108 protein-coding genes and 2 pseudogenes (1 of these 110 only partly in view) are annotated in these 113,712 nt (G+C 66.0%); 27 read left to right on the forward strand and 83 right to left on the reverse strand.

The window, feature by feature from the left end; all coding sequences use genetic code 11:
* Nucleotides 1–163: 163 nt before the first annotated feature.
* From argH to argC, 8 genes are all read right to left on the reverse strand, one after another.
* Complete coding sequence (gene argH, locus ACX80X_RS00005) at nucleotides 164–1,603, reverse strand: argininosuccinate lyase (protein ID WP_252602035.1); 1,440 nt, start codon at nucleotides 1,601–1,603, stop codon at nucleotides 164–166.
* 6 nt (nucleotides 1,604–1,609) lie between these two features.
* Nucleotides 1,610–2,815 carry an argininosuccinate synthase gene (locus ACX80X_RS00010; protein ID WP_252602038.1) on the reverse strand — a complete coding sequence of 402 codons (1,206 nt, stop codon included), beginning with the start codon at nucleotides 2,813–2,815 and terminating at the stop codon, nucleotides 1,610–1,612.
* A gap of 107 nt (nucleotides 2,816–2,922) precedes the next feature.
* Entirely contained in the window at nucleotides 2,923–3,459 is a 537-nt protein-coding gene (locus ACX80X_RS00015) for an arginine repressor (RefSeq protein WP_056343008.1), read from the reverse strand.
* Nucleotides 3,459–4,496, reverse strand: coding sequence for an ornithine carbamoyltransferase (gene argF / locus ACX80X_RS00020; RefSeq protein WP_252602045.1), 1,038 nt, complete (start codon nucleotides 4,494–4,496; stop codon nucleotides 3,459–3,461). Before argF ends, ACX80X_RS00015 begins: the two co-directional genes overlap by 1 nt.
* Nucleotides 4,493–5,767 (reverse strand): acetylornithine transaminase, encoded by a 1,275-nt coding sequence (locus ACX80X_RS00025; RefSeq protein WP_252611260.1) that lies wholly within the window; start codon nucleotides 5,765–5,767, stop codon nucleotides 4,493–4,495. Before ACX80X_RS00025 ends, argF begins: the two co-directional genes overlap by 4 nt.
* Nucleotides 5,764–6,723, reverse strand: coding sequence for an acetylglutamate kinase (argB, locus tag ACX80X_RS00030; RefSeq protein ID WP_459310921.1), 960 nt, complete (start codon nucleotides 6,721–6,723; stop codon nucleotides 5,764–5,766). The genes ACX80X_RS00025 and argB overlap by 4 nt, the downstream gene beginning before the upstream one ends.
* 43 nt (nucleotides 6,724–6,766) lie before the next feature.
* On the reverse strand, nucleotides 6,767–7,933 hold the full coding sequence (argJ, locus tag ACX80X_RS00035; protein ID WP_459310923.1) for a bifunctional glutamate N-acetyltransferase/amino-acid acetyltransferase ArgJ: 1,167 nt from the start codon (nucleotides 7,931–7,933) through the stop codon (nucleotides 6,767–6,769).
* The gene (gene argC / locus ACX80X_RS00040; protein ID WP_252602056.1) at nucleotides 7,930–8,961 is read right to left on the reverse strand and encodes an N-acetyl-gamma-glutamyl-phosphate reductase; all 1,032 of its coding nucleotides are present in this window, start codon (nucleotides 8,959–8,961) and stop codon (nucleotides 7,930–7,932) included. The genes argJ and argC overlap by 4 nt, the downstream gene beginning before the upstream one ends.
* Before the next feature lie 176 nt (nucleotides 8,962–9,137).
* Between argC and ACX80X_RS00045 the strand changes: the two genes are divergently transcribed.
* From ACX80X_RS00045 to ACX80X_RS00060, 4 genes are all read left to right on the forward strand, one after another.
* Nucleotides 9,138–10,229: a fatty acid desaturase family protein gene (locus tag ACX80X_RS00045; RefSeq protein WP_104063390.1), complete on the forward strand. Its 1,092-nt coding sequence runs from the start codon at nucleotides 9,138–9,140 to the stop codon at nucleotides 10,227–10,229.
* Nucleotides 10,230–10,390: 161 nt separating this feature from the next.
* Nucleotides 10,391–11,353, forward strand: a complete 963-nt coding sequence (locus ACX80X_RS00050) for a quinone oxidoreductase family protein (RefSeq protein WP_252611248.1) — start codon at nucleotides 10,391–10,393, stop codon at nucleotides 11,351–11,353.
* A gap of 187 nt (nucleotides 11,354–11,540) precedes the next feature.
* Entirely contained in the window at nucleotides 11,541–15,467 is a 3,927-nt protein-coding gene (locus ACX80X_RS00055) for a Pls/PosA family non-ribosomal peptide synthetase (RefSeq protein ID WP_459310986.1), read from the forward strand.
* Nucleotides 15,468–15,519: 52 nt separating this feature from the next.
* Nucleotides 15,520–16,899, forward strand: a complete 1,380-nt coding sequence (locus ACX80X_RS00060; RefSeq protein ID WP_252611246.1) for a M1 family metallopeptidase — start codon at nucleotides 15,520–15,522, stop codon at nucleotides 16,897–16,899.
* A gap of 43 nt (nucleotides 16,900–16,942) precedes the next feature.
* On the opposite strand, the gene ACX80X_RS00065 is transcribed toward ACX80X_RS00060, so the two are convergent.
* Genes ACX80X_RS00065 through pheS form a run of 3 tightly spaced genes read right to left on the reverse strand, consistent with a single transcriptional unit; the run spans nucleotide 16,943 to nucleotide 21,264 of the window.
* Nucleotides 16,943–17,644, reverse strand: coding sequence for a 4'-phosphopantetheinyl transferase family protein (locus tag ACX80X_RS00065; protein ID WP_252602062.1), 702 nt, complete (start codon nucleotides 17,642–17,644; stop codon nucleotides 16,943–16,945).
* Nucleotides 17,645–17,656: 12 nt separating this feature from the next.
* Nucleotides 17,657–20,200 (reverse strand): phenylalanine--tRNA ligase subunit beta, encoded by a 2,544-nt coding sequence (pheT, locus tag ACX80X_RS00070; protein ID WP_252611244.1) that lies wholly within the window; start codon nucleotides 20,198–20,200, stop codon nucleotides 17,657–17,659.
* Between the two features lie 2 nt (nucleotides 20,201–20,202).
* Nucleotides 20,203–21,264 (reverse strand): phenylalanine--tRNA ligase subunit alpha, encoded by a 1,062-nt coding sequence (pheS, locus tag ACX80X_RS00075; protein WP_104063385.1) that lies wholly within the window; start codon nucleotides 21,262–21,264, stop codon nucleotides 20,203–20,205.
* A 202-nt stretch (nucleotides 21,265–21,466) separates the two neighbouring features.
* Between pheS and ACX80X_RS00080 the strand changes: the two genes are divergently transcribed.
* The 3 genes from ACX80X_RS00080 to ACX80X_RS00090 all read left to right on the forward strand — a co-directional run bounded on the left by ACX80X_RS00080 (nucleotide 21,467) and on the right by ACX80X_RS00090 (nucleotide 23,923).
* Complete coding sequence (locus ACX80X_RS00080; RefSeq protein WP_252611242.1) at nucleotides 21,467–21,949, forward strand: hypothetical protein; 483 nt, start codon at nucleotides 21,467–21,469, stop codon at nucleotides 21,947–21,949.
* Nucleotides 21,950–21,951: 2 nt separating this feature from the next.
* Nucleotides 21,952–22,608, forward strand: a complete 657-nt coding sequence (locus tag ACX80X_RS00085; RefSeq protein WP_252611241.1) for an SIMPL domain-containing protein — start codon at nucleotides 21,952–21,954, stop codon at nucleotides 22,606–22,608.
* A 199-nt stretch (nucleotides 22,609–22,807) separates the two neighbouring features.
* The gene (locus ACX80X_RS00090) at nucleotides 22,808–23,923 is read left to right on the forward strand and encodes an Rv2578c family radical SAM protein (protein WP_252602068.1); all 1,116 of its coding nucleotides are present in this window, start codon (nucleotides 22,808–22,810) and stop codon (nucleotides 23,921–23,923) included.
* A 10-nt stretch (nucleotides 23,924–23,933) separates the two neighbouring features.
* On the opposite strand, the gene ACX80X_RS00095 is transcribed toward ACX80X_RS00090, so the two are convergent.
* Complete coding sequence (locus ACX80X_RS00095) at nucleotides 23,934–24,386, reverse strand: (deoxy)nucleoside triphosphate pyrophosphohydrolase (RefSeq protein WP_252611239.1); 453 nt, start codon at nucleotides 24,384–24,386, stop codon at nucleotides 23,934–23,936.
* Between the two features lie 67 nt (nucleotides 24,387–24,453).
* Between ACX80X_RS00095 and ACX80X_RS00100 the strand changes: the two genes are divergently transcribed.
* A complete protein-coding gene (locus tag ACX80X_RS00100) occupies nucleotides 24,454–25,662 on the forward strand; it encodes an MFS transporter (protein WP_252602071.1) in 1,209 nt (402 codons plus the stop codon).
* 59 nt (nucleotides 25,663–25,721) lie between these two features.
* On the opposite strand, the gene ACX80X_RS00105 is transcribed toward ACX80X_RS00100, so the two are convergent.
* A complete protein-coding gene (locus ACX80X_RS00105; RefSeq protein ID WP_252611237.1) occupies nucleotides 25,722–26,726 on the reverse strand; it encodes a cation diffusion facilitator family transporter in 1,005 nt (334 codons plus the stop codon).
* Between the two features lie 203 nt (nucleotides 26,727–26,929).
* On the opposite strand from ACX80X_RS00105, the gene ACX80X_RS00110 reads away from it, so the two are divergent.
* On the forward strand, nucleotides 26,930–27,205 hold the full coding sequence (locus tag ACX80X_RS00110; RefSeq protein ID WP_056342958.1) for a GlsB/YeaQ/YmgE family stress response membrane protein: 276 nt from the start codon (nucleotides 26,930–26,932) through the stop codon (nucleotides 27,203–27,205).
* 78 nt (nucleotides 27,206–27,283) lie between these two features.
* Here ACX80X_RS00110 and ACX80X_RS00115 read toward each other — a convergent pair whose 3' ends face one another.
* From ACX80X_RS00115 to infC, 4 genes and pseudogenes are all read right to left on the reverse strand, one after another.
* Nucleotides 27,284–28,177, reverse strand: coding sequence for a TrmH family RNA methyltransferase (locus ACX80X_RS00115; protein ID WP_252602073.1), 894 nt, complete (start codon nucleotides 28,175–28,177; stop codon nucleotides 27,284–27,286).
* 49 nt (nucleotides 28,178–28,226) lie between these two features.
* A complete protein-coding gene (rplT, locus tag ACX80X_RS00120) occupies nucleotides 28,227–28,673 on the reverse strand; it encodes a 50S ribosomal protein L20 (protein ID WP_252611235.1) in 447 nt (148 codons plus the stop codon).
* 119 nt (nucleotides 28,674–28,792) lie between these two features.
* Nucleotides 28,793–28,987: a 50S ribosomal protein L35 gene (rpmI, locus tag ACX80X_RS00125; protein WP_009358635.1), complete on the reverse strand. Its 195-nt coding sequence runs from the start codon at nucleotides 28,985–28,987 to the stop codon at nucleotides 28,793–28,795.
* A gap of 731 nt (nucleotides 28,988–29,718) precedes the next feature.
* Nucleotides 29,719–30,303, reverse strand: a pseudogene (gene infC / locus ACX80X_RS00130) (translation initiation factor IF-3); the annotation flags it as partial.
* Between the two features lie 252 nt (nucleotides 30,304–30,555).
* On the opposite strand from infC, the gene ACX80X_RS00135 reads away from it, so the two are divergent.
* Complete coding sequence (locus ACX80X_RS00135; protein WP_056342948.1) at nucleotides 30,556–30,942, forward strand: DUF1844 domain-containing protein; 387 nt, start codon at nucleotides 30,556–30,558, stop codon at nucleotides 30,940–30,942.
* 157 nt (nucleotides 30,943–31,099) lie between these two features.
* Here the strand turns inward: ACX80X_RS00135 and ACX80X_RS00140 are convergent, their stop codons facing one another.
* From ACX80X_RS00140 to ACX80X_RS00175, 8 genes are all read right to left on the reverse strand, one after another.
* Nucleotides 31,100–32,404, reverse strand: a complete 1,305-nt coding sequence (locus ACX80X_RS00140) for an MFS transporter (protein WP_252613651.1) — start codon at nucleotides 32,402–32,404, stop codon at nucleotides 31,100–31,102.
* Between the two features lie 55 nt (nucleotides 32,405–32,459).
* The gene (locus ACX80X_RS00145) at nucleotides 32,460–33,356 is read right to left on the reverse strand and encodes an SseB family protein (RefSeq protein ID WP_252564719.1); all 897 of its coding nucleotides are present in this window, start codon (nucleotides 33,354–33,356) and stop codon (nucleotides 32,460–32,462) included.
* 8 nt (nucleotides 33,357–33,364) lie between these two features.
* Complete coding sequence (gene priA, locus ACX80X_RS00150) at nucleotides 33,365–34,111, reverse strand: bifunctional 1-(5-phosphoribosyl)-5-((5-phosphoribosylamino)methylideneamino)imidazole-4-carboxamide isomerase/phosphoribosylanthranilate isomerase PriA (RefSeq protein WP_252611228.1); 747 nt, start codon at nucleotides 34,109–34,111, stop codon at nucleotides 33,365–33,367.
* 57 nt (nucleotides 34,112–34,168) lie between these two features.
* Complete coding sequence (locus tag ACX80X_RS00155; protein WP_167349814.1) at nucleotides 34,169–34,327, reverse strand: hypothetical protein; 159 nt, start codon at nucleotides 34,325–34,327, stop codon at nucleotides 34,169–34,171.
* A complete protein-coding gene (hisH, locus tag ACX80X_RS00160) occupies nucleotides 34,328–35,059 on the reverse strand; it encodes an imidazole glycerol phosphate synthase subunit HisH (RefSeq protein ID WP_141140036.1) in 732 nt (243 codons plus the stop codon).
* Nucleotides 35,056–35,682, reverse strand: a complete 627-nt coding sequence (gene hisB / locus ACX80X_RS00165) for an imidazoleglycerol-phosphate dehydratase HisB (RefSeq protein WP_252611226.1) — start codon at nucleotides 35,680–35,682, stop codon at nucleotides 35,056–35,058. The genes hisH and hisB overlap by 4 nt, the downstream gene beginning before the upstream one ends.
* Before the next feature lie 81 nt (nucleotides 35,683–35,763).
* Nucleotides 35,764–36,882, reverse strand: a complete 1,119-nt coding sequence (locus ACX80X_RS00170; RefSeq protein ID WP_252611224.1) for a histidinol-phosphate transaminase — start codon at nucleotides 36,880–36,882, stop codon at nucleotides 35,764–35,766.
* Between the two features lie 78 nt (nucleotides 36,883–36,960).
* Nucleotides 36,961–37,401, reverse strand: coding sequence for a LysM peptidoglycan-binding domain-containing protein (locus ACX80X_RS00175; RefSeq protein WP_459309935.1), 441 nt, complete (start codon nucleotides 37,399–37,401; stop codon nucleotides 36,961–36,963).
* Between the two features lie 349 nt (nucleotides 37,402–37,750).
* Between ACX80X_RS00175 and lexA the strand changes: the two genes are divergently transcribed.
* On the forward strand, nucleotides 37,751–38,497 hold the full coding sequence (gene lexA / locus ACX80X_RS00180; RefSeq protein WP_252611220.1) for a transcriptional repressor LexA: 747 nt from the start codon (nucleotides 37,751–37,753) through the stop codon (nucleotides 38,495–38,497).
* Nucleotides 38,498–38,510: 13 nt separating this feature from the next.
* On the opposite strand, the gene ACX80X_RS00185 is transcribed toward lexA, so the two are convergent.
* Nucleotides 38,511–40,568, reverse strand: a complete 2,058-nt coding sequence (locus tag ACX80X_RS00185; RefSeq protein ID WP_252611218.1) for an ATP-dependent DNA helicase — start codon at nucleotides 40,566–40,568, stop codon at nucleotides 38,511–38,513.
* Nucleotides 40,561–42,126: a GTPase HflX gene (gene hflX / locus ACX80X_RS00190; RefSeq protein WP_252611216.1), complete on the reverse strand. Its 1,566-nt coding sequence runs from the start codon at nucleotides 42,124–42,126 to the stop codon at nucleotides 40,561–40,563. Before hflX ends, ACX80X_RS00185 begins: the two co-directional genes overlap by 8 nt.
* 439 nt (nucleotides 42,127–42,565) lie before the next feature.
* Here hflX and ACX80X_RS00195 point away from each other — a divergent pair, with 439 nt between their 5' ends.
* The gene (locus tag ACX80X_RS00195; RefSeq protein ID WP_252611214.1) at nucleotides 42,566–43,180 is read left to right on the forward strand and encodes a class I SAM-dependent methyltransferase; all 615 of its coding nucleotides are present in this window, start codon (nucleotides 42,566–42,568) and stop codon (nucleotides 43,178–43,180) included.
* On the opposite strand, the gene dapF is transcribed toward ACX80X_RS00195, so the two are convergent.
* The 6 genes from dapF to ACX80X_RS00225 form a co-directional block, all read right to left on the reverse strand.
* Nucleotides 43,161–44,105 carry a diaminopimelate epimerase gene (gene dapF, locus ACX80X_RS00200; protein ID WP_252611213.1) on the reverse strand — a complete coding sequence of 315 codons (945 nt, stop codon included), beginning with the start codon at nucleotides 44,103–44,105 and terminating at the stop codon, nucleotides 43,161–43,163. The two genes, ACX80X_RS00195 and dapF, sit on opposite strands and share 20 nt — an antisense overlap.
* A gap of 9 nt (nucleotides 44,106–44,114) precedes the next feature.
* Nucleotides 44,115–45,011: a tRNA (adenosine(37)-N6)-dimethylallyltransferase MiaA gene (gene miaA / locus ACX80X_RS00205; RefSeq protein WP_459310926.1), complete on the reverse strand. Its 897-nt coding sequence runs from the start codon at nucleotides 45,009–45,011 to the stop codon at nucleotides 44,115–44,117.
* A 3-nt stretch (nucleotides 45,012–45,014) separates the two neighbouring features.
* A complete protein-coding gene (miaB, locus tag ACX80X_RS00210; protein ID WP_252611209.1) occupies nucleotides 45,015–46,562 on the reverse strand; it encodes a tRNA (N6-isopentenyl adenosine(37)-C2)-methylthiotransferase MiaB in 1,548 nt (515 codons plus the stop codon).
* Nucleotides 46,563–46,639: 77 nt separating this feature from the next.
* Entirely contained in the window at nucleotides 46,640–47,143 is a 504-nt protein-coding gene (locus tag ACX80X_RS00215) for a regulatory protein RecX (protein ID WP_252611275.1), read from the reverse strand.
* A 187-nt stretch (nucleotides 47,144–47,330) separates the two neighbouring features.
* A complete protein-coding gene (recA, locus tag ACX80X_RS00220; protein ID WP_104063365.1) occupies nucleotides 47,331–48,389 on the reverse strand; it encodes a recombinase RecA in 1,059 nt (352 codons plus the stop codon).
* A 233-nt stretch (nucleotides 48,390–48,622) separates the two neighbouring features.
* The gene (locus ACX80X_RS00225) at nucleotides 48,623–48,847 is read right to left on the reverse strand and encodes a DUF3046 domain-containing protein (RefSeq protein ID WP_252611202.1); all 225 of its coding nucleotides are present in this window, start codon (nucleotides 48,845–48,847) and stop codon (nucleotides 48,623–48,625) included.
* Between the two features lie 41 nt (nucleotides 48,848–48,888).
* Between ACX80X_RS00225 and ACX80X_RS00230 the strand changes: the two genes are divergently transcribed.
* Entirely contained in the window at nucleotides 48,889–49,458 is a 570-nt protein-coding gene (locus ACX80X_RS00230) for a MarR family winged helix-turn-helix transcriptional regulator (RefSeq protein ID WP_104063364.1), read from the forward strand.
* A gap of 75 nt (nucleotides 49,459–49,533) precedes the next feature.
* On the opposite strand, the gene ACX80X_RS00235 is transcribed toward ACX80X_RS00230, so the two are convergent.
* The 8 genes from ACX80X_RS00235 to ACX80X_RS00270 form a co-directional block, all read right to left on the reverse strand.
* The gene (locus ACX80X_RS00235) at nucleotides 49,534–49,986 is read right to left on the reverse strand and encodes a helix-turn-helix domain-containing protein (protein WP_111906474.1); all 453 of its coding nucleotides are present in this window, start codon (nucleotides 49,984–49,986) and stop codon (nucleotides 49,534–49,536) included.
* A 152-nt stretch (nucleotides 49,987–50,138) separates the two neighbouring features.
* Nucleotides 50,139–50,618 (reverse strand): CinA family protein, encoded by a 480-nt coding sequence (locus ACX80X_RS00240; protein WP_252611200.1) that lies wholly within the window; start codon nucleotides 50,616–50,618, stop codon nucleotides 50,139–50,141.
* 9 nt (nucleotides 50,619–50,627) lie between these two features.
* On the reverse strand, nucleotides 50,628–51,263 hold the full coding sequence (gene pgsA, locus ACX80X_RS00245; protein ID WP_252611198.1) for a CDP-diacylglycerol--glycerol-3-phosphate 3-phosphatidyltransferase: 636 nt from the start codon (nucleotides 51,261–51,263) through the stop codon (nucleotides 50,628–50,630).
* Nucleotides 51,264–51,272: 9 nt separating this feature from the next.
* Complete coding sequence (locus ACX80X_RS00250) at nucleotides 51,273–54,194, reverse strand: FtsK/SpoIIIE family DNA translocase (protein WP_252613658.1); 2,922 nt, start codon at nucleotides 54,192–54,194, stop codon at nucleotides 51,273–51,275.
* Between the two features lie 130 nt (nucleotides 54,195–54,324).
* Nucleotides 54,325–56,016: a ribonuclease J gene (locus tag ACX80X_RS00255; RefSeq protein ID WP_252602113.1), complete on the reverse strand. Its 1,692-nt coding sequence runs from the start codon at nucleotides 56,014–56,016 to the stop codon at nucleotides 54,325–54,327.
* A 41-nt stretch (nucleotides 56,017–56,057) separates the two neighbouring features.
* A complete protein-coding gene (gene dapA / locus ACX80X_RS00260; RefSeq protein ID WP_252602117.1) occupies nucleotides 56,058–56,966 on the reverse strand; it encodes a 4-hydroxy-tetrahydrodipicolinate synthase in 909 nt (302 codons plus the stop codon).
* Nucleotides 56,967–57,091: 125 nt separating this feature from the next.
* Entirely contained in the window at nucleotides 57,092–57,838 is a 747-nt protein-coding gene (locus ACX80X_RS00265; protein ID WP_252611194.1) for a carbon-nitrogen hydrolase family protein, read from the reverse strand.
* Nucleotides 57,839–57,842: 4 nt separating this feature from the next.
* Entirely contained in the window at nucleotides 57,843–58,151 is a 309-nt protein-coding gene (locus ACX80X_RS00270) for a hypothetical protein (protein WP_374209890.1), read from the reverse strand.
* Between the two features lie 226 nt (nucleotides 58,152–58,377).
* Between ACX80X_RS00270 and ACX80X_RS00275 the strand changes: the two genes are divergently transcribed.
* Nucleotides 58,378–59,613, forward strand: coding sequence for a heparan-alpha-glucosaminide N-acetyltransferase domain-containing protein (locus ACX80X_RS00275; protein ID WP_252611191.1), 1,236 nt, complete (start codon nucleotides 58,378–58,380; stop codon nucleotides 59,611–59,613).
* A 59-nt stretch (nucleotides 59,614–59,672) separates the two neighbouring features.
* On the opposite strand, the gene ACX80X_RS00280 is transcribed toward ACX80X_RS00275, so the two are convergent.
* From ACX80X_RS00280 to ACX80X_RS00310, 7 genes are all read right to left on the reverse strand, one after another.
* Complete coding sequence (locus tag ACX80X_RS00280) at nucleotides 59,673–60,152, reverse strand: hypothetical protein (RefSeq protein WP_058929479.1); 480 nt, start codon at nucleotides 60,150–60,152, stop codon at nucleotides 59,673–59,675.
* Between the two features lie 3 nt (nucleotides 60,153–60,155).
* Nucleotides 60,156–60,926 carry a 4-hydroxy-tetrahydrodipicolinate reductase gene (gene dapB / locus ACX80X_RS00285; RefSeq protein WP_252600041.1) on the reverse strand — a complete coding sequence of 257 codons (771 nt, stop codon included), beginning with the start codon at nucleotides 60,924–60,926 and terminating at the stop codon, nucleotides 60,156–60,158.
* 94 nt (nucleotides 60,927–61,020) lie between these two features.
* Nucleotides 61,021–61,482 carry a molybdenum cofactor biosynthesis protein MoaE gene (locus tag ACX80X_RS00290; protein WP_252600040.1) on the reverse strand — a complete coding sequence of 154 codons (462 nt, stop codon included), beginning with the start codon at nucleotides 61,480–61,482 and terminating at the stop codon, nucleotides 61,021–61,023.
* Complete coding sequence (locus tag ACX80X_RS00295; protein WP_252613659.1) at nucleotides 61,472–62,041, reverse strand: MogA/MoaB family molybdenum cofactor biosynthesis protein; 570 nt, start codon at nucleotides 62,039–62,041, stop codon at nucleotides 61,472–61,474. Before ACX80X_RS00295 ends, ACX80X_RS00290 begins: the two co-directional genes overlap by 11 nt.
* Nucleotides 62,038–62,532 (reverse strand): cyclic pyranopterin monophosphate synthase MoaC, encoded by a 495-nt coding sequence (gene moaC, locus ACX80X_RS00300; protein WP_252600038.1) that lies wholly within the window; start codon nucleotides 62,530–62,532, stop codon nucleotides 62,038–62,040. Before moaC ends, ACX80X_RS00295 begins: the two co-directional genes overlap by 4 nt.
* Complete coding sequence (locus ACX80X_RS00305; RefSeq protein ID WP_308293049.1) at nucleotides 62,520–63,764, reverse strand: molybdopterin molybdotransferase MoeA; 1,245 nt, start codon at nucleotides 63,762–63,764, stop codon at nucleotides 62,520–62,522. The genes moaC and ACX80X_RS00305 overlap by 13 nt, the downstream gene beginning before the upstream one ends.
* A gap of 23 nt (nucleotides 63,765–63,787) precedes the next feature.
* Nucleotides 63,788–65,344 (reverse strand): molybdopterin-dependent oxidoreductase, encoded by a 1,557-nt coding sequence (locus ACX80X_RS00310; RefSeq protein ID WP_252613714.1) that lies wholly within the window; start codon nucleotides 65,342–65,344, stop codon nucleotides 63,788–63,790.
* 249 nt (nucleotides 65,345–65,593) lie between these two features.
* Between ACX80X_RS00310 and moaA the strand changes: the two genes are divergently transcribed.
* The 3 genes and pseudogenes from moaA to ACX80X_RS00325 all read left to right on the forward strand — a co-directional run bounded on the left by moaA (nucleotide 65,594) and on the right by ACX80X_RS00325 (nucleotide 68,832).
* Nucleotides 65,594–66,796 carry a GTP 3',8-cyclase MoaA gene (gene moaA, locus ACX80X_RS00315; RefSeq protein WP_459310930.1) on the forward strand — a complete coding sequence of 401 codons (1,203 nt, stop codon included), beginning with the start codon at nucleotides 65,594–65,596 and terminating at the stop codon, nucleotides 66,794–66,796.
* 4 nt (nucleotides 66,797–66,800) lie between these two features.
* Nucleotides 66,801–67,067 (forward strand): MoaD/ThiS family protein, encoded by a 267-nt coding sequence (locus ACX80X_RS00320; RefSeq protein WP_252611182.1) that lies wholly within the window; start codon nucleotides 66,801–66,803, stop codon nucleotides 67,065–67,067.
* 221 nt (nucleotides 67,068–67,288) lie between these two features.
* A pseudogene (locus ACX80X_RS00325) lies at nucleotides 67,289–68,832 on the forward strand (HNH endonuclease signature motif containing protein).
* Nucleotides 68,833–68,844: 12 nt separating this feature from the next.
* Here ACX80X_RS00325 and ACX80X_RS00330 read toward each other — a convergent pair.
* Nucleotides 68,845–69,984 (reverse strand): helix-turn-helix transcriptional regulator, encoded by a 1,140-nt coding sequence (locus tag ACX80X_RS00330; RefSeq protein ID WP_459310932.1) that lies wholly within the window; start codon nucleotides 69,982–69,984, stop codon nucleotides 68,845–68,847.
* A 207-nt stretch (nucleotides 69,985–70,191) separates the two neighbouring features.
* Here ACX80X_RS00330 and ACX80X_RS00335 point away from each other — a divergent pair, with 207 nt between their 5' ends.
* Complete coding sequence (locus ACX80X_RS00335; RefSeq protein WP_252613663.1) at nucleotides 70,192–70,473, forward strand: hypothetical protein; 282 nt, start codon at nucleotides 70,192–70,194, stop codon at nucleotides 70,471–70,473.
* A 56-nt stretch (nucleotides 70,474–70,529) separates the two neighbouring features.
* Here the strand turns inward: ACX80X_RS00335 and ACX80X_RS00340 are convergent, their stop codons facing one another.
* The 10 genes from ACX80X_RS00340 to truB form a co-directional block, all read right to left on the reverse strand.
* Complete coding sequence (locus ACX80X_RS00340; protein ID WP_252611174.1) at nucleotides 70,530–70,991, reverse strand: DUF1579 family protein; 462 nt, start codon at nucleotides 70,989–70,991, stop codon at nucleotides 70,530–70,532.
* A gap of 31 nt (nucleotides 70,992–71,022) precedes the next feature.
* Nucleotides 71,023–72,366, reverse strand: coding sequence for a M16 family metallopeptidase (locus ACX80X_RS00345; RefSeq protein ID WP_252611172.1), 1,344 nt, complete (start codon nucleotides 72,364–72,366; stop codon nucleotides 71,023–71,025).
* Nucleotides 72,367–72,490: 124 nt separating this feature from the next.
* Entirely contained in the window at nucleotides 72,491–74,743 is a 2,253-nt protein-coding gene (locus tag ACX80X_RS00350; protein ID WP_252600052.1) for a polyribonucleotide nucleotidyltransferase, read from the reverse strand.
* 249 nt (nucleotides 74,744–74,992) lie between these two features.
* On the reverse strand, nucleotides 74,993–75,262 hold the full coding sequence (gene rpsO, locus ACX80X_RS00355; RefSeq protein ID WP_056348417.1) for a 30S ribosomal protein S15: 270 nt from the start codon (nucleotides 75,260–75,262) through the stop codon (nucleotides 74,993–74,995).
* A gap of 230 nt (nucleotides 75,263–75,492) precedes the next feature.
* On the reverse strand, nucleotides 75,493–76,740 hold the full coding sequence (locus ACX80X_RS00360) for a kynureninase (protein ID WP_459310988.1): 1,248 nt from the start codon (nucleotides 76,738–76,740) through the stop codon (nucleotides 75,493–75,495).
* Between the two features lie 8 nt (nucleotides 76,741–76,748).
* A complete protein-coding gene (kynA, locus tag ACX80X_RS00365) occupies nucleotides 76,749–77,603 on the reverse strand; it encodes a tryptophan 2,3-dioxygenase (protein WP_058929490.1) in 855 nt (284 codons plus the stop codon).
* 40 nt (nucleotides 77,604–77,643) lie between these two features.
* Complete coding sequence (locus ACX80X_RS00370; RefSeq protein ID WP_252600030.1) at nucleotides 77,644–78,627, reverse strand: bifunctional riboflavin kinase/FAD synthetase; 984 nt, start codon at nucleotides 78,625–78,627, stop codon at nucleotides 77,644–77,646.
* 184 nt (nucleotides 78,628–78,811) lie between these two features.
* Nucleotides 78,812–79,282: a hypothetical protein gene (locus ACX80X_RS00375; RefSeq protein ID WP_248761779.1), complete on the reverse strand. Its 471-nt coding sequence runs from the start codon at nucleotides 79,280–79,282 to the stop codon at nucleotides 78,812–78,814.
* Nucleotide 79,283: 1 nt separating this feature from the next.
* Entirely contained in the window at nucleotides 79,284–79,637 is a 354-nt protein-coding gene (locus ACX80X_RS00380) for a hypothetical protein (RefSeq protein ID WP_248761780.1), read from the reverse strand.
* Nucleotides 79,638–79,639: 2 nt separating this feature from the next.
* Nucleotides 79,640–80,623, reverse strand: a complete 984-nt coding sequence (truB, locus tag ACX80X_RS00385; protein ID WP_252611168.1) for a tRNA pseudouridine(55) synthase TruB — start codon at nucleotides 80,621–80,623, stop codon at nucleotides 79,640–79,642.
* A 69-nt stretch (nucleotides 80,624–80,692) separates the two neighbouring features.
* Between truB and ACX80X_RS00390 the strand changes: the two genes are divergently transcribed.
* Nucleotides 80,693–81,859 (forward strand): pyridoxal phosphate-dependent aminotransferase, encoded by a 1,167-nt coding sequence (locus ACX80X_RS00390; protein ID WP_252600028.1) that lies wholly within the window; start codon nucleotides 80,693–80,695, stop codon nucleotides 81,857–81,859.
* 12 nt (nucleotides 81,860–81,871) lie between these two features.
* On the opposite strand, the gene ACX80X_RS00395 is transcribed toward ACX80X_RS00390, so the two are convergent.
* Entirely contained in the window at nucleotides 81,872–82,357 is a 486-nt protein-coding gene (locus ACX80X_RS00395; protein ID WP_058929495.1) for a nucleoside deaminase, read from the reverse strand.
* Between the two features lie 181 nt (nucleotides 82,358–82,538).
* Between ACX80X_RS00395 and ACX80X_RS00400 the strand changes: the two genes are divergently transcribed.
* On the forward strand, nucleotides 82,539–83,636 hold the full coding sequence (locus ACX80X_RS00400; protein ID WP_459309094.1) for a ScyD/ScyE family protein: 1,098 nt from the start codon (nucleotides 82,539–82,541) through the stop codon (nucleotides 83,634–83,636).
* A gap of 73 nt (nucleotides 83,637–83,709) precedes the next feature.
* Here the strand turns inward: ACX80X_RS00400 and rbfA are convergent, their stop codons facing one another.
* From rbfA to ACX80X_RS00425, 5 genes are all read right to left on the reverse strand, one after another.
* Nucleotides 83,710–84,219 (reverse strand): 30S ribosome-binding factor RbfA, encoded by a 510-nt coding sequence (rbfA, locus tag ACX80X_RS00405; RefSeq protein WP_104063111.1) that lies wholly within the window; start codon nucleotides 84,217–84,219, stop codon nucleotides 83,710–83,712.
* 291 nt (nucleotides 84,220–84,510) lie between these two features.
* Nucleotides 84,511–87,435, reverse strand: a complete 2,925-nt coding sequence (gene infB, locus ACX80X_RS00410; RefSeq protein WP_252600025.1) for a translation initiation factor IF-2 — start codon at nucleotides 87,433–87,435, stop codon at nucleotides 84,511–84,513.
* Nucleotides 87,436–87,587: 152 nt separating this feature from the next.
* Nucleotides 87,588–87,965 (reverse strand): YlxR family protein, encoded by a 378-nt coding sequence (locus tag ACX80X_RS00415; RefSeq protein WP_252575299.1) that lies wholly within the window; start codon nucleotides 87,963–87,965, stop codon nucleotides 87,588–87,590.
* A 170-nt stretch (nucleotides 87,966–88,135) separates the two neighbouring features.
* Entirely contained in the window at nucleotides 88,136–89,116 is a 981-nt protein-coding gene (gene nusA / locus ACX80X_RS00420; RefSeq protein ID WP_058929500.1) for a transcription termination factor NusA, read from the reverse strand.
* Nucleotides 89,116–89,730, reverse strand: a complete 615-nt coding sequence (locus tag ACX80X_RS00425) for a ribosome maturation factor RimP (RefSeq protein WP_252613667.1) — start codon at nucleotides 89,728–89,730, stop codon at nucleotides 89,116–89,118. Before ACX80X_RS00425 ends, nusA begins: the two co-directional genes overlap by 1 nt.
* Before the next feature lie 106 nt (nucleotides 89,731–89,836).
* Between ACX80X_RS00425 and ACX80X_RS00430 the strand changes: the two genes are divergently transcribed.
* Genes ACX80X_RS00430 through ACX80X_RS00440 form a run of 3 tightly spaced genes read left to right on the forward strand, consistent with a single transcriptional unit; the run spans nucleotide 89,837 to nucleotide 92,805 of the window.
* Entirely contained in the window at nucleotides 89,837–90,997 is a 1,161-nt protein-coding gene (locus ACX80X_RS00430; RefSeq protein WP_459309098.1) for a DUF4439 domain-containing protein, read from the forward strand.
* Between the two features lie 51 nt (nucleotides 90,998–91,048).
* On the forward strand, nucleotides 91,049–91,777 hold the full coding sequence (locus ACX80X_RS00435; protein ID WP_252564829.1) for a VIT1/CCC1 transporter family protein: 729 nt from the start codon (nucleotides 91,049–91,051) through the stop codon (nucleotides 91,775–91,777).
* Nucleotides 91,774–92,805, forward strand: a complete 1,032-nt coding sequence (locus ACX80X_RS00440; protein WP_252607886.1) for an aminoglycoside phosphotransferase family protein — start codon at nucleotides 91,774–91,776, stop codon at nucleotides 92,803–92,805. Before ACX80X_RS00435 ends, ACX80X_RS00440 begins: the two co-directional genes overlap by 4 nt.
* 84 nt (nucleotides 92,806–92,889) lie before the next feature.
* On the opposite strand, the gene ACX80X_RS00445 is transcribed toward ACX80X_RS00440, so the two are convergent.
* From ACX80X_RS00445 to ACX80X_RS00455, 3 genes are all read right to left on the reverse strand, one after another.
* Entirely contained in the window at nucleotides 92,890–94,287 is a 1,398-nt protein-coding gene (locus ACX80X_RS00445) for a pyridoxal phosphate-dependent decarboxylase family protein (protein ID WP_459310935.1), read from the reverse strand.
* A gap of 65 nt (nucleotides 94,288–94,352) precedes the next feature.
* Entirely contained in the window at nucleotides 94,353–95,147 is a 795-nt protein-coding gene (locus ACX80X_RS00450; RefSeq protein WP_252600020.1) for a sulfite exporter TauE/SafE family protein, read from the reverse strand.
* 9 nt (nucleotides 95,148–95,156) lie between these two features.
* On the reverse strand, nucleotides 95,157–96,965 hold the full coding sequence (locus tag ACX80X_RS00455) for a proline--tRNA ligase (protein WP_252600019.1): 1,809 nt from the start codon (nucleotides 96,963–96,965) through the stop codon (nucleotides 95,157–95,159).
* Between the two features lie 409 nt (nucleotides 96,966–97,374).
* Here ACX80X_RS00455 and ACX80X_RS00460 point away from each other — a divergent pair, with 409 nt between their 5' ends.
* Genes ACX80X_RS00460 through ACX80X_RS00470 form a run of 3 tightly spaced genes read left to right on the forward strand, consistent with a single transcriptional unit; the run spans nucleotide 97,375 to nucleotide 99,568 of the window.
* Nucleotides 97,375–98,163, forward strand: a complete 789-nt coding sequence (locus tag ACX80X_RS00460) for an ABC transporter ATP-binding protein (RefSeq protein WP_252607884.1) — start codon at nucleotides 97,375–97,377, stop codon at nucleotides 98,161–98,163.
* 8 nt (nucleotides 98,164–98,171) lie between these two features.
* Nucleotides 98,172–98,915, forward strand: a complete 744-nt coding sequence (locus ACX80X_RS00465) for an ABC transporter permease (RefSeq protein WP_056348486.1) — start codon at nucleotides 98,172–98,174, stop codon at nucleotides 98,913–98,915.
* A complete protein-coding gene (locus ACX80X_RS00470) occupies nucleotides 98,912–99,568 on the forward strand; it encodes a TetR/AcrR family transcriptional regulator (protein ID WP_374209888.1) in 657 nt (218 codons plus the stop codon). The genes ACX80X_RS00465 and ACX80X_RS00470 overlap by 4 nt, the downstream gene beginning before the upstream one ends.
* 53 nt (nucleotides 99,569–99,621) lie before the next feature.
* On the opposite strand, the gene ACX80X_RS00475 is transcribed toward ACX80X_RS00470, so the two are convergent.
* The 9 genes from ACX80X_RS00475 to ACX80X_RS00515 all read right to left on the reverse strand — a co-directional run bounded on the left by ACX80X_RS00475 (nucleotide 99,622) and on the right by ACX80X_RS00515 (nucleotide 107,199).
* Entirely contained in the window at nucleotides 99,622–100,512 is an 891-nt protein-coding gene (locus ACX80X_RS00475) for a GNAT family N-acetyltransferase (RefSeq protein ID WP_252600049.1), read from the reverse strand.
* Entirely contained in the window at nucleotides 100,475–101,641 is a 1,167-nt protein-coding gene (gene ispG, locus ACX80X_RS00480; protein WP_104063099.1) for a flavodoxin-dependent (E)-4-hydroxy-3-methylbut-2-enyl-diphosphate synthase, read from the reverse strand. The genes ACX80X_RS00475 and ispG overlap by 38 nt, the downstream gene beginning before the upstream one ends.
* 47 nt (nucleotides 101,642–101,688) lie before the next feature.
* Complete coding sequence (locus ACX80X_RS00485; RefSeq protein WP_252607883.1) at nucleotides 101,689–101,982, reverse strand: YciI family protein; 294 nt, start codon at nucleotides 101,980–101,982, stop codon at nucleotides 101,689–101,691.
* 55 nt (nucleotides 101,983–102,037) lie between these two features.
* Nucleotides 102,038–102,562, reverse strand: a complete 525-nt coding sequence (locus ACX80X_RS00490; RefSeq protein WP_104063097.1) for a hypothetical protein — start codon at nucleotides 102,560–102,562, stop codon at nucleotides 102,038–102,040.
* On the reverse strand, nucleotides 102,559–103,224 hold the full coding sequence (locus ACX80X_RS00495) for a MarR family transcriptional regulator (RefSeq protein ID WP_252613668.1): 666 nt from the start codon (nucleotides 103,222–103,224) through the stop codon (nucleotides 102,559–102,561). Before ACX80X_RS00495 ends, ACX80X_RS00490 begins: the two co-directional genes overlap by 4 nt.
* Before the next feature lie 161 nt (nucleotides 103,225–103,385).
* Nucleotides 103,386–103,823, reverse strand: coding sequence for a hypothetical protein (locus ACX80X_RS00500; protein WP_252607882.1), 438 nt, complete (start codon nucleotides 103,821–103,823; stop codon nucleotides 103,386–103,388).
* A gap of 48 nt (nucleotides 103,824–103,871) precedes the next feature.
* Nucleotides 103,872–105,203, reverse strand: coding sequence for a M50 family metallopeptidase (locus tag ACX80X_RS00505; protein WP_252613669.1), 1,332 nt, complete (start codon nucleotides 105,201–105,203; stop codon nucleotides 103,872–103,874).
* Nucleotides 105,204–105,221: 18 nt separating this feature from the next.
* Nucleotides 105,222–106,406 (reverse strand): 1-deoxy-D-xylulose-5-phosphate reductoisomerase, encoded by a 1,185-nt coding sequence (gene dxr / locus ACX80X_RS00510; protein ID WP_252613670.1) that lies wholly within the window; start codon nucleotides 106,404–106,406, stop codon nucleotides 105,222–105,224.
* A gap of 46 nt (nucleotides 106,407–106,452) precedes the next feature.
* Entirely contained in the window at nucleotides 106,453–107,199 is a 747-nt protein-coding gene (locus ACX80X_RS00515) for a TSUP family transporter (protein ID WP_248761812.1), read from the reverse strand.
* Between the two features lie 46 nt (nucleotides 107,200–107,245).
* Here ACX80X_RS00515 and ACX80X_RS00520 point away from each other — a divergent pair, with 46 nt between their 5' ends.
* Entirely contained in the window at nucleotides 107,246–108,712 is a 1,467-nt protein-coding gene (locus ACX80X_RS00520) for a lipase maturation factor family protein (RefSeq protein ID WP_252613671.1), read from the forward strand.
* Between the two features lie 16 nt (nucleotides 108,713–108,728).
* On the opposite strand, the gene ACX80X_RS00525 is transcribed toward ACX80X_RS00520, so the two are convergent.
* The 6 genes from ACX80X_RS00525 to ACX80X_RS00550 all read right to left on the reverse strand — a co-directional run.
* Nucleotides 108,729–109,568, reverse strand: coding sequence for an HpcH/HpaI aldolase/citrate lyase family protein (locus tag ACX80X_RS00525; RefSeq protein ID WP_252613672.1), 840 nt, complete (start codon nucleotides 109,566–109,568; stop codon nucleotides 108,729–108,731).
* Nucleotides 109,569–109,572: 4 nt separating this feature from the next.
* Nucleotides 109,573–110,178, reverse strand: coding sequence for a MaoC family dehydratase (locus tag ACX80X_RS00530; protein ID WP_252600009.1), 606 nt, complete (start codon nucleotides 110,176–110,178; stop codon nucleotides 109,573–109,575).
* A complete protein-coding gene (locus ACX80X_RS00535; RefSeq protein ID WP_252600008.1) occupies nucleotides 110,175–110,942 on the reverse strand; it encodes a CoA transferase subunit B in 768 nt (255 codons plus the stop codon). Before ACX80X_RS00535 ends, ACX80X_RS00530 begins: the two co-directional genes overlap by 4 nt.
* Nucleotides 110,943–110,944: 2 nt before the next feature.
* Complete coding sequence (locus tag ACX80X_RS00540) at nucleotides 110,945–111,739, reverse strand: CoA transferase subunit A (RefSeq protein WP_252613673.1); 795 nt, start codon at nucleotides 111,737–111,739, stop codon at nucleotides 110,945–110,947.
* Between the two features lie 65 nt (nucleotides 111,740–111,804).
* The gene (locus ACX80X_RS00545) at nucleotides 111,805–112,968 is read right to left on the reverse strand and encodes an acyl-CoA dehydrogenase family protein (RefSeq protein WP_252600006.1); all 1,164 of its coding nucleotides are present in this window, start codon (nucleotides 112,966–112,968) and stop codon (nucleotides 111,805–111,807) included.
* 2 nt (nucleotides 112,969–112,970) lie between these two features.
* Nucleotides 112,971–113,712 carry the 3' portion of an ATP-binding protein gene (locus ACX80X_RS00550; protein ID WP_252613674.1) on the reverse strand. 1,469 nt of this gene lie beyond the right edge of the window, so the window shows 742 of its 2,211 coding nt (coding positions 1,470–2,211); its start codon lies off the right edge, out of view; it ends in the stop codon at nucleotides 112,971–112,973.

Below are 113,712 nucleotides of genomic sequence, written 5' to 3' on the forward strand. Positions count from 1 at the left end.
GCGTAAAACCCTTGTTATCAACGGGCATCGCCGGCTCCTTCAATCAAAAAGTTAATGAATGACTCACAACCAGCTTGACGGAGAGGGACGCTCTCTCACTTTCTTGAGGAAAGTGAGAGAGCGTTGGCCAAAATGCTGCATCAACTGAGAGAGCGTTTGGGGGTTAGGCTGCGTAGTCCCGCACGCCGGCGAGCTCGCCTTCCAGCGCGAGCAGCTGGCGTTCGACGGCGGCGGGTGCGGTGCCGCCCTGTGAGTTGCGGCTGTTGAGCGACCCTTCGGTGGACAGGACCGTGCGGACCTCCGGTGTCAGGTGCTCCGAGATGGCGGCGTATTCCTCATCCGTCAGGTCCCACAACTCCACGTCGCGGCTTTCGGCCTGCTTGACCGCTGCTCCGGAGAGCTCGTGCGCCTCGCGGAACGGAACGCCCTGGCGGACCAGCCACTCGGCAATGTCCGTGGCCAGCGCGAAGCCCTGCGGTGCCAGCGACTCCATCCGTTCCGTGTTGAACTTCAGCGTCGCGATCATGCCCGAGACAGCCGGAAGCAGCAGCTCCAGGGTGTCGGCGGCGTCGAAGACCGGCTCCTTGTCCTCCTGCAGGTCGCGGTTGTACGCGAGCGGCAGGCCCTTGAGCGTGGCCAGCAGCCCGGTCAGGTTGCCGATCAGGCGCCCTGCCTTGCCGCGGGCGAGCTCGGCGACATCGGGGTTCTTCTTCTGCGGCATGATCGAGGAACCGGTGGAGTAGGAATCGTGCAGGGTCACAAAGGAGAACTCCTTCGTGGCCCACAGGATGACTTCCTCCGAGACGCGGGACAAGTCCACGCCGATCATGGCCGTAACCCACGCGAACTCGGCGAAGACGTCGCGGGATGCGGTGCCGTCAATCGAGTTGTGGGTGGCGGAGAAGAAGCCCAGGTCTGCCGCGACGGCCTCCGGGTCGAGGCCCAGGGACGAGCCCGCGAGGGCGCCGGAGCCGTAAGGCGAAACCCCCGCACGCTTGTCCCAGTCCTGGAGCCGCTGCACATCGCGCAGCAGCGCCCAGGCATGGGCGAGCAGGTGGTGGCTGAGCAGGATGGGCTGGGCATGCTGCAGGTGTGTGCGGCCGGGCATGGCCACACCCTGATGGGCCTTGGCCTGCTCCACCAGGGCCTCGATGGTTGCCAGCACGCCGCGCGCGATGATCCGGGCGTGGTCACGCAGGAACATGCGGCCCAGCGTGGCCACCTGGTCGTTGCGGGACCGGCCGGCGCGGAGCTTGCCGCCCAGCTGGGTGCCGGCGCGCTCGATCAGGCCGCGTTCCAGTGACCCGTGCACGTCCTCGTCGGACTCGGCCGGCAGGTACGCGCCGGAGGCGACGTCGTCATCCAGCCGGCCCAGGGCGTCCAGCATGCCGTCGAGTTCGGCGTCGTCCAGCAGCCCGGCCTTGTGCAGCACGCGGGCGTGCGCTTTGGAGCCGGCGATGTCGTAGCGGGCCAGCCGCCAGTCAAAGTGCGTGGACTTGCTCAGGGCCGCGAGGGCGTCCGCGGGGCCGCCGGCGAACCGGCCGCCCCACAGTGCGCCGGTGTTGGTCGCGTCGGATTTCGGGGTTTCGACAGGCTCAACCACCGATATTTACTTTCCTGCGACGCGGATATCGCGGCCTGAGGCAACCTTGGCGGACATGCCCCACAGCTCGATGAAGCCGCGCGCCATGGACTGGTCGAACGTGTCGCCGGTGTCGTAGGTGGCGAGGTCGAAGTCGTAGAGCGAGGTCTCGGAGCGGCGGCCGTTGACGATCGCCTGTCCACCGTGCAGCACCATGCGGATGTCGCCGGTGACGTACTTCTGGGTGTCTTCGATGAACGCGTCCAGGGAGCGCTTGAGCGGTGAGAACCACTGGCCGTCGTAGACCAGCTCGGCCCAGCGCTGGCCAACAGAGGCCTTGAAGCGGGCCTGCTCGCGCTCGACGGTGATGTCCTCGAGGTGCTTGTGCGCGGTGATCAGCGCCATGGCACCGGGGGCTTCGTAGATTTCGCGGGACTTGATGCCCACGAGGCGGTCCTCGACGACGTCGATCCGGCCCACGCCCTGCGCGCCGGCACGGCGGTTCAGTTCCTTGATGGCCTGCAGCGGGGTGACCCGGACGCCGTCGATCGCTACCGGCACGCCGGCTTCGAAGGAAATGGTGACCTCATCCGGGGCCGGCGGGAACTCCGGCGTCGCGGTGTAGTCGTAGATGTCCTTGGTGGGCGCGTTCCAGATGTCCTCGAGGTAACCGGTTTCGACGGCGCGTCCCCAGACGTTCTGGTCGATCGAGTACGGGTTCTTCTTGGTGGTCTCGATCGGCAGTCCCTTTTCCTCGGCGAAGGCGATGGCCTTGTCGCGGGTGAGGGCGAGGTCGCGGACCGGTGCGATGCACTTCAGGTCCGGGCCGAGGGTCTGGATGCCCACCTCAAAGCGGACCTGGTCGTTGCCCTTGCCGGTGCAGCCGTGGGCCACGGTGGTGGCGCCGAATTCACGGGCGGCCTTGACCAGGTGCTTGACGATGACCGGCCGGGAGATGGCCGAAACCAGCGGGTAGTGGCCCTGGTAGAGGGCGTTGGCCTTCAGCGTGGGCATGCAATATTCGTTGGCGAACTCGTCGGACGCGTCGGCCACGTAGGCTTCGACGGCGCCGCAGCCGAGGGCGCGCTGGCGGATGGTCTCCAGCGACTCGCCGCCCTGTCCGACGTCGACCGCCACGGCGATGACCTCGGCACCGGTGGCTTCACCGATCCAGCCGATGGCCACGGAAGTATCGAGGCCACCGGAGTAGGCCAGAACAATGCGCTCAGTCACGAAAATGCTCCTAATTGGGGTTGTAGATGTTGATCGGGGAAATTCTTCAGGGAAAAACGTTCTGGGGAAAGCCTGTCACACCGGGAGCGTGTTCGGGCGGTGTGGGCCTACTGGCCGCCGCCGGCTTCCTCGGCGAGCTGCAGGAACCGGACCGCGAGGTCCTGCCCGCCCTGCGGATCCCGGGAAACCAGCAGCACGGTGTCGTCACCGGCAATGGTCCCCAGGATGGAGGGCATCACCGAGTGGTCAATGGCCAGGGCCAGGAAGTTGGCCGCACCGGGCGGGGTCCGGAGCACCGCGATGTTGGCCGAGGCTTCCGCCGTGACCAGGAGTTCACTGCACAGCCGGGCAAGCCGGGCATCCAGGATCTCCTGGCTGACCCCGCTCTTGGCCGCACGTTCGCCGCCCTCGCCGGGGACGGCGTAAACCAGCACGCCTTCCTTGCCGCGGACCCGGACGGCGCCGAGTTCCACGAGGTCCCGGGACAGCGTGGCCTGGGTGACCTGTACGCCGTCGTCCGCCAGCAAAGCGGCCAGCTCCGCCTGGGAGCGCACCGATTCACCCGTCAGGATGGCGGTGATGCGCGCCTGGCGGGCCGTTTTGGTGGCCGGGCTGGAGCCCGGCGATGCCGGCGGGACGGACACTAGTTGCCAACCTCCTGTGGCGCCAGCCCGTCCACCAGGGCCAGGCCTTCGACGACGGCGAGCCCGGACTGGTGCATCAGCCAGGCCATCAGGGCCTTCTGCGCGTGCAGCCGGTTCTCGGCTTCGTCCCACACGATCGACTGCGGGCCGTCGATGACGCCCGCCGAAATCTCGTAGCCGCGGTACGCGGGCAGGCAGTGAAGCACGACGGCGTCGTCCGCCGCGTGTGCCATGGCCGCCTCATCGACGGAGTACTCCCGGAACAGCTGCAGCCGGGCTTCCTTTTCGGTTTCCTGGCCCATGGAGACCCAGGTGTCCGTGGCCACAACGTCCGCACCCTTGAGGGCAGCGGCGGCGTCGGTGGTGACCAGCACGGAACCGCCGGTCTGGGCGGCTCGTTCCTCGGCCGCGGCCACGATGTCCGCGGCCGGGAGGTAGCCTTCCGGCCCGGCGATGCGGACGTGCATCCCCGCGGTGACGCCCGCCAGGAGATACGAGTTGGCCATGTTGTTCGCGGCGTCGCCCAGGTAGGTCATGGTGAGGCCCTTGAGTTCGCCCTTGTGCTCCTTCACGGCGAGCAGGTCGGCGAGGAGCTGGCAGGGGTGGTAGTCATCGCACAGGGCGTTGATGACCGGCACCTTGGAGTTTTCCGCCATCGCCACCAGGCCCGAGTGCGCCCCGGTGCGCCACACAATGGTGGAGACCATGCGCTCCAGGACCTTGGCGGTGTCCTCGACAGATTCCTTATGGCCGATCTGTGCCTCGCCGGGGTTGATGATCAGGGCGTTGCCGCCCATGTCCGCGATGCCCGTGGCGAACGAAACGCGCGTCCGGGTGGAGGTCTTGTCGAAGATGACGGCCACGGTCTTGCGGCCGTTCCCCTCTCCGGCGAAAGGCTGCACGCTGTAGGGCGCTGCCTTCATGCGGACGGCAAGATCCAGGACTTCGGCCTGCTCAGCGGGGCTGAGGTCCGTGTCCTTCAGGAAGTGGCGGGTGCTGTTGGGTGCTGTACCGGCGGAAGAAACTAAAGGGGTCACTGCGCGTCCTTAGCTGTCTGGAGGATTGCCGGGAGGGCGGCAAGGAAGGTGCCTGCCTGGTCTTGGGTGAGGATCAGCGGCGGGGCAAGCCGGATGGTGCGCGGGCCGGCGCTATTGACGATGAAGCCGGCGTCAAGGCCGGCGGTCACCACGACGGGGGCCACGTCGGAGTCCAGGTCGAAGCCGATGAGCAGGCCTTCGCCTCGGACTTCGGTGACGCCGTCGACGGCGGCGAGTCCGGCGCGGAGGTAGTCCCCCACGGCAGCAACATTTTCCAGTACCCGCTGGCTTTCGATCGCGTGCAGCGTGGCCAGCGCGGCCGCCGTCGCCACCGGGTTGCCGCCGAAGGTGGTGCCGTGCTGGCCTGCGGTCAGCAGCGACGACGTCTGCTCACCGAACGTGAGCAGCGCGCCGATGGGGAAGCCGCCGCCGAGGCCTTTGGCCAGGGTGATGGCGTCGGGAACAATCCCGGTGTCCTCCGTAGCGAGCCATTTGCCGGTGCGGCCGATTCCGGTCTGGACCTCGTCCAGGATCAGCAGGGCGCCGGCCTTGGTGGTGGCCTCGCGGGCTGCCTTCAGGTAGCCCGGGGGCAGTGGACGTACTCCGGCTTCGCCCTGGATGGGCTCCAGGAAGACAGCGGCCACGGTCTCGTCAACTGCGGCTTCGAGGGCGTCAATGTCTCCGAACGGGATGTGGACCACACCGCCGGGCAGCGGCTCGAACGGTGCGCGGTAGGCTTCCTTGGCGGTCAGGGCCAGGGCACCCATGGTGCGGCCGTGGAAGGCACCTTCCAGGGCGATGATCTTGGTGCGCTTGCCCGCGGCGCCGTCCGGGCCCGTGCCATTGCGCCGCGCCAGTTTGAAGGCGGCCTCGACCGCTTCGGTTCCCGAGTTGGCGAAGAAAACCTTGGAGCCCGCCGGGGCGTGCGTCAGTGACAGCAGCTTTTCGGCCAGCGCGATCTGGGTGGGGCTGGTGAAGAAATTGGAGACGTGCCCCAGCGTGGCCAGCTGGCTGGAAATCACTGAGGTGACAAACGGGTGGGCGTGGCCCAGGGCATTGACGGCGATACCGCCGAGCAGGTCCAGGTATTCCTTGCCGTCGGCGTCCCAGACCAGGCAGCCGGCACCGCGGACCAGGACACGCTGCGGGGTACCAAAAACGCCCATCAGGGACGTGGCGTAGCGCTTTAGCCAATCAGCTCCGCTGGTGTGGCCAACGAGCGCGCTTGCGGCGGCCTCCGCAACGGAATGGCTTAGTTCTGTGTCGGTCACGATGCTTTCACTTCCTCGTCGGGCACGACCTGCGTGCCGATGCCCGCCGTCGTGAATGTTTCCAGGAGCATGGAATGCGGCAGACGGCCGTCCACGATGTGCGCGCGTTCCACTCCGCCGTCAATCGCCTTGAGGCATGCCTCCATCTTGGGGATCATGCCCGATTCCAAGGAGGGCAGCAGCTGGCGCAGCTCCGAGGCCGTGAGGGAGGAGATGAGCGAGGACCGGTCCGGCCAGTTGGCGTACAGTCCTTCGACGTCGGTGAGGATCACCAGTTTGGACGCCCCCAACGCTTCGGCCAGGGCCGCCGCAGCAGTATCCGCGTTGACGTTCAGGACCTGGCCTGTGGTCTGGACCTCTCCGGCTGCCGTTTCGACGCCGTCGGACTCGATTTCTGGGGCCACGGTGGAGATCACGGGAATTCGGCCGGCGGCCAGGATGTCCAGGATGCCCTCGGGGTTGACGCCGACAACTTCGCCCACCAGGCCCAGGTCCACTTCCTCGCCGTCAATGACAGTGCCGGTCCGGACGGCGCGGAGCAGACCGCCGTCTTCGCCGGACATTCCCACGGCGTAGGGGCCGTGGGAATTGATCAGGCCCACCAGTTCGCGGCCCACCTGGCCGGTGAGGACCATCCGGACCACGTCCATGGCCTCGGGGGTGGTGACGCGGAGGCCGCCTTTGAACTCGGACTCGATTCCCAGCCGCGCCAGCATGGAGTTGATCTGGGGGCCGCCGCCGTGGACCACCACGGGGTGGATGCCCACATGGTGCAGGAACACCACGTCTTCAGCGAACGCACGGCGCAGTTCGTCATTGACCATGGCGTTGCCGCCGTATTTGATCACCATGGTGGTGCCGGCGAACCGCTGGATCCAAGGGAGCGCCTCGATCAGCGTGCCGGCCTTGCTTTGGGCATCACTCATGGACGTCGTTTCACGGGTCTGGGTGTTCATGCGTGCAGTATCTCCAGGATTGCTGGTGGATCTAGCTTGAGGATCAGCTCGAGTAGGCGCTGTTCTCGTGGACGTAGTCGTGGGTGAGGTCGTTGGTCCAGATGGTGGCTTCGGCGTCACCGGACTGAAGGTCAATTTCCACCAGGACTTCGCGGGGTTCCAGGTCAACCAGGTTTCGGTCGTCACCGATGCTGCCGTTGCGGCAGATCTGGATGCCGTTGATGGCGACGTTCAGCTGGTCCGGTTCGAACTCGGCGTCCGTGGTGCCCACGGCGGACAATACGCGGCCCCAGTTGGGGTCCTTGCCGAAGATGGCTGCCTTGAACAGGTTGGACCGGGCCACGGAGCGGCTGACGGTTTCGGCGTCCCGCTCGCTGGCCGCGTTGAAGGTACGGATGGCGATGTCATGGCTGGCGCCTTCGGCGTCCCCGATCAGCTTGCGCGCCAGTTCGGCGCACACCTGGGTCAGCCCGGCACCAAAGGTTTCCGCGGACGGGACGGCGCCGGAAGCGCCGGAAGCCAGCAACACCACGGTGTCATTGGTGGACATGCAGCCGTCCGAATCAGCCCGGTCGAAGGTGACGCGCGTGGCATCGCGGAGGACGACGTCGAGCATTTCCGCTTCGACGTCGGCGTCGGTGGTGAGGACCACCAGCATGGTGGCCAGACCGGGTGCCAGCATGCCCGCGCCCTTGGCGATGCCGCCGATGGTGAACTCCTGGCCGTCGGCGTCCGTGCCGATGAACAGCGCGGACTTGGGCACCGAGTCTGTGGTCATGATGGCGTTGGCCGCATCCGGCCCACCGTCCGTGCTGAGCGCTGCCGAGGCAGCTTCGACGCCCGGGAGGATCTTGTCCATGGGCAACTGCTCGCCGATCAGGCCGGTGGAACAGACAAACACGTCCGTCGCCGAGATGCCGAGGACCGCGGCCACTTTTTCGGCCGTGCTGTGGGTGTTCTGGAACCCTTGGGGACCGGTGCAGGCATTGGCACCGCCGGAGTTGAGGACCACTGCGTCCACACGGCCGTCCGAGACGACCTGGCGGGACCAGTGGACGGGAGCCGCGGCCACACGGTTGCTGGTGAAGACGGCGGCCGCCGCCTTGGACGGGCCATCGTTGACGACCAGGGCGAAGTCCGGCTTACCGGACGTCTTCAGGCCGGCGGTGACGCCTGCGGCGCGGAATCCCAGGGGGGCGGTAACGGTCACGGCGCAACTCCCTGCAGGTTGAGGCCGGCGGTTTCCGGCAGGCCAAGGGCAATGTTCATGGACTGCACGGCGCCGCCGGCAGTTCCCTTGGTCAGGTTATCAATGACGCATGTCACAACCACGCGGCCCGTGTGCTCATCCAGCGCCAACTGCATGGCCGCGTGGTTGGAGCCCTGGACCGACTTGGTGGCGGGCCACTGCCCTTCCGGCAGGAGGTGGACAAACGGTTCGTCGTCGTAGGCATCAGCCCACGCCTGGCGGAGGTCCGCCGCCGAGGTGCCGGGCTTGACCTTCGCGGTGGCAGTGGTGAGGATGCCGCGGCTCATAGGCGCGAGCGTCGGGGTGAAGGACACCGTGACACTCTCGCCGGCAGCATTGGAGAGGCCCTGTTCAATCTCGGGGGTGTGGCGGTGGCCGCCGCCCACGCCGTACGGGCTCATGGAGCCCATCACCTCAGAACCGATGAGGTTCACCTTCGCGGCCTTGCCCGCACCCGAGGTGCCGGAGGCGGAAATGATCACGACGTCGTCGGGCTGGAGCATTTTGGCGGCGAACCCGGGCGCCAGTGCCAGGAGGGCCGACGTCGGGTAGCAGCCCGGGACGGCGATCCGCGTGGCGCCCTTGAGGGCCTCGCGCTGGCCGGGGAGCTCCGGCAGACCGTAGGGCCACGTTCCGGCGTGGGCCGAGCCGTAGAATTTTTCCCACGCGGTTGGATCCTCGAGGCGGTGGTCTGCGCCGGCGTCGATCACAACTGTGCCTTCGGGGAGCTGTGCCGCGATCTCGGCGGAAGCACCGTGCGGAAGTGCCAGGAACACCACATCGTGCCCGGAGAGATTCTCCACGGTGGTGTCTTCCAGGATGCGGCTGGCCAGTCCGTGCAGGTGCGGCTGCAGCTCGCCAAGGCGGGAGCCTGCGTTGCTGTGCGCGGTGATGGCACCGATGGTCACGTCCGGATGTCCCGCCAGGAGCCGCAGGACTTCTCCCCCGGCGTAGCCGCTGGCACCGGAGACGGCAACAGAAATAGTCATGCCGTGAATCTTACAGCAAAAGTATTCAGTGTGCCCGATATTTATGCATCGATGTCGGCATCGATTCCCCGGGGGCCGCTGGACAAGCAGGCGTAAGATGGGGTGAGGGTGATCATGACCGTGCAGTCCGAATGTCGGCTGCAGCGTTGCCCGAAACAGTTACGAGGCCCCGCTCCATGACCACCACCCTTCCCACGTCAGAGCGCCCAAAATCGCGTGTCCGGCAGCCCAACGCCGTTGTCCTGAGCTATTCGGAGCTGTTAAAGAGCGTCAAGGCTGAAGGCCTGCTGGAACGCCGCGTCGGTTTCTACATCACGCTCTTTGCCAGCCTGGTACTCCTCATGGCCGCCACCTGGTTCGGTTTTGCCCTGATCGGCGACAGCTGGTTCCAGCTCCTCATCGCCGCGGCCGTCGGGGTCCTCTGCACACAGCTGAGTTTCCTGGCCCACGAGGCCGGGCACCGCCAGATCTTCGCGTCGCGCCGGGCCAACGACTGGACCGCCCGGATCCTGGCCACCTCGGTTGCCGGCATGAGCTATTCCTGGTGGGAGCAGAAGCACGGCGCCCACCACAACCACCCCAACGTCATTTCGAAGGATCCTGACATTGCCACGGGGGCCATCGCCTTCCACACCGAAGGTGCCGCCACGCGGCAGGGCAGGTTTTCGTTCCTGACCCGCAAGCAGGGCTGGTTCTTCTTCCCGCTACTGTTCCTTGTTGGCCTGGGGCTGCAGATCGATTCCGTGAAGTTCGTCTTCCGCCGGGCCAAGGTGACACACCGATGGGTAGAGCTTCCCATTTTGCTGGTCCGGCTTAGCCTCCTGCCCGTGCTGGCCTTCACGTTCCTGCCGCTCGGAATGGCGTTCGCGTTCATCGGCGTGCAGCTCGCCGTCTTCGGTTTCTACATGGGTGCTTCCTTCGCGCCGAACCACAAGGGCATGCCGGTCCTGCCCGCGGACAGCCGCGTGGACTTCTTCAGCCGCCAGGTCCTGACGTCACGGAACATCTCCGGTGGCCGGTTTATGGACATCCTGCTCGGCGGCCTGAATCGCCAGGCTGAGCACCACCTCTTCCCGGACATGGCACGCCCCCAGCTGGATAAGGCAGCCAAGATTGTCCGCGAGTACTGCAAGAAGCACCAGGTTCCCTACACGGAAACCACGCTGCTGCAGTCCTACGGCATCATCGTCCGATACCTGAACGATGTAGGCCTTGCTGCAGGACGCCACTTCGAGTGCCCCATGGCAACGGTGACCCGGCGGTTCTAGCACGCACCCCGAGCCACGCGGGCTCCCCCGAATGACTCTGCCCCGTATGACCCGAAGCGACGGCCGGCTACCGGCCGTCGCTTCGTCGTCGGTAGCGGTATCCCTAGGATGGTCAGAGACACCGGCCGCGGGAAACCCCCGCCCGGAGAGGAGACCTTTTTATGCAAGCCATCGTTGCCCGCCAGTCCGGAGGTCCGGAAGTCCTCGAGATCGCCGAGGTGGACCGACCGACGCCGGGTCCCGGCCAGTTGCTCATCAAGGTGGCGGCAGCCGGGGTGAACTTCATCGACACCTACCAGCGCGGGGGCATGTACCAGGTCCCGTTCCCCTTTACGCCTGGCTCGGAAGCCGCTGGGACTGTAGAAGAGCTCGGCGAAGGCACCGAAAACTTCGCAGTCGGCAGCAGGGTGGCCACGGCCGAGGCCACTAAATGCTACGCCGGCTACGCGGTGCTCGATGCGGCCAAGGCACTTCCGGTGCCGGACGGCGTCGACGACCTAACGGCGGCTGCCTTGCCGCTCCAAGGCATGACCGCCCACTACCTCATCAATTCCTCCTTCAAGGTCGAACCGGGCCACACAGTACTGACGCACGCGGGTGCCGGCGGCGTCGGCCTGCTGCTGATCCAGCTGCTGAAGGAGAGGGGCGCCCGTGTCATCACTACGGTTTCCTCGGAGGCCAAGGAAGAACTTGCCCGCGACGCCGGGGCCGACCATGTGCTGCGGTACGAGGGCTTCCCCCACCATGTCCGCGAACTCACCAACGGGAAGGGCGTGGACGTGGTGTACGACGGCGTCGGCCGGAACACCTTTGACGGGTCCCTCTCCTGCCTCCGCACACGAGGCATGCTGGTCCTGTTCGGGGCAGCCTCCGGGGCCGTTCCGCCGGTGGATCCGCAGCGCCTCAACGCCGGCGGTTCGCTGACGCTGACGCGTCCGTCCCTAGCCCACTTCCTGCTCAACGAGCAGGAGCGCCGCTGGCGCTCGGCGGAGATCTTCGCCGCCGCAGAAAAGGGGCACTTGAACGTACGGATCGGCGCCACCTACCCACTGGCCGAGGCACGGCGTTCCCATGAGGACCTCGAGGGCCGGCGCACCACGGGCAAGGTCCTGCTGGTTCCCTAATGGATACAGGCAGCGCGCGTGAACAGAACATGAATATTCAACTAATTCTGGACACCTTGCGTTCACTCTACTCAGGCAGAATCCGTCCGTGAGTGAGCATCAGTCAAACGTCGTAGCATCCCTGCCGGAGGATCCCTACCGCCCCCAGCTGGCCGGTTTTCCTCTGGCCCCGCCCGAGCGGACCCTCATGGCCATCCTGGCGGACTCGGCGGCACGTTTCCCGGAGGCCTCAGCGCTCGACGACGGCCGGCGTTCGCTGAGCTACGCCGACCTGATGACCGCGGTCCGGGCCAAAGGACGGGAGCTCCAGGCCGCCGGGCTGGGCGCCGGCGACAGGATAGGTGTGCGCATTCCGTCCGGGACCAGCGAGCTCTACATCTCGATTCTCGCTATCCTGCACATCGGTGCCGCCTACGTTCCTGTGGACGCTGACGACCCTGAGGAACGTGCCCGGCTCGTTTTCGGTGAGGCTGGCGTAGCCGCAGTGCTCACGGGTGAGGCTGGCGTAGCCGCAGTGCTCGCGGGTGAGGCTGGCGTAGCCGCAGTGCTCACGGGTGGGGCCGCGGTCTCCGTCCCTGACTCCCCGGAACGCGGTGAAGCCGAGCATCGTGATGCCGAAGGCCGTTCCGCCGAGCCCGGCGATGACGCGTGGGTGATCTTTACCTCCGGTTCCACCGGCACGCCCAAGGGCGTCGCGGTCCAGCACCGCTCCGCCGCCGCCTTTGTTGACGCCGAAGCCCGGATCTTCCTGCAGGCGGAGCCCCTCGGCCCGCAGGACAGGGTACTGGCAGGGCTTTCGGTCGCCTTTGATGCCTCGTGTGAGGAAATGTGGCTTGCCTGGCGTCACGGCGCCTGCCTGGTGCCCGCACCGCGGGCCCTGGTCAGGACCGGAACGGACCTCGGCCCGTGGCTCATCAGCCACGGCATCACCGCAGTGTCCACCGTTCCTACGTTGGCTGCCCTCTGGCCGGCCGAGTCCTTGGAGAGCGTCCGGCTCCTGATTTTCGGCGGCGAGGCCTGCCCGCCCGAGCTGGCCGAGCGGCTTGCCATCCCGGGCCGTGAAGTCTGGAACACCTACGGCCCCACGGAGGCCACGGTAGTGGCCTGCGCGGCTCCCCTGGGTGGCCCCGGTCCAGTCCGGATCGGACTGCCCCTGGACGGCTGGGACCTGGCCGTGGTGGATGCTGAAGGACTGCCCGTCGGCGAAGGGGAGATCGGCGAACTGATCATCGGCGGCGTCGGACTGGCCCGTTACCTTGACCCGGACAAGGACCGGGAGAAGTACGCGCCCATGCCGTCCTTCGGCTGGGATCGCGCCTACCGTTCAGGCGACCTGGTCCGCTACGAAGCCGCCGGACTGATCTTTATGGGCCGCGCCGACGAACAGGTCAAGCTCGGTGGCCGCCGGATCGAACTGGGCGAAATTGACGCCGCCCTGCAGGCCCTCCCGCACGTTGCCGGAGCTGCCGCGGCAGTACGGACAACCGCTGCGGGCAACCAGATCCTGGTGGGCTACCTGGCCGCCGCGGACGCTGACCTGGATCTGGCGGCCGCCCGCGAGCTCCTGGCAGAGAGCCTCCCCGCGCCCCTCATTCCGCTGCTGACCGTCGTCGACTCCCTGCCCACCAAGACCAGCGGCAAGGTGGACCGCCACGCCCTGCCCTGGCCGCTGAGCGGGACCGGTGCGGCGGAGGCCGACGCTGCCCCCTTGAACCTCCCCGAAGATGCCTCCTGGGTGGCCGAACAGTGGACTGCAGTCCTTGGCAGCACCGTAACAAGCCTCGACGCCGACTTTTTCGCCTATGGCGGCGGCTCCCTGTCCGCTGCCCAGCTGGTCTCCGCCCTCAGGGTCCGGTACCCGACCATCACGGTCGCCGACATTTATGCCACACCCAGGATCGGTGCTCTGATTGATGCGGCCCGCCAGACCCTTCCCGACGGAGTGGCCACCGGGCCGGCGCCGTCCCGGACTGTACGCCCCACCGCGTTTAAGTCCCAGGTCTTCCAGACGCTGATGGGCATTCCCTTGCACATCCTGGTGGGGATGCGCTGGCTGACCTACCTCATGGCGGCTAACAACGTGCTGGCCGCATTGGCCGGCTTCAGCGCTGCCCCCACAGTTTCCTGGTGGTGGGTGGCCGCCTCCTGGCTCGTCTTCGTCTCCCCGGCCGGCCGTATGCTGATTTCCGTGGCCGCGGCCCGGATGCTGCTCCGGAAGGTGGGGCCGGGAACGTACCCGCGCTCCGGACGGGTGCACGTGCGCCTCTGGCTGGCCGAACAGATCCAGGACCTCGCCGGGGCCATCAGCCTCGCCAGCGCACCATGGGTGCCGTACTACGCCCGGGCGTTGGGCGCCAAGATCGGCAACAACGTCCAACTGCACTCACTGCCGCCTGTCACCGGGATGCTTTCCCTCGGCAGCGGCTCCAACGTCGAGCCTGAAGTGGATCTTTCCGGTTGGTGGATCGACGGGGACATCGTCCACATCGGGGCCGTCCATATCGGGGCAGGAGCCAGCGTCGGGGCGCGCAGCACGCTGATGCCCGGCGCTTCCATCGGCGCCGGAGCCCAGGTGGAGCCCGGCTCGGCCGTCCTCGGCAAAGTAAAGGCCGGCCACCACGTGGCCGGCTCCCCCGCCGAGCGCCGGGGCAAGGCCAAGCACTCGCTGCCGGACACTCCTGCCGAACATCGGCTGATTGGCCGGCTCTGGTTCGCCGGATTCGCCATGGCTTCAGCCGTGCTGGCCCTGATCCCTTACGTCTCCGCCGCCGCCGCGGCACTGGTGGTCTTTGCCTTTATCCAAGGCAGCGAATCGCTCTCCGCAGCCGTCCCGCAACTCCTGCAGGCCCTCGCACCCGCGGCCCTCGTGTGGTTCGTCGTCAACCTCCTGCTGATTTTGGTCACCACCCGGATGCTCGGCACCGGCCTGGCGGAGGGCTACTACCGCGTCCGCAGCCGGATCGGCTGGCAGGTCTGGGCCACGGAACGTGTGCTGGACCTGGCCCGCGACCTGCTCTTCCCCGTTTATGCCAGTCTCTTCACTCCGGTCTGGCTGCGCCTGCTGGGCGCCAAGATCGGCAAGAACGTCGAAGCCTCCACGGTCCTGCTCATCCCCAAGATGACCACCGTGGGCGAGGGCGCCTTCCTGGCCGACGACACCATGGTGGCCTCCTACGAGCTCGACGGCGGGTGGCTGCGGATTGCGCCCGCGAAGATCGGCAAGCGCTCCTTCCTGGGCAACTCGGGCATGACCGCTGCCGGCAGGAATGTCCCCAAGAACTCACTCGTCGCCGTCCTGTCGGCCACACCGGCCAAAGCCAAGTCCGGGACCTCCTGGTTGGGCAGCCCGCCTGTGCGGCTCCGGCGCACCGCCATCGCCTCGGACGACACCCGCACGTACCAGCCGCCGCTGCGGCTCAAGTTTGCCCGCTGCCTCTGGGAACTGGGCCGCTTCATCCCCGTGGTGGTAACGGTGGCGATCGCCGCCGGCGTGATGCTTGCTTTTGACTGGCTGGCCGCCGCCTACAACTACGGGATTGCCGCAGCCCTGGGCGGCGTCGTGATGCTGCTGGCGGGCGCGGTTGCCGCCGGCAGCGCCGTCGTCGCCAAGTGGGTCCTCGTGGGCCGGATCCGTGCCGGCGAGCACCCGCTCTGGAGCTCCTTCATTTGGCGCAACGAGGTGGTCGATACGTTTATCGAAATGGTCAGCGCCCCCTGGTTCGCGCGGGCAGCCACCGGGACCCCGGCCCTGGTCTGGTGGCTCCGGGCGCTCGGCGCCCGGATCGGCCGCGGCACGTGGTGCGAAAGCTACTGGCTTCCCGAAGCGGACCTGGTCACCCTCGGGCGGAACTCCACCGTCAACCGTGGCTGTGTGGTCCAAACCCACCTGTTCCATGACCGGGTCATGAGCCTGGACACTGTTACCCTCGAAGACGGAGCAACCATGGGCCCCCACGGCGTCATCCTGCCGCAGGCGAGCATCGGCAGCGGTGGAACTGTAGGACCGGCCTCGCTGGTGATGCGGGGCGAATCCGTTCCCGCCGCGACCTATTGGATGGGCAACCCGGTGAGCCCCTGGAGCGGTCCCGCAGCGTCCGCTCCCAAACCACGCTAGCCCCGCAGTACCAGCTGTCCTGCCGCCCTACGCTGATCGGAAAGACCGTCTTATGAGTTCCCCCGCACCGAGCCCCACGGCCGCCAGTAACGGCCCTGCACGCACCTCGGAGCACGGCGCATCTTCGCCCGACCCCTATATGCCCGGCCATGGCACAAACGCGTACAAGGTCAGCCGCTACGAACTGGACCTTGACTACAAGCTCAGCAGTAACCGCCTGAACGGGCGCGCGGTCCTGACCGCCGTCACCCAGTACGCGACGGCGGCCCTCGTACTGGACCTGATCGGGCTCCGGGCCACGAAGATCCAGCTCAGCGGGCGCCGGGTAAAAAAGTTCAGCCAGCGCGCCGGGCAGTTGGTCATTGTGCCCGAGGCCGCGCTGCCCGCGGGCGAGGAATTTACCCTCGACATCCGCTACGAAGGCAACCCCGGTCCCCGGCGCGGGTTCTGGGGCGAGGTGGGCTGGGAGGAACTCACCGACGGCGTCCTTGTGGCCGGCCAGCCGAACGGCGCCGCCTCCTGGTTCCCGTGCAACGACCACCCCGGTGACAAGGCCAGCTACCGGATCAGTGTGACCACCGACGCCAATTACCGGGCCGTGTGTAACGGCACCCTGATCTCCCACACCAGCAGGGCCAGCCGCGAGACCTGGGTCTACGAACAGGCCGAGCCCATGGCCACCTACCTGGCCACGGTCCAGATCGGCCGCTATGAGTTCCTCGCCCTGACTCCCTTCCCCGTGGACGGGCAGGTTCCGCAGTTCGCCGCCGTCCCGGCGCTGCTGGTCGACACGGCCCGCGAAGGCCTGGCCAGGCAGCCTGAGATGATGCGCACCTTTGCCAGCTGTTTCGGCCCCTACCCTTTCCCGGAATACTCCGTGGTGGTGACCGAAGACGAGCTGGAAATACCGCTTGAAGCGCAGACGCTCTCCATTCTGGGCCGGAACCACCTGACGCAGGAGTGGGAATCCCAGCGGCTCATCGCCCACGAGCTCGCGCACCAGTGGTTCGGGAACTCCCTCACTGCCGCATCATGGTCGGACATCTGGCTCCACGAGGGCTTCGCCTGCTATGCGGAGTGGATCTGGTCGGAGGAGGCGGGCGTCCTCCCTGTCGCGGACCGGGCCGCCGCAGCCTGGCGGAAACTGGCCGCCGGCAGCCAGGACATTATCGTGGGCGACCCCGGGCCCGAGCTAATGTTTGATGACCGCGTCTACAAGCGGGGAGCCTTGGCCCTGCATGCCCTGCGGGTCCGGTGCGGCGACCTGGCATTCTTTGCGTTGCTGCACGACTGGACAGATGCCCACCGTCACGGTTCAGTTTCCACGGCGGCCTTTATTCTCGCCGCGGACCGGGCAACCGGACTGGACACCGAGGCGCTGCTGCACCCGTGGCTGCTCGAGGCCGCCCTTCCGCCGCTGCCGGTGCGCTGACCAGCAAGTGCGGTGACGGGCAAGTGCGCTGACAACAACGTCGCTAGCTGCCGGTGCGCGAAACCGCGACGGCGGCGCGAAAGTTGAGCGGGAGGCCCGCCTCGCCGGCGGCCAGGTCCCGGATTTCCGGGCGCGACAAAACGTCGAGCGTGTCCGGCGCCGTGGCGAGACCGTCGCCCGTCATCTTGAGCCAGGCTTCCTTACGCGCCCAGAGCCTTGCCCGCTCCTGCAGCAGCAAAGGCCCGGCCAGCCCGGTTAGGGCCGCGCGCTCCGCGGTGGTGAGCGCCACGCCGTCGAACCCCTCAAAGGCCATGCCGGACGGGTCCCCCAGGTCCAGGCCCATCGTGACTCCGGCCGGTGGATCCACCACGGCGCCCAACAGGATCCACCCGGAACTCCGGGACAGGCTCAGCGCGAGCGGCACCGGCTCTCCCCTGAGCGTATAACCCGGCCTGCCGTGCGATAGCTCGGGGCCGGAGCCGCACCGGGGGCAGCTGAAGTGAGTGGTGAGGTCCGACGCCGGGACGTCCAGCAGTTCTGCTGCGAACCTTCGCAGGGCACGCCGGCCAGCGACAAAAACGGCCCGCGGGCCGGGTGCCAGGGCAGCTGCTCGGGCCAGCTCGGCGGGCCCCAGCACTACTGACTGGTGGCCCGCCGTCGGGTCCTGCCCTTCGGATACGCCGGGAGGGCAGGAACGCAGGACCGGCACTGGCGCCACCGGCCCCGCCCCCACCAGCCCTGCCATCCGGATCCGCGTTTAGCGCTGGACGGCGCCGAAGCGCTCTGCAGCCAGGGCAACCGCGCTTTCGCGCGCAGCCGAGGCCTCATCGGCCGTCAGCGTCCGGTCCGTTGCCCGGAAACGCAGGCCGAAGGCGAGCGATTTCTTGCCTTCTTCAATACCCTTGCCGGCGTAGACGTCGAACAGCGCCACGTCCTCCAGCAGCTCGCCGGCGCCTTCGCGGAGCGCTTCGAGGACCTGGTCCGCGGGAATCTCCTGCGGCACCACCAGGGCAACGTCCTGGGTGGCCACCGGGAACGTGGAGATGTGGCGGGCCACAATCACATCCGCAGCTGCCTCGAACAGGGCATCCGCGTTGAACTCCAGCGCCACCGAACGGGCAGGCATGTCGTGCGCGGCCAGGAGCTTCGGGTGCAGCTCGCCGGCGTAACCCACTACTTCGCCGGTCCGCAGCGAGAGCTGCGCGGCACGGCCCGGGTGGAACGCCTGGTGCGCACCCTGGCTGACCACAACCTCCACACCCAGGACATCCCCGGCGAGCCGGGCAATGTCAAGCGCGTCTGACCAGTCCCACAAGCGCGGCGTGTGGCCGGCGGCAGCGGGTGAATCGTGGCCCGTGAGGACAGCGGCGACGTGCAGCGGCTGGTCCGGAACGCCGTCGTACAGTGCATCCAGTACCTCGTCGGAAGGCTTGACGCCCAGCGGCGGGATGGACTGAGTACCCACGGTCTCGCCCGGCAGGAAAACGAGGCCCGACTCGAAGAGCGCCAGGTCGCGGAACCCGCGGGAGTAGTTCCGCTTGGCCACCTCGATCAGCCCGGGGAGGATGGACGTGCGCAGGAAGCCGTGTTCCTCGCTGATCGGGTTCGCCAGCTTGACCGCGCTCCGGGCCGCCCCCTGCTCGGCGACGCCGAACGTGTCGTTGGCCGCCTTGGAGACGAACGGGTAGGCCAGGACTTCGGTCAGACCGGCGTCGGCCAGTGACTGGATGAGCCGACGGCGCTGCTGCTGCACGCGGGTCAGGCCACGTCCCGGAGGGGCCACCGGAAGGGTGGCGGGGATGTTGTCGTAGCCCACCAGCCTTGCGATTTCCTCGGTGAGGTCTTCCTTGGTTTCCAGGTCGTTGCGCCAGCTGGGGGCGGTAACGGTCCAGCCGCCGTCGTTCTTTTCCACCACGGCGCCGAGGTCCACCAGCGAAGTGGTGATCTGTTCCTCGGTGAAATCGATGCCGATCCGCTGGGAAGCGAAGGCTGCCGGCAGCGCGATGGTCACGGCGTCCGGCGCGGTCCCGACGTCGGTCCCCGCCTGGTCGGCAACCCCGCCGGCGAGGTCCACCAGGAGGTCAACAACACGCTGGGCAGCGATGTCCGCCACGTGCCAGTCGACGCCGCGCTCGAAGCGCTTGGACGCCTCGGACGGCAGCTTGTGCCGGCGGCGGGAACGGCCAATGGACACCTCGTCGAAGTGCGCAGCTTCCACCAGGACGTTCGACGTCGAATCGCTCACCTCGGTGGCTGCACCGCCCATCACGCCGGCAATGCCGATCGCGCCGGAACCGTCGGTGATGAGGAGGTCCTCGATATCGAGCGCGCGCTCCTTGTCGTCCAGGGTGGTGATCTTCTCCCCCGCCACGGCGCGGCGGACCACGATGTCGCCGGACAGCTTGTCCAGGTCATAGCAGTGCGTGGGCTGGCCAAGCTCGAGCATCACGTAGTTGGAGATGTCCACGGGCAGGGAGATGGAGCGGATCCCGGCAAGCCGGAGCCTTGAGGTCATCCACGGGGGCGTCGGTTTGGTGGCGTCGACGCCGCGGACGGTGCGGGCCACGAAACGGTCGCAGCCGGGCTTGCCATAGATGGGAGCGTCGTCGTTGAGCTTCACGCCGTAGCCCCCGGAAAGCTCCGCCGGAGCCTGGACCTTGGTAGCGGGGTCCGTGAATCCCGTGCCGGTGGCGTGGGCGTATTCACGGGCCACACCACGGATGGAGAACGCGTAGCCGCGGTCCGGGGTCACGTTGATCTCGGCTGCCTGGTCATAAAGGCCGAGCAGTTCCATGGCGTCCGTGCCGATTTCCGGATCAAGCCCGATGCGGGACAGGACCAGGATGCCGTCGTGGTCCTCGCCGATGCCAAGCTCACGCACGGAGGCGATCATGCCGGCGGACAGGTGGCCGTAGGTCTTCCGCGCGGAGATGTGGAAGTCGCCGGGCAGGACCGCGCCGGGCAGCGTGACTACTACCTTGTCGCCCTCCACAAAGTTGTGGGCGCCGCAGATGATCCCCTGCACCCCGGACGGGTCGATGCTGTCGCCGGTCAGGGTCTGTTCCTGGCCTTCGGGGACAACCCGGACCTGGCACCAGTTGATGGTTTTGCCGTTGGTCTGGGGTTCCTTGACGATGCTCAGGACCTGGCCCACCACAACCGGACCCTGCAAGGCGTCCGTGGGACGGTGGACGTCCTCTTCTTCAAAACCGACCTTGACCAGTTCGGCCATCACGTCTTCGGCCGTTGCTCCGGCCGGTACTGCTGCGAATTCACGCAGCCAGGAAAGTGGGATACGCACTGTTAGATCTCCATCCCGAAGTGCTCGCTGAAACGTACGTCGCCTTCGATCATGTCGCGCATGTCGCCGACGTCATTGCGGAACATGAGCGCGCGCTCGATACCCATGCCAAATGCGAAACCGGAGTAGATATCCGGGTCGATGCCCGCGGCGCGGAGGACGTTGGGGTTGATCATGCCGCAGCCGCCCCATTCGATCCAGCGCGGGCCGCCCTTGGCGCCCGGGTGCCAGATGTCGAGTTCCGCGGAGGGTTCGGTGAAGGGGAAATAGTTCGGGCGCAGCCGGACGGACGCTTCGTCGCCGAACAACTGCCGGGTGAAGTGCTCCAGGGTGCCCAGGAGGTCGGCCATGCTCAAGTTCTTGTCGATGGCCAGGCCCTCGAACTGGTGGAAGACCGGGGTGTGCGTCGCGTCCAGTTCATCGGTGCGGAACACCTTGCCGGGGCAGAGGACGTAGATGGGCAACTCGCGTTCCAGCATGGACCGGACCTGCACCGGGGAGGTGTGCGTACGCATCACCAGGTGGGCCTCCGGCGGCTCCACGAAAAACGTGTCCTGCATTTCGCGGGCGGGGTGGTCCGGCTTGAAGTTCAGGGCGTCGAAGTTGAACCATTCGGATTCCACCTCGGGGCCTTCGGCGATTTCCCAGCCCATGCCCACAAAGATGTCCGCCACGCGGTCCTGCAGCGTGGAGAGCGGGTGACGCGCTCCTGCCCGACGACGGCGGGGTGCGGCAGTGACGTCCACCGTCTCTTCCAGCAGGATCCGGGCGTCGTTTTGTGCTTCCAGCTCGGCGGTGCGGTCCGCGAGCGCCTTGTTGACCCGGCCCCGTGAGGAACCCATGAGTTTGCCGGCTACGGCTTTCTGGTCTTTCGGCAGTCCGCCGATCTCCCGGTTGGCCAGGCTGAGCGGTGACTTCTCACCGGTGTGCGCCAGCCTCACCGCCTTGAGTTCGTCAAGGGTGCCTGCGCCGGCAATGGCGGCGATGGCCTGGTCTACAGCGGCAGTGATGGCGGCTTCATCCGTAGGGTTCGGGATGGCGGCGCCCGGCAAAGTTTCAGTCATCTACTGTTCTTAGCTACGAGTCGGGGCTGCCGGTGAGGGGTGCAGCCGCGCGCGGTTACCCGGCAGCGCATCCGTCACTGGCAGGTCATTCCGTGAATCCATGCTTGCTGAATGCACTCGATGACCAGGTCAGGGCACACCGGTCAAAAACTGGCGGCCACTATCCTCCAGTCTAAGTGAAGGCTCCGGTTACCATGGCCTTATGACACAAGGGCAGGGCCCGTCAGCCGCGCAGCTGTTGACGCCGGGGCAGCGCGTACGACAGCTCGCCAACCTGGCCAACGGCACTACCCTGCTGGGCCTGGCCGTTGCCGCGGCTGCGGGAACCGCCGTCAGCAAAGGCCCCCGCGGGCTGGTCATGGCGTCCGGCTACCGGTGGCGCATTCCGTATGCGGGGGCCTTCACCCTGGGCAACGTGGTCATCTACCGGATCCGGGCTGAAGAACTGACGTCCAATCCGGCGCTCCTGGGGCATGAGGAAAAGCACTGCAGCCAGTACGCCTACTGCCTGGGGTTGCCCTTCCTTCCGCTGTATTTCCTGGCCGCCGGCTGGTCGCAGCTCCGGACGGGCAATCCGGCGTCGGCGAATTTCTTCGAACGGCAGGCCGGCCTGGCAGCCGGCGGTTATGTTGACATCCGGACACCAAAGCCGGCGCCCCATGGCGCCGTCGGAATCGAGGTCTGACAATGACGGGCGAACCCAACACCACGACAAGCAACAGGACTATTATCGTGACCGGAACGGGGACGGCGGAGGCGCCACCTGACTTACTGACGATTTCTGTGGGCGTCGAGTGTCGGCGGGACAGCGTGGGCGCCGCCTATGCGGATGCAGGAACAGCGTCCGCAGCTGTATCCGGTGCGCTCCGCCGGCACGGCCTGGCTGACACGGACATCCGGACCTCCGGACTGAACGTCCGGCCGGAGTTCGTCTGGCGCGACAGCGGGGGCCAGCAGGTGACCGGGTACGTGACCTCCAGCATGCTCACCGTGCGCCTGCGGCAGGTCAGCGCGGCATCCGCCGTTATTGCCGCCGCAGTAGACGCCGGCGGCGATGACGTGCGCCTGAACGGACTGGAACTTGGCTTCTCGGATGAGTCAGCCGTCGCCGCCCTCGCCCGGGACGCTGCATGGCAGGATGCCTCAGTCAAAGCCGAACAGTTTGCATCCCTGGCGTCCGCGCGGCTTGGCGCGGTGATGTCCGTTGCCGAGCACCCGGATGCGCCCGGGCCGGTTCCGGTGGCCCGGATCCAGCGCGCCGCCGCCAGCGAAGCCATCAGCGTGGAGGCGGGCCACGCGGGCATTAACGCCAGCGTCACCGTGGTGTGGGAATTGTTGGACTGACGGTTTCCCGGGGGCCGACGCAAGCGGAAGCCACCGGCCGAAGCCACGGGGCGGAGCCCCCGGCGGGCAGTGAGTCCGGCGGGCGGTGAGTCCGGCGCGACCAGCCTGACGTGAGCCCTGCCGCCGGTGAGCCCGGCGCGCGGACTTCCGCGGCGCCCGGTCCTTGACTTAAGTTCGAACATATATTCGAATGGAAGGCATGAGATGGGATGAACAAGCGCTGATGCCCCGGCCCGCCGATGACCTCGGAAGTGGCCCATCACCTGCCCTGCTTCCCCTTGCCGGGTTGGTCCGTTCTGTGACCACCCCCGAATTCGCCGGCATCACCTTTCATGAGGTCACCGCCAAATCGGTGCTCAATAAGGTGGTGGCCGGGTCGCGGATGCCGTTTGAGTGGACCGTGAACCCGTACCGCGGCTGCAGCCATGCCTGTGTTTACTGTTTTGCGCGCAAGAGCCACACGTATCTCGACTTTGACGCCGGACTGGATTTCGACAGCCAGGTGGTGGTCAAGGTCAATGCGGCCGAGGTCCTCCGGAAGGAGCTGGCCAAACCGTCCTGGGGCCGTCACCAGGTGGCGCTTGGCACCAACACGGACCCCTACCAGCGGGCCGAGGGCCGCTACCAGCTGATGCCGGGAATCATCACGGCGCTGGCTGACTCAGGTACGCCGTTGTCCATCCTTACCAAGGGGACGCTGCTCGCCCGGGACATGCCGCTCCTGAAGCGTGCTGCCGCCCAGGTGCCGGTAGGGGTGGGCATTTCCCTGGCCATGACGGATGAGGCACTCTCGGAAGCCGTGGAACCAGGCACGCCAGGGCCTCGGGCGCGGCTGAAGCTGGTCTCCCGCTTACGCGATGCCGGGCTCCCCTGCGGTGTTATGGCGATGCCTATCCTGCCGTGGCTGTCCGACAGTGACGAAGCCCTTGATTCCCTGTTCGCTTCGTTGGCCGCGGCCGGTGCCACGGGCGTCACCGCCGGCGCCCTCTACCTGAAGCCGGGAACACGCGAGTGGTTCATGCAGTGGATTGCCAAGAACCATCCGGAACTGGCTGGCCGCTACCGGCGCCTCTATGACACAGGGTCCTACGCGTCGAAGGAATACCGCACCTGGCTCGCCGCAAAGGTGCGCTATTTCAAGCACCGGCATGGCTTCACCAGCGGCCACGGCTTCAGCCACCGCGATCTGGCAGACGATCCCCGAGGCGAGGAAGCCCAGTATCCGGAAGGAATCCTGCCTGTCCCCGGGACAACAGGCGCTGACTTTCGGAACGCCGACGAAGCAACAGCGCTCCGTCAACCTACCCTGTTCTGACGTCAGGATTTCAACGCGCGTGCGTGTCTGGCTGCTGCGCGCTGAGTGAGTGCAGGAGGGCTTCGACAATGGGGAAATCGGCCGGGATCCAGGGCAGGTCCAGCACTTCCCGGTGGTCCGTCAGCGCGACCCAGCGTAATGCGTCGTGGTCCTCGAGGGGTTGCGGCTCGCCCTGGATAATTTCGGCCAGCCAGACCCGCATGCTTGCCCGGTCGTTCAGCCGCCATCCGGTGGCCGCCGCTGCCGGGAGCTCGAGCCCCAGCCGGACACGCACGCCGAGCTCCTCACTCAGTTCCCGGTGCAATGCGGCCTCGCATTCCTCACCGGCGTCCACTTTCCCGCCGGGAAATTCCCAGAGCCCAGCGAACTGCTCGGGAGCAGTCCGCCTGGCCACCAGTATGCGGGCAGGGTTCGCCAACGAGTCCACTATTGCTCCGCCAACTACCTGTATCAGTCCACTCACCGCCCCAGTCTATGAGGGAGAATGGTTTGCGGACCCTCCCCCAGCATCCCCTTTGAAAAGCAGGCCCATGAGTAGCGTCGTCCAAACCTCCACCGCATCCAAGGCGAAGTCTCCACACGTTGGCGCAGCGATTTTCGCACTGGCAATGGGCGGCGTCGGAATCGGTGTCACGGAGTTCACCATGATGGGCCTGCTGAAAGAGGTGGAACAAGGACTCGGCATCAGCACCCCGGAGGCCGGACACCTCATTTCCGCCTACGCCCTCGGAGTTGTGGTGGGCGCGCCGCTGCTCGCCGCAGTCGGTGCCAAACTGCCACGCAAATACCTCGCACTGGGCCTCATGTTGTTCTTCACGCTGGCCAACCTGACGTCCTATGTTGCTCCCGATTACGGGAGCATGCTGGTTTCCCGGTTTGCGGCCGGGCTGCCGCACGGCGCATTCTTCGGGGTCGCGGCTGTGATCGCCGCCTCTCTGGTTTCCCCCACGCGTCGGGGTTGGGCCATCTCCATGGTGATGGCGGGCCTCTCCGTTTCGAACGTTATCGGCGTGCCCGCGGCCACCTGGGTGGGCCAGACCTTCGGCTGGCGGCTGCTGTTCCTCCTCGTAGGAGGCATTGGCTTGCTGACACTGGTGCTGCTGTGGCGCTATGTCCCATACCAGGCCCCCCATCCTGACGCGAGCATCCGCCGCGAACTCGGTGCGCTCAAGCGGCTCCAGGTGTGGCTGGCCATCCTGATCGGCATCGTGGGTTTTGGTGGCTTCTTCGCGACCTACACCTACATTGCGCACACCATGACCCTGGTGGCCGGTATTCCGGGATCGCTGTTGCCCATTGTGGTGGCACTCTACGGACTGGGCATGGTGGCCGGAACAGTCGTCGGCGGCAGGCTGGCCGACAAGTCAGTGATGGGGACGCTGTACTGGGTCCTGCCCGGGATCGCCGTCGCACTGGTGGTTTACGCGGTGGCTGTGCACTGGCCCTGGTCAGCCCTGGTGATGGTCTTTGTGGTTGGAGCGTCCGGCTCCATGCTGATCCCGGCCCTGCAGACGCGTTTGTTGGATGCGTCGCCGGACGCCCCCTCCCTGGCTTCTTCGCTCAACCACGCCGCGCTCAACGTTGCCAATGCCCTGGGCGCCTTCCTGGGCGGCCTAGTGATCGCCTGGGGCTGGGGCTTCGTGGCACCCGCGCTCGTGGGCGCCGTGTTGGCAGTCCTGGGCTTTGGCATCGCGGTGACCAGCGGCGTCCTGGAACGCAAAAAGCCGCTGGCCGCCTGATTCTGGGAACGGGCGGGCAGCGGCTTCACCGAAGCATTCGGTGCGCTGAGGAAGGAACGTCAGGCCTGCGGGTCCTGAGCCCCGGCCTCCGCGGCTATCTGGCCTGCACCGGGAACCTGACCGGCGCCTGAGACCCCGTCCGTGCGACTGTCCTCGCGGTGCAGATCCGGTTCGAGGTAGATCACCCGGGCCATCGGAACGGCGGTGCGGATTCGGGACTCCGCACCATCAATCGCGGCGGCGATGTCCCGGCCGGTTTCTGCGGCACCCACGGAGATCTTGGCGGCCACCAGCAGCTCCTCCGGTCCGAGGTGAAGGGTCTTGAGGTGGATGATCCGGTTGTGTCCCCCGGCCTCGATGGCCTCACTGATGCGGGCCACGTCATCCCGGGTGGCGGACTCGCCCAGCAGCAAGGACTTGGTTTCGATAGCCAGCACCACAGCGATGGCCACGAGCAGCAGGCCGATCATGCCGGTACCCGCGGCGTCCCAGATCCCGTTGCCGGTGACGAGGGTCATGCTCACACCCACGAGCGCGAACACAAGGCCAAGAAGCGCCCCGAGGTCTTCCAGCAGGATGACCGGCAGTTCCGGCTGCTTGGCCGTGCGCACAAAGCTCACCCAGCCCTGCTTGCCGCGGACGTGGTTGGATTCGATGATGGCCGTCCTGAACGAGAAAGACTCAGCAACAATGGCGCCGATCAGCACCGCCAAAGGAACCCACCAGAAGTCCCCTTCGATGGCGTGCGGGTGCTGCAGCTTCTCCCACGCTTCGAACAGTGCAAAAAGCCCACCCACGCTGAAGAGCACGATCGAGACGATAAAGGCGTAAATGTAGCGTTCACGGCCATACCCGAACGGGTGCTTCGGGCTGGCTGCCTTTCTGGCGCGCTTGCCGCCGATCAGGAGCAGCAGTTGATTGCCGGAGTCGGCAATCGAGTGGATGGCTTCGGCCAGCATCGACGAGGAAGCCGTCAGAAAAAAGGCCACGAATTTCAGGACGGCGATGGTCAGGTTTGCGGCTAGGGCCGCGACGATCGCCTTGGCACCGCCATTTGCAGCCACGGAGGCTTCTCCTCTTCACAGGTTTCAAGAACAAGCAGGGATATTCGCGGCGCCGCAGTCGGCTCCGCCCACGAATACCGTACCTTTTCGGGTGCAGAAGACGCACTTCTGACATCCACTAAGCCTGCTGACATCGGAGGGGCCGTATGTTAGCTTGAACACTAATCGGGACGTTTAGTCCCGACGAATATGAAGGAGGAGACATGGGTTTTCTTGCTTGGATTATTCTCGGCCTCATCGTAGGGGCCATCGTGAAAGCCGTTATGCCGGGCAAAGTCGGCGGCGGCTGGGTGACGAGTCTCGTGCTCGGCGTTGTCGGCGCGATTGTAGGCGGCTGGATTGGCAGCCTCCTGTTCGGCAAGGGTGACCTTGCCTTCTTTGATCTGGGTACCTGGATCCTGGCCATCGTAGGCGGCCTGGTAGTTGCCGGCGTCTACGGCGCCATCACAGGACGCAGCAAGAGCACACGGGCGCCCTGATACCCCTACCTCACCTGATTCATACAGCAAGGGCCCCGGAGAACTTCCGGGGCCCTGCCTTTTAAGTCACGTGTTCAGTCACGCTTTCTGGGACCTGGCACTCGCGTAGAGGCACACCGTTGCCGCCGTGCCGAGGTTCAAGCTTTCGGCTGCGCCGTATACGGGCACGGCCACCCGGTGATCGGCCAAGGCCAGTTCATCTTCGGCGAGCCCCTGCGCTTCGTTTCCGAACAGCCACGCTGTGGGACCCTCCAGGGCGAACAGCGATTCGACGCCAGGGCCTGCGATCCGGCGGGCGGCGTTTTCGTCCTGGAGCGTATCCAGGTTGACGTCACCGTCACCGTCGGCGGCCAGTATGCCAATTCCCCGCGCACGGCAGGCGGCTGCCACTTCCGCGATATCGGCACCCAGGACCACGGGCAGATGGAACAGGGAACCGGCGGTGGAACGGACGGCCTTGGGGTTATAGATGTCAACGCTGGACGAGGTCAGGATGACGGCGTCCGCCCCGGCCGCGTCAGCAGCCCGGAGTACAGTGCCGGCGTTGCCCGGGTCCCGGACCTGACACAGCACTGCAAGCAGCCGAGGGCCGGCGTCGAGGACCTGCTCAAGGCTCACGTCCAGGAAACCGCAGACCGCGAGAATGCCCTGCGGGGTAACCGTGTCCGCCATCGCGGCCAGCACTTCGTCGGTAGTGAGGTATGCGTCAATGCCCTCCGCGAGAGCCTCCAGGTCCGGGTGCCGGTCGAGGCAGGCCTCGCTCGCGTACACCTCATAGACGGCGCCGGGCTCGCCCGCTGCAATCCTTTTCTGGTGCAGAGTGAGGGCCTCACGGACAGCTTGGGGACCCTCCGCCAGAAACTCGCTGCGCTTTGAACGGGCCGGGCGCCCGGCAAGCTGTGCCACCTTCCTCACCCGATCAGCTCGGGGGTTGGAGAGTGGAAAGTCTTGCGGGCGCCCGGTTTCGTTCATACAAGAACCTTAGTGGCTTCAGCCACCAGTCCTCGAACTGGCGTGGGTGCTACTTGGCAGCCACGTCAGCGGCAGGCTTTGCAGCCTTGGCCTTGGGTGCCTTGGGGGCTGCGGCTTCGACGGCCGGAGCGGACGTGTCGGCAGGCAGGGAATCCTTGGCGATCTTCACCAGCGCGGCGAATGCGTTCGCATCCGAAACGGCCAGCTCAGCAAGCATACGGCGGTCAACCTCGACCTCAGCGGCCTTCAGGCCCTGGATCAGACGGTTGTAAGTCAGGCCGTTGGCGCGGGATGCAGCATTGATGCGCTGGATCCACAGGCGGCGGAAGTCGCCCTTCTTCTTCTTGCGGTCGCCGTAGCTGTACACAAACGAGTGCAGCAGCTGCTCTTTAGCCTTGCGGTACAGGCGTGAACGCTGTCCACGGTAGCCCTTTGCGCGTTCAAGGATAACCCGGCGCTTCTTGTGGGCGTTGACCGCCCTCTTCACACGTGCCACGTGCGTACTCCTTCGAAAATTCTGATCCCAAGCATCTACTGCCGGAACAACCGGCTGGCCTGAGAAGCCTTTTTGGTAGTTGACTGCTGCCAGGTGGCATCAGTCAGAGAACTTGGAACTTAGATGCCGAGCATCTTCCGGATGACCTTAGCGTCACCCTTGAAGACAATCTTGTCGCCGGCGAGGCGACGAGTCAGCCTGGAGGACTTGTGCTCAAGGTAGTGGCGGCGGTTGGCCTGCTGGCGGCGCAGCTTGCCGCTGCCGGTCAGCTTGAAGCGCTTCTTAGCACCACTGTGGGTCTTCATCTTCGGCATGGGAACCGATCTCCTTACGTGTCCACAGACATTGTCTGCAGTTCTTTCGAGCCGCCGCCCCTGCAGGCGGCATGCTGGTTGCGTACTGCAGGAGGATAACCTCCCGCAGCTTTGAACTAGGTAGTCTTCTTGCCAGCCGGCTTCGGAGCTGCCTTGGGGGCAGGCCTTGCAGCAGGCTTCGGCGCTGCCGGCCGGGCGATCGGCTTAGGCATTGGCACCGGCGGCCTCGGAGCTGCCGGAGCCGCAGCTTCGGCGGGCTTGGCAGCGACAGGAGCCTTGACGGGTGCCGGGGCTGCCTTGGGAGCCTCACGCTTGGGAGCAGCGGCCCTCGGGGCAGCCTGCTTGGGCGCCTCCTGGACGGCGGCTTCCTTCACGGGTGCTGCCTTGGCGGCGGTTTCCTTTGCAGGAGCTTCCTTCGCGGCGGCTTCCTTGACGGGAGCTTCCTTCGCTGGCGCTTCCTTGACAGGGGCCTCGGCTTCCGGAGCGGCTTCAGCAGGCGCCTCAGGAGCTTCAGACTGTGCCGCCGGAGCTTCGGTTTCCGGCTCCGTGGTGATGGCGAAACCTTCCGGAAGAAGGTCAGCCAGCGACTGCGTGAGCGGCGCCTGGTCGTCGCCGGACACGTCGATGCGGCCGCCACCCGTAGCTTTCGCTTCGTTCTGCGCCTTGGCCTCTGCACGCTGCGATGCGCGGCGTGCCTCGGCCTTGGCTTCGGCCTTGTTCTTCAGCGGGCCCACGACCATGACCATGTTGCGGCCATCGATACGGGGGCTGGACTCCACAACGCCCACTTCGGCGACATCGTCAGCGAAGCGCTGGAGCAGGCGGATGCCCATCTCCGGACGCTGCTGCTCACGGCCGCGGAACTGGATCATGGCCTTGACCTTGTCACCGGCACCGAGGAAGCGCAGTGCATGGCCGCGCTTGGTCTCGTAGTCGTGGGTGTCAATCTTGAGGCGGAAGCGGATTTCCTTCAGAACAGTGTTGGTCTGGTTCTTCCGTGCTTCACGTGCCTTGACGGCGGCCTCGTACTTGTACTTGCCGAAGTCCATCAGCTTGCACACCGGAGGCTTGGCCTGCGGTGCAACTTCAACGAGATCAAGATCGGACTCGGCAGCCAAACGCAGGGCATCGTCAATACGGACGATTCCTACCTGTTCACCTGCAGGACCGACCAACCGCACCTCGGGGACGCGGATACGCTCATTGATTCTTGGCTCGCTAATGTTAAAGCTCCTGTGATTGATGTGGTATTCACCGGCAAATAGAGAAGGCCCCCAATTGCCGGAGCAATCGAAGGCCTCGATGATCGGATGCACCGACCTCAGCAGAGGCAGTGCGCACTTCCCCAGGCTCAATGCCGGATGGAACTGTCCGACCGGTACCCGGCAACCTTGCTTCCTCAGGAATTACTTCCGGCGGGGAAAACGGCTGACGCGGGTGGGAGAGTACTCCGCTTGCAAACTGCATGTCATTCTACAGAACAAATCCCGCCTAACGCAGCTAAGCGTTGGTGGGACCTTCCACAGCGAAATAACGACATCCAGTCGGTCTGTGACAAGCTTACCAGTATGAGCACCCCAGACAGTAATTCACACGTTTTCGAGGCCCCGGCCGCCAAGGCTGACGTGACCCAGCAAATCCGCGATATCTCGGAGGTGCCGGCCATCGAGGTCATCACCACCGCCGCCGTGCACCTGATGAGCGCGGCAGCGGTCAAGCTGGGCCTCGCCGCCGAGGACAATGCAGAGGAACTCAAGGACCTGGACGAGGCCCGCAAGCTCATCACCGCCCTTGCCGGACTCGTGACCTCAGCGGCCCCCGAAATCGGATCCCAGCACGCCGGCCCGTTGCGCGATGGCCTGCGTTCCCTGCAGCTCGCGTTCCGCGAGGAGTCCATCATCCCGGATGCCCCGGGCAAGGGCCCGGGCGAGAAGTACACCGGCGCCGTCAACTAGAACCAGCCAGCAAACTTCACAAAGTACGACGACGGCGGCGGACGGTCCACACGGACCGTCCGCCGCCGTCGTGTTTCACCTAAGTTTTTGTCCAGATAACGGGACTTCCGCACCTGGAAAGGCGGAATATCTGGACAAAAAACTCTGGAGGCCGGCGTCAGACGGCGGCGCTCCGGCGTCGGTGGGCCTGGAGCAGCAGTCCCACCAGGCAGAGCAGAACGCCGGCCACGCCCACGGAGACAAAGCCGCCGGATGGTCCCATCCCGTCGATGAAAATCCCGGCAAGGGGCGCCCCGAGCGCCACACCGGCAGTCAGCGCAGAGCCGTACCAGCCCATCGCCTCGCCGCGGCGGTCCTCCGCCACCAGGTCTGCCACATGTTCGGAGGCGGCCGACAGGACAGGGGCGCACAACAGGCCCGGAAGGATCGAGACGAAGGCCAGCGTCCAGGTGTCCTGGGCGAAGCCCATCGGGATAGTCAGGGCCGCCATCCCCAGCAGCAGGAGGATCGGCGAAACTGGACGGTGCATGGCCCCGTAGACCAGTCCGCCGGCCACCGATGCGGCGCACCAAAAGAGGAACACAATGCCGAGTTCGCCCTGGTGCCCGCCTGTTTCCAGGGCAGCAACAATGCCAACGTCCGTGCCGCTGAGCACCATGCCGGTTCCAGCCGCCACGGCGAATACGGCCGCTACAGTGGCCGTGAGCCAGGCGAAGTTGTGGGCCACCTTGCCGCGCAGCCCCGCCGACCCTCTGCGGATGCGTTCTGCCCCGGCCGGGACGAGGTCTGCCGCTGCTTCCTGGAGGTGTGCTGGTGCGGCGGAAACCACAGCCACTTCCGCGGCGTGGCGCTGGTCTGCCTGGCACTCCTCAGTCTGCGTGGCACTTCGGGTGGGCGGGTTGAACCACATCAGGAACAATCCGGCCAGTGACGTGGAAACGCCCACCACGGTGAGTCCCAGAGCGGTGAAGCCGCTGGTGGCCACAACGGCTCCGGCGGCAGGCCCGATCATAAACACCATCTCCGTGGCGATCGAGTCCAGCGCAAAAGCGGTCCGCCGCTGATCGCCGTCCGCGAGGACGCCCAGGGACTGGCGGATCACACTGAAGATCGGCAACGTCAGCAGGCCGCCGACGAACACCAGCGGAAGCAGCCACTGGTAGGACACGTGCGGCACCATGGACCAGATGAGGGCCTCTGACACCACTGACGGAATCAGCGCCCGGCGCAGGCCAACAGTGTCCACGCGCCTGCCGCGCCATGGTGCGCCAACGGCAATGCCGATGGTCATAACAGCCGCTGCGGCGCCGGCTGCTGCGTACCCCTGGTCCAGGGTCAGGACGATATGCAGGGTCAGCAGCAGGCCTGCCGCGGAGTGGGGGATGCGGGCGATCATGCCGACCAGCAGCAGCCGCCGGATGGGCCGGTGGGCCAGCAGCTCCCGGTAAAGAGCGAAGTTCACGGAAAATCCTTTGGGTCTGCCCGCGGCAGTCCGGGATCTCCGCGCCAACCGTCAGCTATTGTGCCGCGCGCCGCAACTTGATTTCGATCGAGTCAACACGCTCTCCAAACAATACATTCCGGGACCATGCCTGCTGGAGGCCGGACACCAGGTCCTGTACTGCCAAAGCGTCCAACCCATCCTCAAGGTGGAGCAGCACCTGAAGTTCCGGCCCGGCACCGCCCCCGGTGAGCGTGGCACCGGTACCGGTGAGGACGGCGACGCCGGAACCCGGGAGGAGGGCAAGCTTGCGCACCGCAGGGAAGGCGGCCGTTGCCTCAGCCATCTCGGCTGCCAACGCCGCGTCTGTGTAGGAAGGGATCCACTCCCGTTGTTGGGCCAGCGCCCAGACGGCGGGCCGCCGGACCACGAACGTGACCTCCGAGCCCGGATCGAGCACCAGCAGCTCGGCCCCCTCGGCCACGGCTGAGAGGGCAGCCCTGGCGGCGTATACCGCCACCGGCCGGGCTTCGGGGTGCCAGGCAGCCAAGGCATTCGCCGAGCTGAACGCCGGCATGGCCGTCCGGCCGTCGGCGGCCTTCAGGGTGACCAGCGCCATGTCCGCCTGTTTGTCCGACGTCAGGCCGTCGACGCCGGCCGCTTCCTCGCCGAGCTGGGCGATGATCGGGATAAAGACTCGGGCGGTGGCCAGCGAGGCCACCACAGCCGCTTCGTCGCCGTTGCCGTCAACCAGAGCCGCGACGGCGGCGAGGTAGCCTGCGTCGGCCGTGCCGTCGTCGTCCTCGAAGTTATGGATCCTGCCTTCGTCCCCGGCGAGGCTCCGGCCTTCCCACGGCCGGCCGGCCGAGTCAGTACGGCCGCCCGCGCCCGCCAAAGCCGCCGCAATGTGTCCGGGCAGATGGCGCGGCGGCGGCGATTCCGCTGCCGGATCGGCGTTGTGCGTGCTGTCCACGGAACCGCCTAGCGGCGGCCGGCGACGTCGAGGGCTTCGGGGAGCGTGAAGGCACCGGCGTACAGCGCCTTGCCCACGATCGCGCCTTCCACGCCCAGCGGCACCAGGGAGCGCAGCACTTTCAAGTCGTCCAGGCTGGAGATGCCGCCGGAGGCGACCACCGGTTTGCCGGTCTTCTCCACCATCTGGCGCAGGAGTTCAACGTTGGGACCCTGCAGTGTGCCGTCTTTCGTAACGTCAGTGACAACGTACCGGGAGCACCCGGCTTCTTCGAGCCGGCCCAGGACCTCCCAGAGGTCGCCGCCTTCTTTGGTCCAGCCGCGGCCTGCCAGCGTGGTTCCGCGGACGTCGAGGCCGACGGCGATCCTGTCGCCAAAGCGGTCGATGGCACTGCGGGTCCACTCGGGGTTTTCCAGCGCCGCTGTGCCGAGGTTGACGCGGGCAACGCCGAGGGCCAGCGCCGCTTCGAGGGATTCGTCGTCCCTGAGTCCGCCGGACAGCTCCACCTTGATGTCAAGCCGGCCCACCAATTCACGGAGCAGCCCGGCGTTCGAGCCCCGGCCGAACGCGGCGTCGAGGTCCACCAGGTGTACCCATTCGGCGCCCTGCTCCTGCCAGTTGAGGGCTGCCTCCAGCGGTGTGCCGTAGTTCGTCTCGCTGCCGGCTTCGCCTTGGACCAGCCGCACGGCCTGTCCGTTTACGACGTCGACGGCGGGCAGCAGTTCAAGAACCGGCAGATCGGTTGCGGTGGTCATCTCAAATCCTTTTGGGTGTTGGGTTGCTCGTGGAAGCGGAACTGGGGGTTGCGTGGGCTAGGTTCCAGGAAGCGTCAGCAGGTACGCGGCCAGCAGCGCCATGCCGGCCAGGACGTAGAAGCCCACCTGGGTCCAGAGCGGTTTGTGCTGCTGCCTGAAGGACAGTGCGCCGCCCACCAATAGGCCGGCCAGGCCCATCAGGACAATCGACCACATCTAGGCGGCGTCCGTGGCAGCTGGCTTGCGAAGGCCGTCCACCCAGTTGCGCAGCAGCCGTGCACCGGCGTCGCCGGATTTTTCCGGGTGGAACTGGGTAGCGCAGAGCGGTCCGTTCTCCACTGCGGCAATAAAGCGCGCGCCATGCTCTGACCAGGTCACCAGGGGCGCAGTCATCCGCGGCTGGATCACGTCGAAGTTCCAGTCCTGGACACCATAGGAGTGAACGAAGTAGAAGCGCTGGTCCGCGACGCCGGCGAAGAGTTTGGATCCTTCCGGAACGTCAACCGTGTTCCAGCCCATGTGTGGCACCACCTCAGCGGGAAGGAGTTCCACCTTGCCCGGCCACTCCCCCATGCCTTCAGCTTCTGTCCCGTGCTCCACCCCGGCCTCGAACAGAACCTGCAGGCCCACGCAGATTGCCAGGACCGGCCTGCCCCCGGCCACGCGCCGGCCGATCAGCCGGATGCCGTCCACGGCCTTGAGCTCGCGCATTACAGTCTCGAACGCGCCGACGCCGGGTACCACCAGGCCGTCGGCATTAAGCACGTCCTCCGGCTTGGAGCTGAGGATGACCTCGGCTCCTGCCCGCTCCAGGGCGCGCACGGCGGACCGGACGTTTCCCGAACCGTAATCCAGGACAGTGACCGTCGGCTTGCCTTCGGGCGACACAGGCTTCTTGCCGGTTGCCGGATCGATGACGGCGCCGTCCCGGAGAATTTGGCCGCTCACAGGGCACCCTTGGTGGAGGGGATTCCCTCCACGCGGGGATCGGGCTCTACCGCAGCACGCAGGGCGCGGGCGAAGGCCTTGAACTGCGCTTCCACAATGTGGTGCGGGTCGCGGCCCGCGATGACGTTCATGTGGAGGCAGATGCCGGCGTGAAGCGTGATGGCCTCAAAGACGTGGCGGGTCAATGACCCCGTGAAGTGGCCGCCGATCAAGTGGTACTCCTGCCCGGCAGGCTCTCCGCCGTGCACCAGGTAGGGGCGGCCGGAGACGTCGACGACGGCCTGCGCCAGGGCTTCGTCGAGGGGCACGGTGGCCTCGCCGAACCTGCGGATCCCGGCCTTGTTTCCCAAGGCTGTGCGCAGAACTTCACCGAACGTGATGGCGACGTCCTCCACGGTGTGGTGGACGTCAATGTGGGTGTCACCGGTGGCTTTGACCGTCATGTCAATGAGCGAGTGCTTGCAGAGCGCCGTCAGCATGTGGTCGTAGAACGGGACAGACGTGTCGATGTCCGAAACGCCCGTGCCGTCGAGGTTAATCTCCACGAGCACTGACGATTCACTGGTGGCACGCTCCATGCGTGCGGTCCGGGGCGCGGCAGCGTTCGATCCGGTGAAGCTCATGGTCATATGTCCTTTAGGCGAAGTCAGTGATGCGAAAGCGAAGGAGATGTGCCGGCGCGCGGCGGCGCCAATACTTCAAGTTTAGGCGGGCATCCTGGCCTGGCTGGCCAGGATGCGTTCCAGCGACGTCAGGAAGGCTGTGGTCTCCGTCTCAGTTCCCGCCGTGACACGCAGGTGGCCGGGGATGCCGACGTCGCGGATCAGCACGCCGTCGTCCAGCAGCCGCTGCCAGACGTCATGCGGGCTGTCGAGGCCGCCGAAGAAGACATAGTTCGAATCGGAGGCGGCAGGTTTGAGTCCCATTCGCGTGAGTTCCGAGACGATGCGGTCGCGCTGCTCCTTGATGTCCTCGACGTCGGCCATCAGCGCAGTGCGGTGCTGCAGGGCGGCGAGGGCTGTTGCCTGGGTGATGGCCGAAAGGTGGTACGGCAGCCGGACCAGGCGCAGTGCGTCCGTGACTTCAGGAGCGGCGGCCATGTAGCCCAGACGGGCGCCCGCGAGGGCGAACGCCTTGCTCATGGTGCGGGACACAATGAGGCGCTCCCGGCCGGGCAGCAACGTAAGGGCGCTCGGCGTTCCGTCGTGGGCGAACTCGTGGTAGGCCTCGTCAACGATGACGATGGTATGGCTGGCCTCGCCGGCCTCGTACACGGCCTCCACGACGTCCAGGCCCAGCCCAGTGCCGGTGGGATTGTTCGGCGAGCAGAGGAAAACGATGTTGGGCTGAAGCTCTTTGACCTGCAACGCGGCCGACTCGGCACTGAGCCCGTAATCGTCGGCCCGCTGCCCGACGATGTACCCGGTGTCCGTGCCGCTGGCCAGGAGCGGATACATGGAGTACGTGGGCGGGAATCCCAGGGCCGTCCGCCCGGGTCCGCCGAAGGCCTGGAGAATCTGCTGGAGGACCTCGTTGGACCCGTTGGCCGCCCAGATGTTGGTGGCATCCAGACCGTGGCCGAGATATTCGGCCAGCGCTTCCCGGAGTTCGGTGAACTCACGGTCCGGGTAGCGGTTGAGGCCCGCCGCGGCTTCCGTCACGGCCACGCTGATCGCGGCCCGGACGTCCGCCGGGACGCCATGGGTGTTTTCGTTGACGTTCAGCAGGATAGGTACATCCAACTGCGGGGCACCGTACGGGGTCAGTCCGCGGAGGTTGGTCCGGAGGGGAAGTCTGTTCAGACGCTCTAGCTGGTCATTCACCTGAACAGTTTAGGTCCGAAGCAGACGGCCGGAAAATGTGACGGCCTGCGGCGGCACACGCCCGAGCCCGCAGGCTCTTTACCTGGTGGGGACGAAGAGTTGCTGTCCGGGGACAACGCCGCCGGCGGAAAGGTTGTTCAACTGGGCAATATCCGCGATGACATCACGGGGATCACGCTCGGGCGCAACGGTACTGGCGATGGCCCAGAGTGACTGGCCGGCCTGCACCGTGACCGAGACTGTTGGCGTTAGCGACAGGTCGGCGGCAGAATCGGCGGCCTTTGCCGGGGCGTTGAGGAAACCTGCCAGGGAAAGCAGGATTGCGGCAAGAATCACCAGCGGGATGCCGATGAGGACAATCCGGCCCCTGCGGGTCAGGCGCAGCGGCGGCAACGGTTCCCTGCGCTGCCTTGGCGCCGAACCCGACGTCGAAACGGGTGCGGACCACTGCCGCGAGGTGAGGTCCTGCACGGAAATGAACTGCGGACGCGAGTCCTGCGAAGCAGATAAAGCTGACATGAAATGAGCCCTCCTGGACCATACTGTGCTGCCCGGCGCGCCCTCCGCGTCCACTTGCCGGTACCGGCCTGAGCCGTCCATAGATTCGAATATTCGAATCCGCAAGCAACGAGTAGAACACATGTTCGAACTTTGCTTCTTCATTTTTAGCACTTATCAACGAATATTGTCGAGACTCGCTAGAACAAATGTTTGAAAAAGCCCTGTGGCTGGCCTACGTTTGGATGAAAGAACAACCACCTCTGTAGTTCATCAGCAGGGTCTGACAATCAACTCCGACACCAGCCCCGGGGCGTTCCAGGCACCAGCGGCCGGAGCGGAGCCGGGCAACCGAAAGGCATTGGCGAACATGGCAGCACCAGCCGCCGAGGGCAAGGCGACACCGCAGCGCCGCCAACCCCCACGGACTCCCAAGGGGCTCACCGCCCGCCAAAAGAAGATCCTTGAAACCATCCAGCGCTCGGTGAATGACAACGGCTATCCGCCGTCGATGCGTGAAATCGGTGACACCGTGGGCCTGGCGAGTTTGTCGAGCGTGACCCACCAGCTCTCGCAACTGGAGAAGCTGGGATACCTTCGCCGGGACCCCAAGCGTCCGCGCGCCATGGAAGTCCTGATGCCGTTGACGCTTGACGGCGGGTCCCCTAAGGCGAACGGGACAACCAAGCCCTCAGTCCTGCACGGCATCGGCGGGACGGTCACCGAACTTCCCTCTGCCATGGACACCGCGATGGTGCCGTTGGTGGGCCGGATCGCGGCCGGCGGGCCCATCTTTGCTGACCAGGTGGTGGAAGATGTGATGCCCCTGCCCCGGCAGCTCGTGGGCCAGGGTGAGCTCTTTATGCTGCGCGTGGCCGGCGACTCCATGGTGGATGCTGCCATCTGCGACGGCGACTGGGTAGTGGTCCGACGGCAGGCAGACGCCTCCAACGGCGATATTGTCGCGGCCCTGCTGGACGACGAAGCCACCGTCAAGACCTTCCGCCAGCGCGATGGCCACACGTGGCTGTTGCCGCAGAACACCCAGTACGAGCCCATCCTGGGCGATCACGCCACAATCATGGGCAAGGTCGTCTCGGTCCTGCGGTCGCTATAGGACCTGCGCGCAGTCAGGCGCCCTTTCCGGCCAGCCTTTCCAGGGCGGCGAACGCGGTCTTGCGGTCCGTGGTGGGCCAGAACGGCGGCAGAGCGGCGCGGAGGAATCCGGCGTAGCGCTCGGTGGCCAGCCGGGAATCAAGCACCGCCACCACACCTTTATCTCCGGTGGAACGGATCAGCCTTCCCGCGCCCTGGGCCAGGCGGATGGCCGCGTGGGTCGCCGATACCGCCATAAAGCCGTTTCCGCCGGCCTGCGCAACGGCGCGGGACCGTGCGGTCATCAGCGGGTCATCCGGCCGCGGGAACGGGATGCGGTCGATCACCACCAGCCTGCATGATCCACCCGGAACATCAACGCCTTGCCACAGGGACATGGTGCCGAACAGGCAGGTATCGGGCTCGTCCGCGAACTGCTTCACCAGGGCCGTCATGGTGGAGTCGCCCTGGCAGAGAATGCTGAGGCCAAGCCGGGGACGCATCGCTTCAGCGGCCTCCTCGGCGGCTCGGCGCGACGAAAACAGACACAGGGCGCCGCCGCCGGACGCGCGGATCAGCGCCTCAAGTTCATCGAGGGCCTCCGGCGACGCCCCGCGGCCCGGCTTGGGGAGGTGCCCTGCGACGTAGAGGATCCCTTGTTTGGGATAGTCGAAGGGCGATCCGACATCGATCCCGCTCCAGCTGGGCGCGCCCTCCCCCACCAGTCCCAAGCCGCCGGCGGTCGGTTCAAAGGCTGAGCCGATGGCCAGGGTTGCCGAGGTCAGCACAACCGTGTGGCCGGCGAACAGCCCTTCGCGGAGCTTGCCGGCAACGCTAAGCGGCGCGATGTTGACCAGGACCGGCGCAGAGTCGTCGGGCTGCGCATAGCCCTGTTGCGGATCGAAGGAACTTGCGCGGGAAAACCACACAACCTCGCGGTTTTCACGGGCCACGATCAGCCGCTCGCACAGCTCGAGGATCAGCATCAGGCGTGAGCGCGCGAGCTGCCGCCCGCCGTCGGCCGTTTGGCTGCCGTCCCCCTTGGAATCGGACAGCGCGGCGCGGCAGGCCTCACGCAATTGGTCCACACAATCCAGCTGTTCGTCGTTGAGGCCATTCGGGAGCAGCCCGTTGGGCACGCCGGCCAAGGCGAGTTCCAGGTTGGCGGCAGCTGCGTTGAGGGCATCCACAGTGATGGCCGTGTGTTTCCGAGCGCCCGACGCCGCAGCGTGGACCATTGCCACGGAGAGTTGCCCCGATACCGCACCGGTGACCCGGTCCTGCAGTTCGTGGGCCTCGTCCACCACCACAACGTCGTATTCGGGAAGCACTGCCAGGCCTTCAAAGGCGCTGACAGCGAGCATGGCATGGTTGGTGACCACAACGTCGGCCTCGGCGGCGTCGTGGCGAGCCAGTTCGCTGAAGCATTCGGCTGCCATGGGGCATTTTTGGGCCCCCAGGCATTCCATGGACGTCACCGAAACTTGCCGCCAGGCCCGGTCAGTAACGCCGGGCAGGAGTTCGTCACGGTCGCCCGTGGTGGTCTTCTCCGCCCACTCGCGCAGGCGCACCACTTCCTTGCCCAGCTGGGACGAGGGCCCGCCCAATGCGGCGGCGAAATGCGGGACGCTGGTGTCTTCGCCGAGGGAGAACAGCTGGCCCTCGGCGGGTTCCTCGGAGGGGAACCCGCCTTCGAGCTTGTGCTGGCAGACATAGTTGGAGCGACCCTTGACCAGGGCCACCTTGACCGGGCGGTCCAGGGCAGGGGTGATGGTCTTCAGCAGCCGGGGAAGGTCGCGGCCCACAATCTGGGTCTGCAGCGCAAGCGTGGCCGTTGACACCAAGGTGGGTTTGTTGCTCACCAGCGAGTGCGCAATGAGCGGAATGAGGTAGGCCAGCGACTTTCCGGTCCCCGTTCCGGCCTGAACCAAGAGGTGGTCGCCGGTTTCGATGGCCTTGGCCACCTGCCTGGCCATCTCGTGCTGCCCACTGCGGCTTTGACCGCCCATGCCGGCCACGGCGCGGTCGAGCAATTCGATCACGAACTGCTCGCCGGCCGTACCTTTGACTTCCCCTGCCGCAACCTCAGTCATGGTTGATGAAGGGTTCCAGTTCAGCCGCAAGGCCCTCACGCACCATCACCAAAACACGGGTACCGTGCTCGCCGTGATCCAGGCTCAGGATCTCGGCATCGGTCTCGTGCAGTTTGCTGATCAGGTCACCGCGGTCGTAGGGAATAAGGAGCTCCAGCTTCACGCCGGGCCGCGGAATCCCCTCACTGATGGCATGCAGCAGTTCGGGGATCCCCTGGCCTGTGCGTGCCGAGACCACTACGTGGCGCGGCTCGCGCTGCTTGAGGCGCTCCACCACAAAAGGATCCGCGGCATCGGCCTTGTTCAGGACAATGATTTCGGGCACCTTGCGGGCATCCACTTCGCTGAAGACCTTGCGGACAGCGGCAATCTGGCCCTCGGGGTCCGGGTGGGACACGTCCACCACGTGCAGGATCAGATCCGCGTCAGCCACTTCCTCCAACGTGGAGCGGAAGGCCTCCACCAGCTGGGTGGGCAGTGAACGGACAAAACCCACGGTGTCCGCCAGGGTGTAGCCGAGGCCATCGGAGGTCTCTGCCTTTCGCACGGTGGGATCCAGGGTGGCGAAGAGTGCGTTCTCCACCAGCACGCCGGCGTCGGTCAGCCTGTTCAGCAGCGATGACTTCCCGGCGTTGGTGTACCCGGCAATCGCAACCGAAGGCACTGAATTACGACGGCGGTTGGCCCGCTTGGTCTCCCGCGCCGGCTTCATTGCAGCGATCTCGCGCCGCAGCTTGGCCATGCGGGTCCGGATCCGGCGACGGTCCAGTTCGATTTTTGTTTCACCCGGTCCGCGCGAACCCATGCCGGCGCCAGCGCCGCCCACCTGGCCACCGGCCTGGCGGGACATCGATTCACCCCAGCCACGCAGTCGTGGCAGGAGGTATTCGAGCTGCGCCAGTTCCACCTGGGCCTTGCCTTCACGGCTCTTGGCGTGCTGGGCAAAGATGTCCAGGATCAGGGCCGTGCGGTCAATGACTTTGACCTTGACAATGTCCTCGAGGCTACGCCTCTGGGACGGTGCCAGTTCGGCATCCACCACAACGGTGTCAGCCCCGGTGGCCATCACGATTTCCTTGAGCTCGAGGGCCTTTCCGGAACCCAGGAACGTGCCCGGGTCCGGTTTGGCACGGCGCTGCACCATCCCGTCCAGGACTTCCGAGCCTGCTGTTTCGGCGAGGGCGGCGAGCTCACGCAGGGAATTCTCCGCGTCCGCCAAGGTGCCTTCGGACCATAGCCCAGCCAGGACCACACGTTCGAGCCGCAGTTGCCGGTATTCGACCTCGGTGACATCTTCGAGTTCGGTGGACAGCCCGGCCACGCGCTTCAGCGCCCGGCGTTCCTCCCGGTCCTGCTGGTCGCCGTCGTAGCTGGTGTGTTCGTCGTCCAAGCGGGAGATCGCCTGGGCCCTGCCGAACACGCTCTTGTCACCGTCTGCGGCGGTGACGTTCCTGGCCGGTACGTCCTTGGCGAGAATCCGGTCGATGACAGCTTGGATCTCCTCGGGACTCATGTCCTGGGCTGCTGGATCTGAACCGGTGTTGGGCTGGCTGGTCATGGTCTCCTTTGAAGTTTCGGCATTTTCAGAATAGTGCCGATCGTTGTTCAGTGGTGAAGTATTCGCGCTGGGCTGACGGCTTGCAGTCATCCGGGCCTCCTGGTCTGCTGCGCGCCGGTCGGGACCGGGCCGCGCAGGGAGTCTTCGCATCCGGGGATGCGTGGAGTGGTGGAAGCGCGGGCAAAACAGCAAGGACCGGCGGCGGCAGATCGCTCGAGTATTGCCCGGCGGCATACCAGATACGGAAGACCTGGCATGTGGCGCACTTGCGGAAGGTTAATACCTGCATCGCTGCGGGGCACGGCTTCGGAACAGGCGGCGTCCGGGAGGGACACCGGCCGTGCCGGCTACTCGAAGATCAAGAACATGGGTTCAAGATTAGCAGAAGCGGTGCCCGCGGTTTCGCATTGTCCACCCCGGCCAACTAATCTGGCCAGTTATGGAGTCCGCACACTATTTCAGCGCATCGCCCGCCGGGCCGTTCACCCGCAAGCCGCTCACCGTGGAACTGGCCGGCGAGACACGCACGCTGCAGACGTCCGGCGGCATCTTCAGCCCCGACGGCATCGACAAGGGGACGGCGGTGCTCCTGGCCGAGGTCCCGGCCCCGGACCCCACAGGCAACCTCCTTGACATCGGCTGCGGCTGGGGGCCCATTGCCCTGACCCTCGCATTGCGGGCGCCACACGCCAAGGTCTACGCCGTGGACGTCAATGAACGCTGCATCACGCTGACCAACGAGAATGCGTCCCTGCTGGGCCTGGGCAACGTGCTGGCCAGCACTCCGGAGGCGGTGGACCCGGACCTGCGCTTTGACACGATCTGGTCCAATCCGCCCATCCGGATCGGCAAGGATGAACTCCACAGCCTCCTGAAGCTGTGGCTGCCCCGGCTGGCGCCGGGCGGCTCCGCGTGGCTGGTGGTCCAAAAAAACCTGGGCTCGGATTCGCTTCAGCGCTGGCTCGCGACGGAACTGGATGCATCCTTCGCCGTGAGCCGGGAGTCCACGTCCAAGTCCTTCCGCATCCTTCGGGTCAGGAAAGCGTCCCAGTAGCCACAATTACGGCGGGCCCGCTGAGCTCGACGTGCTCGTGCCCGCCCGCCCCGGCGAAGAACTTGACCCCGACCACGCCGCCCGGCACGTTGACCTGCCAGGAGTCCGGCGCTTCCGCCCCGGCCCAGTGCCGGATGGCCACTGCGGCGGCGCACGCGCCTGTTCCACAGGACTGGGTCTCGCCCACACCCCGCTCATGGACGCGCATGGTGATGGTGCCGATCCCCTTGTGGACCAGCGGTTCGGCAGGCACGACGAATTCAACGTTGGTTCCATTGGCCGGCACCGGATCGACCTTCGGAGCAGTGTAGAGCCTGGTGGCTTCCAATTCGGACAGTTCAGCCAGTGCCACCACGGTGTGCGGGTTGCCCATGCTCACTGACAGGGCCGGGCGGGGCACTTCCAGGCCGTCTGCGGTTACCAGCGAGTCCATGGCTTTCGCGGTCGCGTCGCCGGGGAAAATGAATTCCCACGCGCCCATGTCCACCGCATAGCTGTCCCCTGTCCGGACCACGGTCTTGACGCCGCCGCGCGTCCCGATGGTGAGCGCGCCGCCGTCGGGCAGGTCAACCAAGCCCTCGGCACGCAGGAAGTGCACAAATACGCGGACCCCGTTGCCGCACATTTCCGAGAGCGACCCGTCGCCGTTGCGGTAGTCCATGAACCATTCGGCCTCGGGGCTGCTCAGCAGCAGCTCGCGACCTTCGGAGAGGTACCGGGAGGGGACGGCCCGGATCAGTCCGTCGCCGCCGATCCCGCGGTGACGGTCGCAGAGCGCGGCTACCTGGCCGGCGTCGATGGTGTGGACGCCGTCTGGGTCGGCGACCAGCACAAAGTCGTTGCCGGTGCCGTGTCCCTTGGAGAAGCGGAGTCCGCCCAAGGTGTGGAAGACGGGCTCTGTGGTCTCTGCGGGAGTTGCGTCCATGGTCCTAGATTACCGGCTGAGAGCCACGGCCTGGGCCGCAAGGTCCGGCGCCTGCCAGTCCAGCCAAGTGATGCGGGGATCGGCGCGGAACCACGTGAGCTGGCGCCTGGCGAACTGCCGCGTGGCCACAATGGTGTCCTCGGCAGCCTCGCCAACTGTTGAACCGCCGTCGAGCACTTTCAGGAACTGGGCATAGCCGAGGGCCCTCGGCGCAGTTTTGCCGCCGCGGAGACCGGCCGTGTCCAGCTGGCGCACTTCCCCCAACAGCCCCTGGTCCACCATGTTGTGGACCCGCAGTGCCAGCCGTTCACGGAGGACGTCGCGGTCCACGGCCAGGCCGATCTGGACGGCAGGCTGGAAATACTCCCGCTGGGGCATAAAGGAACTGAAGGGCCGGCCGGTGAGCTCATGGACTTCGAGCGCCCTGATGATCCGGCGCGCATCGGAGACACGGCCCGCTGACACCGGATCCACCTCCCGGAGCCGTGCCAGGAGGGCATCCTGGCCAGCTTCATCGAGCTCAGCCTCGAGCCGCTGCCGGAGGACAGGATCCGTGCCCGGGAATTCGAGGACGTCGAGGGCGGCCCGCACGTAGAGACCCGAACCGCCCGCCAGAATGGCTCGCTTGCCGCGCGCGTGGATATCGCTGACAATGCTCCGGGCCTGCTGCTGGAAGTCTGAAACGCTGGCCTCCTCCGTGACGTCCAGGATGTCCAGAAGGTGGTGGGGAACACCCTTGCGCTCTGCCGGCGTGATCTTGGCGGTGCCTATGTCCATCCCGCGATAGAACTGCATGGCGTCGGCATTGATGACCTCGCCGTCCAGCTCCAGGGCAAGATTCACGGCTAGATCGGACTTACCTGACCCTGTGGGACCAACAACAGCAATAACCGGAGGCTGGACCACCGGTCAGCGGCTCCGTACCGGCAGCGTGGGCATCCCCAGCGAGACTCCGGTGCGGCCGGCGCCGCCTGCGGCAGCCGGCACGGGAGCGCCGCACGAATCTGCCTGGGACCTGTCCCAGGCGTCCCCCGCGCGGGAACGCCGCAGGCTGTAGTCCTGCAACGACGGGTCGGCCACGAGGTGGAAGGCTGCGGCCTCGGTGATGGTGACGGTGACCAGGTCCCCCGGACGCGGCACCTCTGCCCCCTCGGGAACGGAGAAGTGCACCAGTCGCTGGTCCTCGGACCGGCCGGACAGCCTGTGGGTTTCTTCGGACTTGCGCCCTGAGTGGGCGGTGACCATCACTTCTACCCGGCGGCCAAGCTGCGTGGCGTTTTCCTCGGCGGCGATCCTGTCCTGCAGTGCGGTCAGGCGTTCAAATCGCTCCTGGACCACGGCCTTAGGAAGCTGGTCCGGCAAGTCCGCCGCGGGAGTACCCGGACGCTTCGAGTACTGGAAGGTGAAAGCCGTCGCGAAGCGCGACTGCTCCACAACGTCAAGGGTGGCCTGGAAGTCTTCCTCGGTTTCGCCGGGGAAGCCGACAATGATGTCAGTGGAGATGGCGGCGTGCGGGATCTTCTCTCGGACCTTGTCCAGGATGCCCAAAAACTTGGTGGAACGGTAGGACCGTTTCATGTCCTTCAGGACTTTGTCGGACCCGGACTGCAGCGGCATGTGCAGCTGCGGCATCACGTTGGGGGTTTCGGCCATGGCGTCTATGACATCGTCGGTGAAGGCGGCGGGGTGGGGGCTGGTGAAGCGGACCCGTTCCAGGCCTTTAATTTCCCCACACGCGCGCAGGAGTTTGGAGAACGCCTGCCGGTCACCGAACTCCACACCGTAGGAGTTCACGTTCTGGCCCAGCAGGGTGACTTCGATGGCGCCGTCATCCACCAGGGCCTGGATTTCAGCCAGGATGTCGCCCGGGCGGCGGTCCTTTTCCTTCCCGCGCAGGGCCGGGACGATGCAGAACGTGCAGGTGTTGTTGCAGCCGACCGAGATGGAAACCCAGCCGGAATAGACCGAGTCACGCTTTGTGGGCAGTGTGGAGGGGAAGACGTCCAGGGATTCGAGGATCTCCAGTTGGGCTTCGTTGTTGTGCCGGGCCCGGTCCAACAGTGCCGGGAGGGCTCCGACGTTGTGGGTGCCGAAGACAGCATCCACCCAGGGAGCCTTTTTCAGGATGGTCTCGCGGTCCTTCTGGGCCAGGCAGCCTCCCACGGCGATCTGCATACCCGGGTTGGCGGCCTTGACGGGCGCTAACATGCCCAGGTTGCCGTAGAGCTTGTTGTCCGCGTTTTCCCGGACCGCGCAAGTGTTGAACACCACGACGTCGGCCTGTTCACCGCTGGCCGGTACGTAGCCCGCTTCCTCGAGCATGCCGGCCATCCGCTCCGAATCATGCACGTTCATCTGGCAGCCGAACGTGCGCACCTGATAGGTACGGGGCTGCTGGAGGGCTGGGTCGGCTGACGGGGCGGTACCGGATGCGGGGGAAGGAATGGTCAAACTCACCTGTTAAGGGTACCGGGTCGCTACGGTTGCGGGATCGCTCAGGTTGCCTTATCGGCGGGGGCACCGCTTCCCCGGGCCTACAGATCCGGCAGGGCATCCGGTGCGTCTGTTTGGGTCTCCGCATGTGCGTCGAGCACCTCGCCGACGATCCGGAACGCCTGCGACGGCTGATAGCCCTTGCGGGCAAGCATTGACGCCAGCCGCCGGGTGATCTTGTCCTGCTCGGCGCGGTCCGACAAATCCGTGCCTGCCCGGAGCTTGCGTTCCACCAGGAGCCGGGCCGACACTTCCTCGTCCGCGTCGGAAAGCTGTTCCAGTGCGGCGGCAGCGGTGTCCGCGTCAATTCCTTTGTCCGCCAGTTCGCGCCGGAGGGCCCCTTTGGCGAGCTTCCGAGACTGCGACCGGCTGCGCACCCACATGTCGGCGAACTCGGCGTCGTCAATGAGGCGGACCTCCTGGAAGCGGTCCAGGACGGCTTCCGCCAAATCCTCCGGAATGTTCCGCTCGGCCAGTTTCCTAGCCAGCTGGAGCCGGCTTTTGGCCGAACTGGTCAACTGCCGGAGCACGATGGCCCGCGCCACGGACGCTGGATCCGGTTCGGCGTCTGCGTTTGCGTCGGCGTCTCCGGTGAGGGCAGCATCCGGATCGGGTCCGTCCGGCCCGAAGCCGGGGCGTCCGCCCCGTCTCCGCTGCCGTCGCCCCGATCCGGCGTCCTGCCCGGCCGCACGCCATCCGGCGCTCTGCCCGACCGTCACGTCAGGGGCATCCCTAGAAGCCGTCAACAGCCTTCAGCTTCGGCGTGTCTTTGACATCGGCTTCGGCGGGCTTGACTACCCCGACACCAAGCTTCTCCTTGATCAGGCGCTCCAGTTCGGTCGCCAGCTCGGGGTTGTCGCGCAGGAACCGGCGGGAGTTCTCCATGCCTTGGCCGAGCTGGTCGCCGTCGTACGTGAACCACGAACCCGACTTTTTGATGATGCCGTGCTCCACGCCCATGTCGATGATGCCGCCCTCGCGGGAAATGCCCTGGCCATAGATGATGTCGAATTCGGCGATCTTGAAGGGCGGGGCCATCTTGTTCTTGACGATCTTGGCCTTGGTGCGGTTACCGACGGAGTCGGCACCTTCCTTGAGCGTCTGGATCCGACGGACGTCGATGCGGATGGACGCGTAGAACTTCAGGGCCTTACCGCCGGTGGTGGTCTCCGGGGAACCGAAGAACACGCCGATCTTTTCACGGAGCTGGTTGATGAAGATGGCGGTGGTTTTGGTCTGGCTCAGGCGGCCGGTGATCTTACGCAGCGCCTGGCTCATGAGGCGTGCCTGCAAACCCACGTGGCTGTCGCCCATGTCGCCCTCGATTTCCGCGCGCGGCACCAGGGCAGCAACGGAGTCGATGACGATGACGTCCAGCGAGCCGGAGCCGATCAGCATGTCCATGATTTCCAGGGCCTGCTCGCCTGTGTCCGGCTGCGAGACCAGTAGGGCGTCCGTATCCACGCCCAGCCTGGCGGCGTATTCGGGGTCGAGGGCGTGCTCGGCATCGATGAAGGCGGCAATGCCGCCCAGGCGCTGCGCGTTGGCAACAGCGTGCAGTGCCACGGTGGTCTTACCCGAAGATTCCGGGCCGTAGATCTCCACGACGCGGCCGCGGGGCAGGCCGCCAATTCCCAAGGCCACGTCCAACGCGATGGATCCGGTGGGGATGACCTCGATGGGGGCACGGACTTCATCGCCCAGCCGCATGACCGAGCCCTTGCCGAACTGCTTGTCAATTTGTGCCAGCGCTGCGTCGAGCGCCTTTTGACGATCCGGGGCTGCCGCCATGGTTCACACCTCTAATGCTTTCTCGCTTTGGAGTGGCCTCAGCGGCCATTTCTTGGTCATCTCTGACGCTAATGGCACCCGCTGACATTCTGGCCGGATGACATCGCCTATGTGGATAACCCACTACGAAAAGCATAGCTTTACCCGAACAGGTATTCGAACAGATCCGGCGGCGTGTCAGCGCAGAAAGGGCGCACGTGAGCCTGGGGAACGATGTCCGGTTGGTGGCGGCGTCAGTCGCGCAGGGGTTTGACGTCGCGTCCCAGGCGCCGCTCCGGCGGCACATCCTGGACATCGCAGATGGCCAGCCACACCTGCCGCGGGTTCATTCCGGCCGCGAGGGCCTGGTCGGCGGTTCGCCCGCCGGCCCCGGCCAGGACCAGGGTGCTGCTCAAGACCCGGGAGTAGCCAGCCCCGAATTCGTCGTCCATAAGCCGCCAATAGTCACTGATCCGCACCAATAGAGTCTCTCACGGTCCCGGACCCTAGAATTGTTGCTATGAGCAACACTGCCGACGGCCCTCCTGCGACAGGCCTTCCCGAAACCGGCCTTCCGGCAACGTCCCCTGCGGGGACAGGTACCGACAAGGACACCGTCGATGAGGCCCTGAACACCGTGGAACACCAAATCAGTCTCTTTTGGCGGCGCGCCCGGTCGGTGTCCCATCAGCTCTCGCGGCAGGTGCACCCGGACATGGAACCGGCAGCCTACGGCCTGCTTTCGGTCATCCGGCGCGAGGGACCCATCCGGTTGACAGACCTTGCCCTGAACATCGGAGTGGGCAAGCCATCCGTCAGCCGCCAGATCGCTTTCCTGGAAAGCATCGGGCTGGTGTTCAAGGAAGCTGACCCCCTGGACGGAAGGGCGCAGTCGATCCGCCTCACCGAAAAGGGCGAGGAAAAAATGCATCAGGTCCAGGATGCGCGCCGCCAGGATTTCCGTGAGCGGCTCGGTGAGTGGCCGGTCGGGGAACTGCAGACCCTCGCCGAATACATGGCAAAGCTCAACTCCCTCTTTGAACTCGACGGTTTCGCGAAGGACCCGTCCGCCGGCGACACGGCAAAATAGCCACCACACGCAACAAAGCCTCCGGCCCATGGCCGGAGGCTTTGCTGTACTTCCTGTCTGGCTCCTGCGGACGGCTTACCGTGCGCCGGAAAGCAGGCCCTTGGACAGTTCGTTGTTGAGTTCAGCGCTCAAATCGCGATCAAGGTCGCGGCCGTAGCGCTGTGAGAATTCCTGGGGAACGGTGTCCGGAACGGCAACGCCCTCGGCGACGGCGACACGGTCGCTGACTTCCCTGAGCATGCTGGACAGCGGCACGTCCAGGGCTGAGCAGATTGACGAGAGGAGCTCTGATGAAGCTTCCTTCTGGCCGCGCTCTACTTCGCTGAGGTAGCCCAAGGAAACACGGGCACTGTGCGAAACTTCACGGAGCGTGCGTCCCTGGCGCTGGCGTACATCGCGCAGGACATCACCGATTTCGTGACGAAGTACAACCATCTTGCGCTCCTTCTGTTCGCTCTTGGCCTGATCGGCGAGGCCCACATCCTTCCAGCGGACAACGCCGTTTATGGATACGGGCTGCTTTACCATCTGTATCGCCTTGCTCCCTCATGAGTTCGGTCCGCCGTGGAGCGAACCGTGGTGGTTTATTCATCCTAGGCGCCTCCGCTCTCCGGAAGCGACACAATGTAATAACTAATGGACACCGGGATTTGTTCCCGGCAACTTTACGCCCGGTAGCTTCAGGAAGATAGGGCCGCGATCAGGCTTTCCAGCGCAGCGCCACAAGCCTGTCCGCGGATCTCTGCGCGGTTCCCGGTGAAGGCGTATTCGACATATGACGCACCGTCCGCTGTGGCAACCCCGATGAACACCGTTCCCACCGCTTTCCCGTCGTGTTCCTCCGGGCCGGCTACTCCTGTGGTGGCAACGCCGATATCTGCATGCAGCGCAGTCCTGGCCCCGGCCGCCATGGCCGCTGCGACAGCACCGTCAACTGATCCGGCGGCGGCCAGCAGCTCTGCCGGAACGCCCAGGACGTCCACTTTGACGGAGTTCTGGTAGGCCACCACGCCGCCTTGGAGAATGCCTGAGGCTCCGGCTGTGTCGGCGAGAACGGCGCTGACCATTCCCGCAGTGAGCGACTCCGCGGTCGCTACGGTGCGGCCCATTTCCAAGGCATTTTTGACTGCCTGTTCCGCCAGGTGGTGAAGGTTGGTCACATCGGCTCCCTAGTTGCCAGTTGTAGTTTTTCCGGCCCGCTTGCCCTGTGACCGGATGCGCAGGGCTTCAATGACGTATTCGACGCCGGTCCATACCGTGATCAGTACGGCCACCATCATGACGGCGAAAGCCACCCAGACAAGCCACGGCGCCAGCGCGCCGAGCGGCAGGAGGTACAGGAAGATCGCGGCTGTCTGAACGACCGTCTTGAGCTTGCCTCCGCGCGAGGCCGGGATGACACCGTACCGGATGACAAAGAACCGAAGGGCGGTGATGCCCCATTCCCTGACGAGGATGACGATGGTGACCCACCACGGCAGTTCATTCAGGATGGAGAGCATCACCAGGGCTGAGCCGATGAGGAGCTTGTCGGCGATGGGGTCTGCAATTTTGCCGAAATTGGTGACGAGGCCGCGGCTCCTGGCGATGTCGCCGTCAAGCTTGTCGGTGTAGATGGCGACGGCGAACGCCACCACCGCGGCCCAGCGCCACGGCCCTGACTCGCTGTCCAGCCCGGGGGCGTCGGCGAGGAGGAACCAGACGAAGAACGGCACCAGGGCGATGCGCAGCATGGTCAGGATGTTGGGAAGATTCCAGATTCCTGGGCTGCTGGAGCCGGCGGCAGTTGCTTCGGTGCTAGTCACACTCCTAGGCTACCGTCCGGTGAGTGACCAAGCGTCTTCGGAACCGTCCTCGTCGTCGCCCGAGGTGCCGTCGGCGCCGTCGAAGTACTCAACCTTCTGGCTGCGCTGGTCCAGGTCCGCCTGCACGAGGTCCTCCGCATAACCGCCCTGGGCAATGTTCGCGTTGGCGTTGTCGCTGAGCGCTGCCGTCTGTGAATCAGCAACGGCCGGCGCGTCCTGGCCCTTCATGGCTGCCAGCACCGATGCGAGGTCGTCCGGCTTCACCAGGACGTCGCGTGCCTTGGACCCTTCGGAGGGGCCAACCACTCCCCTGGACTCCAGGAGGTCCATTAGCCGTCCGGCCTTGGCGAAGCCCACCCGGAGCTTGCGCTGGAGCATCGACGTCGAACCGAACTGTGTGGTGACAACCAGTTCGGTGGCCGAAAGCAACACTTCCAGGTCGTCCCCGATGTCGTCGTCGATCTGCTTCTTTGGCGCCTCGGGGGCGACATCGTGGCGGTAGTCGACCTTGAGCTGGCCCTTGACGTGTTCCACCACCTTGTGGATTTCAGACTCCGTGACCCAGGCGCCCTGGACACGCATGGCCTTGGAGGCACCCATCGGCAGGAACAGCGCATCGCCCTGGCCGATGAGTTTTTCGGCACCGGGCTGGTCAAGGACCACGCGGGAGTCCGTGACGGAGGACGTGGCGAAGGCCATCCGCGAAGGCACGTTGGCCTTGATCAGGCCGGTGACGACGTCCACGGAGGGCCGCTGGGTGGCCAGGACCAGGTGGATGCCGGCGGCACGGGCCAGCTGGGTGATGCGGACGATGGAGTCTTCGACGTCGCGCGGTGCCACCATCATCAGGTCGGCGAGCTCGTCAACAATCACCAGCAGGTACGGGTAGGGCCGGATGACGCGCTTGGAATCAACGGGCGGCTGGACCTTGCCGGCGCGGACTGCCTTGTTGAAGTCATCGATGTGCTTGAACCCATAGTTGGCGAGGTCGTCGTAACGGGCGTCCATCTCACGGACCACCCACTGCAGGGCCTCGGCAGCCTTCTTCGGGTTGGTAATGATGGGCGTGATGAGGTGCGGGACGCCTTCGTAGGCGGTCAGTTCCACACGCTTGGGGTCCACCATGACCATGCGGACCTCATCCGGGGTTGCCCGCATAAGGATCGACGTGATCATGGAGTTCACGAACGAGGACTTACCGGCGCCAGTGGCACCTGCGACGAGCAGGTGGGGCATTTTGGCGAGGTTCGCCACAACATAGCCGCCTTCGACGTCCTTGCCAACGCCCATCACCATCGGGTGGTCGGTCCGCCGCGCGTTCTGGCTGCGCAGCACGTCACCGAGGGAAACGGTCTCGCGGTCCGTGTTGGGGATCTCGATGCCGATGGCGGACTTGCCCGGGATGGGGCTGAGGATCCGGACATCGCTGGAAGCCACGGCGTAGGAGATGTTCTTGGACAGGGCGGTGACGCGCTCCACCTTGGTGCCCGGGGAGAGCTCGATCTCGTACCGGGTGACGGTGGGGCCGCGGCTGAAGCCGGTGACCTGTGCCTCCACGTTGAACTGGTTAAGGGTCTCGGTCAGCGAAGCCACAATGGCGTCGTTGGCTTCGGTGCGCTCCTTGGGGATGGAGCCCGGGGTCAGAACGTCCGACGGCGGCAGGGTGTAGGTGACGTCGCCCGCCAGTGAGAGTTGCTCGGTCCGCTGCGGAATGGGAGCCGGAAGGGGCATGGGCGTGACGGGCTTGGCAGGCACCTGGGCAACGGCAGCGGGTGCAGCGTTGAGTGAGCCGGCGGCCACCATCCCGGGTGTGACCAGCGGGATGGCCTCAGTGGCGTTGTCCTCTGCCGGAGCCCTCCCTGCAGTGCCGAGGCCCTGGGCCGCTTTGATTTTTTCGACGGCGATTTCCGCCTGGGTGGGGCGGCGCACGCCGGGAGCGGGGCGCGGCCCGCGGCCCGACTTTGCGTCAGTCTCGTCGTCGTCGATGACGGCGTGCTCAAAGGCTTCGTCACCCACGTAGCCTTCCAGCCCGGCGTCGGACTCGTCGTCCTTGCCGAAGAAACGCCGCTTCTTCTTCCGCGGCGCCGGGGTTGCCTTCGATTCCTCGAGGTAGCTGCGGTCGTGGCTGTCCCCGCCGTCGCCGGGTTCCTGCAGGTCCAGGCCCATCAGATGCTCATAGGCACCCCGCAGGCGGCGTGGAATGGCCCCGAAGGGGGTGGCGGTAATGATGAGCAGCGAGATGAAGGCCAGCAGGCCGTAGATCACCACGGGCACTGCCGCGTGGATGGCCCCGAGGGGTGAGGCGGCCAGGAAGCCGAGCATACCGCCGGCCTGCCGGAGGCCGTCGAAGCCTTCGGCAACGGTGGGCTGCCCTCCCACTACGTGGGCAAGGCCGCAGCCCGCAAACGTCATGATGAGGAAACCGATCCCCACCCGGTTGTTTCCGCGGCCGTCGTCGGGCTGCCGGAAGAGCCGGAAGGCACACACAAAAAGCATCAGCGGCAATAGCAGTGACATCCAGCCGAAGGTGCCGTTGACCACGCCGTAGACGGCGTCGGGGAACCAGCCGGTCATTCCCCACCACGCGAAGGTGGCGATGAAGACGCCCAGGGCAAGGTTGAACAGGGCCGCGCCGTCGCGGCGCTCCTCCGCCGGCAGGTCGCTGACGTCGGAGCCGATCCTGCGGACACCGCCGCCGACCAGATGGCCCACGGCCAGCCAGGCGCCGCCGACAATACGCAGGAGCCAGGGCTGCCGCTGTTCGACGGCGGGAAGCTGGCGCGTGCGTGTGGTGCCGGCCGAAGAGCCAGCCCGGCCGCCGGTGCGGCTGGACGCTGTGGCGCCTGCACCGCGGCCCGCCGTGCTGCCGGTTTTGGCGCTGGATTTGCCGCCAGCGGTGCCTCGGGGCGCGGGAGTGGTACGAGTGGCCATACGTGCCACGGTACCGGAACTGGCGCGGTTTTCCGCGGATTTCCGGCTGTTCCCGGCCTCATGTTGCGGATGGGAAAGGCCCGGTTCTACAAGAACCGGGCCTTTGCCATTCCGCTTGCCTTCGGGGCTATTACGCCTCGAGGACCACCGGGATGATCATGGGCTTGCGGCGCAGCTTGCGGTTGACCCAGGTGCCGACAACTCGGCGGACAACCTGCTGGAGCTGGTGGGTGGTGTGGTCCGTGCGGTTGAGCACGGCTTCTTCCAGGGCGGCGTTGATCTTGGGGATGATCTCGTCGAAGACTGAATCGTCCTCGGCCACGCCGCGGGCGTGGATCTCGGGTCCGGAGACCACCTTGCCGGTGGTGCGGTTGATGACGGTGATGATGGAGATGAAGCCTTCATCGCCAAGTGTCTGGCGGTCTTTGAGATCCGCTTCCGTGACTTCGCCGACGCTGGAGCCGTCCACGTAGACAAAGCCCACTTCAACCTGGCCCACCACGTCTGCGCGGTGGTCCTTGAGGTCGATCACGGTGCCGTTGTCGGCAAGGATGACGCTGGCGGTGGGGACGCCGGACTCGATGGCGATCTTGCCGTTGGCGATCAGGTGGCGGGTCTCGCCATGCACGGGCATGGCGTTGAGCGGCTCAAGGATGTTGTAGCAGTAGAGCAGCTCGCCAGCGGCTGCGTGTCCGGAGACGTGCACCTTGGCGTTGCCCTTGTGGATGACGTCCGCGCCGAGCTTGAGCAGGCCGTTGATGATGCGGAAGACGGCGTTTTCGTTGCCCGGGATGAGGCTGGAGGCCAGAATGACGGTGTCGCCGTCGCCCACCACCACGCGGTGGTCACCGGCGGCCATGCGGGAAAGCGCGGCCATCGGTTCGCCCTGGGAACCCGTGGACATCAGCACCACGCGGTTGTCCGGCATGTTGTCGATGTTCTTGATGTCCACGAGGAGGCCGTCGGGAACGTCCAGGTAGCCGAGCTTGGCGGCGATGGCCATGTTGCGGACCATGGAGCGGCCCACGAAGGCCACCTTGCGGTTGTGCTTGGCGGCGGCGTCGAGCACCTGCTGGACGCGGTGGACGTGCGAGGAGAAGGACGCCACGATGATGCGCTTGGTGGCCTGGCCGAACAGCCGTTCCAGCGTGGGTCCGATTTCCTTCTCGGCGGTGGTGAAGCCTGGCACATCCGCGTTGGTGGAGTCGGACATAAAGAGGTCAACGCCCTCTTCACCCAGCTTGGCGAAGTGCCGGAGGTCGGTGATCCGGCCGTCCAGGGGCAGCTGGTCCATCTTGAAGTCGCCCGTGTGCAGGACAGTGCCGCCGGCCGTGCGGATGAACACAGCCAAAGCATCGGGGATCGAGTGGTTGACCGCGACAAACTCGCACTCGAAGGGGCCAAACTTTTCGACCTGGCCCTCTTCAACGGTCATCGTGTACGGACGGATCCGGTGTTCCTGCAGCTTGGCCTCGATGAGCGCCAGCGTCAGCTGTGAGCCCACCAGGGGGATGTCGGCGCGCAGCCGCAGGAGGTATGGAACGGCGCCGATGTGGTCCTCGTGGCCGTGGGTAAGGACAACGGCCACGATGTCGTCGACACGGTTCTCGATGTAAGAGAAATCGGGCAGGATCAGGTCAACGCCGGGCTGCGTCTCCTCCGGGAAGAGGACACCACAGTCCACGATGAGCAGTTTGCCATCAATTTCGAACACGGCCATGTTGCGGCCGATCTCCCCCAGTCCGCCCAGCGGAACGATCCGGAGGGTGCCTTGCGGCAGGCGTGGAGGCGTGACAAGGCCGGGAAGGGCGGTTTGGGTCATAGTGCACTACTTTCCAGGCGGAAGGGTGCTGGTCTTAGCCCTCAGGGAAAGACCAGCCCCGCTTCCGCCAAATCCTCGCGGATGGTTACGATCTCGGCTTCGTCCGGCTCCACGAGGGGCAAACGGACAATCGAGTTGGGCAGGACTCCCTGCCATTTAAGAATTTGTTTGGCTGCAACGGCTCCCTGGACGCGGGTCATCGTTGCCCTCACAACGGGCAGCAGCTCGAAGTTGATCTTACGCGCGGTTTCGAAGTCGTTCGCATTGATGGCGTCGATCAGCTCGCGGAAGCGGCGCGTTGCGACGTGGGTTGTCACACCCACGAGCCCGACGGCGCCAAGGGACATCCACGGAAGGGTCAATCCGTCGTCGCCGGAGTAGAAGTACAGGTCCGTCTCTGCCATCACGCGGCTGGCTGCCATGAAATCGGCTTTGGCATCCTTGACGGCGACGATGTTCGGGTGCTGCGCCAAGCGGATCATGGTTTCGGGCTCGATCGCGATGGAGGAGCGGCCCGGAATGTCATAGAGCATAACGGGCACATCGGTTGCGGAGGCGACGGTCTCGAAGTGTGCCCGGACCCCGGCCTGGCTGGGCTTGTTGTAGTACGGCGTGACGAGCAGCAGGCCGTCGACGCCGAGCGCTGCCGCCTGCTGGGAGAGGCGCACCGAATGTGCGGTGTCGTTCGTCCCGGTGCCGGCGATGATGGCGGCGCGGTCTCCGACAGCCTCCTTGACAGCGCGGAACATGCCAAGGTTTTCTTCATCCGAGAGGGTGGACGTTTCGCCGGTGGTCCCGGTGACGACCAGGCCGTCGCAGCCATCGTCCACAAGCTTGGTGGCCAGTTCGGCCGCCTGCTTGTAGTCCACGGCGCCATCCTTGGTGAAGGGCGTGACCATAGCGGTCAGGAGCGTACCAAGGGCAGGAGCGGTGGCGGATTTGTGAGGCATGGAAAAAACGTTACCCTGTCGGCGGCTGGTTAGGACAATGGGGACGGCGTGATCCGCGTCAACTAGCGGGCCGCGATGCCCTAGGGAATGGGGTCAGCACGCACCGCAGATCGACCCCCGCAGGGTCAGCGGAATTTCCGCAAGGCACTCCGTTGCAGGATGGCGGTGACTATTTCGGTGCCTGTTCCGGCAGCCTTTTTCATTTCGAAGCCATCCGGTCCCCAGAACCCGCTGAGGCCGCAGGTGGGGCCCAGCGCCGTGTGTCCGCCAAGGTTCGCCAAGATGGCGAACATCCTGTTGTCCATGGCCCTGGCTCCGAGATGCAGGCCAAGCCGCCGTTCTTCCGCCTGCGTGTACAGGGCCGAAACGGCATAGATATCCGCGCCGGCCTGGGCTGCCCCGGTGGAGTGGTCCGGAATCGCGGCGTCAAAACAGATGGCCAGCGCGATCTTCCAGCCATCCAGCTCGATCACGACGGCACCGTCGCCCGCGGCAAAGGCCTCCCGCTCCGGGCCGTGGAGGTGGGTTTTGAACCCGAGTCCAGTGGTGCCGTCGGGGTGGATCACGAGACTGGCGAGCCGCGGCGTGCCGTCAGGTTCCCGATAGGCAGCACCTGCCACGGCGGTGATCCCCGTCCGGCGGCAGATTTCGTGGAGATCGGCCAGGCGCGGGTCATCGCGTTGAAGCCACGAGTCGTCAACAGCCAGTAGCGCCAGGTTGTACCCCGTCAACGACAGCTCAGGAAACACCACCAGCCGGGCACCGTGGGATTCGGCGTCCTCGACCAGCCGGACGTGTTCTTGCACGTTCGGGATAATCCCGCCTTCCAGCGCCTGGTACTGCACGGCAGAGACGGTCAGGGCATCAATCACCCCTCTATCCTAGGGATGCGCGCCTGGCCGAGGGAACTACGCCATCCTGCGGCTTCCCTGGCTGGCAGTAACGGTCCACCGCAGCCTCCCGCAGCCCCTCAGCCCAGGCCGCGAGCCGCTGGGCCGCCCGGACGTAGTGGAACAGTTCCGTGGGCGTCAAGGCGTCGAGGTCAGTTTCGTCCAACCTGCGGGCCAGCTCTGCACCCGCCGGCTGGGCGGTGAGTGTGACGCCTTCGTCCTGCCACTGGATGTCCACAGGGGGCCGACCTGCCACGAGCTGGCGGAAGAGGAAGTCCACCACTCCCGGGCTCATCGCTTTCATCAGTCCAACAGGCTGTGCCGAGCCGGGGTACTGGCCGTCCCGAGCGGGGCGCACGGATCCGCCGGCGGTTGGGGATTCCGGGAAGGGTCGCGGCTGGGATGGGGTTTGCATGGTCTCCATATTATTCGAACGTATATTCGAATACAAGGTCTACAAGACCGTGTTTCCGGCTGGCTCTTGGCTGCTGCCATAAAGGTTGGTGTGAGAACATCGCCTCATGACGTCCCGTGCCCCGGCAAGACCCTCGCGGGTGCCTCGAACCTCACAGGCCGTGGGCCGCCTCCGCGGTATTGACGCAGCCAGGGGGCTGGCGCTCCTTGGCATGATGGCCACACATCTGCTCCCAACCTTCGAGGCAAACGCCGACCTCACTCCCACGTGGATCGGCCTGACCTTCTCCGGCCGCGCGGCAGCCCTCTTCGCCGTGTTGGCGGGCGTGGGCCTGGCGCTGTCCACCGGAAAACAGGTACCTCCGGAAGGTGTTGCCCTGAACGCAGCACGCCGCGGCATCGCACTGCGCGCCCTGGTGATTGCCGCCGTCGGGCTCTCATTGGGCGGGCTGGAAGTGAACCTTGCGATCATCCTGGTCCACTACGCCCTGCTTTTCCTGTGCATCCTGCCGTTCCTGGGCCTGAAGCTGAAGGCACTGTGCGTCTGGGCCGTTGGCTGGATCGTGGTTTCCCCGGTCCTCGCATATCTCCTCCGCCCCTGGCTTATGGCAGCCAATCCGCCCCTGAATCTGGGGCACAACCCGTCCTGGGAAGACCTCTCGACCCCGTTCCCTCTGCTGGGAGACCTGTTCCTGACCGGTTACTACCCGGTGTTCCAGTGGCTGTCGTACCTGCTGGTGGGCCTGGTCATTGGCCGGCTGGCCCTCACCAAGGCGATGGTTCCTGTCCTGCTGCTCGCCGGCGGGACTGCGGTGGCCGCACTGGCCAAGGCTTTGGGCACCGCCGCAATGGAGACCTGGGGCGGCCGGGCCGCGCTGGAGGCAGTCCTGAACGCCCCCGGATACCCGCTGGACAGTGTCCTCCAGGTCAACCTCACGGGAATCCGGCAGGAAGGATCGTGGTGGTGGCTGGCGGCCGCGGCACCGCATTCGGCCACCACGCTGGATCTGCTTCACACCTGCGGCGTGGCGGCCGCCGTTGTGGGTGCGTTCCTCCTGCTCGGCAGTCTGGCTGACTGGCTGGACCTGGACCTGTTGCTGCCGCTGCGCGGCGCGGGGGCAATGACGCTCACGCTCTACTCAGCGCATGTGTGGGTGGTTTCGGCGTTCTACCTGAAGCCGCTGCCCCCCGGCTGGACCGAGGCGGGGATGTACTGGGCACATGCCGCGACGGCCATCGCCGTGGGCATCGTGTTTGTCCTCCTGAAATGGCGGGGGCCACTGGAACTGGTGGGCCATGCCGCCAACCAACTGGGGCGCGGCGGACGAGCGGGCCTGCGCTAGCCCGCGCTAGCCCGGTTACAGCTAACCCGCCGCAGAGAGTAGTCGCGGAGAGCAGGCTCCTACGCCGGAACCTGGCCGCGGAACAGCTTCACGGCGTCGCGCATGGAGGCGCGGGCGCGCTTGCGGTCCCCGGCAGCGTCATAGGCGCAGCTGAGCCGGAACCACGAACGCCAGTCACCGGGCGCCGCCTCCGCCTCGGCCTTGTACTTTTCGAATTCCAGGTCCGCGGCCGAGCGGACGATCCGGCCGGCGGGTGTGCGCGGCAGTTCGTCTACCGGGAGCCCGCCTTCGGCCTCCAGGACCTTGGCCATCTGTTCCGTGCGCGCGCCGAACAGCAGTTCACGGATCATAGCCCAGGCGCCGATGGCCGGGAGGACCAGGTAGGCAGCCCCGATGGCCTTGGCGGCGGGGTTGCTGTCCAGCAGCAGGAGCACGGAGCGCTGGAAGGACACCACCAGGTAGAAGACCAGCAGGAGCGTTACGGCACCCACCCAGATCTTGGTGCGGTTCTTCCGGAACGCGGCCAGGAACTCGCCCACGGCCTAGAGCCCCAGGTCCAGGTAGCCGTCCAGGCCCACCGTCAGTCCCGGATGCGCGGCGACGTTGCGCACGCCAAGCAGCACTCCGGGCATAAAAGAAGCACGGTCGAAGGAGTCGTGGCGGAAGGTCAGCTGCTCCCCCGGACCTCCGAGGAGCACCTCCTGGTGGGCCACCAGCCCGCGCAGCCGGACGCTGTGAACGCGGACTCCCTCAACCTCGCAACCCCGCGCGCCCGCGAGTTCACTGGTGGTCGCGTCAGGACTGGGCGGAACGTCCGCAGCCTTGCGCTCGGCAGCAATGAGCTGGGCGGTGCGCACAGCGGTCCCGGATGGCGCGTCAACCTTTTCCGGGTGGTGCAGTTCGATGATTTCCACGGACTCAAAATACTTAGACGCCTTGGCGGCAAAGGCCGAGGCCAGCACGGAGCCTAGGGCAAAGTTGGGGGCGATCAGCACTCCGGTTTCCGGGTGCTCCGCGAGCAGTGCTTCCAGGGCGGCGAGCCACGTGGAATCCCAGCCGGTGGTCCCCACGACGGCGTGCATGCCATGCTCGACGGCGTAGCGCACGTTCGCTTCCGTGCTCTCGGGGACGGTGAGGTCCACTACGATGTCGGCACCCGAAGTGGCCAGCTGGTCCAGCGAGTCGCCGCGTCCCAGGGCGGCTACGAGCATCAGGTCGGAGGCAGCTTCAACGGCCTTTACGGCTTCGGCGCCCATGCGCCCGTTGGCGCCCAGGACAGCCACGCGGGTGGGCGCGGAGAGTTGTTCGGTCATGCCGTTAACCCTACCGTCGGGCCGGGTGCGGGATTGAACCGGAGGCTGTGCGTTACCTCGCAACCGCCGGAAGGCGGAGGGAAGCCCGTACGGCTCAGCTGCCCGCGCCGACCCACTCCACCGTGCCGTCGGCGAAGAACTGCTCCTTCCAGATGGGAACCTGCTCCTTGATGCGGTCCACCAGTTCGGAACACACGGCAAAAGCCTGTCCGCGGTGCGCAGCCGAGACCGCACAAACCAGCGCCGGATCACCGATGTTGAGCATCCCGATGCGGTGGGCAGCCCAGATCCGCACGGGCTGCGTGGCGGCCCCGTCGCCGGCGTGTTCGGCGGCCAGCCGCGCGACGACGTCGGCCATTACCTGGTGAGCCGTGGGGTGCGCACTGTAACTGAGCCGCTCCACTGCCTTGCCGCCGTCGTGATTCCGCACTACGCCGCTGAAACTGACCACGGCCCCTGCGGTGTCAGACTCCACCGCAGCGATCGCCTGATCGACGGAGATGGGTTCGGCGCTCAGCACGGCGTGGACCACTTCGAAAACCGGTTCAGTGGCCATGGCCGCCCTCCAGCTGGTCGCACAGGTGCCCGATCAACGGGTCCAGCACCGACAGGCCGTCCATAACGCCCTTGGGTGAGCCGGGCAGGTTAATGATGAACGTCTGCCCGGCAGCTCCCGCATGGCCGCGGCTGAGGGCCGCCAGCGGCGTTTTGGTTGCGCCTTCGCGCCGGATGGCCTCCATGATGCCCGGGATTTCACGGTCCAGAAGGGGCAGGGTGACGTCGGGTGTGCGGTCGTCCGGGCTGAGCCCTGTACCGCCGCTGGTGATCACGACGGCGGGATGCTGGGTGAGGAGGGCCCGGATCGCCGCACCGACGGGCGCGCCGTCCGGCACCACCATGGCGGGGTACGCCTCGAAGCCGTGCTCGGTGAGCCAGTCGATGATGACGGGCCCGGTTTCGTCCTCATAGATGCCTGCGGCGGCCCGGGTGGACGCAATGACAACCCCGGCCTTCCGGCCCTGCACCTCGCCGTGAGTGTGCGGCTCCGGCAGGTGGGGTTGGTGAGTGTGCGGCTCTGTGTTTGGCTCAGCCGGGTAAGTGCTCTCGGTGCTCATAGTGTCCAGTCCCCGCTCTTGCCGCCGCTTTTCGCCAGCACTTTGATGTCGGTCAGCACGGCGTGCTTGTCGACGGCCTTGATCATGTCGTACACGCTGAGGGCAGCCACGGAGGCCGCCGTCAGCGCTTCCATCTCAACCCCGGTGACCCCGCGGGTCTTGACCGTGGCCAGAATCTCCACGGAATCGGTTCCGAGCTCGAAGTCCACAGTGACTTTCGAGAGCGGCAAAGGATGGCAGAGCGGGATGAGTTCGGGGGTCTTTTTTGCCGCCATGATGCCGGCAACCCGCGCCACGGCCAGGGCATCACCCTTGGGCAGGCCGCCGGATCCGAGCAGGCCCAGCACTTCGTCAGTGGTGCGGACGGTGGCAGTGGCGGTGGCTTCCCGCGTGGTTTCGGATTTGCCTGACACGTCCACCATCTGGGCGCTTCCGTCCTGGCGCAGGTGGGTCAGCGCGGACGGGCTATGTTCTGGATTCACAGCATCCATACTTCCACCTCGTCACCTTCGGCGAGCGCCGAGACCCCAACGGGTACGTGCACCAGCGCGTTGGAGCCGGCGAGGGCATGCATGAGGTGGGAGCTTTCGCCCCCTTCCAGGCGGACGGCTCCGTCCCCCTGAAGGGTTCCGCGCCGGACCTGGTGCTTGTGTTCAGGCGACGAAAGGCTGTGGCCCAGCCGTGCGCGGACCGGAATCCGCGGTGCCGGCGATCCAAACAGTTCAGCCAGCACAGGCCGCAGGAACATTTCGAAGGAAACCAGGCAGCTAACAGGGTTTCCCGGGAATCCGAGGAAAGGCAAACCGTCGAACGTCCCGATGCCCTGCGGGCCGCCGGGCTGCATGGCCACATGCAGGAACTCGGTGGCCTGGCCCTCCATGGCCTGGCGGACCACTTCGTAGGCTCCTTTGCTGACGCCGCCCGTGGTAACGATCAGGTCCACCGTGCCGGCGTGGCTGCGCAGGAGTGCCCGGAATTCGTCAGGGTGGTCCGAGGCAATGGCCGTGCGCACCACGGCCAGGCCCGCTTGCCGCATGGCGCTTTCGAGGAGGGTTCCGTTGGAATCGTAGATCTTGCCGGCCGGCAGGGGCTGGCCGGGTTCCACCACTTCGTCGCCCGTGGTGGCCAGCAGGACGGTCACCGGCCTGTGCACAGTAACTTCGGCGATCCCCAGGGCCGCCAGCAGCCCCAGCTGCGCCGGGCCAAGGAAGGTACCCGAGGCCAGCGCCCGCTCCCCCTCCGCAATATCGCTGCCGGCCGACCGCACGAAGGTGCCGGCCGCCGTCGCCGGCAGCCACACAGTGGTTGTTTCCCCCGGGGCGGGGAACCGGTCCGGAACGGCACGTTCCACGGGCACGACGGCGTCAGCACCGGCGGGAATCATGGCTCCCGTCATGATGGGGGCGGCAGTGCCGCGGTCCAGGGCCGCCGGCACGGCACCTGCCGGAACGGGGACACCCACAGGCAGCTCCGCACCGCCGTCGGGCACGTCCAGGCTGTTGACGGCAAAGCCGTCCATTTGGGAGTTGGCGAACGGCGGAAGGTTCAGGGCGGCCATCACGTCCTGGGCCAGGCCCTTGCCCAGCGCGTCGCGAAGTGCCAGCGTTTCCGTCCGTTCCTGGGCCAGCAGGGGCGCCAGCAGTTCGGTGACGGCGGCGCGGTGCAGGGCGACGGACCGTGCCTGGTGGTGCATGTGGCCGCGCTGGTGCGGAGGGCTGTGCATGGTCTTGCCTTCGGTCCGGGCGGTCATGGATTCACGTCAACTCTAATGGTGTGGAAGCCTGTGGCACCGTCGGGAGCAACCGGCCGGCGGTCCTCCACCTGCGGCTCGCCGTTGAGGTCTGTGGCGCGGACCTGGACCTCGTACTGGCCCGGAGCCAGGTCGATGCCCAGCTGCCACTGGTACCAGGTGTCCAGCGAAATCCCGGGCGCGAGGCGGGCCGCCTGCCACGGACCGCGGTTGACCCGGAGCTCCACTTTGCCGACCCCGGTGTGCTGGGCCCAGGCCACGCCGCCAAACATGACCGTTCCAGCACCCACCCGCCGGCCGGTGCGCGGAACGTCGATCCGCGAGGACGTTTTGATGGGGCCGCGGTCGGACCAGCCGCGCGGCGTCCAATAGCCGACGTCGTCCGCGAACCTGGTGAGACGGAGTTCCGTGAGCCATTTGGTCGCGGAAACGTAGCCGTAGAGGCCCGGCACGATCAACCGGACCGGGAAGCCGTGTTCCAGCGGCAACGGTTCGCCGTTCATCCCCACCGCAAGCAGGGCGTCCCGCTGATCAGTGAGGACCTCCAGCGGTGTGCCCGCCGTCCAGCCGTCGGAGCTCCGGGACAGCACCATGTCGGCGCCGGACTGCGGCCGGGCAAGGGCCAGGAGTTCCCGCACCGGCCAGCCGAGCCAGCGGGCATTGCCGATCAGGTCCCCGCCCACTTCGTTGGAGACGCAGGCGATGGTCACATGACGTTCGATCAGCGGCTTGGCCAGCAGATCGGCCAGGTTCAGCTCAATCTCCTGTTCCACCATCCCCGTGACGCGGAGTACCCAAGATTCAGGGTCGAGGGACGGGACGATCAGGGCGGTGTCAATCCGGTAGAAGTCCCGGTTCGGTGTAACCAGCGGCTGCATCCCGTCCAGGCCGACCTCGGCGCCGGCCGGGATGGCGGGCGCTCCGGAGACTGCGGCAGGCAGTTGCAGCATCTCGCGGGCAGTACTGATGCCGGAGGCTGCACCTCGCCAGACCGCGGCCACAACCCCGCCAACGGCGGTGGCCCCCGCGCTCGCAGCCAAGACCTGCAGGAACGTGCGCCGCCCGGCGGTTGCTGCTGTCCCCGCGGGAACTTGCGCCGTCGCGGCGTTTGTCCCGGCTGCTGTCCCCGCTGCACCTGTTCCAGCTGCGCCGGCCGGGTGCCCTTCGTGGAGCCGCCGGATCAGCCATCCCAGCTGCAGGGCACCGGACAGGGCTGCGGCCAGTGCCACTACAGCCGCGGCCGGGGTCATCTGGGCACGCGTGAGGACCGCACTGAGCCCGACGAGCCCAAAAACAGCAATCACCGCCCCACCGGCAAACCGCCTGCGCTGCTCCAGGATCCCTGCCAATGCCCCGACGGCCGCGATAACCAGCAGCATCCCGCCCACGAACACCGCTTTGTCGGCGGTGCCGAAAAGCGAGATGGCCCAGTCCTTCACACCCGGCGGAACAGCGTCGATCACGGCTCCGCCGACTGCCGTCAAGGGCGAGAGGGACGGACTGAACAGACCTGCCAGCAGCTCCCCTATTACGACGGCGGCGCCGGCGGCCACGGCTCCCGACGCGGCGGCCCAGCGACGGCTGCCTCGAGCGGCACCGTCGGTTCCCGAGCGCCCTGGAGAGGTGGCGCCGTCGTCGGCCGTTTCCTGCAGGGGCTGGGAGCTGTTCACCTCTCCAGCATAGGTTCGCCGGGCCCCGGCGGCGCGGGACTTCGCCACCGTTCGGAGGGACTTCCGGCGATGGAGCGGATCCCGGGCGTCATGGGCGTGATCCCGGGGGTAAACGTGGCGTAGCCTGAATTCATGAGTGTTCAGCTAGGCATGCCACAACCCCGGGAGGATGCAGGGCCGGGGCTGCCGCCTGCCCGGCCGGCCGGCACGGCGCCGGGACTGCTGGACCAGTACGGCCGCCGGGCCACGGACATGAGGCTGTCGCTGACGGACAAATGCAATCTGCGCTGCACCTACTGCATGCCGGCCGAGGGGCTTGAATGGCTTTCCAAGCAGGCCGTGATGTCCGCCGAGGAGATCGTGCGGATTGTCCGGATCGGCGTGGAGCTGCTCGGTGTTCGCGAACTGCGTCTGACGGGCGGGGAGCCACTGGTCAGGGCGGACCTGATTGACATCATTGCGGCCCTGCGCAGCAACCATCCGGAACTGCCCATCTCCATGACCACCAACGGCGTGGGCCTGGACAAGAAGGCCGCCACGCTCAAGGCTGCGGGCCTGACCCGCATCAACGTCTCACTGGATTCGCTGCACGAAGAAACCTTCACCAAGCTGACCCGGCGCCCCTTCCTGGACCGTGTCCTGGCCGGCGTCGATGCCGCCTGGGCCGCGGGACTGGGCCCCGTCAAACTCAACGCCGTCCTGATGCGGGGCATCAACGACACCGAGTCGCCGTCCCTGCTCGCCTGGGCGCTGGACCGCGGCTACGAACTGCGCTTCATCGAGCAGATGCCGCTCGACGCAGACCACGGCTGGACCCGCCGGAACATGATCACCGCGGCCGAGATTCGCACTCTGCTCTCGCGCGACTTTGTGTTGAGTCCCGATCCCCGCGCCCGCGATGGAGCCCCCGCGGAACGCTTTGAAGTACGACGCCGGGCAGCCGGGACCGCGGGGCCGGATAGTCCCGTGCTGGGTACCGAGGGACTAGTGTCTGCCGCTAACGTGCATTGGCCGGAAGGCGTGGAGGCGGCGCCGGAAGCCCAAGGGCCGGTGCTCGGCACCGTGGGCATCATCGCGTCCGTCACGGAGCCGTTCTGCTCCGACTGCCGTCGCACACGGATCACCGCCGAGGGCAAGATCATGAGCTGTCTGTTCTCCCGTGAGGAGTTTGATCTCTTGGGTCTTCTGCGGGACGGCGCCGGTGATCAGGCCCTGGCCGAACGCTGGCAGGATGCCATGTGGGTCAAGCCAAAGGCCCACGGCATGGACCACACAGGTCTCGGCGCGGCGGACTTTGTCCAGCCGGACCGCAGCATGAGCGCCATCGGAGGCTGAATTCTTGAACGTACGTTACTTCGCTGCCGCACGCGCTGCCGCTGGGGTCGAAGAAGAGCTCTTCGATCTCGCGCCGGGGGCCACAGTGGCCGACCTGCTGCTGGCAGTCCTGGCTGTGGACCGCGCCGAGCCCGCTGCCGGCACTCCTCCCCTGCAACGTATCCTGTCCCGGAGCAGTTTCCTGCTCAACGAGGTGGCCGTCCGGGACCGCACGACTGTGTTAAATCCGGGCGATGTGGTCGACGTGCTGCCTCCGTTCGCCGGCGGGTAGGACACCTTGCAGACGGCGCGAGGGGACACTTGAGGCCCCGGATCTTGGCGCGAACGAACATTTGAGGCCCCGCGTCCTTGGTGCGAACGGACAGTTGAGGCCCCTGCAACGACACCTTGAAACCGCCCACGGATGCAGGCACTTACAGTTGCTTCGCGGAGTTATGCACATAGCCGTTCAGGCTGGCCGTTATTGTCAGACCCCCGCGGGATGATTTGAGTATGGATAGCAGAGCAGCTGTAGCGACGGCGGAGGCCCTTTCGGCATCCTTCGCTGAGCTGGCTGTGGCGCTCCGGGACGGGACTGATTCCAACTGTTCCGGGGACGCTGATCCTATGCGTCGGAGAGCAGATGAATTCCTGGACGGGCTGGCCGAGATCTCACGGCTGGACGCGAAAAGTGCCGCACTGAAGGCCTGGCTGGCTGCCGGCTACACCGCCGCCGCCGAGGCTTTGGCGGGCCCTGCAACGTCGCCCGAGGACCATACCGGGCAGGAGATGGCCGTCGTCGCGGAGGTCGCGTGTGCCCTGACGGTCAGTGAACGCGCTGCCGGGGCCCTCCTCGCCGAAGCCCACGCCCTGACCACGGCCCTGCCGCTGACATTCTCCGCGCTGCAGGCAGGGACGATCTCGTGGCAGCACGCCCGGATCATGGTCGACGAAACCACCAACCTCGACAGGCCGGGCGCGGCGGCGTTGGAGGCACATTTCCTGGACCCTCACGTGGTGAATCCGGCACGTGGCCCGGCCGGTGAGCTCATCCCCGGAAGGTTCCGGCACAAGGCCCGCACCTGGCGGGAACGCCACCACCCGGTCAGCATCGAAAAACGCCATATCAAGAGCGCAGCCGACCGAGGCCTGGAATATGCCCCGGACCGCGACGGGATGGCCTGGCTCTCTGCCTACCTCCCTGCGGACACCGCCGCGGGGATCTGGAACCGCACCACCACAGTGGCCAGGGCGTTGCAGGGGCCTCATGAGGACCGGAACCTCAGCCAGCTCCGAGCAGACATCGCCGCCACCTGGCTTCTGACCAACAACAGTGCAGGCAGCGGAACCGGTGATGAGGGTAGGGAAAAGAGCGGCGGCGCGACCGGCGAAACGAGCCACGAAGAGACCGGGGGCATCGCCGTGGGCGGCGGTGTTCCATCCCCGCGGGCGCAGGTGTTGATCACGGTCCCGGTCATGGCGCTGCTGGGCCAGACCGACGAACCCGCCATGCTCGACGGATACGGGCCGATCCCGCCATCCATGGCCCGCCACCTGATCGCCGACGGTGCCGAATCCTTCCACCGCGTCCTCATCGATCCCCGCGACGGAGCACCCCTGGAAATCGGCAGAACCAGCTACCGGCTCACCAAAGCCCAACGCCAATGGCTACGACTACGGGACGGGAAATGCCCGTTCCCAGGCTGCAGCAACCAGTCCCTCGACAACGAAGCGGACCACCTCCTCGCCTGGGCCACGGCGGCACCACCGGCATCCCAAATCTCGGCCAACCCTGCCACAAACACCACAGACTCCGCCACATCACCGGTTGGAAACCCACCACCGCCACCAAGAATGAACCACCACCCGGCTGGATATCACCGTCCGGACGGCACTACCAAAGCGAACACCCCGACTGGGAACCATCCCACTGGCCAGCCAACATCCCCATGCCCGGCGCCGGCACCAGCACCGGTTCGGTCTTGGACGCGGACCTGGACTTGGAACTCGACCTGGACCTGGACCTGGACCTGGGCATACCACCGGCACGGAGCTGAACTGCGTTTCGGTTACTGGGCCGCTCCCATCGCCAGGGCCAACAACGTCGCGCGGCTATGGACGCCGCATGTCTCGAAAATCTGCTTGAACTGATCCTGGACGGTATGGGCCCCGATCCCCAAGGCGTCAGCCATGGCGTTGGTGTCGGCGCCGCTGGCGGCAAGCTCAAACAATTCCCGCTGGCGCGTTGTCAGCCCGAAGCTCCGGGCGAACATATCAAGCCTCGCCGCCGGAGGGCAGGCCTGGATGGTGACGGCCAATGGCGGAATGGCCGCCGTGCCGGTAGAGTCCATCCGGCTGGCCTGGAGGAGGGCCCACTGGCCTGACCCGATGTGCACACGGGCGGACGCAGGATGACGATCCACGCCCGCCTCACGCGCCAGCAGCTGGGCAGCGACGTTGAGGACCTCGGCCGGTACGCGTTGAAAGGGACGCGGGCCGGCCTGGAGCAGTCCAAGCCACTCCTCCACCGAAGCCGTTCCACCCACCACCGCCATATCCGCATCCAGAGTCAGCACAGCCTGCTGAGGCAAGTCCGGCCCAGGACGTTCGCCGACGGCTGACGCCCGCGTACGGACCACCTCGTGTCCTACGGGGTCGCGTCCGCCAGGCACCTCCAGGAGAAATTGCCGGGCTATCGAACGACGAAGGGCGGGCATGACCTCACGCGTCACGGCAGCGACGTATCCCACTTCGTCGGCGGTAAAGGGATTTTCCTTCGCCGTTCGCCAGAGGTCAATCCAACCCCAGCAACCGTGCTTGTCCGCCAGCACTGCGAACAGGACATCGGTCACTCCGTAGCGCTTCATCAGGCCATCCCATACCAGGCTCCGTGATGGATTGCCGGCAGTTTCGCGCAGCAGCGTCGTGACCGGCGACGGGCTGATCGCCAACTGCGTCCACCGACCTGCCTGCGTCAGATACTTGAGCCTGATCAGCAACGGCAGTTCGTCCGGGCACGGAATCCGGGCCATGGGCGACATGCCCGTCGCCGTCAGCGGATCTGAGAGCGGCCACACGAAAGCACTGAACGGAAGCACCCGGCCCAACTCAGCGAGCACGGCAGTGCGTAACGAGTGGTGATCCGGGGCGGAGTCGCCGATGAGCCGGATCCGTTCAAAGCTCCTGTTCCAGGGCCTGCCGGGGGTCATTCCCCCAGTATGCCCTCTGTGGACAGCGCCGGGTTTTCTACCAAGACCCCAGATTTCTGGGATACCGGCCACATCGGCCGGCAGTTAACGTGACAGTACGCGACGCAGCGGAACCGTGCGGCTGTCCCAGGACAGGAGCCATGGGTTGGACAGCACGGAGGCAAATAAGTGCGATCAACTAACACGATGAGCTAAGGAGAATTAGCAATGTACACACTGCAAATCGAACATGGCATTAAGGACTTTGGCATGTGGAAAGAAGCCTTCGACCGGGATCCAGTGGACCGCGCGGCCTCCGGAGTCGTCGGCCACCGGATTTCCCAGCCTGTGGATGATTCCCACTACGTGGTGGTGGAACTCGATTTCAACGAACCCGGCCAGGCTGAGCAATTGCCGGCGAACCTGAAAAGTAGGGTGTGGAATTCGTCTTCCGCAGCGCCAGCCTTGAACGGCGCTCCGCGGACAAGGATTCTGGAATCAGCCGGCTGACGGTCGGAATTCTGCAGGGGCCCCAAGTGTCCGTTCGCGCAGGGGTCGGGATGGGGTCAGACGCGGCGGCACTCGGAGTTCATGAACGGGACAAAGGCCTGGCCGTCGCCGAGGCGCAACTCGGCGGTGTGGATCAGCACGTCGTTGTCCACCCGGAAAGTATGGCGGGCAGTCCCCCGGTCACTGTGGCGCTCGACGCGCAGCACACCGTCCACCCACGTGCAGCGGGCCGGGGCTCCCGGCGGTAGGCCCATGCTGTCCACGTGGTACCAGAGGATGTCGTTGTGGTCACGGTCGACAGTAAAAACGCCGTGGCCTTCAAAGTGCGTGCCATCAGCTTCGGTGTGTCTGTAACTTTGCACGACTGCGTAGCCCCCGGCAGCCCTGGTGTAACTGATTTCCGCCGAGGCCGTGCGCTTGGGCCCCCAGGCCGACGCGTCCAGCCAGGTGGTGCCGCGCCAATGGCCCAGGAAGTTCTCCAGGACGGCGTGCACCGTGCCCGGCTGCGGAAAGTTCATAGGTTCATTATGGCGGGCGCAAGCCTGCCCGTCAGAGACCGAAGGTTTCGGTCTCCTCGAACGGGCCCACCACGGTGACAGTCCGCGGGGCGGCCGCCAGTTCCCTGGCAAGCTCCTGGACCTCCTGCGCAGTGACCGCCTTGATCTGGCGCAGGGTCTCGTCGATGTCCTGGTATTCACCGGACACGAGTTCAGCACGGCCCAGGCGGGACATGCGGGAACCCGTGTCCTCCAGTGCCAGGACAATTCCGCCGCAGAGCTGGCCCACGGCCTTGCGCAGTTCGTCGTCGGAGATCCCGCCTTCGGCAAGCTTGTCCAGCTCCAGCCCCAGCAGGTCCAGTACCTGGCGGACCTTGGACGGAGTGCACCCTGCGTACATCCCGAAGTAGCCTGCATCCGCGTAGGAGGAGGCAAAGGAGTACGTGGAGTACACCAGGCCACGCTTCTCGCGGATCTCCTGGAACAGCCGCGAGGACATCCCGCCGCCCAGGACGGCGTTGAGGACGCTCATGACGTAGCGGCGTTCATCGGTGGCCACAATCGTCGGGCAGCCCATGATGATATTCGCCTGTTCCACCGCACGCTTGACCACATGCAGCCCGGCTGTGCCGGTGATGTCCGCCCGCTCGGTGGAGCGGCGATCCACCGGAGCGGCATCCGGCTCAAGTGACCACCCGGCAGTGTGGAGGGCGTCCACCACAAGGCTGCAGACGACGTCGTGCTCCAAGCCCCCGGCGGCGGTGATGACCAGCTCATCCGGGCGGTAGTAACGGCGGTAGTGCTCCCAGACGGACTCGCGGGCGACGGCGCGGATCGCGGCGGGCGTGCCGCCGATAGGGCGGCCCAGCGGGTGGGTGCCCAGGACGGCAGCCACAAAGTTTTCATGTGCAACGTCCGTGGGGTCGTCGCTGTCCATGGCGATTTCCTCCAGGATGACGTCGCGCTCCTGCTCCATCTCGGCCGGATCCAGGACGGCACCGGTGATCATGTCGGCAATGACGTCGATGGCCATGGGCAGGTCCGTGTCCAGCACGCGCGCGAAATAGCACGTGCTCTCCTTGGCCGTGGCTGCGTTGGACTCCCCGCCCACCTCGTCAAAGGCCGAGGCGATCTCCAGGGCAGTGCGGCGTTTGGTCCCCTTGAACAGCAGGTGCTCCAGGAAGTGCGTGGAGCCGTGCTGGCCCGGGGCTTCATCGCGTGACCCGACGCCCACCCAGAAACCGATGGTCGCCGAACGCTGGCCCGGCATCGCTTCGGTGAGCACCCGAACGCCGCCCGGCAGCACCGAACGCCGGACAACGGAGCCGCCGTCGGAGCCGTGGACCAGGGTGTCGCCGGGCTGGTTCTGCTCAAGCGGCAGGGGTACAACAGTCATTGAAGCCTTTCAGGAGCGGCAGCCGGATCTGGCTGCCATCGTAACAGCGGCGGGGCCGGTGGATCATCCACCGGCCCCGCCGATTCATGCTGTGTGGAGGAGGATGCTCCTCCACGTCAGTGGACTACTCCGCTTCGACAGCGCTCTCTGCGGCGGAAGCGTCAACGCTCTCGGCGCCTTCTTCTTCAGCCACTACGGGGGACAGCGACAGCTTTCCACGGTCATCGATCTTGGTGATTTCCACCTGGATCTTCTGGCCGACGGAAACCACGTCATCAACGTTGTCCACGCGCTTGCCGTTGGCCAGCTTGCGCAGCTCGGAGATGTGCAGCAGGCCGTCCTTGCCCGGAGTCAGCGAAATGAAGGCACCGAAGGTGGTGGTCTTGACGACCGTACCCAGGTAGCGCTCGCCGATTTCCGGGATCTGCGGGTTGGCAATGGCGTTGATGGCGGAGCGTGCTGCGTCAGCAGACGGACCGTTGGTGGCGCCAATGTAGACCGTGCCGTCGTCCTCGATGGAGATGTCGGCGCCGGTGTCTTCCTGGATCTGGTTGATCATCTTGCCCTTGGGCCCAATGACCTCGCCGATCTTGTCAACCGGGATCTTGACCGCGATGACGCGCGGCGCGAACTCGGAGAGCTCATCCGGGGTGTCGATCGCGGAGTTCAGGACGTCCAGGATGTGCAGTCGGGCTTCGCGGGCCTGCTTCAGCGCTGCTGCCAGCACGGAAGCGGGGATGCCGTCGAGCTTCGTGTCCAGCTGGATGGCCGTAACGAATTCGGCGGTGCCGGCAACCTTGAAGTCCATGTCTCCGAAAGCATCTTCGGCGCCGAGGATATCGGTCAGGGCTGCGTAGCGGGTCTGGCCGTCAACCTGGTCGGAGACCAGGCCCATGGCGATACCTGCAACAGCTGCCTTCAGCGGCACACCTGCATTGAGCAGGGACAGCGTCGAAGCGCAGACGGAACCCATCGACGTCGAACCGTTGGAGCTGAGAGCCTCAGACACCTGGCGGATCGCGTAGGGGAATTCCTCGCGGGACGGCAGCACCGGCATAATGGCGCGCTCGGCGAGGGCGCCGTGTCCGATTTCGCGGCGCTTGGGCGAACCCACGCGGCCGGTCTCGCCGGTGGAGTACGGCGGGAAGTTGTAGTTGTGCATGTAGCGCTTGCGCGTGACGGGCGACAGCGAATCGATCTGCTGTTCCATCTTGAGCATGTTCAGCGTGGTGACACCCATGATCTGGGTTTCGCCGCGCTCGAAGATTGCCGAGCCGTGCACGCGGGGCAGAACCTCAACCTCGGCGGTGAGCTGGCGGATGTCCGTCAGGCCACGGCCGTCGATGCGGATCTGGTCCTTGAGGATACGCTGGCGCACAACCTGCTTGGTAACCGAGCGGAATGCTGCGGACAGCTCCTTGTCGCGGCCTTCGAACTGGCCGGCCAGGGAAGAAGTGACTTCGTCCTTGAGCGAATCCGTTGCAGCATCGCGTTCCTGCTTGTCAGCGATCTGGAAGATAGCGGCCAGCTTCTCAGCGGCAGCGGACTCAACAGCGGCGTAGACGTCATCCTGGTAGTCCAGGAAGACCGGGAACTCAACGGTGGGCTTGGCAGCGCGTGCAGCCAGGTCCGCCTGGGCGTCGCAGAGTGCCTTGATGAACGGCTTGGCAGCCTCGAGGCCCTCGGAGACAACCTCTTCGGTGGGAGCGGTGGCGCCCTGTTCCTTGATGAGGTTCCAGGAATTGTCGGTTGCTTCGGCTTCGACCATCATGATGGCGACGTCGTCACCGGCAACACGGCCGGCTACAACCATGTTGAACACAGAGTTCTCGAGCTGGGAGTGCTTGGGGAAAGCAACCCACTGTGAACCGTGCTCGTCAGCGACGAGGGCAACGCGGACGCCGCCGATCGGGCCGGAGAACGGCAGGCCCGAGAGCTGGGTGGACATGGAGGAGGCGTTGATGGCCACCACGTCGTAGAGCTCGTCGGGGTTGATGGCCAGGACGGTCACCACGATCTGGACCTCGTTGCGCAGGCCCTTGACGAAGGCCGGACGCAGCGGGCGGTCCATGAGGCGGCAGGCCAGGATGGCCTCGGTGGACGGGCGGCCTTCGCGGCGGAAGAACGAGCCCGGGATACGGCCGGCGGCGTACATGCGCTCTTCAACGTCAACCGTCAGCGGGAAGAAGTCGAAGCCTTCACGCGGGTGCTTGCCGGCGGTGGTGGCGGACAGCAGTGCGGTGTCTTCGTCGATGTACACCATGGCTGCGCCGGCTGCCTGCTTGGCAAGACGGCCGGTTTCAAAGCGGATTACACGCTTGCCAAAGCGGCCATTGTCAATGACTGCTTCTGAGAACTGGATTTCGGGACCCTCCAAGAGAGTCACCTCCGTTTCTTGTTTCACGGAGTCCAGCCGCATCAACCCAGGCCAGCATCTGTCTACTGGCCTGCACTGCACCCGGTCATCGATCGAGATCCACGGGCCGGGGGCTTCATTCTTCGAAGCCGTTCCCGGGGATCACTACCGAGGACCGCGAATGCGTGATGCGGTTGATCCTCCTGTTTAGTTTTTCTTCTGAAGAAGGCGGCCCTTTCCGTCACGGAAGGGGCCGCCCCTTAAAGCTGACTAGCGGCGCAGGCCGAGACGCTCGATGAGCGCACGGTAGCGGGTGATGTCAGTGTTCTTGAGGTAGGTGAGCATACGCTTGCGACGACCAACCATGGCCAGCAGACCGCGCTGGGTGTGGTAATCGTGCTTGTGCACCTTCATGTGCTCAGTCAGATCCTTGATCCGCTGAGTCAGGACTGCAACCTGGACCTCCGGTGAACCGGTGTCGCCCTCGGACGTTGCGAAATCCTGGATGATGGACTGCTTTACAGCGGCGTCAAGTGCCACAATAACTCCTATAGATGTGCCGTGAGGCCCGATTCAGTACTTCACTGCCGGGTCTGCCCGCGCGGGAATCCCCCGGAAACCAGGGAATTTCCACACATGGCAGGAACCAGCCGCCACGGACTGCAGCCGGATCCATCTGCTAGTTTACCGGCCCCGCCGCAATCTTGTCGAAACAGCCGCCGCCGTCAGCCGCGGCCGTCCCCAAAAGGCCGTCACCAAATGCCCGTGGCTCAGCGACGCAGCTGATCCCGGATGGCGGCCATCCCCCGGAACAGCTCCGCGAAGCTGGTGCTCAAGGGCGACAACCCCACGCGGATCCCGTGTGGTGCGCGGAAGTCCGGGATGACGTCCTGTTCCCACAGCGCCGCCGTCACGTTCCGGAACGCCGGATGATCCACGGTGATGTGGCTCCCGCGAAGCTCCGGCTCACGCGGCGACGCCAGCTCGACGCCCGCCGGTTCCAGCCATGCCTCAAACAGCTGAACGGCGAAGGCTGTGAGTTTTAGGGACTTCTCCCGGATGGCAGCCATGCCGGCCTCTTCGATGAGGTCCAGGGTGCCGCGCATGGCCAACATCCCGAAGGTGGCCGGAGTGCCGCTGAGGAAACTCCGGATACCGGGCGCCGGCTCGTAGCCTGCGGCCATCTCGAACGCGTCCTTGCGTCCCATCCAGCCCCAGATCGGCTGTTTCAGACCGGGCAGGTGCCTGCGATTGACGTAGGCGAACGCCGGCGAGCCCGGTCCCCCGTTGAGGTATTTGTAGGTGCAGCCCGCGGCAAAATCCACGTTTGCCCCGTCCAGGTCCAGCTCCACGGATCCGGCGGAGTGGCACACGTCCCAGACCACCAGCGCCCCCGCGCTGTGTGCAACTTCCGTGATGCCCGGAAGGTCGGCCAGGAAGCCTGAGCGGTAGGCCACGTGGCTCAGAAGTACGACGGCGGTGGCCGGGCCGGTCGCGTCCCGCACCTGTTCGACGGTGACTCCGGACGCAGGATCGGCTTCGATCCACCGCAGGGTCAGGCCTTCCTCGCGGGCGATGCCCTCGACCAGGTAGCGGTCCGTGGGGAAGTTATCCGTGTCCAGGACGAACTCTGTGCGGGCGGGGTCAGCCACGGTGGCCAGCGCGGCGCGGATCAGTTTGTAGAGCACCACCGTGGTTGAGTCGGCGATGACGGTCTGGCCCCGGGCTGCGCCGAGGACAGCGCGGCCCAGCTGATCGCCGATGGTCTGGGGCAGGTCCAGCCATTCCTCATCCCAGCCACGGATGAGCCGGCCGCCCCAGCCTTCCCCGATAAAGGTGCTGATGTCCCGTTGTGTCCGCTTCAGCGGGCGGCCCAGGGAATTGCCGTCGAGGTAGGAAAGGTCCGTGTCCGTCCCGATGAAGAGGCCGCGGTAGCGCGCCAACGGGTCGCCTGCATCCAGTTGCGCGGCCTGCTCAAGGAGGTCGGCGGCGTCGTGGTTCTCCATGTTCGCGTCCATTGCGCTGCTCACTGGCCGATCTCCGTTCGTACGGCGAACAGTTCCGGGAAGAAGGTGAGCTCAAGGGCCTTTTGCAGGAAGGCAGCGCCGCTGGATCCCCCGGTTCCAGATTTCATCCCGATGGTCCGCTGGACGGTTCGCAGGTGCCGGAACCGCCAGAGCTGGAAATTATCCTCCAGGTCCACCAGTTCCTCGCACGCCTCGTACGCACCCCAGTTAGCGGCGGCGTTTTCGTAGATGTGCTTGAACAGCGGCACCAGCTCAGGGCAGAACTCGTGGGCACGGGTGACGTCCCGCTCCAGGACGGACTGTGGCACGTCGAAGCCCTGCCGGGCCAGGTAGGCCAGGAACTCGTCGTAGATGCTGGGCGCCTTAAGCACGTCCTCCAGCATGGCGTGCGCGTCCGGGTCAGATTCGAAGACCGGCAGCATTTTTCGGTTTTTGTTGCCGAGGATAAACTCCACGGCCCGGTATTGGCTGGACTGGAATCCGGAGGAGTTGCCCAGGAACCCGCGGAACTGGGAGTACTCCGTGGGCGTCAGCGTGGCCAGGACGGACCATTGCTCCGTCAGGGTTTTTTGGATGTGCTTGACCCGGGCGATGCCTTTGAGCGCGGAGCCGAGATCGTCTGCGCGCAGCCAGGCCGCGGCGCTGCGGAGCTCGTGCAGCACCAGCTTCAGCCACAGCTCGGTGGTCTGGTGCTGGATGATGAACAGCAGCTCGTCGTGGTGTTCGGGCGTGCTGACAGGTTGCTGTGCGCTGAGCAGGGTGGGCAGCTGGAGGTAGGACGCGTAGCTCATCCGGGAACTGAAATCGCGGACTATGCCTTTGTCCAGTTTGCGGGTGTTCTTCTCGACGGCCACGGTGCTGCCTCTCTGGGTGTTCGGTGCTGGTGGGACCGGGTCAGCGCCGCACCAGGAGATCGTGGGCCTGAATAACGTCCAGACGCATCTGGTCAACAAGCGCCTCCGGCCCACGGTATGCCACCATGCCGCGGAGCCGGGCCACAAATTCGACCACTACTGTCTGGCCGTACAGATCGAAATCCTCCACGGCCTCGTGCGGACGGTCAATCACATGGGCTTCGACCTGGCGGCTGACGCCGTCGAACGTGGGATTGGACCCCACCGAGATGGCCGCCGGCCAGCGAGTGCCCGCCTGGTCCACCAGCCAGCCGGCGTAGATGCCGTCCGCGGGGATGAACCCGGTGGCCTCGTGGGCAAGGTTAGCGGTGGGGAACCCGAGTACGCGGCCGCGGGCAGCACCGTGGACAACCTCCCCGCGCATGCGGTGCGGTCGTCCCAGCACCGCGGCGGCGGTGGCGACGTCGCCTTCCTGCAATGCTTCACGCACCCAGGTGGAGGAGCAGCGGCGGTCGGTGCCGTCGTCGTCATGCAGCGGGTAGCCTTCCGAACCGAACTCGCTGATGACCTGGACGTCGAAGTCGAACTTTTCGCCCAGTTGCTTCATGGTGTCAAGGTCACCGGAGTTGCCCCGGCCGAACCGGGAATCGTGACCGATCACCACGTGGCTGGCGTGCAGGCTGTCCACCAGGACCTGGCTCACAAATTCTTCAGGGGTGAGACTGGCCAGGTTCAGCGAGTACTTCATCACCAAAATTGCATCCAGGCCCAGCTCCCCCAATGCGACCAGTTTGTCCTGCAGGCCCATGATCATTTCAGGCGCGGACTCCGGGCGGTGGATCAAGGCCGGGTGCGGGTCAAAGGTGACGGCAACGGCCTTCGTCCCGTTGAAGCGGGCCGAGCGGATTAGCTCGGAAAGGACTTGCTGGTGCCCGCGATGGACGCCGTCGAAGTTGCCAAAAGTGACAACGGAGGGACCAAAGTCCGCCGGGACCTCGGACGGATCGTTCCAGATGTAGACCATCACCCTCGCCTTTTACTGCCTAAAACTGACATCTCTCCGAACGCACCGGCGCCGGAACTCTCTAGATTACCCGCATTCAGTACTGCTGCCGGACGGCGCCGGGCCAACTGGAGGGCACGCGCGGACATGTCCGGAGGCCCGACCGCGGCGGCCGATCGCTGGTGCTGTTTGCCGCTGGTGCGGTCTACTGCTGGTTCGGCCGGCGCCGGTACAGCCACACCAGACCCAGGACAGGCAGCAGCAGCGGAATGAACGCGTACCCCCGGCCAAAAAGGGACCAGACGGTCTCATGCGGGAACGCCACAGAATCAAACACGCTCAACGCCCCCACTACCAGCACGCCCACAAGTTCCACCAGGACGGCGGCCAGCGAGATCTTGAACCAGGTGCGGCCGGGCTTGGCCAGGGACACCGTTGCCACAACGTAGACCAGCGCCGCGAACGCGGAAAGCAGGTAGGCGAGCGGGGCTTCGGAGAACTTGGTAAGGATCTGGTAACCGGCGCGTGCGGTGGCCGAAATGGCAAACACTGCATAGACGGCGATGAGCAGGCGTCCGGGGCCGGTGTTCCGAGTGTCCTTGACGCCGGCCTTGGCGTCTGCCTTGGCACGGGCGGCTTCGGAACGAGGTGCTTTCACGTTGCGTACTTCTTCCATTTCAGTACCAGATCTGGTTCATGCGGGCGGCCATCACCAAGGCCGTGACACCGACGGCGGCGAGGACAAAGTTGCTCCAGCGGGTCCGTTCCAGGATGGACCAGTACACGGCTGCCGGCGGCAGGAGCATCGCCGTGGCCAGGTATCCCCAGAATTCCCAGGCTTCCCCGGCAATCGGTTCGCCCGCGATCACCCGCACGATCGAACCCACCAGGTAAACCAGCAGTGCCAGCTCGACGGCGGCAACGGACAGGATGGTGAGATCGTTGGGGGCTTTTTTCAGGATGCCGGCACCGAGGCAGATTCCGCTGGAGAGCAGGCCGACCACCAGGATGATGTAGAAATAGGCGTCCATGCCTAAGCGTCCCCGCCCGCAGCATCTTCAGGCACAACATTCTCGGGCGCAGCATTCCGGGCCGCAGTTTTTTCTGACGCACCGTTGCCAGGCGCGAATACCAGGACAGGCTTGGCAAAGTTTCCGGAGTCCGCCAGGAGCGCCACGAGGCTGCCGTCCGGCGCGAACGCTGCTGCCGGGTGCTCAGTGGTGGCAGCCGCGGGATCTCCTGCTTCCGCTCCCGCTGCGATCCGGCGTCCGAAGGAAATCTCTCTGGCCTCCTCCGCTGTGAGTTCGCGGTTAGGCATCAGTGCCCGGGCGGCCTGGGACATCTCCAGGACATTCAGCTCCTCGGCCAGCTGTTCCAACGTCCGGGCCTGGTCCAGCGAGTACGGGCCAACGTGGGTCCGGCGGAGGGCGGTCAGGTGGCCGCCCACTCCCAGCCCGTCGCCGAGGTCACGGGCGAGGGCGCGGATATAGGTACCGGATGAGCACTCAACGGTGACATCAATGTCCACGACGTCGCCGCCCGCTTCCCGGTTGATGGCGTGAACTTCGAAACGGTGGATGGTGACCGGGCGCGCCGCGAGCTTTACCTCTTCACCGGAGCGGACCCGGGCGTAGGCACGTTCTCCGTTGACTTTAATGGCGCTGACGCTGCTGGGCACCTGCTGGATTTCACCCGTGAGGGCGGCGACGCCGTCGTGAATTGCTTCATCGGCGACGGCGGCGGCACTGACGGCGGCAATCACGTCACCTTCGGCGTCGTCCGTGATAGTGGACTGGCCCAACCGGATGGTTGCCGTGTACGTCTTGGACGTGCCCACGATGTAGGTCAAGAGCCGGGTGGCCTTGTTGATGCCGACCACCAGGACGCCGGTAGCCATGGGATCAAGGGTGCCGGCGTGCCCCACTTTCCGGGTCCCGGCGAGACGCCGCATCCGACCAACCACATCATGGCTGGTCCATCCCTGCGGTTTGTCCACTATCACCAGTCCAGAAAGCACGCTTCCCAGTATATCGGCGCTGGCGACGGACCCCGCCCAGGTGCGCGGGTGGCGGCTAGGATGGCATCCATGCCTGAGCTTGCGGCGCACGCGCGCGACGTCCCCGTCAACCAGATCCGCGAAATCACCGAGGCCGCCTGGCATACTCCCGGGGCCATCGTCCTGAGCATCGGCGAGCCGGGCTTCGCGCTCCCCCGCCACATCCTGGAAGCCGGCATGGCGTGCCTCGACCGGGACGAAACGAATTACACGCCCAACGCCGGCATCCCGGCCCTCCGTGAAGCGTTCGCCACCCGGTTCCGTGAACGCGCCGGACTCAACACCGGCCTCGGTGCCGAGCGCGTCTACGTGGTGGACGGAGCGCAACAGGGCCTGCACTTCGCCATGAGCCTCCTGCTCTCCCCCGGCGACGAAATCCTGATCCCGAACCCCGGCTACCCCACGTTCGCCATGACCAGCCGGCTCCTGAATGCCGTGCCGGTGGGCTACCCGCTGTATCCCGAGCATGACTTCCAGCCGCGGATCCAGGACATTGAAGCGCTCATCACGGACCGGACCCGGGTGCTCATCCTGAATTCCCCGTCCAACCCGCTGGGCGCCGTCCTCGGCGAGGACCTGACCCGGCAACTTGTGGACCTGGCCCGCAAGCGCGATCTCTGGATCATTTCCGACGAATGCTACGAGGCCTTCACTTACGACGTCCCCCACGTCAGCCCGGCCCGGTTCGACAGCGACGTGCCCGGCGAGGCGCGCGTGTTCACGTCGCTGACTCTCTCGAAGACGTACGGCCTCACCGGCCTGAGGATCGGCGCCCTGGTCTGTCCGCCGGGGCTGGAGCAGAAGATGAACAACGTGATGGAAGCGATTGTCTCCTGCGTTGCCTCGCCGTCGCAGTACGCCGCGCTCGCGGCACTGACAGGCCCGCAGGACTACGTCGGTCACGCCCACGACCACTACCGGGCCAACCGGGACGCGGCCTCAGCAGTGCTGGAGGACAAGCGAATCCCGTACCTGAGTGCACAGGGAGCCTTCTATCTGTGGGCCAACGTCTCCCATGTCAGCGACGGGGACGTCCGCAGCTGGGCCCGCAGGTTCCTGGCCGATTCCGGCGTTGCGCTTGCGCCGGGAACTGCCTTTGGCTCGATCGGCGAGGGCTGGGTACGGATCGCGCTGTGCGGTACCCGCAACGATTTGGTGGAGGGTGTCGGCAGGCTGCCTGAACGCCAGGATTCATGATCCGGCACCTGGTTAGTAATCCTTGCGTTTCGTGTTGCGGCGCCACGCGTCAAACGGAGCGTCCGACGCCGGAATGGCGGTTTGGGCGACCGGCAGAAGTTCCGGACGCGTGCCGTTGAAATACTCGTAGAACACGGCGTCGTCGAAACCGGCCGCGGCTGCACCATGGCGGTCGGCCGCAAAATAGACTCGATCAATCCGCGCCCACAGTGCGGCTGACAGGCACAGCGGGCACGGCTCGCAGCTGGTGTAGAGCACGGCGCCGCTCAGGTCGAACGTGGCGCCTGCGGCTGCCGCAGCGCGGATTGCCACCACTTCGGCATGCGCGGTGGGGTCGTTGTCCCGGGTGACCCGGTTGGTGCCTTCATGGACCCGCCCATCCGGGGTCACAACCAGCGCACCGAACGGGCCGCCACCGTCGGAGACGTTCCGGACAGCCAGCTCAATGGCCTGTTCCAGGTATCGGGTGGCCTCGTGGTTGTCGCTCGCCTGCGTCATAACTAGATCCTAGCCATGAGCCAGGATTTCCGGTTCAAAATAGGGGGGACATTAGGGGGAAATGCCGTCGACGTCATTGCTTTCGCGGGACTAGCCTAGCGCCGGGGGCAGTTCGGATCGCTTTGACTTGGTCTCAGGCCAGGCCCCGGCGACGGGGTGCACGTCAACTCCGGAGGATCCAATGAACAAGAAGTTTCCGATCGTCGCGTGCCTGGCAGCAGCGGCGATGATCATCCCCGTCGCGCCCGCCACGGCTAAGCAGAAACCGTCCGGACCCGAAACCCTGGCGGAGCACCTGATGACGCCGTTGAGCCTGGCCTTGGGTCCTGGCAAGAGCGTCCTCATCACGCAGAACTTTGCGGGCACGCTGGACCGCGTCGAGGATGACGGGCAAACGACCAACGTTTACACGAATGCGGGCTGGGACGTTGGCGGTGTTGAGACACGGGGCACCACCACGTTTTTCGTCGAAAGCGTCGGGGGAGGCGGCGGAGATCCCACAGCACTGGCCGGCTATTTGAAGTCAATCGACAGGCGCGGGGAGGTCAGGACCATTGTGGACCTCGCGACCTACGAGCGTCAGAACAACCCGGACGGATTCCAGGACTACGGCTTCGGATCCGACGTGACCGCCGAGTGCCTGGCCCAAATTACGGCGCCGTTCCCGCCGGCACAATACTCCGGGGCGGTCGACTCACACCCCTATGCCGCAGCGGTTCATGGCAATACCGTCTTCGTGGCCGACGCCGGGATGAATGCCATCCTCAAGGTCAACGCCGCCACCGGGGAGACTTCCACCCTCGCGGTCCTGCCTCCGCGTCCGGCGGAAGCCACTGCAGAGGCTGCCTCGGCTGTTGGCTTCCCGTCCTGCGTTGTCGGACACGACTACGCATTTGAACCGGTGCCCACCGATGTAGAGATCGGCCCCGACGGCTGGCTGTACGTCTCGTCGCTGCCGGGCGGTCCGGAGGATCCTTCCCTGGGCCACCGCGGTGCCATCTTCCGGGTCAATCCATGGACCGGGGCGATCCACCTGTGGGCCGATGAGATCCTGAGCCCCACGGGCATAGCCGTATCCGGCAGTGGGGACGTCTACGCAGCTTCCATGTTCGGCAATGAGATCGTCAGGATCGACGCCTGGACCCGCGAACAGTCACAGTTCCTGGCCGTCGACGGTCCTGCCGCGGTGGAGCTGAGAGGGAAAACCCTCTATGCCACAGCCGGTTTCAGCTTCGCTGACCTCACCGCGGGAACGGTCCTGAAGGCCAGTATCCGGTAGGAAACGCAGGGAACATCCCGCAGACGAAAAAGACCCGGACCCAACTTCGGGTCCGGGCCTTCTTCGCGTCAAGCTACTTGTTGGCGTCTTCGTCGAGGTCTTCGTCGTCGGTGAGGTCAATATCCTCTTCGTCGAAGTCGTCCTCATCGATCTCCACATCGGCGGGAATGTCGCTCTTGTACGGGTCGGCCTCGCCGGCGTGCTTGGCGTTTTCGGCCAGCGCAGCCACCTCGGCGTCGCGCTTCTTGGCGGCCCGGAGCAGGTCCTCCAGGTTTGAGGCAACGACGGGGATCTGGTCCGCCACAAATTCAAGCGTCGGCGTCAGGCGGACAGTCACGTTGCGCCCCACCTCCTGGCGGAGCACACCCTTGGCCTTCTCCAGGCCCTTGGCAGCATCGGCCTGCACAGCCTGGTCGCCGAAAACGGTGTAGTAGATCGTGGCATGCTGCAGATCATTGGTCACCCGGGCATCAGTAACAGTAATGCCCTCCAGCCGAGGATCCTTAACCTTCCGGCCCAAGGCCTCAGCAACAACAACCTTAATCCGCTGCGCCAACTTGGCAGCCCGTGCGGGATCAGCCATTTCCACTCCTAAAAATTTGGGATGTACGACGGCGGCCAAATGGGCCACGTCGCACGTTTCAGTTATCTGCCACGCACTAAAGGCGAGTCTACGACGGACTCCCGTTGGGTTTTTCCGGCGGCCCTTTGGAGCCGTTGAGGGGGCCCGGGAGTGGCATCGGGCCTGCCGGAGACGGACGGCCAACGATCGTAGATCGCTGGCCGTCCGTCGTAGGGGCGGGGCCCCCTCTGCGGCGGAAAGGGCGGGGTCGCCGGAAAAATCCGACGCCCCCGACCCGTCAAGCAACGAACCCTAGACGCGCGGCTTTTCGCGCATCTCGAAGGTCTCGATGATGTCGCCCTCGGTGATGTCGTTGAACGAACCAAGACCGATACCACACTCGAAGTCCGTGCGGACCTCAGTGGCGTCGTCCTTGAAGCGCTTGAGCGTCTCAACGGTGAGGTTCTCACCGATGATCTTGCCGTCGCGGCTGATGCGGGCCTTCGTGTTGCGTCGGATGATGCCCGAGCGAACGATGGAACCGGCGATGTTTCCGAACTTGGAAGAGCGGAAGACTTCGCGGACCTCGGCGGTGCCCAGCTGGACCTCTTCGTACTCCGGCTTGAGCATGCCCTTGAGGGCCATCTCGATGTCATCGATTGCTGCGTAGATGACGGAGTAGAAGCGCATGTCCACGCCTTCGCGGTCTGCCAGTTCGGCAACCCGCTCGGCAGGCTTGACGTTGAAGCCGATGATAACGGCGCTGTCGACCGTTGCCAGGTTGACGTCGTTCTGCGTGATAGCACCAACGCCGCGGTGGATGACGCGCAGCTGCACGCCTTCGCCGACGTCGATCTTGAGCAGTGCGTCTTCGAGGGCTTCCACGGCACCGGACACGTCACCCTTGAGGATGAGGTTGAGGGTGTCGATCTTGCCGTCGGCCACGGCCTGGTCGAAGTCTTCCAGGCTGATGCGCTTGCGGCGCTTGGCGAGGGCGGCGTTGCGGTCGGCTGCTTCACGCTTCTCGGCGATCTGCCGGGCGGTGCGCTCGTCAGCGGTCACAAAGAAGGTGTCACCGGCGCGCGGCACGTTGGACAGACCCAGAACCTGCACGGGGCGGGACGGGCCGGCCTCGGTCAGGACACTGCCGTCGTCGTCGAACATGGCGCGGACGCGGCCGTGAGCCGTACCGGCCACGATCGTGTCACCGACACGCAGGGTGCCGGACTGCACCAGGACGGTGGCCACGGAACCGCGGCCCTTGTCCAGGTTGGCTTCGATCGCGATACCGCGGGCGTCCTTGTTCGGGTTGGCGCGCATGTCCAGGGCAGCGTCCGCGGTGAGCAGGACAGCCTCGAGCAGCTCGTCAATGTTGAGGTTCTGGCGGGCAGAGACCTCCACGAACATGGTGTCGCCACCGTATTCTTCGGGAACCAGGCCGTACTCGGTCAGCTGGCCGCGGACCTTCTCCGGGTTGGCGCCTTCCTTGTCGATCTTGTTCACAGCCACCACGATCGGCACATTTGCAGCCTGCGCGTGGTTGAGTGCCTCAACGGTCTGCGGCATTACGCCGTCGTCCGCTGCGACCACCAGGATGGCGATGTCGGTGACCTTCGCACCACGAGCACGCATGGCGGTGAACGCCTCGTGGCCCGGAGTATCGATGAAGGTGATCTTACGGTCGATGTCTTCGTGGGTGTGCGTGACCTGGTAAGCACCGATGTGCTGCGTGATGCCGCCGTGCTCGCCCGCCATAACGTCGGACTTGCGGATGGCATCGAGCAGGCGGGTTTTACCGTGGTCAACGTGGCCCATAACGGTGACAACCGGAGGACGTGCCTCAAGGTCTTCGTCGCCTTCGGCTTCGAGTTCTGCTTCGAAGTCGATGTCGAAACCGGAGAGCAGCTCGCGCTCCTCGTCCTCCGGCGAGACAACCTGGAGCTTGTAGCCAAGCTCCTCGCCGAGCAGTGCGAAGGTCTCTTCATCCAGCGACTGCGTGGCCGTGGCCATTTCGCCGAGGTGGAAGAGGACCGTCACCAGTGCTGCGGGGTTCGCCTCGATCTTGTCGGCGAAGTCCGTAATGGACGAGCCACGGCGAAGTCGGACTACGGTGTTGCCGTCGCCGCGGGGTACGCTCACGCCACCCAGCGACGGGGCACTCATCTGCTCGAGTTCCTGGCGCTTGGCACGCTTCGACTTGCGCTGCTTGCCGCGGCCTGCGCCGCCCTTACCGAAAGCACCCTGGGTGCCACCGCGACCGCGGCCACCCTTGCCGAAGCCACCGCCGGCCGGAGCGCCGCCACCGGCACCCGGTGCGCCACCGGTGCCTGGAGCGCCACCCGGACGTCCGGGACCACGGGCGCCGCCACCGGGACGGCCTGCACCAGCGGGTGCGGGACGCTCAGTGCGGTTGGGCATCATGCCCGGAGTAGGACGGTTTCCACCGGCACCCGCGGTACGCGGACCACCAGCGCCGCCGGCGCCTGCTGCGGGACGCGGACCACCCGGACGGGGGCCACCGGCACCGGCTGCGGGACGCGGACCACCCGGACGGGGACCACCGGCACCGGCCGCGGGACGCGGACCACCCGGACGGTCGCCGTCGGGACGGCTTCCACCCGCGCGGGGCATGCCCTGCGAAGGAGCGAACGGGTTGTTACCCGGACGGGGAGCACGCTCTCCGTCGCCACCGCGGCCGCGGGGCATGCCCTGGGACGTGGCGAACGGGTTGTTGCCCGGACGGGGACCGCCGGGACGCGGTGCGGAGCCGCCCTGCGAACCACCCTGTGTTGATCCGCCGGAGCGGGTCGGTGCGGCCGGGGCTTCAGCCTTCGGTGCCGGACGGGCACCGGGCTTGGCGCCGGTGGACGGTGCGCTTGCGGCCGGGGCTGACGCAACCGGTGCTGCGGCAGGTGCTGCCGGAGCTGCGGAAACGGCAGCGGGTGCAGCCGGAGCCGCAGCAGCTGGTGCCGCCGGGGCTGAGGGAGCTGCGGGGCCCGGAGCAGGTGCTGCCGGTCGTGTGTCGGCCGACGGGGCAGGCGCCTTGGGCGCGGCTGCCGGAGCTGCGGTCTTGGCAGCTGCGTCGGGGTAGGCGTTGCGGAGTTTCCGCACCACCGGGGCCTCAATGGTTGAAGAAGCGGAGCGAACGAATTCGCCCAGTTCCTGCAGTTTGGTTACTGCATCTTTGGAAGTAATACCGAGCTCTTTAGCAAGCTCGTGTACGCGGACCTTGGCCACATTTCTCCTGTCTCGGTCCGCACCGAGCCAGGCACGAACCGTCTACTTCTTACTGCGGGCCCCAGCCGCGGTTGCAACTACAGGGCCCATTGCAGAGCGCAACAAAGTTGTCATCGTTGCGCACTCATCGCTGGGAACTCATCGGGTTTCCATCAGTTTTCTGACCCGCTTTCAGGTTGGACGGTTTTTGCTGCAGCTACCAGGGGTACCTGCAACGGGCCGGCGTCCTGCTTGCCTGCCATGATCCGGCGTTCGACGGCGGTGGACCCGGTTGCGCCGTTGAGGGCCCTTCCGAATGCTCGCCGCTTGACCGCCAGGGCCAGGCACGCTTCGCTGGGGTGCAGCCATGCACCCCTGCCAGCCATCCGGCGTCGTTCGTCTACCAGCACTGCGGTGGAACCGCTGCCTTCGGCGACGAGCCGGAGTAACTCAGACCGCGGTGCCTGCTTCCGGCATCCGATGCAGGTACGCTGCGGTTGATCCTCGGTGTGAAGCACTTCTGCCACGGTGAGTATCTTCCTGACGTTCATAACTGCCGGCCCTGAGGCCCCAACCGCATCGGCGGAACGGGAATTCTCAGGGCACACGAATACCGGCCGTTAGGCGCGGTCATGTCTATTCTAGCCCCTCCGGGCAGTTCTGCCCGAAACCGGGGCTTCGGCCGGAGGTATCCGCCGCCGGCCGAAGCCCCGGAACCGGATTAGCTTTCGCGCGCCGGGGCAGCGTCCGAGACAATATCGATTCGCCAGCCCGTCAGCTTGGCCGCCAGCCGGGCGTTCTGGCCCTCTTTGCCGATGGCCAGCGAGAGCTGGTAGTCCGGGACCACCACACGCGCGGAGCGGGTGGCCTCGTCCACGATAGTGACCGAATTCACACGCGAAGGGGAGAGTGCACTGGCAATAAACGTTGCCGGATCCTCGCTGAAGTCGACGATGTCGATTTTTTCGTCGTTCAGTTCCGTCATAACGGCGCGGACGCGGGAACCCATTTCGCCGATGCAGGCGCCCTTGGCGTTGATGCCCTGGGTGTGGGCCTTGACCGCGATCTTGGTACGGTGGCCGGCCTCGCGGGCCAGTGCCACGATCTCCACAGAGCGGTCCGCGATCTCCGGGACCTCCAGTTCGAAGAGCTTCCGGACGAGGCCCGGGTGTGAACGGGACAGGGTGACGGACGGGCCCTTGGTGCCGCGGTGGACATCGATAACGATGGCGCGGAGCCGGTTGCCGTGGATGTACTTCTCCCCCGGCACCTGTTCGGGCGGCGGCAGCAGGGCCTCCACCGAACCCAGGTTGACCTGGATCATGTGCGGGTTGTTGCCCTGCTGGATCAGGCCGGCCACAAGTTCACCCTCGCGGCCCTTGAACTCACCCAGTATGGCGTCGTCCTCGACGTCGCGCAGGCGCTGCAGGATGATCTGGCGTGCGGTGCTCGCCGCGATACGGCCGAAGCCGGCAGGCGTGTCCTCGAACTCGCCGATGGGGGCGCCGTCGTCGTCGATCTCCACTGCCCAGATGGTTACGTGGCCGCTCTTGCGGTCCAGCTCGGCCCGGGCCTTCTCGAAGGCGCCGGGCGATTTATGGTACGCCACCAGGAGCGCCTGCTCGATGGTGGGGATCAGGAGGTCCAGCGGAATTTCGCGCTCACGCTCCAGTAGTCTCAGCGCGCTCATGTCAATATCCATCAGGCCTCCTCAGAAGGTCCATTGTGCTCAGGTTCCAGACCAGCTTCTTCGAGGTGGCTGAATTCGATCTCGACTTTTCCGTTACGGATCCTGTCGAAAGGAAGAATCTGGGGCTCGCCCTGCTTGGGCTTCATGCCCTTCTTGACGGCGATCTCCGGGATGATGGTGACGCCGGAATCGTCCACGGACTGGACCCTGCCGGTGACGTTTTCGCCCTGGATGACGTTGACCTTGACCAGCCGGCCCCGGGCGCGGTGCCAGTGCCGGACTTCGGTGAGGGGACGCGCGACGCCCGGGGAGGAAACCTCGAGGTCGTAGGGGCGCCCGTCGTCTGCGGGATCATTGTCCAGGACGTCGGAGAGGACCCTGGAGATGTCAGCGATGACATCGAGGTTTACGCCGCCGGTTTCCTCCTGCGGCAGGTCAACCACCACGTGGACCACGCGGTGTGAACCGGCCAGGATGGTTACGTCCTCGAGGTACAGGCGGTTGGCCTGGACCGCCGGTTCCAACAGCGCCCGGAGCCTGACGGCTTCGGGATTGTTGGCAGGCGCAGCAACAGCGGTACCCGTTCCGGTAGCGTCTGATGAAGTCGTGGCTTCTGCATTACTCACGATGCCGGCCGCCTTCCAATAGATGATGTTGTGACTACTAGCCTAACGATTTTCCGGCCACAGTGGTGCACGAAGATTCGCATCAGGCGTGAGAACATGGTCTGTTGTGAAAGACGACACGCAGGAATCCGGCGGCCGCAGGCGTTATTTCCAGTACGCCGTTTTTGCGCTGGCCGCCCTTCTGGTGGTGAGCCTCGGATTGGTGCTCATCCCCCGCGAACCGTCCCCGCCTGCGGCGCCGCCGTTTTCCGAGCAGGCAAGGGCATCCGCGTTCGCGGATTCCCTGAACCTCAGGGCCGCTGGCCTGGACCTCGAAGGCACTGCCGGCGCCACTGCGCCGGCCCCACAAGCGGCCGCCCTTGCCCGGATTGTGACTTTGCTGACTGTCCAGGCCCGCGCGTTGATGCTGCCGGCTGATGCGGCCGGCGATCCTGCCCTGGACCGTGCGGCTACTGCCCCCGTCCCTGCCCCGTCCACGGCGCTGGCCACCGTCACGCGGCCGTCCACCACCGCGGACTTCGCCGCTGCCCTCCAGGCAAGCGGGGCACAGCGGCTCCACGATGCCGAAACGGCCGACGGCGGCATGGCCCGCCTTCTCGCCGGCACCGGAACTGCCCAGCTTCTGGCTGCAGAGGACCTGGCCTCGGCGACCGGGATTGCGTTGGCTGCGCTCCCGGGGTCTGGCCCCTCCTCCCCCGCATCGCCGGCGCCCACACTGCCTGTTTCGGCATCAGTAGCCGCCGGCTGTGCCGGCGAAGCAGCCGACCCCGCCGCCAGCACTGGCGCGGACCTCGGCTCAGCCTTGGCCTCGGCCGTGCAGGGCGAGCTGGAACTGGTCTACGCGTACCAGGCCGCGCTGACCAGGCTTAACTCCGGGGCCGCTGCTCCGGCGTCGACCTTCCTGGCCCAGCACGGCGTCCTCCGGGGCGAAGCGGAGGCCATGGGCAGGTCCCGCTGCGCCACGGTACCCCCGAGGCAGCCCGGCTATGTCCTGAGCCCGGCGTTCCTGGCCGACCCTGCAGCGGGGCTGGGAACCCTGGAGGCGGGGACACTTCCGGTACTCGGCGACGTGGTGGCGCTCAGCGAGGGGCGCGAACGCGTATGGGCACTCTCAGCACTTCAGTCGGCGGCCCGGCGGACCGTCCATTGGCGTGCGTCGCCAGGCCCGGTCCCCGGCATGGTCCTGGACGAAGCACTCCTGCCGCCACTGCCGGAGCCTGTATCAACTCCGGGGACTTCCACAACCAGCACTCCCGGCAATTCGTAGCCAAGGCACGGCACACTGGCGAGGCGCAGGCACTAATGCTTTGCTGGAGGCATGGACAGTGCCGGCGCCCCCGCCCTTCATGAGAATGAGCCCCACCAAAACGACGTCGCCCAGCGCCTGAACTGGCTGCGAGCCGGCGTGCTGGGTGCCAATGACGGCATCGTCTCGGTCGCCGCAATCGTGGTGGGCGTCGCCGGTGTCACCACGCAGTCCGGACCGATCCTCGTCGCCGGCACGGCCGGCCTGGTGGGTGGAGCTGTATCCATGGCCTTGGGCGAGTACGTGTCCGTCAGCAGCCAGAAGGACAGCCAGCGGGCCCTGATCGAAAAGGAGCGCCTGGAACTGCAGGAACAGCCGGAGGAAGAGCTGGAGGAACTCGCGGCGATCTACCAGGGCAAGGGGCTGAGCCTGGACACAGCAAGGAAAGTAGCGCGGGAGCTGACGGCCCACGATGCCCTGGGCGCGCACCTCTCCGCCGAACTGAACATCGACGAAACAGACATTGTGAGCCCCTGGAATGCAGCCTTTGCTTCGGCGATTGCGTTCGTCACCGGCGCCATCCTGCCGATGGCCGCCATCCTGCTGCCGCCGGAGAACATCCGGGTCCCCCTGACGTTCGCGGCCGTGCTGGCGGCACTCGCTGCCACCGGGGCGCTGGGCGCCTGGATCGGCGGCGGTTCGAAGCTGCGGGCCGCCGCCAGGGTGGTGGCGGGCGGGGCTTTGGCCTTGGCTGCCACGTTCTCCATCGGCAACCTGCTTAGCGCAAGCGGCGTCCTGTGAGTGTCCAGATTGGCGTGCCGATCCCGCCAGCCCTCAGCGGGCGTTTCAGCCACAGCAGCGCGGGACGGGCCTGGCTTTCCTCCCTCCCGGGACTGGTGCAGGGGCGGCTGGAGCATTGGGAACTGGCTGTTGACCTGGAAGCCGGCGCCCTCCCGTGGCATGGCCACGGCGGCGTGGTGGTTCCAGTCCGCCGGACGGACGGGACACCGGCGGCGCTCAAGATAGCGTTTCCCCACGATGAGGCACGGATGGAACGCCATGCGCTGGCACTCTGGGGCGGCTCCGGTGCCGTCCGGCTGTTGGAATCCGACGCCGGAACGTGCGCCATGCTGCTGGAGCGGCTGAATCCGGACTCCTCGCTCCAGACCCTTCCGCTGGATCAAGCGGCGGTGGCGTGGGGCGGCACCATGCGGCAGTTGGGCCTGGTGCCGGACGGCCGGCCGCAGTGGCAGGAGTTCGATCACATCGCCGGGCGGGCCGAACAATGGAGCGACGACCTGCCCGCCGACTGGGAACAGCAGGGCCGCCCGTTCCCGCGCTGGCTACTGGAGGCGGCCCTGGAAGTCTGCCAGACCCGCGGCGCCGTTGGCCGCCGCTCGGGCCGCGATGTCCTGGTCCATACGGACCTGCATTTCCTGAACATCCTGGCCCGGCCCCACACCATCAGCGGAGGGCTGCCCGGGGAGGCCTTCGTCGCCATCGACCCGCAGCCCATGATCGGCGAACCGGAGTTCGCGGTGGCACCGCTGCTGTGGAACCGTCTCGGCGACCTGCCCCGGAGCGATCCGGCCGGAGGGTTGAGGCGGCGGTGCCAGGACTTCAGCGCCGCGGCCGGCCTCGACGCCGAAGCTGCGCGCCAGTGGGCCGTGGCACGCGAAGTGGAGAACGCCCTCTGCTACGCGTCCTTGCCGCGCCACCAGGGAGATCTGGCCCGGTCACTCTGGGTGGCCAGCACCCTTGCCGGGCGGACCCTCGATGGTCTCCCCTCGGCGCACGCCCTGCCTGAGCCGGGGCAGGGCGACAGCTGAGCGGCGGGTGCCCTCCCGGGCAGGACGGATGTCTTCCGTGCGGGACAGTGCCTCCCCGGTGGTCGGATGGGGCCTCGCCGGCGGTCAGCCCGCTGCCCGGACAGCCGCCAAAGCGGAGCTGACCGCCTCGACTGCAGTGCCGACGTCGTCCGCGTCAGTGCTCCAGTTACTGACCGAGACGCGCAGGACATCCCTGCCCCGCCAGTGTGAACCGGACATCCAGACCTTGCCGTCCTCGATCACGCGGGCTGTCACGGCGCGCGTGGTGGCATCGTCCCCGAAGGCGAGCGAAACCTGCGTGTAGTCCACCGTGTTGAGTACGTCGACGCCGTCCAGTGCTGACAGCTGCTCTGCCAGTTGCGAGGCGCGCAGCACTAACTCGCGGACCTGGCTGGCCACGCCGTCCCGGCCCAGTGATCTCAGCGCCGCCCACACCGGTACGCCGCGGGCGCGGCGCGAGAGCTCCGGCGCTTTTTCAAACGGGTCGCCCGGGCCCTCGACATCGTGGATCAGGTAGCTGGTGTGCTGCAGTCCCATGGCGCTGCGTAGCGCTGCTGAATCCCTGACGATGGCAATACCGCAGTCATACGGGACGTTGAGCGTCTTGTGGGCGTCGGTCCCCCACGAATCGGCCAGCTCCATGCCGTGGGTGAGGTCCACGAATTCCGGCACGGCCGCGGCCCACAGCCCGAACGCGCCGTCCACGTGCACCCAGGCGCCATGCCGCCGGGCAACCTCGATGGCGGCGTCGAAGGGGTCGAAGGCTCCGGAGTGGAGGTTGCCGGCCTGGAGGCAGACCAGCGCGGGCCCGGACCCTTCCGACAGCAGGCGGTCCAGCTCCACCGCCAGCAGCCTGCCTTGGCCATCTGCGGGGACCGCGACGGGCCGGCCGAGGCCGAGGTACCGCAGGCCCAGGTCAATGGTCTCGTGGCGCTCCTGGCCCACAAAGCACCGGATCCGCGGGGCGCCTGCCAGGCCATCGCCGTCGAGGTCCCAGCCGGCATCGGCCAGCAACCGCCACCGGGCAGCAGCCAGCCCGGTGAAGTTGGCCATGGTGGCACCCGTAGTGAAGCCGACGTCGGATTCCGCCGGTAGGCCGAGAAGGTCCAGCAGCCAGTGGCCGGCCCCCTCCTCGATGGCGGCTATCGCTGGGGTGGCGTAACGCAGGCCCGAGTTCTGGTCCCAGGCGCTGACCAGCCAGTCGGCAGCCAGGGCGGCAGGCAACGTCCCGCCGATCACCCAACCGAAAAAGCGCCCCGAGGGCATCGCCATCAGTCCCGGTTCGGCCTTGTCCGCCAGGTACTCAACCACAGCTGCGGCGGGCATGCCCTGTTCGGGAAGGGGCCCGCAGAAGTCAGCCTCGAGATCGTGGGCGCTTTGGGCGGGCCCGACGTGCCTGTCCGGCAGGCTCGCCAGCCACTCGGCGGCTCGAGGGGCCGCGACTGACAATGCTTCCGAATAGGGTTCCCCGCCTGCGGACATACCTGCATGGTACGCCCGGCCGGGGGCTGCGGGCGATACCGGCTGCGAGGGTTTCGGCTACCCTATCAGGCTAGGTTTTCCTGCCAGACGTCGACGCCGAGTTTGATGATCAGGGCGCCCACCACCAGCAGGAATACAACGCGGATGAAGCGGCTTCCCTGCTTCACGGCAGTCCGCGCGCCCAGGTAGCCGCCGGCCATGTTGGCCAGGCCCAGCAGCAGCCCGACACCCCAGAGGATTGACCCATGGGGCAGGAAGAACAGCAGGGCGCCGGCGTTGGTGGCCATGTTCACGATCTTGGCTTTGGCGCTTGCCTCCAGGAAGGCATAGCCCATCGCCGAGACGAGCGCGATGATGAGGAAGGAGCCGGTGCCCGGACCAATCAGGCCGTCATAGAAGCCAATCACGGCCCCGATCATGCATGCCACCACGTAGTGCGTGCGGCCATCGTGCCGCAGCACGGTGAGGTCACCGACGTTGGGCTTCAGCGCCGTAAAAAGCGCCACGACGACCAGCGCCACCACGATGATCGGCTTGAAGACACTCGCCGGCAGCGTGGCGGCGAGCACCGCCCCGGCGAAGCTGCCGGCAAGGGCGATCACCGCCATGGGCACGGCTGTCCGAAGGTCCGGTTTCACCCGCCCGTAGTACGTCACCGCACTCGTGGCGGTGCCGAAAATTGACCCCATCTTGTTGGTGGCCAAGGCCTGGACCGGCGTAATCCCGGGTACCAGCAGCATCGCCGGCAGCTGGAGCAGACCGCCGCCACCCACCACGGCGTCCACCCAGCCGGCAGCAAATCCAGCCACCACAATCAGGATGATTGTGGTGAGCTGGATCGACTCGAACCCGGAAATCACCGCCGCAGGTCAGCTGCGGACGGCGGTGACCACATAGTCAACGGCCTTGTCCACGGCCACGTTCTCCGCTTCGCCGCTGCGGCGGTCCTTGATCTCGACAACGCCGTCCACCAGGCCGCGGCCGACGGCCAGGATGGTGGGGACGCCGACGAGTTCCGCGTCGCCGAACTTTACGCCCGGGGAGACCTTCGGCCGGTCATCGTAGATGACGTCCAGGCCGGCGGCCTCGAGTTCCAGGGCCAGCTGCTCGGCGGTGGCAAAGATTTCCTCGCCGCGGCCGACAGCCACTACATGGACATCGGCGGGGGCAACGGCGCGGGGCCAGACCAGACCCTTGTCATCGTGGTTGGATTCGGCCAGTGCGGCGACGGCACGGGTGACACCAACACCGTAGGAGCCCATGGTAACCACCACCTGCTTGCCGTTCTGGTCCAGGACCTTCAGCTCGAGGGCCTCAGCGTATTTGCGGCCCAGCTGGAAGATGTGGCCCATTTCGATGCCGCGGGCCGTCTCCAGCGGACCGGAGCCGTCCGGGGCCGGGTCACCCTCGCGGACGTCGGTGCACTCGATGACGCCGTCCCAGGTGAAGTCGCGGCCGGCAACCAGGCCGTACACGTGCTTTCCTGCTTCGTTGGCCCCGGTGATCCAGGCAGTGCCGCTGACAACGCGGGGATCCACCAGGTAGAGAAGCTTGGTTGAGCTTTCGCTGCCCAGTAGGGGTTGGTCCAGCGTCAGGCCGGGTCCAAGGTAGCCCTTGACTATGAGGGGCTGCTTCTTGAGGTCGTCGTCGTTGGCTGCTTCGAGCGTGATCTCGCCGCCGATGGGCAGGAAGGAACCGATGTTGGCTTCCACGCGCTTCAAGTCAACGCCGCGGTCACCCGGCAGGCCGATGACCACAAGCTGGCGCTCACCAGTGGGCAGGGTGACGGCAAGAACCACGTTCTTGAGGGTGTCGGCGCCCGTCCACGCGCCGCCGTCGGCCTCGCTCCGGGGAGCCAGTTCGTTGGACGCGGCAACCAGCGTATCGATGGTGGGCGTGTTCGGGGTATCGAGGACCTCGGCGGCAGGGGCGTTGCTGAAGTCGATGTCGGCCGGAACAACGGTGGTGACGGCCTCAACGTTGGCTGCATAGCCGCCGGCGGAGCGCACGAAAGTGTCTTCGCCGATCTCGGTGGGGTGCAGGAACTCTTCGCTCTTGGACCCACCCATGGCGCCGGCGGTGGCCGCAACGGGAATGACTTCCAGGCCCAGGCGCGCAAAGATCTTCAGGTAGGCGCCACGGTGGGCGGCGTAGCTGGCGTCCAGGCCTGCGTCGTCCACGTCGAAGGAGTAGGAATCCTTCATGATGAACTCGCGGCCGCGCAGCAGGCCCGCGCGGGGGCGTGCTTCGTCGCGATATTTGTTCTGGATCTGATACAGGCTCAGGGGCAGGTCCTTGTAGGACGAGTACAGGTCCTTGACCAGAAGGGTGAACATTTCTTCGTGCGTGGGGGCCAGCAGGTAGTCGGCACCCTTACGGTCCTGGAGCCGGAACAGACCTTCGCCGTATTCGGTCCAGCGGTTGGTGACCTCGTAGGGCTCTCGCGGCAGCAGCGCCGGGAAGTGGACTTCCTGGGCACCGATGGCGTCCATTTCCTCGCGGACGACGGCCTCGACCTTGCGCAGCACACTCAGCCCCAGCGGAAGCCAGGTGTAGATGCCGGGCGCCGCGCGGCGGATGTAGCCGGCCCGGACCAGGAGCCGGTGGCTGGCGACCTCAGCGTCGACGGGATCTTCACGCAACGTGCGCAGGAAAAGCTTGGACATTCTTGTGACCACGGGTGGTTATCCGTTTCTGGGGAGTAGCTGCTGGAAAGCAGAGCCGGGCAATTCTTCTGGGTACTAATCTACCGGCTATCCACGGCACGCCAGGCGGCGGAACCTGAGCCGGCCCAGAGACCGCGGGGGCGGGACGCAATAGAGCCACGCCCGGCATGCAAAGCCCCTGGCCGTAAACGGCTGGTCATTGCATGCGGACGTGGCTCCATGGCCGTTGACGCCTAGGTACTGGTGAGGACTGGTGAGACCGCCCACCCACTCCAGCGCAGCTAGATCGAACATATGTGATAGCCGACACATCCACAAGGGTTTTTCCATTCGAAGTAATTGACGGCCGCCTTTTGCAGGTCTAGTTTCAATTCATCACCTGATGAATTCAAAGGCGGACTCCCAGCATTCGGAGGCATTAATGTCCCATTCAGAAGCTACCGCCCCGGCCGTCACGGAAGCCAGCATCGCTGTGGCCGCCACCGCCCTGCACGTCACACGGGGAAAGGTTCCCGTCCTGCGCGGCTTGGACTTTGCCATCCAGGCAGGCGAGATCACCGGGCTGCTGGGCCCGTCCGGCAGCGGCAAGACTACGCTCATGCGGGCCATCATGGGCGTCCAGGCGCTCACGTCCGGCTCGGTCCAAGTGCTGGGGCTGCCCGCCGGGCACCCTGACCTGCGACACCGGGTGGGTTACGTGACCCAGTCCCCCAGCGTGTATCCGGACCTCACGGTCGAAGCCAATGTCCGCTACTTCGGCGCCATGCACCGCAAGGGCCGCGCCGAGGCCGCAGAGGCGATCGCCGCCGTCGGGCTTGAACCGCAGGCCAGGCAGAAAACCGGCGACCTCTCCGGCGGACAGCTGAGCCGGGTGTCGTTGGCCTGTGCCCTGGTGGCTCGCCCCAGCCTGCTGGTCCTGGATGAGCCAACCGTGGGCCTTGATCCGGTGCTCCGGGCTGACCTGTGGGACCGTTTCCGGTCCATGGCCGAGTCCGGGACCACCCTGCTGGTTTCCAGCCATGTGATGGAGGAAGCCAGCCATTGCGGATCACTCCTCCTGCTGCGGGAGGGAAAGCTCCTGGCGCAGCTGACGCCGGCGGAATTGAGCCGGCGCGGGCACAGTGCCGATCTGGAGAAGGCTTTCCTGCACATCATCCAGGACACCGCCGAAGTGCCCAGTGGTTCCCCCGAAAGGACGGTACGGTCATGAACCTGTTGATGCTGTTGGCCACCACCCGGCGCGTCCTCGACCAGCTCCGGCACGACCACCGCAGCATCGCGCTAATCCTGGTGGTCCCAGCGCTGCTGCTCACCGCCGTGTACTTTCTCTATGAGAATGAAACGCTGCCGCCGGGGGTGCCCAGGACTTTTGACCGGGTTGGCCTGATGATGCTGGCGATCTTCCCGTTTGTGGTTATGTTCCTGGTTACGTCCATCACGATGCTGCGGGAACGCACCTCGGGGACCCTGGAACGGCTGCTGACCACTCCCATCCACAAGGCGGACCTGCTGTTCGGCTACGGGCTGGCATTTTCCATCATGGCCGCCCTGCAGTCGCTGGTGGCTACCGCCGTGGCCTACTGGATCTTCGGGCTCGACATCCAAGGCAGCCCTGGACTGGTGGTCATGATTGCCGTGATCAATGCGGTTCTTGGCGTCGCGCTGGGGCTGCTCTGTTCGGCCTTCGCCCGGACGGAATTCCAGGCCGTGCAGTTCATGCCGGTGGTGGTAGTCCCGCAGATCCTGCTCTGTGGCCTCTTTGTGGCCCGCGAAAGGATGAACGAGGCCCTCGAGGCTGTATCGAATGTCCTTCCACTGACTTTTTCGGTGGATGCCCTCCAGGAGATCGCCGCCAACACCGAGCCCACAGACCAGCTGTGGATGGATGCCGGAGTCATCGTGGCCATTGTCCTGGCGGTCCTGGTGCTCGCGTCCCTGACCCTGCGGCGGCGGACAGCGTGAACGGACAGCATGATCCGGCGGACGCCCCGGGTTCCGCAGGCAGCGCGGCGGGTACGGGCCGGCGGGGCCGGCGCGGCGGGGCCACCGAGTCGAGGGAACAGATCCTGGACACAGCCCGGCGGCTTTTCGCCGAACACGGTTTCGAAGGGACCAGCCTGCGCCAGATCGCCCGGGAAACCGGCGTGGACCCCGCCATGGTCCACCATTTCTTCAAGGGCAAGGACGAGCTTTTCGCGCTGAGTGTGGCACTACCGGCCGACCCGGAGAAAGTCCTGGCGGGCGTTGACGGCTACTCGCCAGAGGACCGGGCAGAGGCGATCGTGCGGGCCGTGCTGCGCTTGTGGGAGAGCCCGGCCCAGCACAGCCTGGTGGCCTTCCTCAGGGGAACCATCGGCTCCAAGGCCAAGACGTTGCTGCTGCGGGAACTGGTGCAGCGGACCATCCTCGGCCGGATCATGGCAGGAGTCCCCGGCCCGCCCGAAGAAGTGGCCATGCGCGGAAACCTTGTGGCCACGCAGATGGTTGGGGTGATGCTGGTCCGGTATGTGGTGCGGCTGGAGCCACTCGCGTCTGCCTCGCCCGACGACCTTGTGCGGCTCGTGGCTCCGAACGTCCAGCATTACCTGACGGGTGACCTGAAGGGTGACGGGTGAACCGGCGGCGGGTGGCCTGAAAGGCGGCGACGCTGAGGCCAGCGACCTGGCGGCTAGAACAGAACCGTAGCGAAGGTGCCAACCTGGCGGAAGCCCACGCGCTCGTAAGTGGACCGCGCCCGGAGGTTGAAACCGTTGACGTACAGGCTGGTGACGGGGGCAAGCGTGCGCGCCTTCTCCACCACGGCAGCCATGTAGCCGGCGCTCAGACCCTGTCCGCGGTAGCCGGGGTTCATCCATACACCCTGGATCTGCGTGACGTCGGCTGTCACAGCTCCCAGCTCGGCCTTGAACACAACGTCGCCGGAGTCGTTGACGTGTGCCAATGAATGGCCTTGCCGGATGAGGCCTTCCACGCGGCGGCTGTAGAACTCCTTGCCTCCCAGGAACGGCGAGTAGCCCACTTCCTCTTCGAACATGGCGGCGCAGGCGGGAAGGATCCGGTCAAAATCGGCCAGCCGGCCAAGCCCCAGATCCGCGTTCGCCTCCACCGACGGCGGCCCGCACAGCGTCATCAGCGGCTGTTCATCCCGCACCTCGTGGGCCGCATGCCCTAGTTCAGCCAGCTCAGCATGGAGGGCAAGGACAGCATCTGCGGGGCCAAAGGCGGAGGCGAATCGGCGGCCGGAATTGCTTGCTGCGGCAGCGACAAGCCCGGCAAATTCGGGGTCAAGCTGGACCGGGACCAGGTTTGCCCCTGCCCAGCACGCGCCGACCAGGATGCCGTCGTCGAAAACTCCCAGGACGCCAGCACCACCAGCAGTGGGCGCGGCAGAGCCCGCCGCCCGGAGGTGCGCCAGGATAAAGACATTGGCCACCGGATCCTGCGACGCTAGGCGCCGCAGGGCAGCGGTGTCCGCGCCGGCGAGGGTCCGGACGGATATTCCCGCCGGCGCGGCGTCCTCTTTATGAGACGCTAACCACGGGGCTACCCTTGACAGCATCTTCGCCATCGGCCTCCCCCATCTCTTCAGCTATGCGCATGGCCTCTTCGATCAGTGTCTCAACAATCTCGCTCTCAGGCACAGTCTTAATGACTTGGCCCTTCACAAAGATCTGCCCCTTGCCATTGCCGGACGCCACACCAAGATCGGCTTCGCGGGCTTCGCCCGGTCCGTTGACAACACAGCCCATCACTGCCACGCGGAGCGGAATTTCCATGCCTTCCAGCCCTGCGGTGACCTGTTCGGCAAGGGTGTACACGTCCACCTGGGCGCGGCCGCATGACGGGCAGGAGACGATTTCCAGTTTGCGCGGACGCAGGTTCAGGGACTGGAGGATCTGGTTGCCCACCTTGATTTCCTCCACCGGAGGCGCCGACAGGGAAACCCTGATGGTGTCGCCGATGCCCTTGGCCAGGAGCGCCCCGAAGGCTGTGGCGGACTTGATGGTGCCCTGGAAGGCGGGCCCGGCTTCGGTGACGCCCAGGTGCAGGGGCCAGTCGCCCTGCTCGGCCAGCATCTCGTAGGCAGCAACCATAATGACCGGGTCGTTGTGCTTGACCGAGATCTTGAAGTCGTTGAAACCGTGCTCTTCGAACAGCGACGCTTCCCAGACGGCGGATTCCACGAGGGCCTCGGGGGTGGCCTTGCCATACTTCTTCAGGATGCCGGGCTCCAGCGATCCGGCGTTGATGCCGATCCGGATGGAGGTCCCGTGGTCCTTCGCCGCGCGGGCGATTTCCTTGACCTGGTCATCGAACTTGCGGATATTGCCCGGGTTCACCCGCACTGCCGCGCAGCCGGCCTCAATCGCCGCGAAGACGTACTTCGGCTGGAAGTGGATGTCGGCAATGACAGGGATCTGGGACTTGCGAGCGATGATTGGCAGAGCCTCTGCATCATCGGCCGACGGGCAGGCGACGCGCACGATGTCGCAACCGGATGCGGTGAGTTCCGCGATCTGCTGCAGGGTGGCGTTGATGTCCGTGGTGGGCGTGGTGGTCATGGACTGCACACTGATGGGCGAGTCCGAACCGACCCCGACGGAACCCACCTTGATCTGCCGCGTCTTGCGGCGGGGGGCGAGAACGGGCGGCGGTGCTGACGGCATTCCCAGGCTGACCGAGGTCACGTGGACTCCTTGGGTAGGTGTTTCGGTAGTAAAAAAGGGTCCGGGAATCAGGATGCGTGCGCGGCCAGGAGGCCGATCACGGGAGTCCACTCGGTTGTCCGGATCCCGGCAATGGTGCCGGCGACGGCGAACGGGTCCTGCTTGAGGAGATCGTTCACGTGGGTTTCGTCCTGGACCTTGAAGATCAGCAGGGCGCCCGCCCCGTCACCGTAGGGTCCGCTGGTCAGCAGCTGGCCCTCGTCCGCCAGACCCGCCAGCCAGGCGCGGTGCGCGGGGCGGTGATCATCACGGACGGCGGAGGAATCGGCGGCGTACACATACTCAACGGCAAAAACAGTCATAAAGACACCCTATCCCCAGGGGTGGGCTGTCGCCGATCCGGGCAGTCAGCAAGACTCACTGCAGGAACACTACCTTGATCACTGCCGCCGTTCCCGCAGCCCACAGCATGGACGTGAGCGTTCCGATGATGAACCGCTCCGCAGCCACGGGGGTCTCTTTCAATTCGGCGAACCTGCCCAGGCCCTTGATAGCCACGATGTAGGCAATGGCCACCGGCTGTCCGGTCAGGATGGCCACGCAGACGCCCAACCGTTCCAGGACTCCGATGATTGCCCCACCCCGCAGGATCCGCTGGGCCGGCAGCGCCGGCGCCACCTGAGGAACGTCCGACGGCGGCTGGCCGCCACCCGTGGTCAGCTCGCCGTCGACGGTTTGCCCCGTACCGGCCCGCGGGGCTTCCGAAACGGTGTCTACCGTGACGTCGGCTGAAGGGTCCTGGGCCGATGCGTCCTGGTCCGACTTGGTGGCCGCGTCCGCTTTGTCGTCAATGGTCCTGGCGAGCCGGAACACCAGTGCGGTCACCGGCCATCCTGCGAATCCGGCCACCAACAGCGCAACTGCGATCCAGAGTGCGTTCACCGTTCTCCTTCAATCTGGGAATGGGCGTGGTCCAGGAGCATGGCCGCGGCAGGCCTGGCCGCCCATTCCTCAAGCCAGCCGGACCTAAGCACAGCACGGCTCACCGACTGCTCCGTGATTCCCAGTTCCTGGGCCACGTGTTTCTGGCTGCCATGCTTTCCCTCGCCGCCCTGGAGCGCGCGCAACCGGTCCACCACCCGCCACTGGGCTGGTGTGCGTTGCTGCACCACCCGTCCGATCAGGCGAAGCACCGCCTGGGCATTTGCACTGGTCATGGCTCCCTCCTTGGCGTGGGGAGGCATCTCCCGTCCACGGCCAATACTGCCGGACACCACCGACAATGGCACCTGACCAGCCGAGCCCTTGGCGAGTTCCACGGCCTTTCGCGCTGCCACAAAGCCGCTCCCGGAACCTTCCCGGGGGCTTCCGCCCGGGGTGAGCTGTACGGCCCCGATCCCGATCCCGACGTACCAGCGCCCGCTCCGGAGTGCGTACAAGGCGATCTCCACTACGTCCTCGGCATGTTCCACCACACCCTGGAGTTCATCACCCACGGACCGTTCGAAGGTCGCCGGTGTGAGGCTGCGCAGTGCGGCGATCAGATCGGGAACACGGTCGACGTCGGCAGTGCTGCCTCGCTGGTCGATGGTCAGTACGTACATGCCCTAACCGTACGCAGGTGATCACTCATAATCAATCAAAAATAGCTGATTATTAAATATCAGCCAATAAAGACTGATTTTCGAGAATCACCCGATCCGATCAGGTGCTGTCGTGGCCTGCCGGGATCCGCTCCAGGCGATCCACCCACCGGCGCCTGCCATCAGTACGGCCCCAGCCCGGCGCGGCAGCACGTCGGAACGCCATACCGCGATCCCCAGCAGCACCGTGCCAACGAATACGAGCAGCAGGCCCAGCAAAACGTGGAAATCACCGCCGGAACAAGCAGCAAAGCCGTGCCGGCAACAGCTGTGACCATTGAGGCGATTGCCAGGCTCCCCGTCCTGCTGTTGGCCATGGAACAGCCCAAAGCAAAGAAACCGAACAGGGCCAGGATGGTGCCTGCGGTACTGCCGAAAAGATGGCTGATCTGGTACGCATCGGAGCTGACAAAACGGGCCCACGCCTCCGGGTCCTTCGCCTGGTCCGGATGCGGGTCCAGCGTGGACCAGGCGGTGACAAGCCACGAGACAGGCAGCGCCCACAACCCGGCCCGGATCCAGCGGCTAATGCTCTTTGATTGGACGGCGAACGTGCCCATGTTTCATGGTAGATCCGGGACATCCGTCCAGCCAGACGTCCGCAGGAGTCAGCCGAACAGGTTCACCGGCTTCACGATGTCGGCATAAATCAGCAACAAACTCATGCCCATCAGCAACGTGGCCACCACGTAAGTCACGGGAAGCAGTTTGGCGATGTCGAAAGCGCCCGGATCCGGTTTGCCGAACAGCTTGGCCACCCGCCGCCGCGCCCCCTCGTACAGCGCTCCGGCCACATGGCCGCCGTCGAGCGGAAGCAGCGGGATCAGGTTGAAGACCGCAAGCGCAAAGTTCAAGCCGGCGAGCAGCCCTACCAGTGCCCCAATCCTGGACTGCAGCGGCACTTCCTCCATGGCCGCCACTTCACCGGCCACGCGCCCCACGCCCACCACGCTGATGGGGCCGTTGGGGTCGCGCTCTTCCTCGCTGAAGGCCGCCTTGGCAACGCCCACCACCCGGGCGGGCAGATTGAAGACGACGCCGGCCACTTGCTTGATGTTTTCGCCCGCCATGGGCAGGACGGACGACGCCGGCTGGGGAACCAGTTCGGTCTGCGCGCCGATGCCCAGGAAGCCGACGTCCTGGTACAGGAGGGTGCCGGCGTCGTCCTTTGCCTGGCGTCCGTCCACGCCGACGACGGGGCGGGCGGAGAGCACCGGCGTCACCGCGGTGGTGACGGGCGCGCCGTCGCGCTCAACAGTGATGCTGACTTCCCTGCCCGCGGAGGTCCGGATCCATTCGGTCAGCTCGTCCCAGCCGGTGACAGCTTTCCCGTCAAAGGAGGTGACCACGTCGTTGGGCAGGAGCCCGGCAGCGGCCGCGGGGGTCAGCTGGCAGTCCGGGGAATCGGGATCAACGGTCTCGCCGGCCGCCACCTGGCACTTGGAGACGTCGGCGATGGTGGTGGTGGCCGTGGCCATGCCGAAGCCCATCAGCAGGACGGCGGTCAGGATCACGCCGATCAGCAGGTTCATGGCCGGCCCGCCCAGCATCACGATGATTTTCTTCCACACCGGCAGCCGGTAGAACACGCGGTTTGCGTCCTCCGGTCCCACTTCCTCGTGTGCCATGGACCGGGCTTCCGTGGCCAGTGTCTGGAACATGCCGGTGCTGGAAGGGCGGACGGTGCCGTCGTCCTTGTTGGGCGGATACATGCCGATCATGGACACGTAGCCACCCAGCGGGATCGCTTTCACGCCGTATTCAGTTTCACCCTTCCGCTTGGACCACAGGGTGGGGCCGAAGCCGATCATGTACTTGGTGACACGCACCTTGAACAGCTTGGCGGGCACCAGGTGCCCCACTTCGTGCAGCGCAATGGACACGGCAATGCCGATCGCCACAAAGACGACGCCGAGGATAAAGAGGAGGACGGGGCTCATGCGTGGATCTGCTGCTTCCTAGAGACTGCTGACTGCTAAACGTTCGTGGGCACGCGTGCGTGCCCAGTCTTCAGCATCCAGTACCGACTCCAGCGTCAGCCCGGAGGATCCTGAATGTTCGCTGAGGACAGCATCGATGGTGTCCACGATTTCGGTGAAGCGGATGCGTCCCGAGTGGAACGCCATGACCGCTTCCTCGTTTGCCGCGTTAAAGACGGCGGGAAAAGTACTCCCCTGCTTGGCGGCGTCCTTGGCCAAGTCCACGGCCGGGAAAGCGACGGTGTCCAGCGGTTCGAACGTCCAGCTGGTGGCTTTGGTCCAGTCACACGGGGAGGCCGCTTTGGGGACCCTGTCCGGCCAGCCCAGCCCTAAGGCAATGGGGAGGCGCATGTCCGGCGGGGACGCCTGGGCGATGACGGACCCGTCAATGAACTGGACCATGGAGTGGACCACCGACTGCGGGTGGACCACAACGTCGATCCGGTCCAGCGGCACGTCGAACAGCAGATGGGCCTCGATGAGCTCAAGGCCCTTGTTGACGAGCGTGGCCGAGTTAGTGGTGACCATCAGCCCCATGTCCCACGTGGGGTGCGCCAGGGCCTCTTTCGGCGTCACGTCGTGGAGCTGTTCCCTTGTCCGGCCGCGGAAAGGCCCTCCGGAGGCCGTCAGGATGAGCTTCTCAACCTCGACCGCGGAGCCGGAGCGCAGGCACTGCGCTATCGCTGAGTGCTCGGAATCCACCGGCACGATCTGCCCCTCGCGGGCGGCGGCCTTGACGAGCGCTCCGCCGACGATCAGCGATTCCTTGTTGGCCAGCGCCAGCGTTGCACCTGATTTCAGGGCGGCGAGGGTCGGGGCGAGCCCGATGGAGCCGGTAATGCCGTTGAGCACTACGTCCGCTTCTACCGCGGCGATGCGGGCCGAGGCGTCCGGGCCGGCGATGATTTCGGGGCGGTAGTCCTGCCGCCCGGCGAGGCGGGCAGCCTCGGAGATCAGGTCCCGCAGCTTGCGCGGATCCCCCGCGGCGATGCCCACAGCGGCGGCACCGGTGTGGACGGCCTGGCGGGCCAGGAGCTGCAGGTTCCCTCCGCCGGCGCTGAGCGCCACTACCTCAAAAAGGTGCGGGGCGCCGTCGACGACGTCAATCGCCTGGGTGCCGATGGAACCGGTGGATCCGAGGATGACGATTCTGCGAGGCTGCATTGGTTAAGTATCCCGCACCCCGGCCCGCACCTGGCCCGCGGTCCGGTCAGCCCGCCGCCAGCTCGATGAAACCCTTGGCCAGCGTGGACACGGCTCCGATGTAGGCGATGGCCACAACGATCCGCCGCACGGCAGCCGGTTTGACCTTGCCGGACAGCAGATCGCCCGCGATGATTCCCGCCACCATGGCGGCCAGGATGCTGAGCCATTGCCAGCCGTCCAGTCCGGGAACATGTCCACCGGATAGTACGTACTTGATCACCAGGGAAGACAGTCCGGTGGTCACGAAATAGGGCTGGAGGGTGGCGCCGAAACTCTTCTGCTCCCACCGGGTGGCAATGGCGTACGCGGTGATGGCCGGCCCGCCGACGCCCGCTGCCGCGTTCATCAGTCCGCTGGTGAAGCCGAGGGAGACCATGGGAACGGGGCCACTGGCGCGCCAGGAGCTGCGGGTCAGCCGCTGCGAAGCCAGCAGGGCGATGATGAGGAGGATGCCGATGCAGATCTCCAGCGGCGCTTCGGCCACGTTGCTGGCCAACCAGGCACCCGGCAATACCCCTGCGAGGGCCGCGAGCGCCAGTCCGAAGTAGCGCTTCCACTCCACATGCCGCCAGACCCGGGAGAGGATCAGGAGGGATGAGGCCGCGCCGCACAGGTTGATGATCATGACGCCGTCGAAGGGGCCGAGCAGCACCACCAGGACGGGAGAGACGAGAAGGCCGAATCCGAGGCCGGCCAGCCGCTGGGCCAGCGCCCCTGCAACAACGGCAATGAGCACCAATGCAAACACCATCCGATCCTAGTGGGCGGACAGCGACGCCGGGCGTAACGTGGATTGCGTGGACTGGGTTACCTGGTTCGATGCGCCGGAGTACGGATTCGCCCGGCAAGTGCTGCAGCGGGGTGTGGCGGCACTGTTCTTTGTTGCGTTCCTGTCCTCCCTGAACCAGTTCCCTGCGCTGCTGGGCGAACGTGGCCTGTTGCCGGTTCCGGACTATCTGGAAGGGTTCAGCGCGCGCCGGCGGCCCACGCTGTTCCGTTGGCGCTATTCGGACCGGCTGCTGCGTGGTGCCTGCCTCACCGGACTGGCAATTTCCGCCCTCCTGGTGGCCGGCATCCCCCAGCTTGGGCCGCCGTGGGTTCCGCTGATCGTATTTCTGGCCCTGTGGCTGCTTTACATGTCGATCGTCAACGTGGGGCAGACGTTTTATGGCTTCGGCTGGGAAATGCTGCTGCTGGAGGCCGGGTTCACGGTGGCCTTCCTTGGCTCGGACCAGACGGAGCCGCCGCGCACCATCCTGATCCTATTGGCCTGGCTCGTGTTCCGGCTGGAGTTCGGCGCCGGGATGATCAAGATCCACGGCGGCCTGGAGTGGCGTGATCTGACCGCCCTCTACTATCACCATGAAACGCAGCCGATGCCGGGGCCACTGAGCCGCCAGGCTCATCTCCTGCCCAAACCCTTCCACCGGCTGGAGGTCCTGGGGAACCATTTCGCCCAGCTCGTGGTGCCGTTCTTCCTCTTCGCACCGCAACCCGTGGCAAGCGCCGCCGCCGGAATCATCATCTTCACCCAGCTGTGGCTGGTGGCCAGCGGCAACTTCGCGTGGCTGAACTGGATGGCCATTGTGCTGGCCTTCGCCGCGGTCAGCGACCCCGTGGCCCGCGCCGTATTGCCGTTCCTGCCGCTGGACGGGGATCCTGAGGAAGGCAGCCGCGGCAGTCCCCCGTACTGGCTTGCCGTCACCCTTGTGGCCACAATGCTGCTGGTAGTCCTCAGCTACTGGCCCGTGCGCAACCTGCTCTCCAAGGGGCAGCTGATGAATGCCAGCTTCAACCGCTGGCAGCTGGTCAACACGTATGGCGCGTTTGGCACCGTGACCAAGCACCGCGTCGAGATCGTCGTGGAAGGCACCCTCGACGAAGAACCTGAGGACTCAGCAGACTGGCGCGAATATGGGTTTAAGGGCAAACCCGGAGATCTCCGCCGGCTGCCCCGCCAGTGGGCGCCCTACCACCTGCGGCTGGACTGGCTGATGTGGTTCCTGCCGTTGCGCACCGTCCACGAGGAGTGGTTTTACGCGTTCCTCACGAAACTGCTGGAGGCGGACCAGCGGACGCTGCGGCTGCTCCGCGCCGACCCGTTCGACGGCGATCCGCCGCGCTGGGTGCGTGTCAACAGCTACCTGTACCGTTTCGCCACCAGGGCTGAGTTCCGGGAGACGGGCGAGCGCTGGGTCCGGATGCCGCTCTATGAGGCCATCCCGCCGCTTTCGCTCGGCGGTTCCCGGAGGCGGCGGCGGTGATTCGGTGCCCGCAGCCCTAGGAGTGGATGCCTGCCCGGCGGATGGTGGCTTCGGCGTGCTTGAGGATGGGGCCGTCGATCATTTTGCCGCCGTGCTGGAACACGCCGGATCCGGCAACAGCCGCGACCTGCAGCAGTTCTGTGGCGGCGGCGACGTCGGCCTCGGACGGGGCGTAGGCGCCCCGTACAACGGCCGCCTGCGTGGGATGGATGCAGGCTTTGGAGCCGAATCCTGACGCTGCGGCATCAGCGGCCTCCAGAGCCAGCCCGTCAAGGTCCGGGATGTTGACGTACACGGCGTCCACGGCTTCTTTCCCGAAAGCCCGGGCGGCGAGCAGCACCGCGGACCGGGCATGCAGCGCCACGGCGCGGTAGCCGCCGTCGTCCGCTCTGCTGGACGTACCGCTAAGGGAAGCCAGGAGGTCCTCGGCGCCCCACATCAGTGCCACCACGTTGGGGGCCGCCGCGATGGCGGGCGCGTTCAGGACCCCGACTGCGGTCTCGCACAGGGCGATGACGTGGTAGTCCGCCAGGGCTTCGAGCTGGGCCGCACTCTCAGCCTTGGCCAGCATCACCGTGCGGTACGGGGTGTGGGCCAGGCAGTGCAGGTCCTTCTCGAACTCGTCGGTGCCCGCCGGGTTGATCCTGATGATGGTGCGGCTGGGGTCAAGTTCGGGCCCCTCCCCGGCAGCGCCCAGCTGGGCCAGGATGGCGCCGCGCGCCCGCTGTTTGTCCGCGGGTGCCACGGCGTCCTCGAGGTCCACGATGACAGCGTCGGCGCGTTGGGCGGCCTTGGGGAAGCGCTCCGGGCGGTCGGCAGGGCAGAAGAGTAGGGCGGGACCCATCACAAATGTCATACGGTCATTGTCCTCTTTTGGGGCCCGGCACGCTCCCCTTTTCAGCTCCCGCAGGCTGCACGTATTGTCCAGAAGACTGCGCCACATGGGCGTCCCGGTTCCACATCAGGCAGCTCCGAGTGGCCAGCGCCACCACGGTGCCGTCCTGGTTCCGCCCGGTGTGCTGCATGGTCACAATCCCCTGGCCGGGTCGCGATCCCGAGAGCCGTTTGCCGGTGATCACCGTCTCCGTGTAGAGCGTGTCCCCGTGGTACAGCGGGTGCGGGAAAGAGACGTCGGTCAGGCCCAGCTGGGCGATGATGGTGCCCTGGGTGAGCTGGGAGACGGACTGCCCCACCAGGGTGGACAACGTGAACATGGAGTTGACCAGCCGCTGGCCGAACGGCTGCCCTGCGCTCCAGGCGGCATCCAGGTGCAGGGCCTGGGTGTTCATGGTGAGCGTGGTGAACAGGACGTTGTCCGCCTCGGTCACGGTGCGGCCGGGCCGGTGCGCGTAGACAACGCCTTCTTCGAGCTCATCAAAGTACAGGCCGCGCTGCTCGATGACGCGGGGGGCGGCGGTGGTTGCGCCCGGACCGTCGGGGGTTGAGCCCGCCGAAGCCCCGCTCATACGGTGAGCTCCTGGTCCTCTTCGAACAGCTCGGCGCCGGTGGCCGCGGCCACGTCCTCCACGGAGACGTTGGGGGCCAGTTCGCGGAGAACCAACCGGGACCGCCCGCCTTCGGTGACGACGTCGATCACGGCGAGGTCGGTGATGATCCGGTCCACGCAGGCCTTGCCGGTCAGCGGCAGAGAGCAGTGCTCCACGATTTTGGGGTTGCCGTTGCGGTCCACGTGTTCCATCATCACGATCACCTTCTTGGCGCCGAAGACCAGGTCCATGGCCCCGCCCATGCCTTTGACCATCTTGCCCGGGATCATCCAGTTGGCCAGGTCGCCGTTCTGCGCCACTTCCATGGCGCCGAGCACGGCCACGTCAACGTGCCCGCCGCGGATCATGCCGAACGACGAGGCGGAGTCGAAGAACGCGGCCCCCTTGTTGACCGTGACGGTTTCCTTGCCGGCGTTGATGAGGTCCGGATCCACCGCGTCCTCGCTGGGGTATGGTCCCACGCCCAGGATCCCGTTCTCCGAGTGGAGCACCACCTCGACGCCTGCCGGGATGTAGTTGGGAATGAGCGTGGGCATGCCGATGCCGAGGTTGACGTACTGTCCGTTGCTGAGCTCCCGGGCCACCCGGGCGGCCAGTTCGTTGCGCGTCCACCCTTTGCCCTCCGGATTGGTGCCTTCCGGATGGCCGACGGTGGCACGCCGGTATTCGGGCCGTACGGCTTCGGGCCGGGGAGGTGCTCCCTGCGTGCTGTTGGACTCCATGGCTACGCTCCTGCCTGTTCGGTGGCGCTTTCGGTTCCGGCAGCCTGGGCAAGGGAGACGGTCCGCTTCTCGATCCGCTTCTCACCGGCGGGCACAACCACCACCCGCTGGACAAAGATGCCGGGAGTGTGGACGTGTTCGGGGTCCAGCTCCCCCGGTTCCACCAGCTCCTCCACCTCGGCGATGGTGATTTTTCCCGCCATGGCGCAGAGCGGGTTGAAGTTCATGGCGGTGGCGTGGAAAACCAGGTTGCCGTGGCGGTCACCCTTCCAGGCGTGGACCAGCCCGAAGTCGGGCGTCAGGGATTCCTCCAGGACGTAGTCCACACCGTTGAACGTCCGGACTTCCTTGGCGGCGGAGGCAATCGCGATGCCTCCGTCGGCGTCGTACTTCTGCGGCAGGCCGCCGTCGGACACCTGGGTGCCGACCCCGGCCTTGGTGTAGAAAGCGGGGATCCCGGCGCCGCCGGCCCGGAGCTTTTCCGCCAGCGTCCCCTGCGGGGTGAGGACCACCTCAAGCTCACCGGACAGGTACTGGCGCGCGAACTCCTTGTTCTCGCCGACGTAGGAACTGACAGTCCGCCGAATCCTGCCGTCACGGAGCAGGACGCCCAGCCCCCAGTCGTCCACGCCGCAGTTGTTGCTGACGGTTTCGAGGTCCTTCGTGCCGTGCCGGTGCAGGGCATCGATCAAGGCCACCGGGATTCCGCAGAGGCCGAACCCTCCCACCGCGAGCGACGCGCCGTCGGGAATGTCCGCAATGGCTTCCTCGGCGCTGGCAACAACCTTGTTGATCATCGTTGGTCCTTTCAAGGGTCTCGACAGGCTCGACCACCGCGTGGCATTCCCGACCAGCGGGCTTGTTACAGTCCGAGTTCGCGGGCGATGAGCATCAGCTGGACTTCCGTGGTGCCCTCACCGACTTCAAGGATCTTGGAGTCGCGGTAGTGCCGTGCCACGGTGAATTCGTTGATGAAGCCATAGCCGCCGAATACCTGGGTGGCATCCCGCGCGTTGTCCATGGCCGCCTCGCCTGCGACCATCTTAGCGATGGCCGCCTGCGTCTTGAACGGCTTCCCCGCCAGCATCCTCGACGCGGCGTCGTAGTACGCCAGGCGGGCCGTATGGGCCCGGGCCTGCATGCGGGCGATCTTGAACGAGATGGCCTGGTACTTGCCGATGTGATGACCAAACGCGCTGCGTTCCTTGGCGTACTTCACCGACAGGTCAACACAGCCCTGCGCCGCCCCCGTCGCCAAAGCCGCGATGGCGATCCGGCCCTCGTCCAGGATGGAAAGGAAATTCGCGTAACCCCGCCCCTCCGCACCGAGCAGGTTCGCTTCCGGCACCCGGACGTCCTTGAGCGTCAGCGGGTGCGTGTCCGAGGCGTTCCAGCCCACTTTGTTGTAGGCCTTCTCCGCCCTGAAACCCGCAGTATTGGTGGGCACCAGGATGGTGGAAATCTGCTTCTTGAGGCTGCCATCCTTGCGTTCCTTCTGACCCGTCACCGCGGTGACCGTGACCAGGCGCGTGATGTCGGTCCCGGAGTTGGTGATGAATTCCTTGTTGCCGTTGATCACCCAGTCGCCGTTCTCACGATGGGCGTGGGTTTTGGTCCCGCCGGCGTCAGAGCCTGCTTCCGGCTCCGTGAGTCCGAAGCCGGCGAGTGCCTTGCCCGAGGCCAGCAGCGGGAGCCACTCCTCTTTCTGGGCCTCGGTACCGAACCGGTACACCGGCATTGCGCCGAGGGAGACGCCTGCTTCCAGCGTGATGGCCACGGACTGGTCCACCCGGCCAAGCTGTTCGAGGGCGAGTGCCAAAGCGAAGTAGTCCCCGCCCATCCCACCGTGCGCTTCCGGGAACGGCAGCCCGAACAGGCCCATGTCCGCCATCTGGGACACCACCTCGTACGGGAAGCTGTGCTCCTCATCGTGCTTGGCCGAGACCGGCGCCACCACGTTGTCCGCGAAATCCCGGACGGTGTCGCTGAGGTCCTGGTATTCCTCGCTGAGCTCAAAATCTGCCATGGCTAGGCTCCCTTGCCTGTGTTGTTGGAGTCCTTGTTGGAATCCTTGTTGGAATCCTGAAGTGAATCTGCGTCTGAATCGGTGGTTGAAGGGTGGATGGTGGCCAGCACCTGGTCTGCTTTGACCGGCTGACCGGCCTTGATGCTGATGTGGACCGTGCCGGCCACCTCTGCCACGAGCTGGTGTTCCATCTTCATGGCTTCCACGGAGAGAAGGACCTGGCCGGCTTCCACGGTGTCGCCGTTGCTGACCGCAACGGATACCACCGTGCCGGGCATGGGCGAGCGCACCTCCGGGTCCGCGGTGCCTTCCTCGCGCTCGACGGCGGCGAGAACCCGGACAAGCCGAGACTCCCGCGTCAGCGGCTCCAGCCGGCAGGACCAGCCTCCGTTGCCGAGGAACAGTTCCGCGGGAACTCCTGAGGGCAGGTTGTCCGGGGTGAGGTTGACAGGGCCCGCGTCCGCCGGCGCCAGCGAGTAGTCCGTGGTTTCGCCGTCCAGGGTAAGGACCAGGCTCCCGCGGCCCGGCAACCGCAGCGAGGCCGTCCGCCATGGCCCGTCACCGACACAGACCTGGACCGGGCCGGCGGCCACGCGGCCTGTGACTCTCACTGTTGCGATGCCGCCGTCGGGCGTTCCCAGGCTGATCCGCAGGGGCGCCGGCGCGCCGATCCGCCAGCCGTTGCTGGCCTGCCAGGGACCGGGGGGCGTCCCCGTGATGTCCTGGTCCCCGCTCACAACGGCG

Source organism: Pseudarthrobacter sp. MDT3-1, assembly GCF_054510755.1.

Bases quoted from the DNA above. Each gene is read 5' to 3' on its own strand.
- argB (WP_459310921.1), bottom strand. From the start codon at position 6,723: ATGAACACCCAGACCCGTGAAACGACGTCCATGAGTGATGCCCAAAGC.
- argC (WP_252602056.1), bottom strand. From the start codon at position 8,961: ATGACTATTTCTGTTGCCGTCTCCGGTGCCAGCGGCTACGCCGGGGGA.
- ACX80X_RS00045 (WP_104063390.1), top strand. From the start codon at position 9,138: ATGACCACCACCCTTCCCACGTCAGAGCGCCCAAAATCGCGTGTCCGG.
- ACX80X_RS00050 (WP_252611248.1), top strand. From the start codon at position 10,391: ATGCAAGCCATCGTTGCCCGCCAGTCCGGAGGTCCGGAAGTCCTCGAG.
- ACX80X_RS00055 (WP_459310986.1), top strand. From the start codon at position 11,541: ATGGCCATCCTGGCGGACTCGGCGGCACGTTTCCCGGAGGCCTCAGCG.
- ACX80X_RS00060 (WP_252611246.1), top strand. From the start codon at position 15,520: ATGAGTTCCCCCGCACCGAGCCCCACGGCCGCCAGTAACGGCCCTGCA.
- ACX80X_RS00065 (WP_252602062.1), bottom strand. From the start codon at position 17,644: ATGGCAGGGCTGGTGGGGGCGGGGCCGGTGGCGCCAGTGCCGGTCCTG.
- pheS (WP_104063385.1), bottom strand. From the start codon at position 21,264: ATGACTGAAACTTTGCCGGGCGCCGCCATCCCGAACCCTACGGATGAA.
- ACX80X_RS00080 (WP_252611242.1), top strand. From the start codon at position 21,467: ATGACACAAGGGCAGGGCCCGTCAGCCGCGCAGCTGTTGACGCCGGGG.
- ACX80X_RS00085 (WP_252611241.1), top strand. From the start codon at position 21,952: ATGACGGGCGAACCCAACACCACGACAAGCAACAGGACTATTATCGTG.
- ACX80X_RS00090 (WP_252602068.1), top strand. From the start codon at position 22,808: ATGAGATGGGATGAACAAGCGCTGATGCCCCGGCCCGCCGATGACCTC.
- ACX80X_RS00100 (WP_252602071.1), top strand. From the start codon at position 24,454: ATGAGTAGCGTCGTCCAAACCTCCACCGCATCCAAGGCGAAGTCTCCA.
- ACX80X_RS00110 (WP_056342958.1), top strand. From the start codon at position 26,930: ATGGGTTTTCTTGCTTGGATTATTCTCGGCCTCATCGTAGGGGCCATC.
- ACX80X_RS00115 (WP_252602073.1), bottom strand. From the start codon at position 28,177: ATGAACGAAACCGGGCGCCCGCAAGACTTTCCACTCTCCAACCCCCGA.
- rpmI (WP_009358635.1), bottom strand. From the start codon at position 28,987: ATGCCGAAGATGAAGACCCACAGTGGTGCTAAGAAGCGCTTCAAGCTG.
- ACX80X_RS00135 (WP_056342948.1), top strand. From the start codon at position 30,556: ATGAGCACCCCAGACAGTAATTCACACGTTTTCGAGGCCCCGGCCGCC.
- priA (WP_252611228.1), bottom strand. From the start codon at position 34,111: ATGACCACCGCAACCGATCTGCCGGTTCTTGAACTGCTGCCCGCCGTC.
- ACX80X_RS00155 (WP_167349814.1), bottom strand. From the start codon at position 34,327: ATGTGGTCGATTGTCCTGATGGGCCTGGCCGGCCTATTGGTGGGCGGC.
- hisB (WP_252611226.1), bottom strand. From the start codon at position 35,682: ATGAGCTTCACCGGATCGAACGCTGCCGCGCCCCGGACCGCACGCATG.
- ACX80X_RS00175 (WP_459309935.1), bottom strand. From the start codon at position 37,401: ATGTCAGCTTTATCTGCTTCGCAGGACTCGCGTCCGCAGTTCATTTCC.
- lexA (WP_252611220.1), top strand. From the start codon at position 37,751: ATGGCAGCACCAGCCGCCGAGGGCAAGGCGACACCGCAGCGCCGCCAA.
- ACX80X_RS00185 (WP_252611218.1), bottom strand. From the start codon at position 40,568: ATGACTGAGGTTGCGGCAGGGGAAGTCAAAGGTACGGCCGGCGAGCAG.
- hflX (WP_252611216.1), bottom strand. From the start codon at position 42,126: ATGACCAGCCAGCCCAACACCGGTTCAGATCCAGCAGCCCAGGACATG.
- ACX80X_RS00195 (WP_252611214.1), top strand. From the start codon at position 42,566: ATGGAGTCCGCACACTATTTCAGCGCATCGCCCGCCGGGCCGTTCACC.
- dapF (WP_252611213.1), bottom strand. From the start codon at position 44,105: ATGGACGCAACTCCCGCAGAGACCACAGAGCCCGTCTTCCACACCTTG.
- recA (WP_104063365.1), bottom strand. From the start codon at position 48,389: ATGGCGGCAGCCCCGGATCGTCAAAAGGCGCTCGACGCAGCGCTGGCA.
- ACX80X_RS00230 (WP_104063364.1), top strand. From the start codon at position 48,889: ATGAGCAACACTGCCGACGGCCCTCCTGCGACAGGCCTTCCCGAAACC.
- ACX80X_RS00235 (WP_111906474.1), bottom strand. From the start codon at position 49,986: ATGGTAAAGCAGCCCGTATCCATAAACGGCGTTGTCCGCTGGAAGGAT.
- ACX80X_RS00250 (WP_252613658.1), bottom strand. From the start codon at position 54,194: ATGGCCACTCGTACCACTCCCGCGCCCCGAGGCACCGCTGGCGGCAAA.
- ACX80X_RS00255 (WP_252602113.1), bottom strand. From the start codon at position 56,016: ATGACCCAAACCGCCCTTCCCGGCCTTGTCACGCCTCCACGCCTGCCG.
- dapA (WP_252602117.1), bottom strand. From the start codon at position 56,966: ATGCCTCACAAATCCGCCACCGCTCCTGCCCTTGGTACGCTCCTGACC.
- ACX80X_RS00270 (WP_374209890.1), bottom strand. From the start codon at position 58,151: ATGAGCCCGGGAGTGGTGGACTTCCTCTTCCGCCAGCTCGTGGCAGGT.
- ACX80X_RS00275 (WP_252611191.1), top strand. From the start codon at position 58,378: ATGACGTCCCGTGCCCCGGCAAGACCCTCGCGGGTGCCTCGAACCTCA.
- dapB (WP_252600041.1), bottom strand. From the start codon at position 60,926: ATGACCGAACAACTCTCCGCGCCCACCCGCGTGGCTGTCCTGGGCGCC.
- ACX80X_RS00290 (WP_252600040.1), bottom strand. From the start codon at position 61,482: ATGGCCACTGAACCGGTTTTCGAAGTGGTCCACGCCGTGCTGAGCGCC.
- ACX80X_RS00295 (WP_252613659.1), bottom strand. From the start codon at position 62,041: ATGAGCACCGAGAGCACTTACCCGGCTGAGCCAAACACAGAGCCGCAC.
- moaC (WP_252600038.1), bottom strand. From the start codon at position 62,532: ATGGATGCTGTGAATCCAGAACATAGCCCGTCCGCGCTGACCCACCTG.
- ACX80X_RS00305 (WP_308293049.1), bottom strand. From the start codon at position 63,764: ATGCACAGCCCTCCGCACCAGCGCGGCCACATGCACCACCAGGCACGG.
- moaA (WP_459310930.1), top strand. From the start codon at position 65,594: ATGAGTGTTCAGCTAGGCATGCCACAACCCCGGGAGGATGCAGGGCCG.
- ACX80X_RS00330 (WP_459310932.1), bottom strand. From the start codon at position 69,984: ATGACCCCCGGCAGGCCCTGGAACAGGAGCTTTGAACGGATCCGGCTC.
- ACX80X_RS00335 (WP_252613663.1), top strand. From the start codon at position 70,192: ATGTACACACTGCAAATCGAACATGGCATTAAGGACTTTGGCATGTGG.
- ACX80X_RS00340 (WP_252611174.1), bottom strand. From the start codon at position 70,991: ATGAACTTTCCGCAGCCGGGCACGGTGCACGCCGTCCTGGAGAACTTC.
- ACX80X_RS00345 (WP_252611172.1), bottom strand. From the start codon at position 72,366: ATGACTGTTGTACCCCTGCCGCTTGAGCAGAACCAGCCCGGCGACACC.
- ACX80X_RS00360 (WP_459310988.1), bottom strand. From the start codon at position 76,740: ATGGACGCGAACATGGAGAACCACGACGCCGCCGACCTCCTTGAGCAG.
- ACX80X_RS00370 (WP_252600030.1), bottom strand. From the start codon at position 78,627: ATGGTCTACATCTGGAACGATCCGTCCGAGGTCCCGGCGGACTTTGGT.
- ACX80X_RS00375 (WP_248761779.1), bottom strand. From the start codon at position 79,282: ATGGAAGAAGTACGCAACGTGAAAGCACCTCGTTCCGAAGCCGCCCGT.
- ACX80X_RS00380 (WP_248761780.1), bottom strand. From the start codon at position 79,637: ATGGACGCCTATTTCTACATCATCCTGGTGGTCGGCCTGCTCTCCAGC.
- ACX80X_RS00390 (WP_252600028.1), top strand. From the start codon at position 80,693: ATGCCTGAGCTTGCGGCGCACGCGCGCGACGTCCCCGTCAACCAGATC.
- ACX80X_RS00395 (WP_058929495.1), bottom strand. From the start codon at position 82,357: ATGACGCAGGCGAGCGACAACCACGAGGCCACCCGATACCTGGAACAG.
- ACX80X_RS00400 (WP_459309094.1), top strand. From the start codon at position 82,539: ATGAACAAGAAGTTTCCGATCGTCGCGTGCCTGGCAGCAGCGGCGATG.
- rbfA (WP_104063111.1), bottom strand. From the start codon at position 84,219: ATGGCTGATCCCGCACGGGCTGCCAAGTTGGCGCAGCGGATTAAGGTT.
- ACX80X_RS00415 (WP_252575299.1), bottom strand. From the start codon at position 87,965: ATGAACGTCAGGAAGATACTCACCGTGGCAGAAGTGCTTCACACCGAG.
- nusA (WP_058929500.1), bottom strand. From the start codon at position 89,116: ATGGATATTGACATGAGCGCGCTGAGACTACTGGAGCGTGAGCGCGAA.
- ACX80X_RS00435 (WP_252564829.1), top strand. From the start codon at position 91,049: ATGGACAGTGCCGGCGCCCCCGCCCTTCATGAGAATGAGCCCCACCAA.
- ACX80X_RS00445 (WP_459310935.1), bottom strand. From the start codon at position 94,287: ATGTCCGCAGGCGGGGAACCCTATTCGGAAGCATTGTCAGTCGCGGCC.
- ACX80X_RS00460 (WP_252607884.1), top strand. From the start codon at position 97,375: ATGTCCCATTCAGAAGCTACCGCCCCGGCCGTCACGGAAGCCAGCATC.
- ACX80X_RS00465 (WP_056348486.1), top strand. From the start codon at position 98,172: ATGCTGTTGGCCACCACCCGGCGCGTCCTCGACCAGCTCCGGCACGAC.
- ACX80X_RS00475 (WP_252600049.1), bottom strand. From the start codon at position 100,512: ATGCTGTCAAGGGTAGCCCCGTGGTTAGCGTCTCATAAAGAGGACGCC.
- ACX80X_RS00485 (WP_252607883.1), bottom strand. From the start codon at position 101,982: ATGACTGTTTTTGCCGTTGAGTATGTGTACGCCGCCGATTCCTCCGCC.
- ACX80X_RS00495 (WP_252613668.1), bottom strand. From the start codon at position 103,224: ATGTACGTACTGACCATCGACCAGCGAGGCAGCACTGCCGACGTCGAC.
- ACX80X_RS00500 (WP_252607882.1), bottom strand. From the start codon at position 103,823: ATGGGCACGTTCGCCGTCCAATCAAAGAGCATTAGCCGCTGGATCCGG.
- ACX80X_RS00505 (WP_252613669.1), bottom strand. From the start codon at position 105,203: ATGAGCCCCGTCCTCCTCTTTATCCTCGGCGTCGTCTTTGTGGCGATC.
- dxr (WP_252613670.1), bottom strand. From the start codon at position 106,406: ATGCAGCCTCGCAGAATCGTCATCCTCGGATCCACCGGTTCCATCGGC.
- ACX80X_RS00515 (WP_248761812.1), bottom strand. From the start codon at position 107,199: ATGGTGTTTGCATTGGTGCTCATTGCCGTTGTTGCAGGGGCGCTGGCC.
- ACX80X_RS00525 (WP_252613672.1), bottom strand. From the start codon at position 109,568: ATGACATTTGTGATGGGTCCCGCCCTACTCTTCTGCCCTGCCGACCGC.
- ACX80X_RS00530 (WP_252600009.1), bottom strand. From the start codon at position 110,178: ATGAGCGGGGCTTCGGCGGGCTCAACCCCCGACGGTCCGGGCGCAACC.
- ACX80X_RS00535 (WP_252600008.1), bottom strand. From the start codon at position 110,942: ATGGAGTCCAACAGCACGCAGGGAGCACCTCCCCGGCCCGAAGCCGTA.
- ACX80X_RS00540 (WP_252613673.1), bottom strand. From the start codon at position 111,739: ATGATCAACAAGGTTGTTGCCAGCGCCGAGGAAGCCATTGCGGACATT.
- ACX80X_RS00545 (WP_252600006.1), bottom strand. From the start codon at position 112,968: ATGGCAGATTTTGAGCTCAGCGAGGAATACCAGGACCTCAGCGACACC.